The sequence below is a fragment of the Pedobacter jejuensis genome (genome assembly GCF_003725795.1).
GTDB lineage: Bacteria > Bacteroidota > Bacteroidia > Sphingobacteriales > Sphingobacteriaceae > Pedobacter > Pedobacter jejuensis.
This window is the reverse complement of the sequence record NZ_RBEE01000043.1, coordinates 115,344-230,686: the sequence shown is the minus strand read 5'-3', so window position 1 is coordinate 230,686 and position 115,343 is coordinate 115,344. Positions and strand designations below refer to the sequence as shown.

General features: G+C 35.9%; 100 protein-coding genes and 1 riboswitch (2 of these 101 cut by a window edge). Of the genes, 55 read left to right on the top strand and 45 right to left on the bottom strand.

Translation table 11 applies throughout. The features are described from left to right. Positions 1-92, top strand: the 3' portion of a protein-coding gene (locus tag D7004_RS17585) for a Crp/Fnr family transcriptional regulator (protein ID WP_123207132.1). The gene continues 478 nt to the left of window position 1, outside the view; only the last 92 of its 570 coding nucleotides appear in the window; its start codon lies off the left edge, out of view; the stop codon is at positions 90-92. Positions 93-177: 85 nt separating this feature from the next. Beyond that, positions 178-855 carry a type 1 glutamine amidotransferase domain-containing protein gene (locus D7004_RS17580; RefSeq protein ID WP_123207131.1) on the top strand — a complete coding sequence of 226 codons (678 nt, stop codon included), beginning with the start codon at positions 178-180 and terminating at the stop codon, positions 853-855. 54 nt (positions 856-909) lie between these two features. On the opposite strand, the gene D7004_RS17575 is transcribed toward D7004_RS17580, so the two are convergent. From D7004_RS17575 to D7004_RS17560, 4 genes are all read right to left on the bottom strand, one after another. Then, entirely contained in the window at positions 910-1,164 is a 255-nt protein-coding gene (locus tag D7004_RS17575; RefSeq protein WP_208646878.1) for a hypothetical protein, read from the bottom strand. 679 nt (positions 1,165-1,843) lie between these two features. Beyond that, on the bottom strand, positions 1,844-2,092 hold the full coding sequence (locus tag D7004_RS17570) for a DUF6952 family protein (protein ID WP_123207129.1): 249 nt from the start codon (positions 2,090-2,092) through the stop codon (positions 1,844-1,846). Beyond that, on the bottom strand, positions 2,092-2,400 hold the full coding sequence (locus tag D7004_RS17565; protein ID WP_123207128.1) for a thioredoxin family protein: 309 nt from the start codon (positions 2,398-2,400) through the stop codon (positions 2,092-2,094). The genes D7004_RS17570 and D7004_RS17565 overlap by 1 nt, the downstream gene beginning before the upstream one ends. A 14-nt stretch (positions 2,401-2,414) precedes the next feature. Then, positions 2,415-3,047: a peroxiredoxin gene (locus D7004_RS17560; RefSeq protein ID WP_123207127.1), complete on the bottom strand. Its 633-nt coding sequence runs from the start codon at positions 3,045-3,047 to the stop codon at positions 2,415-2,417. A 337-nt stretch (positions 3,048-3,384) separates the two neighbouring features. Between D7004_RS17560 and proB the strand changes: the two genes are divergently transcribed. Continuing rightward, positions 3,385-4,461 (top strand): glutamate 5-kinase, encoded by a 1,077-nt coding sequence (gene proB / locus D7004_RS17555; RefSeq protein WP_123207216.1) that lies wholly within the window; start codon positions 3,385-3,387, stop codon positions 4,459-4,461. Between the two features lie 49 nt (positions 4,462-4,510). Then, positions 4,511-5,758, top strand: a complete 1,248-nt coding sequence (locus D7004_RS17550; RefSeq protein WP_123207126.1) for a glutamate-5-semialdehyde dehydrogenase — start codon at positions 4,511-4,513, stop codon at positions 5,756-5,758. Positions 5,759-5,929: 171 nt separating this feature from the next. Here D7004_RS17550 and D7004_RS17545 read toward each other — a convergent pair whose 3' ends face one another. The 6 genes from D7004_RS17545 to D7004_RS17520 all read right to left on the bottom strand — a co-directional run bounded on the left by D7004_RS17545 (position 5,930) and on the right by D7004_RS17520 (position 15,794). Next, complete coding sequence (locus D7004_RS17545; RefSeq protein ID WP_123207125.1) at positions 5,930-7,312, bottom strand: MBL fold metallo-hydrolase; 1,383 nt, start codon at positions 7,310-7,312, stop codon at positions 5,930-5,932. A gap of 696 nt (positions 7,313-8,008) precedes the next feature. Beyond that, on the bottom strand, positions 8,009-10,594 hold the full coding sequence (locus D7004_RS17540) for a phosphoenolpyruvate carboxylase (protein WP_123207124.1): 2,586 nt from the start codon (positions 10,592-10,594) through the stop codon (positions 8,009-8,011). 613 nt (positions 10,595-11,207) lie between these two features. Continuing rightward, a complete protein-coding gene (locus tag D7004_RS17535) occupies positions 11,208-12,755 on the bottom strand; it encodes a DHA2 family efflux MFS transporter permease subunit (protein ID WP_123207123.1) in 1,548 nt (515 codons plus the stop codon). A gap of 7 nt (positions 12,756-12,762) precedes the next feature. After that, positions 12,763-13,842 carry an HlyD family secretion protein gene (locus D7004_RS17530; RefSeq protein WP_123207122.1) on the bottom strand — a complete coding sequence of 360 codons (1,080 nt, stop codon included), beginning with the start codon at positions 13,840-13,842 and terminating at the stop codon, positions 12,763-12,765. A gap of 9 nt (positions 13,843-13,851) precedes the next feature. Continuing rightward, complete coding sequence (locus D7004_RS17525; RefSeq protein WP_123207121.1) at positions 13,852-15,171, bottom strand: TolC family protein; 1,320 nt, start codon at positions 15,169-15,171, stop codon at positions 13,852-13,854. Continuing rightward, on the bottom strand, positions 15,168-15,794 hold the full coding sequence (locus D7004_RS17520) for a TetR/AcrR family transcriptional regulator (RefSeq protein WP_123207120.1): 627 nt from the start codon (positions 15,792-15,794) through the stop codon (positions 15,168-15,170). The genes D7004_RS17525 and D7004_RS17520 overlap by 4 nt, the downstream gene beginning before the upstream one ends. A 322-nt stretch (positions 15,795-16,116) precedes the next feature. Between D7004_RS17520 and D7004_RS17515 the strand changes: the two genes are divergently transcribed. Together D7004_RS17515 and D7004_RS17510 are read left to right on the top strand one after the other, a co-directional pair. Beyond that, on the top strand, positions 16,117-16,302 hold the full coding sequence (locus D7004_RS17515; RefSeq protein WP_123207119.1) for a hypothetical protein: 186 nt from the start codon (positions 16,117-16,119) through the stop codon (positions 16,300-16,302). A 49-nt stretch (positions 16,303-16,351) separates the two neighbouring features. After that, positions 16,352-16,921, top strand: coding sequence for a DUF2911 domain-containing protein (locus tag D7004_RS17510; RefSeq protein ID WP_123207118.1), 570 nt, complete (start codon positions 16,352-16,354; stop codon positions 16,919-16,921). A gap of 91 nt (positions 16,922-17,012) precedes the next feature. Here the strand turns inward: D7004_RS17510 and D7004_RS17505 are convergent, their stop codons facing one another. From D7004_RS17505 to D7004_RS17495, 3 genes are read right to left on the bottom strand one after another with little or no spacing between them, the layout of a single operon-like run. After that, complete coding sequence (locus D7004_RS17505) at positions 17,013-18,050, bottom strand: aminotransferase class I/II-fold pyridoxal phosphate-dependent enzyme (protein WP_123207117.1); 1,038 nt, start codon at positions 18,048-18,050, stop codon at positions 17,013-17,015. Positions 18,051-18,057: 7 nt separating this feature from the next. Then, positions 18,058-18,849 (bottom strand): alpha/beta hydrolase, encoded by a 792-nt coding sequence (locus tag D7004_RS17500; protein ID WP_123207116.1) that lies wholly within the window; start codon positions 18,847-18,849, stop codon positions 18,058-18,060. A gap of 10 nt (positions 18,850-18,859) precedes the next feature. After that, positions 18,860-20,188 (bottom strand): D-alanyl-D-alanine carboxypeptidase/D-alanyl-D-alanine-endopeptidase, encoded by a 1,329-nt coding sequence (locus D7004_RS17495; protein WP_123207115.1) that lies wholly within the window; start codon positions 20,186-20,188, stop codon positions 18,860-18,862. 50 nt (positions 20,189-20,238) lie between these two features. Here D7004_RS17495 and D7004_RS17490 point away from each other — a divergent pair, with 50 nt between their 5' ends. From D7004_RS17490 to D7004_RS17470, 5 genes are all read left to right on the top strand, one after another. Beyond that, a complete protein-coding gene (locus D7004_RS17490; protein WP_123207114.1) occupies positions 20,239-20,721 on the top strand; it encodes an aspartyl protease family protein in 483 nt (160 codons plus the stop codon). A gap of 80 nt (positions 20,722-20,801) precedes the next feature. Then, complete coding sequence (locus tag D7004_RS17485) at positions 20,802-21,488, top strand: PDZ domain-containing protein (RefSeq protein ID WP_123207113.1); 687 nt, start codon at positions 20,802-20,804, stop codon at positions 21,486-21,488. Positions 21,489-21,565: 77 nt separating this feature from the next. Continuing rightward, complete coding sequence (locus D7004_RS17480) at positions 21,566-22,432, top strand: phosphodiester glycosidase family protein (RefSeq protein WP_123207112.1); 867 nt, start codon at positions 21,566-21,568, stop codon at positions 22,430-22,432. 40 nt (positions 22,433-22,472) lie between these two features. Beyond that, positions 22,473-23,399: a hypothetical protein gene (locus tag D7004_RS17475; protein ID WP_123207111.1), complete on the top strand. Its 927-nt coding sequence runs from the start codon at positions 22,473-22,475 to the stop codon at positions 23,397-23,399. 104 nt (positions 23,400-23,503) lie between these two features. Continuing rightward, positions 23,504-23,695, top strand: coding sequence for a cold-shock protein (locus D7004_RS17470; RefSeq protein WP_025141747.1), 192 nt, complete (start codon positions 23,504-23,506; stop codon positions 23,693-23,695). 117 nt (positions 23,696-23,812) lie between these two features. Here the strand turns inward: D7004_RS17470 and D7004_RS17465 are convergent, their stop codons facing one another. The 3 genes from D7004_RS17465 to D7004_RS17455 all read right to left on the bottom strand — a co-directional run bounded on the left by D7004_RS17465 (position 23,813) and on the right by D7004_RS17455 (position 25,997). Further along, complete coding sequence (locus tag D7004_RS17465) at positions 23,813-24,298, bottom strand: anti-sigma factor (protein WP_123207110.1); 486 nt, start codon at positions 24,296-24,298, stop codon at positions 23,813-23,815. Beyond that, a complete protein-coding gene (locus D7004_RS17460) occupies positions 24,295-24,876 on the bottom strand; it encodes an RNA polymerase sigma factor (protein ID WP_123207109.1) in 582 nt (193 codons plus the stop codon). The genes D7004_RS17465 and D7004_RS17460 overlap by 4 nt, the downstream gene beginning before the upstream one ends. An 800-nt stretch (positions 24,877-25,676) precedes the next feature. Next, positions 25,677-25,997 (bottom strand): DMT family transporter, encoded by a 321-nt coding sequence (locus D7004_RS17455; protein ID WP_123207108.1) that lies wholly within the window; start codon positions 25,995-25,997, stop codon positions 25,677-25,679. Positions 25,998-26,437: 440 nt separating this feature from the next. Here D7004_RS17455 and D7004_RS17450 point away from each other — a divergent pair, with 440 nt between their 5' ends. Then, positions 26,438-26,791 carry a DUF6249 domain-containing protein gene (locus tag D7004_RS17450; protein WP_123207107.1) on the top strand — a complete coding sequence of 118 codons (354 nt, stop codon included), beginning with the start codon at positions 26,438-26,440 and terminating at the stop codon, positions 26,789-26,791. 37 nt (positions 26,792-26,828) lie between these two features. Beyond that, positions 26,829-27,716, top strand: coding sequence for an alpha/beta hydrolase family protein (locus tag D7004_RS17445; protein WP_123207106.1), 888 nt, complete (start codon positions 26,829-26,831; stop codon positions 27,714-27,716). A gap of 18 nt (positions 27,717-27,734) precedes the next feature. On the opposite strand, the gene D7004_RS17440 is transcribed toward D7004_RS17445, so the two are convergent. From D7004_RS17440 to D7004_RS17430, 3 genes are read right to left on the bottom strand one after another with little or no spacing between them, the layout of a single operon-like run. Continuing rightward, positions 27,735-28,157 carry a hotdog fold thioesterase gene (locus tag D7004_RS17440; RefSeq protein WP_123207105.1) on the bottom strand — a complete coding sequence of 141 codons (423 nt, stop codon included), beginning with the start codon at positions 28,155-28,157 and terminating at the stop codon, positions 27,735-27,737. Beyond that, positions 28,147-28,656, bottom strand: coding sequence for a DinB family protein (locus D7004_RS17435; RefSeq protein WP_123207104.1), 510 nt, complete (start codon positions 28,654-28,656; stop codon positions 28,147-28,149). Before D7004_RS17435 ends, D7004_RS17440 begins: the two co-directional genes overlap by 11 nt. Beyond that, a complete protein-coding gene (locus D7004_RS17430) occupies positions 28,637-29,842 on the bottom strand; it encodes a sensor histidine kinase (protein WP_123207103.1) in 1,206 nt (401 codons plus the stop codon). The genes D7004_RS17435 and D7004_RS17430 overlap by 20 nt, the downstream gene beginning before the upstream one ends. Positions 29,843-30,066: 224 nt before the next feature. Here D7004_RS17430 and gltX point away from each other — a divergent pair, with 224 nt between their 5' ends. From gltX to D7004_RS17390, 8 genes are all read left to right on the top strand, one after another. Then, positions 30,067-31,575, top strand: a complete 1,509-nt coding sequence (gene gltX / locus D7004_RS17425; protein WP_123207102.1) for a glutamate--tRNA ligase — start codon at positions 30,067-30,069, stop codon at positions 31,573-31,575. A gap of 89 nt (positions 31,576-31,664) precedes the next feature. Further along, complete coding sequence (ypfJ, locus tag D7004_RS17420; protein ID WP_123207101.1) at positions 31,665-32,504, top strand: KPN_02809 family neutral zinc metallopeptidase; 840 nt, start codon at positions 31,665-31,667, stop codon at positions 32,502-32,504. Between the two features lie 124 nt (positions 32,505-32,628). After that, entirely contained in the window at positions 32,629-33,756 is a 1,128-nt protein-coding gene (locus tag D7004_RS17415; protein WP_123207100.1) for an ATP-binding response regulator, read from the top strand. A gap of 25 nt (positions 33,757-33,781) precedes the next feature. Further along, positions 33,782-37,360, top strand: a complete 3,579-nt coding sequence (locus D7004_RS17410; RefSeq protein ID WP_123207099.1) for a response regulator — start codon at positions 33,782-33,784, stop codon at positions 37,358-37,360. Between the two features lie 14 nt (positions 37,361-37,374). Continuing rightward, the gene (locus D7004_RS17405; protein WP_123207098.1) at positions 37,375-37,746 is read left to right on the top strand and encodes a response regulator; all 372 of its coding nucleotides are present in this window, start codon (positions 37,375-37,377) and stop codon (positions 37,744-37,746) included. A gap of 2 nt (positions 37,747-37,748) precedes the next feature. Next, positions 37,749-38,567, top strand: coding sequence for a CheR family methyltransferase (locus tag D7004_RS17400; RefSeq protein ID WP_123207097.1), 819 nt, complete (start codon positions 37,749-37,751; stop codon positions 38,565-38,567). After that, positions 38,552-39,139, top strand: a complete 588-nt coding sequence (locus D7004_RS17395; protein ID WP_123207096.1) for a chemotaxis protein CheB — start codon at positions 38,552-38,554, stop codon at positions 39,137-39,139. The genes D7004_RS17400 and D7004_RS17395 overlap by 16 nt, the downstream gene beginning before the upstream one ends. A 22-nt stretch (positions 39,140-39,161) precedes the next feature. Then, entirely contained in the window at positions 39,162-39,527 is a 366-nt protein-coding gene (locus D7004_RS17390; RefSeq protein WP_123207095.1) for a response regulator, read from the top strand. Here D7004_RS17390 and D7004_RS17385 read toward each other — a convergent pair. The 6 genes from D7004_RS17385 to D7004_RS17360 form a co-directional block, all read right to left on the bottom strand. After that, complete coding sequence (locus D7004_RS17385; RefSeq protein ID WP_123207094.1) at positions 39,524-40,477, bottom strand: DUF3137 domain-containing protein; 954 nt, start codon at positions 40,475-40,477, stop codon at positions 39,524-39,526. The two genes, D7004_RS17390 and D7004_RS17385, sit on opposite strands and share 4 nt — an antisense overlap. Continuing rightward, positions 40,477-41,034 carry a LemA family protein gene (locus D7004_RS17380; RefSeq protein ID WP_123207093.1) on the bottom strand — a complete coding sequence of 186 codons (558 nt, stop codon included), beginning with the start codon at positions 41,032-41,034 and terminating at the stop codon, positions 40,477-40,479. Before D7004_RS17380 ends, D7004_RS17385 begins: the two co-directional genes overlap by 1 nt. 57 nt (positions 41,035-41,091) lie before the next feature. Then, complete coding sequence (locus tag D7004_RS17375) at positions 41,092-42,909, bottom strand: hypothetical protein (protein ID WP_123207092.1); 1,818 nt, start codon at positions 42,907-42,909, stop codon at positions 41,092-41,094. A 61-nt stretch (positions 42,910-42,970) separates the two neighbouring features. Next, positions 42,971-44,758, bottom strand: a complete 1,788-nt coding sequence (locus D7004_RS17370) for an AsmA family protein (protein WP_123207091.1) — start codon at positions 44,756-44,758, stop codon at positions 42,971-42,973. A 238-nt stretch (positions 44,759-44,996) separates the two neighbouring features. Beyond that, the gene (locus D7004_RS17365) at positions 44,997-47,369 is read right to left on the bottom strand and encodes a phosphocholine-specific phospholipase C (protein ID WP_123207090.1); all 2,373 of its coding nucleotides are present in this window, start codon (positions 47,367-47,369) and stop codon (positions 44,997-44,999) included. A gap of 171 nt (positions 47,370-47,540) precedes the next feature. After that, positions 47,541-49,043 (bottom strand): glycerophosphodiester phosphodiesterase family protein, encoded by a 1,503-nt coding sequence (locus tag D7004_RS17360; protein ID WP_123207089.1) that lies wholly within the window; start codon positions 49,041-49,043, stop codon positions 47,541-47,543. 594 nt (positions 49,044-49,637) lie between these two features. Between D7004_RS17360 and D7004_RS17355 the strand changes: the two genes are divergently transcribed. The 6 genes from D7004_RS17355 to D7004_RS17330 all read left to right on the top strand — a co-directional run bounded on the left by D7004_RS17355 (position 49,638) and on the right by D7004_RS17330 (position 60,343). Then, positions 49,638-52,955, top strand: coding sequence for a DUF4175 family protein (locus tag D7004_RS17355; protein ID WP_123207215.1), 3,318 nt, complete (start codon positions 49,638-49,640; stop codon positions 52,953-52,955). Positions 52,956-53,149: 194 nt separating this feature from the next. Further along, positions 53,150-53,587 carry an rRNA maturation RNase YbeY gene (gene ybeY / locus D7004_RS17350; protein ID WP_123207088.1) on the top strand — a complete coding sequence of 146 codons (438 nt, stop codon included), beginning with the start codon at positions 53,150-53,152 and terminating at the stop codon, positions 53,585-53,587. Between the two features lie 245 nt (positions 53,588-53,832). Further along, positions 53,833-54,468, top strand: coding sequence for a GIN domain-containing protein (locus tag D7004_RS17345; protein WP_123207087.1), 636 nt, complete (start codon positions 53,833-53,835; stop codon positions 54,466-54,468). A 274-nt stretch (positions 54,469-54,742) separates the two neighbouring features. Beyond that, complete coding sequence (locus D7004_RS17340) at positions 54,743-56,605, top strand: ABC-F family ATP-binding cassette domain-containing protein (protein WP_123207086.1); 1,863 nt, start codon at positions 54,743-54,745, stop codon at positions 56,603-56,605. A gap of 110 nt (positions 56,606-56,715) precedes the next feature. Further along, complete coding sequence (gene mnmG, locus D7004_RS17335) at positions 56,716-58,578, top strand: tRNA uridine-5-carboxymethylaminomethyl(34) synthesis enzyme MnmG (protein WP_123207085.1); 1,863 nt, start codon at positions 56,716-56,718, stop codon at positions 58,576-58,578. A 121-nt stretch (positions 58,579-58,699) separates the two neighbouring features. Further along, positions 58,700-60,343, top strand: a complete 1,644-nt coding sequence (locus D7004_RS17330; protein WP_123207084.1) for an Ig-like domain-containing protein — start codon at positions 58,700-58,702, stop codon at positions 60,341-60,343. 17 nt (positions 60,344-60,360) lie between these two features. Here D7004_RS17330 and D7004_RS17325 read toward each other — a convergent pair whose 3' ends face one another. Then, positions 60,361-60,873, bottom strand: coding sequence for a gamma carbonic anhydrase family protein (locus tag D7004_RS17325; protein ID WP_123207083.1), 513 nt, complete (start codon positions 60,871-60,873; stop codon positions 60,361-60,363). Between the two features lie 69 nt (positions 60,874-60,942). Continuing rightward, on the bottom strand, positions 60,943-62,529 hold the full coding sequence (gene nadB, locus D7004_RS17320; RefSeq protein WP_123207082.1) for an L-aspartate oxidase: 1,587 nt from the start codon (positions 62,527-62,529) through the stop codon (positions 60,943-60,945). A gap of 449 nt (positions 62,530-62,978) precedes the next feature. On the opposite strand from nadB, the gene nadA reads away from it, so the two are divergent. Genes nadA through thiL form a run of 3 tightly spaced genes read left to right on the top strand, consistent with a single transcriptional unit; the run spans position 62,979 to position 66,325 of the window. Next, positions 62,979-63,977 carry a quinolinate synthase NadA gene (nadA, locus tag D7004_RS17315; RefSeq protein ID WP_123207081.1) on the top strand — a complete coding sequence of 333 codons (999 nt, stop codon included), beginning with the start codon at positions 62,979-62,981 and terminating at the stop codon, positions 63,975-63,977. A 29-nt stretch (positions 63,978-64,006) separates the two neighbouring features. After that, entirely contained in the window at positions 64,007-65,242 is a 1,236-nt protein-coding gene (locus D7004_RS17310; protein ID WP_123207080.1) for a dicarboxylate/amino acid:cation symporter, read from the top strand. A gap of 42 nt (positions 65,243-65,284) precedes the next feature. After that, entirely contained in the window at positions 65,285-66,325 is a 1,041-nt protein-coding gene (thiL, locus tag D7004_RS17305) for a thiamine-phosphate kinase (protein WP_123207079.1), read from the top strand. A 339-nt stretch (positions 66,326-66,664) separates the two neighbouring features. Here the strand turns inward: thiL and D7004_RS17300 are convergent, their stop codons facing one another. Continuing rightward, on the bottom strand, positions 66,665-68,041 hold the full coding sequence (locus D7004_RS17300) for a DNA recombination protein RmuC (RefSeq protein ID WP_123207078.1): 1,377 nt from the start codon (positions 68,039-68,041) through the stop codon (positions 66,665-66,667). 160 nt (positions 68,042-68,201) lie between these two features. On the opposite strand from D7004_RS17300, the gene purU reads away from it, so the two are divergent. After that, positions 68,202-69,041, top strand: a complete 840-nt coding sequence (gene purU / locus D7004_RS17295; RefSeq protein ID WP_123207077.1) for a formyltetrahydrofolate deformylase — start codon at positions 68,202-68,204, stop codon at positions 69,039-69,041. On the opposite strand, the gene D7004_RS17290 is transcribed toward purU, so the two are convergent. After that, positions 69,042-70,178, bottom strand: a complete 1,137-nt coding sequence (locus D7004_RS17290) for an NAD(P)/FAD-dependent oxidoreductase (protein WP_123207076.1) — start codon at positions 70,176-70,178, stop codon at positions 69,042-69,044. Positions 70,179-70,262: 84 nt separating this feature from the next. On the opposite strand from D7004_RS17290, the gene D7004_RS17285 reads away from it, so the two are divergent. Together D7004_RS17285 and D7004_RS20760 are read left to right on the top strand one after the other, a co-directional pair. Then, positions 70,263-70,958, top strand: coding sequence for a zinc metallopeptidase (locus D7004_RS17285; RefSeq protein ID WP_123207075.1), 696 nt, complete (start codon positions 70,263-70,265; stop codon positions 70,956-70,958). A gap of 777 nt (positions 70,959-71,735) precedes the next feature. Continuing rightward, positions 71,736-71,915 carry a hypothetical protein gene (locus tag D7004_RS20760; protein ID WP_167459531.1) on the top strand — a complete coding sequence of 60 codons (180 nt, stop codon included), beginning with the start codon at positions 71,736-71,738 and terminating at the stop codon, positions 71,913-71,915. Between the two features lie 191 nt (positions 71,916-72,106). Here D7004_RS20760 and apaG read toward each other — a convergent pair whose 3' ends face one another. Both apaG and dusB read right to left on the bottom strand, forming a co-directional pair. Then, positions 72,107-72,493 (bottom strand): Co2+/Mg2+ efflux protein ApaG, encoded by a 387-nt coding sequence (apaG, locus tag D7004_RS17280; protein ID WP_123207074.1) that lies wholly within the window; start codon positions 72,491-72,493, stop codon positions 72,107-72,109. A 36-nt stretch (positions 72,494-72,529) separates the two neighbouring features. Further along, positions 72,530-73,537, bottom strand: a complete 1,008-nt coding sequence (gene dusB / locus D7004_RS17275) for a tRNA dihydrouridine synthase DusB (RefSeq protein ID WP_123207073.1) — start codon at positions 73,535-73,537, stop codon at positions 72,530-72,532. A gap of 43 nt (positions 73,538-73,580) precedes the next feature. Here dusB and D7004_RS17270 point away from each other — a divergent pair, with 43 nt between their 5' ends. The 3 genes from D7004_RS17270 to D7004_RS17260 are packed head-to-tail and all read left to right on the top strand — an operon-like array spanning position 73,581 to position 75,552. Then, positions 73,581-74,507, top strand: coding sequence for a CPBP family intramembrane glutamic endopeptidase (locus tag D7004_RS17270; protein ID WP_123207072.1), 927 nt, complete (start codon positions 73,581-73,583; stop codon positions 74,505-74,507). Further along, positions 74,488-74,694, top strand: coding sequence for a putative signal transducing protein (locus D7004_RS17265; protein WP_123207071.1), 207 nt, complete (start codon positions 74,488-74,490; stop codon positions 74,692-74,694). Before D7004_RS17270 ends, D7004_RS17265 begins: the two co-directional genes overlap by 20 nt. A gap of 48 nt (positions 74,695-74,742) precedes the next feature. Then, positions 74,743-75,552, top strand: coding sequence for a phosphatidate cytidylyltransferase (locus D7004_RS17260; RefSeq protein WP_123207070.1), 810 nt, complete (start codon positions 74,743-74,745; stop codon positions 75,550-75,552). Positions 75,553-76,396: 844 nt separating this feature from the next. Here D7004_RS17260 and D7004_RS17255 read toward each other — a convergent pair. Then, positions 76,397-76,783, bottom strand: a complete 387-nt coding sequence (locus D7004_RS17255; protein ID WP_123207069.1) for an acyl-CoA thioesterase — start codon at positions 76,781-76,783, stop codon at positions 76,397-76,399. Positions 76,784-76,877: 94 nt separating this feature from the next. Continuing rightward, positions 76,878-79,211 (bottom strand): 5-methyltetrahydropteroyltriglutamate--homocysteine S-methyltransferase, encoded by a 2,334-nt coding sequence (metE, locus tag D7004_RS17250; RefSeq protein ID WP_123207068.1) that lies wholly within the window; start codon positions 79,209-79,211, stop codon positions 76,878-76,880. Between the two features lie 199 nt (positions 79,212-79,410). Then, a riboswitch (cobalamin riboswitch) is annotated at positions 79,411-79,612 on the bottom strand. Positions 79,613-79,785: 173 nt separating this feature from the next. On the opposite strand from metE, the gene D7004_RS17245 reads away from it, so the two are divergent. Then, positions 79,786-82,491, top strand: a complete 2,706-nt coding sequence (locus D7004_RS17245; RefSeq protein ID WP_123207067.1) for a M14 family metallopeptidase — start codon at positions 79,786-79,788, stop codon at positions 82,489-82,491. Between the two features lie 98 nt (positions 82,492-82,589). Here the strand turns inward: D7004_RS17245 and D7004_RS17240 are convergent, their stop codons facing one another. Next, positions 82,590-84,530 (bottom strand): outer membrane protein assembly factor BamB family protein, encoded by a 1,941-nt coding sequence (locus tag D7004_RS17240; RefSeq protein ID WP_123207066.1) that lies wholly within the window; start codon positions 84,528-84,530, stop codon positions 82,590-82,592. A 211-nt stretch (positions 84,531-84,741) separates the two neighbouring features. On the opposite strand from D7004_RS17240, the gene D7004_RS17235 reads away from it, so the two are divergent. Continuing rightward, positions 84,742-85,458, top strand: coding sequence for a DsbA family oxidoreductase (locus D7004_RS17235; RefSeq protein WP_123207065.1), 717 nt, complete (start codon positions 84,742-84,744; stop codon positions 85,456-85,458). 333 nt (positions 85,459-85,791) lie between these two features. On the opposite strand, the gene D7004_RS17230 is transcribed toward D7004_RS17235, so the two are convergent. Next, positions 85,792-86,007, bottom strand: a complete 216-nt coding sequence (locus D7004_RS17230; protein ID WP_123207064.1) for a DUF3820 family protein — start codon at positions 86,005-86,007, stop codon at positions 85,792-85,794. Continuing rightward, positions 86,007-89,345 (bottom strand): transcription-repair coupling factor, encoded by a 3,339-nt coding sequence (mfd, locus tag D7004_RS17225; protein ID WP_123207063.1) that lies wholly within the window; start codon positions 89,343-89,345, stop codon positions 86,007-86,009. The genes D7004_RS17230 and mfd overlap by 1 nt, the downstream gene beginning before the upstream one ends. 207 nt (positions 89,346-89,552) lie before the next feature. Between mfd and D7004_RS17220 the strand changes: the two genes are divergently transcribed. From D7004_RS17220 to D7004_RS17200, 5 genes are all read left to right on the top strand, one after another. Further along, a complete protein-coding gene (locus D7004_RS17220) occupies positions 89,553-89,855 on the top strand; it encodes a DUF2752 domain-containing protein (protein WP_123207062.1) in 303 nt (100 codons plus the stop codon). Between the two features lie 4 nt (positions 89,856-89,859). Continuing rightward, a complete protein-coding gene (locus tag D7004_RS17215) occupies positions 89,860-90,228 on the top strand; it encodes a TM2 domain-containing protein (protein WP_123207061.1) in 369 nt (122 codons plus the stop codon). A 209-nt stretch (positions 90,229-90,437) separates the two neighbouring features. Further along, entirely contained in the window at positions 90,438-91,535 is a 1,098-nt protein-coding gene (locus tag D7004_RS17210; protein WP_123207060.1) for a Nif3-like dinuclear metal center hexameric protein, read from the top strand. After that, positions 91,535-92,278, top strand: a complete 744-nt coding sequence (locus D7004_RS17205; RefSeq protein WP_123207059.1) for a zinc ribbon domain-containing protein — start codon at positions 91,535-91,537, stop codon at positions 92,276-92,278. Before D7004_RS17210 ends, D7004_RS17205 begins: the two co-directional genes overlap by 1 nt. Before the next feature lie 174 nt (positions 92,279-92,452). Beyond that, on the top strand, positions 92,453-93,946 hold the full coding sequence (locus D7004_RS17200) for a tetratricopeptide repeat protein (RefSeq protein ID WP_123207058.1): 1,494 nt from the start codon (positions 92,453-92,455) through the stop codon (positions 93,944-93,946). On the opposite strand, the gene D7004_RS17195 is transcribed toward D7004_RS17200, so the two are convergent. From D7004_RS17195 to rsfS, 4 genes are all read right to left on the bottom strand, one after another. After that, on the bottom strand, positions 93,943-95,019 hold the full coding sequence (locus D7004_RS17195; RefSeq protein ID WP_123207057.1) for a 3-oxoacyl-ACP synthase III family protein: 1,077 nt from the start codon (positions 95,017-95,019) through the stop codon (positions 93,943-93,945). The two genes, D7004_RS17200 and D7004_RS17195, sit on opposite strands and share 4 nt — an antisense overlap. A 70-nt stretch (positions 95,020-95,089) precedes the next feature. Beyond that, positions 95,090-95,734, bottom strand: coding sequence for a LutC/YkgG family protein (locus D7004_RS17190; RefSeq protein WP_123207056.1), 645 nt, complete (start codon positions 95,732-95,734; stop codon positions 95,090-95,092). A 68-nt stretch (positions 95,735-95,802) separates the two neighbouring features. Then, positions 95,803-97,908, bottom strand: coding sequence for an ATP-dependent zinc metalloprotease FtsH (gene ftsH / locus D7004_RS17185; RefSeq protein WP_123207055.1), 2,106 nt, complete (start codon positions 97,906-97,908; stop codon positions 95,803-95,805). A gap of 26 nt (positions 97,909-97,934) precedes the next feature. Next, a complete protein-coding gene (gene rsfS, locus D7004_RS17180; RefSeq protein WP_123207054.1) occupies positions 97,935-98,309 on the bottom strand; it encodes a ribosome silencing factor in 375 nt (124 codons plus the stop codon). Positions 98,310-98,353: 44 nt separating this feature from the next. Between rsfS and D7004_RS17175 the strand changes: the two genes are divergently transcribed. From D7004_RS17175 to pfkA, 4 genes are all read left to right on the top strand, one after another. Further along, on the top strand, positions 98,354-99,130 hold the full coding sequence (locus D7004_RS17175; RefSeq protein WP_123207053.1) for a biotin--[acetyl-CoA-carboxylase] ligase: 777 nt from the start codon (positions 98,354-98,356) through the stop codon (positions 99,128-99,130). Positions 99,131-99,137: 7 nt separating this feature from the next. Next, positions 99,138-99,587 (top strand): protein-disulfide reductase DsbD domain-containing protein, encoded by a 450-nt coding sequence (locus tag D7004_RS17170; protein WP_123207052.1) that lies wholly within the window; start codon positions 99,138-99,140, stop codon positions 99,585-99,587. A gap of 123 nt (positions 99,588-99,710) precedes the next feature. Further along, a complete protein-coding gene (locus D7004_RS17165; RefSeq protein WP_123207051.1) occupies positions 99,711-101,396 on the top strand; it encodes a protein-disulfide reductase DsbD family protein in 1,686 nt (561 codons plus the stop codon). Further along, entirely contained in the window at positions 101,393-102,376 is a 984-nt protein-coding gene (gene pfkA / locus D7004_RS17160) for a 6-phosphofructokinase (protein ID WP_123207050.1), read from the top strand. The genes D7004_RS17165 and pfkA overlap by 4 nt, the downstream gene beginning before the upstream one ends. 45 nt (positions 102,377-102,421) lie before the next feature. On the opposite strand, the gene D7004_RS17155 is transcribed toward pfkA, so the two are convergent. Continuing rightward, positions 102,422-102,748, bottom strand: coding sequence for a heavy metal-binding domain-containing protein (locus D7004_RS17155; protein ID WP_123207049.1), 327 nt, complete (start codon positions 102,746-102,748; stop codon positions 102,422-102,424). Positions 102,749-103,013: 265 nt separating this feature from the next. Between D7004_RS17155 and D7004_RS17150 the strand changes: the two genes are divergently transcribed. After that, positions 103,014-103,739, top strand: coding sequence for a VIT domain-containing protein (locus D7004_RS17150; RefSeq protein WP_123207048.1), 726 nt, complete (start codon positions 103,014-103,016; stop codon positions 103,737-103,739). A gap of 24 nt (positions 103,740-103,763) precedes the next feature. Continuing rightward, positions 103,764-106,094: a DUF2135 domain-containing protein gene (locus D7004_RS17145; protein WP_123207047.1), complete on the top strand. Its 2,331-nt coding sequence runs from the start codon at positions 103,764-103,766 to the stop codon at positions 106,092-106,094. Positions 106,095-106,215: 121 nt separating this feature from the next. Here the strand turns inward: D7004_RS17145 and D7004_RS17140 are convergent, their stop codons facing one another. Next, positions 106,216-106,737: a 5' nucleotidase, NT5C type gene (locus tag D7004_RS17140; protein ID WP_167459530.1), complete on the bottom strand. Its 522-nt coding sequence runs from the start codon at positions 106,735-106,737 to the stop codon at positions 106,216-106,218. A 143-nt stretch (positions 106,738-106,880) separates the two neighbouring features. Between D7004_RS17140 and D7004_RS17135 the strand changes: the two genes are divergently transcribed. The 5 genes from D7004_RS17135 (at position 106,881) to D7004_RS17115 (ending at position 110,603) form a co-directional block, all read left to right on the top strand. After that, complete coding sequence (locus tag D7004_RS17135) at positions 106,881-107,453, top strand: 30S ribosomal protein S16 (RefSeq protein ID WP_123207046.1); 573 nt, start codon at positions 106,881-106,883, stop codon at positions 107,451-107,453. Between the two features lie 182 nt (positions 107,454-107,635). After that, the gene (rimM, locus tag D7004_RS17130; RefSeq protein ID WP_123207045.1) at positions 107,636-108,163 is read left to right on the top strand and encodes a ribosome maturation factor RimM; all 528 of its coding nucleotides are present in this window, start codon (positions 107,636-107,638) and stop codon (positions 108,161-108,163) included. 16 nt (positions 108,164-108,179) lie between these two features. Next, a complete protein-coding gene (gene trmD / locus D7004_RS17125; protein WP_123207044.1) occupies positions 108,180-108,854 on the top strand; it encodes a tRNA (guanosine(37)-N1)-methyltransferase TrmD in 675 nt (224 codons plus the stop codon). 138 nt (positions 108,855-108,992) lie between these two features. Further along, positions 108,993-109,340, top strand: coding sequence for a 50S ribosomal protein L19 (gene rplS, locus D7004_RS17120; RefSeq protein WP_123207043.1), 348 nt, complete (start codon positions 108,993-108,995; stop codon positions 109,338-109,340). Between the two features lie 99 nt (positions 109,341-109,439). Then, positions 109,440-110,603 (top strand): mechanosensitive ion channel family protein, encoded by a 1,164-nt coding sequence (locus tag D7004_RS17115; protein ID WP_123207042.1) that lies wholly within the window; start codon positions 109,440-109,442, stop codon positions 110,601-110,603. A 98-nt stretch (positions 110,604-110,701) separates the two neighbouring features. Here D7004_RS17115 and D7004_RS17110 read toward each other — a convergent pair whose 3' ends face one another. The 3 genes from D7004_RS17110 to D7004_RS17100 form a co-directional block, all read right to left on the bottom strand. Continuing rightward, a complete protein-coding gene (locus D7004_RS17110) occupies positions 110,702-111,361 on the bottom strand; it encodes a phosphatidylserine decarboxylase family protein (RefSeq protein ID WP_123207041.1) in 660 nt (219 codons plus the stop codon). 54 nt (positions 111,362-111,415) lie between these two features. Next, on the bottom strand, positions 111,416-111,958 hold the full coding sequence (hpt, locus tag D7004_RS17105; RefSeq protein WP_123207040.1) for a hypoxanthine phosphoribosyltransferase: 543 nt from the start codon (positions 111,956-111,958) through the stop codon (positions 111,416-111,418). A gap of 64 nt (positions 111,959-112,022) precedes the next feature. Further along, complete coding sequence (locus tag D7004_RS17100; protein ID WP_123207039.1) at positions 112,023-114,182, bottom strand: transglycosylase domain-containing protein; 2,160 nt, start codon at positions 114,180-114,182, stop codon at positions 112,023-112,025. A gap of 131 nt (positions 114,183-114,313) precedes the next feature. Here D7004_RS17100 and D7004_RS17095 point away from each other — a divergent pair, with 131 nt between their 5' ends. After that, positions 114,314-115,343, top strand: partial view of an Mrp/NBP35 family ATP-binding protein gene (locus D7004_RS17095; RefSeq protein WP_123207038.1) — the 5' portion only. The gene runs 44 nt beyond the window's last position; 1,030 of the gene's 1,074 nt are visible here — the first part of the coding sequence; its start codon is at positions 114,314-114,316; the stop codon falls past the right edge of the window.

The following is a 115,343-nucleotide window of genomic DNA, read 5'->3' as shown; positions in this document are numbered from 1 at the left end:
CACAACTCGGCCAAAGAGTTTCCAAAACTATTATCGCCTCATACCTAGGGATTTCGAGAGAAACATTAAGCAGGTTATCTGCTAAAATGTGATTCAACGCACAAAAAAATAGTGATTTACATCCTTTATCGTAGAACTGTTTAGGCTTATTTTGTTATACACTTAGTATAAAAAATTATGAATAAAAAAGTTTTATTCGTGCTTACGAGCCACGACGAATTAGGAAATACAGGTTTAAAAACAGGTTTTTGGTCAGAAGAATTAGCTGCGCCATATTACACTTTAACCGATAAAGGCATTGATGTTGTATTGGCATCAGTAAAAGGTGGTCAGCCGCCAATCGACCCAAAAAGTGAAGACCCATCATTTCAAACCGATACGACAAGCAGAATGGACAAAGACACCATTCTTTTAGAAAAATTGAAAAACACAACTCCTCTTGCAGAAGTGAAAATGGAAGATTACGACGCGGTATTTTATCCGGGCGGACATGGACCACTTTGGGATTTAGCAGAAAGCGCAACTTCACAAAAACTTATTGCAGATTTTTACACTGCCAATAAACCAGTTGCTTTTGTATGCCATGCACCTGGCGTTTTGAAAGATGTAAAAGTAAATGGCGAATTTTTAGTAAATGGCAAAAACGTAACTGGTTTTACCAATACCGAAGAAGAAGCGGTTCAATTAACCGATGTTGTACCCTTTTTGGTAGAAGATATGTTAGTTAAAAACGGCGGTAATTACACTAAAATAGCAGATTGGAGCCCTTACGCTGTTGTAGATGGTTTATTAATTACAGGACAAAATCCGGCATCATCAGAAAAAGTAGCCGAAGAATTATTGAAAATGATTTAATCATAAATTTTATACTGGCTACTTAGTTTAGTGGCCAGTATAAAATTATTTCAGCTACAATTTCTCTTCTTCCTCATCCTCTTCTTCAGGCACATATTTTTCTATCGCCTGGCCAATTGCATTTACTTCTTCATCTTCCTCAAAAATTGGAAGCTCAGTTTTATAATCCATTTTCAACCAGATTGATGATGTATCTTTCTGAATTTGAATGTATTCCCTACCATCCTTAAATATGGTGTATGAGTCGTTTCCTTCCGGGAAAACAGAATAATTTATCGGGCCTATTTCTATATCAAATGGTTCTTGCATGGGTATTTTTTTGGTAAAGATAATTGATTGATCTGAAAATGAAAGATGGATACGAGTGAGTTTAGTTTTGGTGTTTGTAGATAAAGAACAATTGCTTATGACACATAATCTTAACTCAAAAAGTTTATACGCATTTAAGTAGTGTAGAAAATAATTTGAAAAGGAATGGTTCTGTTTTTCATCGGATTTGCAGTCCCGCTATCACTACAATCTTTTCAACTTCTATAGTACATGTATGAGCGTTGTCGCATTGGGTAACGAAAAAAGCAATTCACTAACTGATGTGCAAATCAAAAGTATTTTCGTTACTATCGGGTTTATAAATAGGGTATTTTCACGGATGGCAAAAACTGCTGCAAGGACTATAAATTTAGGTTAGCTCATTCATGGTATCTTCCAATGGCGCCACATAAACTAACCCCAGGTATGTGTCCCCACAGACTATTAACCTTATTTTATTTCAGTCTGTGTTGACACAAACCGACCAGTAGATTATTTAAAGCCCAAATACGGTCGTCACCCTGAATTCATTTCAGGGTCTTAACGGCAGGTCGATCAAGTAGAAAAGATGCTGAAATAAATTCAGCATGACGGGGAATAGAGAAAGAAGTCAAACAAAAAACCCTTTGCAAATTAAAATCTGCAAAGGGTTTATATTTTAAAGAGTTTGATTGAAACACTATCTATCAATCGAGCCCATTACTTTTTGACCAAAAGCGTTTAGTGCATCTTTTTCAACTGCGCCATCGCTTACCATTTGATGCACTTCAAGCGCACCACAAATATTGGTAATCATTTCGCCAGCCACATCAACTTCGTGTTCGCTAACACCTCTAAACTCGCAGAAAGCTTCCAAAACTTCTAAAGTAGTTTCCAGCTGTGCAGGTGTGGCATTTTGAAATAATTGTTTTATAACCGGAATCTTCATTATTTTATTTTATTAAATAATTCTATCAAACCTTCTGCTTTGTTGGTTTGCACCTGATCTACCAAAGCGCCACCTTCAAAAGCTGCAAAAGTTGGTAAATTATCAACGTTTGCAAATTTGCGTGAGTTTGGAAGTTTCTCGGCATCAACAATTAAGAAAGCAACATCCTCATTTTCAGCAGCCAGTTTTTTAAATTTTGGTTTCATGATTCTGCAGTTACCACACCAAGATGCGGCATACTGAACCATAACTTTAGAGTTGTCGGCTAAATATTGTTGAAGATTATCTTCTGTTAATTCTAAAAACATAATGTTTTATTTAATTAGTTAGCGGCCAAATATTCAGCAACACCATCTCTGTTTGCATTCATTGCCTCTTTTCCTTCTTCCCAGTTTGCAGGACAAACTTCGCCATGTTTTTGAACATGAGTATAAGCATCAATTAAACGCAAATATTCTTTAACATTTCTACCCAAAGGCATATCATTAACACTTTCGTGAAAAACTTTACCAGTTTCGTCAATTAAATAAGTTGCTCTGAAAGAAACATTTGAACCTGAGAATGATTCATTTCCTTCTTCGTCGTAATTCACTTCCTGGTCTAAAATATCTAAAATTCCAGATAATTGTCTGTGTGTATCTGCTAAAATTGGATAAGTAACACCTTCAATACCACCGTTATCTTTCGGCGTATTCAACCATGCAAAATGAACTTCATTTGTATCGCAAGATGCGCCAATTACGATTGTATTTCTTTGTTCAAATTCAGGTAAAGCTGCTTGAAAAGCATGTAATTCTGTAGGGCAAACGAAAGTAAAATCTTTTGGATACCAAAATAATAATACTTTGCTATTTTTATTTACAGCCTCTTCAAATACATTGATTTTCATGTCATCACCCATCTCCGACATTGCATCAATACTTACACTCGGGAATTTTTTGCCTACTATTGCCATAATTTTTTGTCTTTAATTTTTATGCTGCAAAGGTACGGCTAAATCGCATGGCAATCAACCACGATTTATTAATAGATAATTGTATTTATTGATAACGATATAGTTAAAAGCTATAATCTTTTTGCGATATATACATATTGACTATTTGTTTTTTTTAACTGCTGATAGATTTAATAACGTGATTACGCATTTATTTTCCATTTAGTAAAAATTACAAATTTTGTAAAAATCTATTTAGCCTAACGAACAGCATCTGAATTACAAAAATTGATGTTAAATTGCCATACAAATTTAACTCAAAAAGACCTTGGCTTTTGGCCAGGCTTGGGAGGAACAAATGAAATTAGGTTACAAAAAAATAGTTGTTAAGGTTGGGTCGAATGTAATTACGCAGGCGAACGGTTTGCCGGATGAAAACAGAATCAATCATCTTGTAAATCAATTGGCAGAAATAAAAAAACAAGGCATAGAAGTAATTTTGGTTTCTTCGGGTGCTGTTGCAGCGGGCAGAAGTTTAATTAAAATCTCAGAAAAGCAGGATGCTGTAACCACCAGGCAACTATTGGCGGCAATTGGGCAGGTAAAATTAATTAATACCTACTCAAATTTCTTTGCCACACACCAGATAAAATGTGCCCAGGTTTTAGTAACGAAAGAAGATTTTCGCGATAGAGCACATTACCTAAACATGAAAAACTGCATGCAGATTTTGTTGCAGAATGATGTTATTCCGGTAGTAAATGAAAACGATGTGGTATCTGTTACCGAATTGATGTTTACCGATAACGATGAATTGGCGGGTTTGATAGCCTCTATGTTAAATGCAGATGCTTTGATAATTCTATCGAATGTAAACGGCATTTACAACGGCGACCCAAAAATTGAGGGCTCTGAAGTAATTGAAGAAATTTCTGGTTCGGTTTCAAATCTGGCGTCTTTTATTCAAACAGGTAAGTCGCAGTTTGGGCGTGGTGGAATGGTAACCAAATCAACAATGGCACAAAAAGTGGCTAAACTTGGCATCACCGTTCACATTGCCAACGGCACAACGGATGATGTACTTACCTCATTGCTCAATCAGGATTTGATTCATACGCGTTTCGTTCCGGAGAAAATTAAATCGGGTAAGAAAAAATGGATTGCACATTCTGAAACCGCTGCCACTGGGATTGTGAAACTAAACGACGGAGCGAAAAATGTATTAACGTCGGGCAAAGCAACAAGCTTATTGCCCGTTGGAATTATGGAGATACAAACTGATTTTTTAAAAGGTGATATCATTAAAATTATCGGCGAAGACAACCAGTTAATTGGTTTAGGTATTGCAGAATATGGTTCTGATAAAGCTCGAGAGAGACTTGGACAGAAAAAACAAAAGGCATTAGTACATTACGATTATCTGTATCTAAGCTAAAAGACTAAAGTTTTGCAGAGCTTGATACTCAAATCTTGATACTTAAAAAATGAACTACACAACATATTTCGAAAACGCTAAAAAAGCCACAAGAGATCTAATCCTGTTGCCTAAAGAGCAGATAAACCTGGTGCTTTCTAATTTGGCTTTAGCCTTGGTAGAAAACATTTCAACAATTTTGCTTGGCAATGAAAAAGACCTTGCTAAAATGCCATCCGAAGACCCAAAATATGATAGACTAAAACTCACTGCAGAGAGAATAAATGCCATTGCCGCCGATATTGAAAATGTGGTAAAATTGAACAGTCATCTAGGTGAAATTCTTTCAGATAAAAGCTTAGAAAACGAATTACAGATTCAAAAAATCCGTGTTCCGTTAGGTGTGGTTGGTGTAATTTATGAGGCTCGCCCCAACGTTACTGCCGATGTATTTTCGCTTTGCTTTAAAACCGGCAATGTTGCGGTTTTAAAAGGAGGAAGTGATGCTGAATTTTCAAACTTAGCCATTGCAAAAGTAATTCATGAGGTTTTACATAATCACAAAATTAACCCAAATGTATTAACCTTATTGCCTGCAGAACGTGCTGCAACCGAGGCTTTATTAAACGCAAGAGGCTTTGTAGATGTACTTATTCCCCGTGGAAGTCAATCATTAATCAATTACGTTCGCGAAGAAAGTAAAATTCCTGTAATCGAAACAGGAGCAGGAATTGTGCATACTTATTTTGATGAAACTGGTGATTTGGAAAAAGGGAAAGCCATTATTTTTAATGCAAAAACAAGGAGAGTGAGCGTGTGTAATTCTTTAGATTGTGTATTAATTCATCAAAATAGACTAGAGGATTTAGCAGAACTTTTTTCGCCTTTGGCGGAAGGAAATGTCATGTTATTTGCTGATGAAAGAAGTTTTGAGCAATTAAAATCTTCTTACCCAGCCGAACTTTTAAATCCCGCCAATCCGGAACATTTCGGAACCGAGTTTTTATCGCTAAAAATGGCTGTAAAGGTGGTAGATGATTTAGATGCAGCACTCCATCATATTGCAGAATACAGTTCAAAACACAGCGAAGCCATTATTTCTGAAGATGCAGATAACATCGCTAAATTTTTAAATCAGGTAGATGCCGCTGCGGTTTACGCCAATGCCTCAACAGGTTTTACAGATGGGGCTCAATTTGGTTTAGGTGCAGAAATTGGCATTAGTACACAAAAACTTCATGCCCGCGGACCAATGGGCTTGGAAGAACTGACAAGTTACAAATGGGTAGTTAGGGGAAATGGACAAGTGAGGGAATAAGGAAGATGTAAGAGGGAGAATGGATGATGGATGATGGAAACTCAACTCATGGTCGTCGCGAGATAACGAGACAATCTTAAACAATTGTTAATTCAAAACACATAAGGGTTGCTTCATGCCTCGCAATGTTTATGACTATTCACCTAATGAACCAATGACTAATGAACCAACTTACACCTCAAAAACTTCTCCTCGTTCTGGTATTGCTACATCAAAACCATCTTCTTGCAAAGCTGCTGATAAACTTCTTAAACTTTTATCCTCACCATGAACCAGGAAAACCTTTTTTGGCTGACCGGTTTGTTTTACCGTTCTTACCAAATCATCATGGTCGCCGTGGCCACTTAGCAAATCGGTTTGGCGGATGGTTGCATAAACCATCATTTCTCGGTCTTTAATTCTAACAATTGGTGCGCCACTTAGCAATTTATAACCGAGCGTACCTTTTGCACAATAGCCAATAAAAAGAATGGTACAGTAATAATTTTGAATGTTATAGTACAAATGATCTTGAATCCGACCGCCTTCTAACATCCCTGCAGAAGAAATAATGATACAAGGGTCGAAGTAATTGGAAACATCTTTGCTTTCTTTCATGGTTTGCACATAAGCCAGATGCTCAAATTCAAATTCATCACCCATGGTTTTGTAGAAATCTTTCGCTTCCTGATTCACCAGATTATGATGCTTTCTATACACATCAGTTGCGTGTATCGCCATCGGGCTATCTACAAAAATCTGCACCGGTGGCAATAATTTTTTGGTGAAAATTTGATTTAGCGCAAACACTAAAGATTGGGTTCTGCCGATACTAAAAGCAGGAATTATCAATCGGCCCGGTGTTTTAATACAAGCCTCTTCGATTTCCTTAACCAATCTTTCTTCAAGAGTTTGGTCTTTGGTATGGTAGCGTCCGCCATAGGTAGATTCGCACACCAAATAATCAACTTCAGGTATGGGTTCGGGCTTGACTAAAACCGGATAATTTTCTCTGCCAATATCGCCAGAGAAAGCAATTTTCTTTTCCTCGCCATTATCGTTTATCGTTAAAACTGCTGCCGCAGCACCCAATAAATGCCCTACCGGGATAAACGTTAAACTGATATCGCCATTAATTCTAAAAGGTTTATTAAACGCTATCGTAACGAAACGGTCGATGGTATCCATTACATGCTTGTGCAGGTATAAAGGTTTCGGACCGCTAAAATTACCCCGTTTTGTACGTGGTTTTCTACTTTGTTTGCGTAGAAAAAGTTCAACAGAATCAAACAATAATATCGAAGTTAAATCGGCAGTTGGCGGCGTACACAGCACCTGCCCATCGAAACCGTGGCGTACCAGAGTGGGTAAATTGCCTGAGTGGTCGATGTGTGCATGTGTTAAAATCACCAAATTAATACTTGCCGGGTCGAAAGGAAACAATTGGTTTTCTTCCTGATAAGTTTCCTTTTCGTAATCCAACCCACAATCTATCAGTATTTTATAATGCCCAACTTCGAGCAGGTGCATACTTCCTGTTACCTGTTGCGCAGCACCCCAAAACGTTAACTTCATCTTCTAATCTATCGGTAAATTGTTTGGTGTAAAGTAATACAAATGCCGCAATTTTTAAGCAGCGATAAGTAATTTTTTAGTTATTACGTGGTTGATAGCCTTTAGAAACACATTTTTTGAAAAACAAAGTCTGTTCTATTCCCCGCCATGCTGAATTTATTTCAGCATCCTTCCTGCATTACCGACCTGCAATTAAGACCCTGAAATGAATTCAGGGTGACGACCGTATTGGGGCTTTGAATAAGTTACTGGTCGGTCTGTGTCAACGCAGACTGAGATAAAACAGGTTAATGGTCTGTGGGGACACAGACCATGGGTTAGGGACTTAGACCATCGGTTAGAAACACAAGTGGGAGGTACTATGAACGGACTAACCTAAATGTATAATCTTTGCAGCAGTTTTTGCCATCCGTGAAAATACTTTGTTTATAAACCCGATAGTAACGAAAATACTTTTGATTTGCACATCAGTTAATGGATTGCTTTATCGTTTCCCTTGCAATAACGTTCATAAATACCCTACAGAAGTTGAAAAAGATTGTAGTGATAGCGGGACTGCAAATCCGATGAAAAACAGAACCGTTCCTTTTCAAGTTATTAAATGCATATCAACTTTTTGAATGTGAGATTGCTTCTTACCTCTCAACGACTTAAACGGTCGTCATTGCTGACGACCGTTTAAGTTTTCGCTAAGCCTTACGCCAAATTCCTGCCTGCATTTACAATTCCAAAAACCGTTCTTACGGCCAGTTTCTCTAGTGCGGTTTGGTCTTTCTCGCTTTGGTCGTGTTGTAATTTTTCTAAAGCAAAATGCTGAATTAACACTAAAGGCAAAATAATTTTCTCTCTTGTGGCGATAGATTTTTTATCAACCGGATAGTTCGCCATTAAAGTTTCTTGTCCTGATAGTTTTAAAAGCATCTCCTTGGTTAATTCAAATTCATCACGCAATTGTGTCCAAAAAGCACCGAATTCTTTATCGTTTGCCAAATGAGCTGTAATTACAAAGTCTGATTTGCTCATACTCATCATACAGTTATCTACAATTGTTTTCAGATAATCTGAATCTTCGTAAACCTTCACCACTTTATCCCAATTGCCAGCTTTTTCTTGATTTTTCATTGCCGTTCCCATCCCATAAAAACCTGGAACATTTTGTTTCAGCATACTCCAGGCGGTAACAAAACTAATGGCTCTTAAATCTTCTAGTTTCATTGCGCCGCCACCGTTTCTTTTTACCGGGCGGCTGCTAATATTTGCCTGAGATAATAATTTAAGTGGAGACAATTTTTCCAAATAACTTACGAACAGTGGATGCTCACGTAAATCGACAAAGGCTTTGTATCCATCTTCGGCCATGGCATCTAGCAAAGATTTATTTTCTGGGTCTAGAAGCACATTGTGTTTTTCTTTTAAACCCGATGAAATCCCTGCATTAATTAACTGCTCTATGTTGAATTCTGCGCTTTCAATTGAACCGTATTGCGAACTGATGGTTTGCCCTTGTACCGTTAACTGCATGTTTTTATTGGCAATTTCTTTACCCATTGAGGCATAAAAACGGTGTGTTTTACCTCCACCTCGAGATGGCGGTCCGCCGCGACCATCAAAAAACGCTAGCTGTATATTGTGTTTTTTAGCAACGGCTGATAAAGTTGTTTTACCGTTAAAGATAGACCAATTCGCCATTAAATAACCACCGTCTTTGGTACTATCGGAATAGCCCAGCATAATATCTTGTTTATTGCCTCGGCTAGCCAAATGTGCCTTGTAAAAAGGATTGCTGTACAGCGTTTCCATAATATCCGCAGCACCTTTCAAATCGTTTACGGTTTCGAAAAGAGGCACGAAATCAATCGTTAAAGCATCTTTGCTCCAGCCATTCCAAAGGAAAAGTTCGATTAACTGAAGAATATCACTTGCCTGCTGACAATTACTGATAATAAAACGGTGGCAGGCTTTTTCGCCATTGCGTTTTTGGATGCCTTTAATTTCATTGATAACCTGGATGGTATCTTTTATTAAATCATCTCCCTCCGTGGCATAAACTGGTGTAGCCTCTTTAAAGGATATTAACTTTAGTTTTTCCTCCTCCGAAAGCTTATCGTAGTCTGCAGGATAAAGCGATGAAATTGGTTTATTTTGGCGACAATAAGCATGTACACTTCTTAAAACCCGGCTATCCTGACGAATATCTAGTGAGGCAAAATAGTTTCCATATAAATCTATCTTGCGGATTAGATCGTTTACCAAATCAACAAACAATCCATCGTGCTCTGCAAGTAGCGTTTCTTTTATTTTGTTTAGATTATCTCTTAATTCATCCGAAATATCATGTAACTCGCAGGTTTGGTCGAAAGCATTTTTGTACAAAACATCATGCAAAATAGCAATATTCTCCTCTACGCCTCTAAACGTAATTCTGCGTTTAATTACCCTAAAATCGCGATAGTAACAACGGAAAAGGATCTGGCGCAACATTTTAGAAACTTCCAAAGTTGTATCGGCATGGATGTTTGGATTACCATCTCTATCGCCACCCGGCCAAAAACCTAGTTCCAAAATCTTTTTGGTTTCGAGGTTGTATTCATCCAGATTTTGGTCGATTTCCTCTTGAATATTTGCTGCAGCGAAATAAAATGTATTCTCTAAAAACCAGGCAAGATTTAAAGCCTCATCAACAGGTGTTGGCGATTTTTTATTGAAAAATGGCGTTTTACCCAATTGCTGCAACAAGGAATTCATCGATGTGATGTTATTTTCGCGGATGGCTTGAGTTAAATCGGTAATAATTGCCAAAACACTACCAGGATAAAACTGCGTTGGATGCGCTGTTAAAACCAAACGCAAGGACAATTCATCAATCAATTTCTCGATTTTTGCAAGCATTGGTTTGTTATCGGCATTCTTTTTTAAGATGAACTCCAATGTACTTTGTTCATCAGTAGTATTTAATTTAGTAAAAGAGGCATCTTCAACAGCATCAAAAAGTACCACCTGACGTTCAATATATTGAATGAAACGGAAAAGTAAATCGATAATATCTTTACGGTCGGTGTAGCTGGTGTATTTAGCGAAAAACTCTTCGATAACCTGAGCTGGAGTTTGCCCATTTGCGATGCCTTCTTCGCAACTTTTAAAGAATAAAGGCAATAATGTTCCGGTATCTTTAATCTTATAAAAAGGCAGGGTTAAGAAAAGACTGTTGAAGAGTTCGAATTTCGAGATAACCTCGTTATTAAAAGTAGATTCACGATGTGTGGTCAAACGGAGTTTAGGCATAGCTTAAGCAATAGTTTTGTATATGGTAATACTACAAAAAATGCTTAAGGTATTAAAATTCTAGGGCTTACAATTTGGAATTTTGTAGAATATATTTTAATTTTAAAATCTTATTTGGCTACTTGGTAGTTAAGTAAGAACATTTGCAATGTTTAAGGGCATTGCATTGATTGTTAATTTTTTGGGTTAAAACAGCCGATGTACTAAAATACACCGGCTGTTTTTGTTTAACCCCACTTAGCCCCACCTAAATCCTCCCCGGAAGGGAGGACTTTGAGGCAGAAGGATATATTATTTTGTAGTCAATGGCTTGGGTTAGGCTGTTGTACCCAGTGGGTTAAACCCACTTTCTTTAAAATCCTTCTCTTCAGGAGAGGGAGCGCTTAAAATAAGCCAAACTCAAAACTTTCACAGGGTGAGGCTTTTTTTAAGCCCCTAAATCCTCCCCAAAAGGGAGGACTTTAAGGCAGAAGGATATATTATTATGTGGTCGATAACTCTGATTTGGCTGTTTTAAACCAGCGGGTTAAACCCACTATCTGCTAAACCCCTCACTTCAGGAGAGGGAGCTCACAAAACAAGCCAAACCACAAACTTTCACAGGGTGAGGCCCCTAATGCGCATCGGTAACAATATTTGCGTTTTTCTTAAACTTTTGCAAATACAATAACGGTATCGAGAATAGCATAATCAATCCGGCAACCCAATAAGCGTCGTTGTAGGTAAGCAACATGGTTTGTTTAATTACTGTACCTTCAATTGCTTTCATGGCCATCAGTTTTGCATCAACAAAAGATGAACCTCTAGCCATAAAATTATGAACCAAGCCATTTAATTTTTGTGTAAATGCAGGGTTATATTCGTTAATGTTGGTTAACAAATTACTTCTGTGGAAACCCGCACGAATATGAATTAAAGTGGTTAAAGCTGCGATACCAAAAGAACCACCCAATTGCCTGCTCATATTATTTAACCCCGAACCTTGTCCAATTTCTGCTCCGGTTAAATCTTGCATGGCCAGCGTAGTTAGCGGTACGAATAGCAAAGCCATTCCAAATCCTCTAATCACTAAAGGCCAGAAAAAGTCGCCCGTTCCTGATGCCAAGGTTGATTTGCTAAGCATCCAACAGAAAACGAAGAATAAGAACATCCCTCCGGTTGCCATAAACTGCGCCGGAACACCTTTTTTAAGCATGATACCAATAAACGGCATCATCGAAATGGTACAAATACCCCCAGCAATAAATAGCTTTCCGGTTTGTAGTGGCGTAAAACCTAATAAATTTTGCGCAAAAACCGGGAAAATGAATACCGAACCATACAATCCAAATCCTAAAATGAAAGAAGTAAACATCCCAACTGAGAAACTTTTTTTCTTCATTATCCGAAGATTAACGATTGGGAATTCGGTAGTGGTTTCTCTCCAAATAAATAACAGCAAACCAAAAACAGATGCCACGGCTAAAGCTACAATATATGACGTAGAAAACCAATCTTCACTTTCTCCCTTTTCTAATAACGTTTGTAAACTTCCAACCGCGATAGCCAGTAAACCAATTCCCCACCAATCGACAGGTTTTCCTTGCCCATCCTTGGGCGTCTCTCGAATAAAGGTTATGGTACAGTATGCGGCGAGTATCCCGACGGGAATATTCACATAGAAAATCCAAGGCCAATCTGCAATTTCTAAAATATAACCACCAATGGTTGGTCCTACTGTTGGTCCAACAACCGCACCCAAACCAAAGAGCGCTGTTGCAATACCCACATCTTCACGTGGCCAGGTTTCAATCAAAATGGCTTGTGCTGTTGATATTAAACCGCCACCGGCTAAACCTTGGATAATCCTAAATAAAATCAGCTCGTTTAATGATGTTGCATTTCCGCACAAAAAGGAAACCAGCGTAAAAACAATGATGGAGGTTAAGAAATAATTTTTACGCCCGAAACGGCTACCCAACCAGCCCGACATAGGCAGGATGATAACATTTGCAACGGCATAACCAGTAGATAACCAAGCCACATCCTCCAGGGTTGCGCCCAGGTTTCCCTGTATTTGAGGAATAGCTACGTTTACGATGGTAGTATCAATCAGCTCTAAAAGCGAAGCTGTGATTACCGTAAACGTAATAATCCATTTTTTTAAACCTACTTCGGCCATTATAATATTAGTTAGTAGAAACTGAAGCTTTAACGCTCATTCCTGGACGTAATTTGGCTAACAATTCTTTTGATGGATGAATTTTAATTTTAACTGGAATACGTTGCACAACTTTAACGAAGTTACCTGTTGCGTTATCTGGAGGCAATAAAGAACCTTTTGCACCTGTAATTGGCGAAAAGTTATAAACCTCTCCCTGGATTTTTTCATCAGGATAAGCATCCACTTCAATTTCTACTTTAGAACCTGATTTGATTTTCTCTAACTGGGTTTCTTTAAAGTTTGCAGTAACGTAAATACTTCCATCATTCACTACCGAAAACAGAGATTGACCCGCCTGAACCAATTGTCCTTTTTGGATATTCTTTTTAGAAACAATACCTGTAGCAGGTGCTTTTATCTCGGTATAGGATAGTTGAAGTTTAGCGAAATCGATATCGCTTTGTCGTTGATTTATAACATTGCTACTTACGGCTAATTGCGATTGCGTAGTACCAACCTGTTTAACGGCAGCATTGTATTGGTCTTGCGCTGCATGATATGCTGCCAAAGCCGATTGTTTTGCCGCCTCTGCAGATTCTTTATTCGCTTTTGCCTGGTCGAAAGCCTGTTGTGTTATCGAACCATCTTTTACCAGGTTTTCGTAACGGTTATAATCTTTCTGTGCCAAATTTACCTTAACAGTTGCCGCCTGAACATTTGATTTTGCTGCATCAACGTTAGCTTTAGCGGTGCTTGTATTAGCTTGTGTTGCTGCAATTTGCGATTGCGCCACACCAACACCTGCATTTGCACCTTGCTGACCAGATTGTGCTTGTTCTAACTTCACTTTGTAATCATTATCATCAAGTTTAACTAAAACCTGACCTTCAGTTACACGTGTATTTTCTTCGAAATTAATATCTTTTACATAACCACCAACACGAGCCACAACCGGACTGATGTCTCCATCAATCTGCGCATCATCCGTATCTACGTGCTTGCTAAAATAATTCCACTCTGTGATACCAAAAATGATACCTATTACTAGTAAAACGCCTAAAATTATGGGTACTACTTTGCTCTTCTTTTTATTTTCAGTTGTCATTGTTTGTATTTATTGCGTTATTTTTCCTGTTGATTTTAGTAAAGTATAGTAAGCTAAACCAGCGTCGGCTTTGGCTATTTCTAAATTTATTTTTGCTTGATATAATAAGGTTTCAGCGTCGATTCTATCCGTAACCGATGCTACGTTATTTTTGTATTTCGATGCCAATAATTTATCATTTTCTGTTGCCTGAGCGATTGAAGTTTCTAGAACCTGAATTTTATTTATCGCCACTTGATAATTCTGAAAGTTTTTATTAATATCCGTTTTTACGTTATCCGATAAAATATTCTTTTGAATAGAAATTTCGCTTTGCTGAATTTTGGCCTCACTAACTTTATTTCTGTTAGACCAAAGGCTGGCAATATTCCATGAAACCGTTGCACCTACAGTAATTGGCATTAAATATTGGTTGGTTGGTGGAACAAAATTGCCGCTTGGGTTAATGTAATACAAGTTTGCACCAACACCAACGGTAGGTAAAGTATTTGCCCGGATGGTTTTAATATTGAAATCGGCAACTTTATTTTGTACATCGAGTTGTTTTAATTCCTGGCGATTTGCCATAGCCATACCAATGTATTCGTTAAGCGAACCTGCAGATTTTAAGCCTGCATTTGGGTCGGTAATTTTAACTTCAGTATCTTCAGGCAAACCCAATAAAATATCTAAATTATAATTGATGATTTTGCGATTGCTTTCGATATCCAATTGCGTTAGCGTTACATTTGCCTGTTGCAATTGAAAACGCAACACATCATTTTTAGTTACAATCCCTTGTTCGAAAAAACGTTGTGCTTGTTTAATTTGTGCAGCGATAGATTCTAAATTCTGGTCAACCACCTTCTTACTTTGTTCAACTTTATATAAAGCATAGTAAGTGTTAATTACCGCATAAGTCACTTCTTCTTTGCTTTTATCAGCATCTAAACGGGCAACATCTGCCAGTAATTTAGTCGATTCTTTAGCGTATTTAAGTTTTCCACCGCCATAAACCAGCTCCTGTACCGCAGCTGTTCCTACAAAAGCATCTGCTCTTCTAGGTAGTTGTAATGATGAGCCGCCTCCAGGCAAAGTAAAAGTAGTTGTTGGTATTTCGGCGTGGTTATATAAAAAACTTGCATTCGCGGTTGGTAATGCGTTGTCTTTTACTACATCAAGCCTTGCTATGGCTTGGTCTATTTTATTTTGAGATAATTTTAAATTTTTACTATTGGCTATGCCAAGTTCAATTGCCTGATTGATGTTTAATTCTTTTGTGCTTTGTGCAAATAAAGCCGCCGGAACTAATGATGCCACAAGCATTAATCTAATCGATTTGGGTATCATTTTTTTGTTGTTAAATAAACTGTTAGTAAATCTTGAAGATGAGCAACCGCTTTATCTTTAATCATTTTTTTGTCTTTCGGATTGTTTAAGTCTAAATCAAACTCCGGCATAACCTTATGCGGAGAAATTACGATGTTGGTTAAAGTGCCCATAATCGTAGCAATAACCATTCGATTATCTGCTTGCTTAAAACTTCCATCCTCTTGTCCATCAGTTAAAATTTTCTCTAGTAACTGCATGTTCAAACTCATGGCATCCTTAATTTTATTATACATTTCGGGCCGCTGACTCAAAGACAATTCTCGGTGCATCATTTTATGAAATGACGGATTAGACAGAATTCGAGTTGCATAACCATCTATCACCCTATTCAATTTCTCAATCGCCGATATTTTATCTTCATTGATGATTTTTAATTGAGAGCCGAACCCCGCAATGCGGTTGTTCATAATCTCAACAAAAACACCTTCTTTAGAACCGAAATAATAATTAATCATTGCCATATTCGCTCCCGATTCATTTGAAATCTGGCGTGTCGATGTTCCCTCGTATCCTGTTTCGCAAAACAGTTTTTCAGCAGCATCAATTATGGCTTGTCTTTTATCTATTTTTTCTGTTTTCATCTCTTTTGAAGCCGCAAAACTAATCAAACGATTGATTAAAATGCAAGTAGTATTTAATATCTTTTACATTATCTTGATAAATGGTGATAAATTTAAAGGTTTATGACGTTAGGAGTATTGAAATCCGCTGCATATCGTCTTATAGGAGATTATGTTAGACCTAATTGTCCTTCTTTGTTATCACAACGAGAAGCTTCATTGGTTGAGAATATAAAATGAAAACCAGTCGAAATTTCTGTAATTAAGAACAAAAAGCTTTTTTAGTAGTTTCTCAAATTAAAATTTAAAATAAATATTAACTTTGCCTCCAAATACTATAAAAATGAGTGTACAACAAAACAGCAACAACAATTTTAACTGGTTATATTATGCTTTAGGGTTATTCTTCGGTATTTTTACTGGAGCGGTAATTACTCAAAGTTATATTTTTGCACTTTTGGGTGGCGTATTAGGTTTGTTAACTGCAGGCTTATTTTTAAATGCTCTTGTAAAAGGAAGAAAATATTAATTTAACTTCCTGCTTTTAAATTTCCTCATCGGATTTTAAATCCTACTAAATGAAAAACATCATACTTGTTGTTTTCGCTCTGTTTTGTTTTGGTGCTAAGGCACAGGAAACACCCAATCCCGAAGTAAAATTTGCTGCTGCAGACCCTAGTCCTGCGGATATTGTGTATTTTCCCCTTAATGCATCGAAAGTAAAAGCAGGCGATTTTACCAAGCCGAAAATCAAGGTTGTTTATTCTCGTCCGCAAAAAAAAGGACGTGAAATTTTTGGTGTTTTAGAACAATATGGAAACGTTTGGCGCTTTGGCGCTAATGAAAGTACCGAAATCCGTTTCTTTGAAAAAGTAAATATTGGTGGCAAAAAAATTAAAGCCGGTACATATAGCTTGTTCGCCATTCCTAATAAAGATACCTGGACAATTATTATAAACACCCAAACGGATAGGTGGGGAGCCTTTACATATGACGCAACAAAAGATGTTGTTCGCGTAAATGTTCCGGTAAAAACCTTAACAAAACCTGTAGAATATTTCTCCATAACTTTTACACCACTTGCTACTGGCGCAACTTTGATAGCCGCTTGGGATAAAACCCAGGTTGAATTGCCGATAGCATTCTAGTTTGAAAGTACATCAGGTGAAGAAATAAAAAAAATACGCTGTATTCGCAATTTTCTGCAAAAACTCGATGTTTTTATAAAGAAATGATCAATTACAAAAGCGATGCAATTTTAAGAATATCAGCTTCCGAATGCCAGCTGCTTAAAACAATTCGATTGATTGGAGCATCATTCGCATTTGGGTAAGGAAATGAAGAAATCAAAATTTGGTAAAACAACAACCTCTCTGCCAAATTAGAATCTTCAAAGTGAAATACAGGAAAACCTGCCTCAAATTTACCTGAGATTTTAATTTTCGATTCTAATAAAGCTATATTGCTTTGCAATCTAATCCACGCACTTTTATAAATTTCATTGCCGTTTATAAACGCATACAATGCGGCTGCAGGTGGTGGTGATGCACCAACGAATGTATTTGTGTTTTTAAGTTTTTCGATTGTATCTTCCGAACCTAAAACCAAACCAGCATCAACACCAAGTGCTTTTGCCATTGATGCCACAACAATCGTTTCGATATTACTTTTTATTGGTAAACTGCTGTATGCACTTAATCCATTATTATTTATGCCAATTCCATGAGAATCATCCACAATTAACGTAATTTTTTTATCCGCGTTAATTTTTTCTAAAAAACCAAAATCGTATAATTCGGGAAAAAGATTATTCATGGAATTACTTATAATAACCCAATTTTGCTCCATTGAATTATTAATCAATTCAGTAGTTTCAATCTTCCAATCTGAAAAAGCTTTTAGCTGTAAAGGTTGATTTTCGAGCCAAAGAGCTGGGTGAGTTGCCGGAGCGTAAATGACCTGACCAGTTCCAGATAAAGCTTTTACCGTAAGCTGAGCGGCTAAATATCCGCTCGAAGTTATTAAAGCATTCTCCGACCCAAATCTGTGTGCTGCAACATTTTCAGCTTCATCATATATTCCTAACTGAATATTATTGGTTCTACTTGTGCCGTTATTTAACCCGAATAATTTAATGCCCTCAATGTACAACTTAATAAATTCTTCATTTTGAGGAATACCTAAATATGCTGTGCCGCCAAAATATAAATAATCAACTCCATCAACTTTAATGGAATTTGCAAATGGCTGCGATATTGATTTAAAATCAGAATGCATTAAATGGTTAGTTCGAAATCTGTTTACTGAAGAAATCAAACTGTTGCTTTATTGATTTCTTCCAATAGGTGGCATTATGACTTCCAGGTTGAGAAATATAGGTGGCGTTTATTTTTAAGCTATCGCACTTCCTTTTCATTTCATTGTTAGATTGATAGAAGAAGTCGCTTGAACCACAATCAAAAATAATTTCTTTTTTGCTTCCTGCAAGTTTATCTATATTTTGAATAACCGAATACTTGAGCCAAATATCACTATCCTTATCTGGGTTTCCTAAAATTTCAGGAACGCCAAATTTTCCAATTGCATCTCGTAAATTTATACCACCACTGGTGCTTCCTGCGCTTTTAAATACTTCAGGATGTTTTAAAAATAACCAAAGTGCACCATGACCGCCCATGCTTAATCCGGTTATAAATAAGTTTGCTGTGTCAATTGGGTAATTCTTTTTAATCTTCGGCAAAAGTTCATCAAAAAAGAAGTTTTCGTATTGCCAACTTGCTTTCGCAGGACTATTTAAATACCACGATTTAATTAAGCCATCCGGACAAACTAAGATGTAGCCGTATTCATCGGCATATTTTTGGGCATCCATGATGTTGTTCCACTGTTTGTAATTGCCGCCAAAACCGTGAAATAAAATTATAGCAGGAACTTTTTTACTTTTATCAAGATGCTTAGGTGTAAAAATCCATGTGGTATCCTTCTGAGGTAAATTTTTTGATGTAAACACGATTTGCTCTTGCGCAAATGCAGATAAAAACAATGTAGATAAAAGTGTTGTGAAAAGTAATTTCATTATTATCGAGCTAAAAATTATCGTGTATATAGGTTACAATTTTAACCATTTCATTTCTAACCGCAGCCGTTGGATTAACAAAATTGTTATTCATAAATGAAAATATATACGTCTTTCCTTTTTTAGTTACCACGTAACCACTCTGGTTATGAATACCCGTTAAGGAACCCGTTTTACCGAAAACAAAGGGATTATCCGTTTTTGGATATGCATTTTTTAATGTTCCTGTTTTGCCGCCCGCTGGTAACATATCAAATAACTTTGCAGGGTTGTTTACCTCTTTGTAAATTAGATTGAGTACGGCAACCATATCATTAGGAGAGAATAAATTCATTCTTGATAAACCAGATCCGTCAATCCATCTCGGCTTTTGAGGAAGATTGTTAAGATAATTTTTTAGCACATATTCTATCGTTTTTTCTGTGGTCAGCGTGTCACTCAGTTTATCACCACAAACCAATAACAGTTGTTCGGCTATAAAGTTATCGCTTGGCAGTAGCATTGCTTTTAAAACGGAGTCTCTACTTATGCCTTTTAAAGTTTTTGCATCATTTGGCATTTTCATTTCAATAAGCTCTATTGATTTATGAAGCGTATCTGCCAACAAGCTTAAGGTAGTGCCATTACTTACTTTAAATGGGATTTGCTGGGAGTAGTTTGCCTTTATAGGCACAGCATTATAATCAAATTCGTTTGTGTTTATTTTTCTTTTAACAAAGAAATCACCCGTTTTTTTAGTGCTATCAATCGCAAAGCAAGATGTAAAACTTTTTGGCACTATAGAGAAAGTTCCATTTGATTTTCCTTTAACCCAAACCGTATTATCCAATAAAGGTAGTTCGTTAATTTCAGCCTGGTAATAGTCGTTGTAATCATCCCAAGCCCAACCTGCACCATATAAATTTCCGGTATATCTACCTGATGCAAAAAATATTTTTTTATTGCTGTTTGCCAAAAAATTGTAAGCGGTTTTGTCTTTCAATTCCGATTGTAGAAAAGATGGATCGCCTGTTCCCCAAAAAATAAGTGAATCATTTTTTTCTATGTAGCGTAAAGCCGGCATAACATCCGGAATCATTTTTAAAGCCGCATAAAACGTAAATAATTTAGTGTTCGATGCAGGAGTGAAAAATTTATCTCCATCATGCTCAAAAATGGTTTGCTGTTCTGCCAAATTGTACAACGAAAAACCAACGTGATATTGCTTTATTAGCTCAGAATTTTTGAATTCTTTTGAAACCTTTTTGGCAATCATTTTATCGGCAGAACAACTTAACAGCAAGCCAATTACAGATAAAAATATGGGCAGGAACTTATTTAAACATCGGGAATGAAGCATCTTTTAAAGTTATAGTAATAATTACCAACTAAATTATTAAATTTAATTAAATGTTAACCAAATATAAGTTTGCAATGCGCTCCATGTTTCGCAAAGTAATTTTTTGCGTATGCATTTTTTTGCCCTTTAATACCAAAATTCATGCTCAAGATTTTCAGTTTCTTGATAATCAAAAAAGGCAATCTTTAAGCTTTAAACTTATTAAAAACCTTATTATAATTCCGGTTTATGTAAATGGGAAAGGTCCGTTTGATTTTGTATTAGATACAGGCGTTGGACCAATGATAATTACCGAACCTTCGATAATTGATTCTTTGAATTTTACCAATATGCGTAAAATCAAAGTATCTGGTTTGGGTGTAGAACCTGTTGAAGCTTTTATTTCTCAAAATATTACAGCCAAAATAAACAGGGCAGAAATGAAGCATATTCCAACTGCCATTTTGAGAGAAGATTTGTTCAATTTATCCGGTCATTTAGGTACAAAATTTATGGCATCATCGGATACAGCTTTTTTAGCAGCTTTATTATAGATATTCGGTATGTAGAAAAGCGATTAATTTTCAGCAAGCTAAACCAGAAAGTTAAGTTTAAGGGAACTAAAATTCCGATAGTGATTGAAAATTTGAAGCCATATATTTATGCAGATATAGAAGTGCCAGATAGTGGAAAAATTAAAGCAAAGCTATTAATGGACACCGGTGCAAGCCACGCTTTATCTATGGAAATGTTTAATGGAAATATGTTTCCTTTACCATATTCGAAAATCAAAGCCAATTTAGGCATGAGTTTAAGCGGACAAATAAAAGGATACTTGGGGCGAATAAAATTTTTCTCCTTCGGCGATTTTGAATTTGATGATGTAATTTCTGGTTTCCCGGATTATCATGTCATCTCTCAAAAAATTGATTTGAAAAGTAGAAATGGTAATCTGGGAGCCGATTTACTTAAAAAGTTTAACATCCAAATCAACTATCATGAGGGCTTTATGTACTTAAAACCCAATAGTTTTTTTAAAATACCTTTCGAGCATGACATGATTGGGATGGTCATTTATTTAGACCAAAAGGATTATAAAAGATATTTAATTGGTGAAATAGATGAAAATTCGCCTGCGGATAAATCTGGCCTTTGTCCTGACGATGAAATCATAGGCGTTAAATTTAGATCTATGGATGCTTACACATTGAGTGATTTAACCGAACTATTCAAATCGGGGGCAAATAAAAGCGTTATTTTAGAAATATATAGAGAAAAGAAAACCTTTTTTAAGGTTATACATCTTGAAAGAAGGATTTAAGCTGATGTAGGTAATTTTCAGGTTACAACAGCTTCAACAAATTATTTGCCTCTAAATTAGCATTCAAATTCATTCCTATGCTAACAAGATCTGGTTTTCTCCTGTTGTTGATATGCCTATCATTTTCAGTTTCGGCGCAAAATATAGATTCGCTAACTTTTGTAAAAGCTAAATGGCAGAAAAATAGGATTGCGCCCAAAGTTCGTCTCTACAGGCATCATTTTAATTCTAAAAATCTATTCAGCGCAAACGAAAACATCTCCTATTTGGAAATTAAAAATAATGGCAGGAAAGCAGTTTTTGCTATCGGCGTCGAAGAAAAAAAATTAATCACAACCAGTGATTTCGGTAAAAAAGATACAGCTTTGGCGGCAATTAACGGAAATTTTTTTGATGTTAAAAATGGTGGTTCGGTTGATTATGTACGGTTGAATAATAAGGTTATAAATGTTAATCGATTGCAAAAAGATGGTTCGAGAGCAAAGCACCAGCAAGCTGCGGTGGTTATAGCAAACGGTAAAATAGCGATAAAAAAATGGGACGGAAACCTCGATTGGGAAACCAAATTGATGGAAAAAGATGTAATGCTAAATGGACCATTATTGGCTATAAATGGAATTAAGGAAGCCATAGACACAACGTCTTTCAGCCAATTAAGGCACCCTAGAACTTGTTTAGGATTAAAACCAAATGGCAAAGTAATTATGCTTACTGTTGATGGACGAAATGATAACTCTGCCGGAATGAGTTTGCCGGAGCTAACCAACATCATGACTTGGCTCGGTTGCACCAGCATTTTAAATTTTGATGGCGGTGGCTCTACAACATTATGGATAGATGGTTTTCCGGATAATGGCATCATCAACTATCCAACAGATAATAAAAAATGGGATCATGAAGGGCAACGAAAAGTAGCTAATGTAATTCTGGTTAAGAAAAAATAAATTATTTAGTTTAAAATTGTGCTTGTTGCGTTATATAATTATGATTAAAAATTTTTTCTTCCTGTTATTTGTTGTTGCTTTATGGTCATCCTGTGAATCTGGAACCAAATCTATAAACACAAGCTCTCGCGAATTTGCTTTTGAGCCCGTAAAAGGAATTCGGTATGAGGAAGTTAAACGCAGGTTTAAAAACGGACTTTCTTTTAATGCAGAAGGATTTATGCAAAAACCATCGTGGATAATTGAAGTTGCAGCAGAAGATACCATGATGGCCTGGAGTCCTCAAAAACACAGAATGCAAAAATTTTACCTGCAATACGACCATGGCAATCTGTATAATTTCGCGGCAGAATTTTTTAAAGTGAAACATATAAGCAATGACAGCTTAGTTTTTCAACGGGTTCAGGTAGACGGGCGGCTTGTAGCTTCTGATATCCGTTCGGATGTAAACATGACTTTCTATGCTCAAAACTATATTAAGAACAGGCTTAAAACCACGGCAAAACAATTACAAAAACCAACCAAAGCCGACACCAATTTCATAGAAAAACGTTCTGCAACAGTAAACCTAAAAACCGATACTGGTTTTGCTGCCACAGAACCCGCTCAGTTTATACCCAAAAGCAAAATTGTTGAGATAGAAAAAATTAGCACAGTTGATAAAGTAGCCAACAGAACAGAATCATATGATTATATGTTTCCGCAGTACAAAATAACCATAAACCGAGCATATAAAGATTTTGCATATCAAGCTGCGGCAATTATAGATTTTCAGGGCGGAATTCATATCAAGCGGGTGGATGGGGTTCTACCTGAAGATGCAGCAAATAAGAAAAAAACAGTGCAGGCCATTGCTGATATTTACATCAGAAACTTGTTTAATGTTTTACCTGGAACAACCTTAGGAATTCCTCACAATTCGCAAATTACTTTGATGATATTGGGAAAGGCAATTAAAAGGCCTTAGTAATCTGATATTTACAAAATTTTAACGTTAAAAAAATGTTAAAATTTATTTTGATTTTAAAAATTAAAACTTACCTTGCAGACTTAATTTTAATATTTAATACAATGCAAGAAGGCACAGTAAAATTCTTCAATGTAACTAAAGGTTTTGGCTTTATCGTCCCTGCAAACGGAGATAGCGAAATTTTTGTTCATTCAACAGGTCTTATCGACGAAATCCGTGAAAACGACAAAGTTCAGTACGAAGTTGCTAACGGTAAAAAAGGCTTAAATGCCGTTAATGTGAAAGTAATTTAATTAACTATCATATTTACAACAAAGCCCCGGTCGAACATCGGGGCTTTTTTATGTTTAAAATTTTTAAAACTATCTACATCGAACTGATAGTGTAGTTTTAAAATGCCAAACCTTTTGTTATTTATTCTGATTAAGTTTTTTTCGCAAGAAGTAATCTATATAAATCAATCCCAAAACCAAATCTATACCTAAAAAGATATACAAACTGGTTGGTGTTATAACCTTATCAATCTCAAAGCTAACCGACAGATATCTGCTAAAATCTGGCATAGTAAAAGTAGAATTATAAAACACATAACCCAAAAGTGCCATTAAAGAAACCACAAAAAAGCCACCAATGCTGTAAATAATGCGGTTATCTACCTTGGTTTTTAGCGAAACTGGTGCGGGTTCTAACGCAACGCTATCCATTACATTTCTGGTGAAAGACATAGAGGGCTCGTCGAGTTCCATCTCATTAAATGCAGTATTAAAATTTAGTAATTCCTCATACTGCAGCTTTACCGAAATATCCGTTTCAATCTTTTCTTCGATGCTTTTTCGTTGGGTTTCATTCAAGTTTCCATCAATGTAATCCCAAAGTTGTTGGTCTATTGTGTTCATAGTAACTCCTTTACTTCATCTTTTAACAAATATTGTAATTTTTCTTTAAGCCTTTGCCTGGCTCGATGCAGTTTTACTTTTATCGTGTTCGGCTCCATATTTAAAGCATTACCAATTTCTTCTAAACTTTGCTCACCTTTATAAAACATCGTTATAATCGCAGCATCGTCGGGCATTAAATGTGTTATGGCTTCATTTAAAAAAGCGTGGCTATTTTGTTGCTCGTAAACATTTGCATTAAAGGCCGATGTATGGTTTTCCAACTGCAGAAATGTGGCTTCATCGCTTATAGAAGATGTATCTAGCCGCTTTTTTCGCAAGAAAGTCATTGCTGTTGTATAAGTAATAGTGTACAACCAGGTGCTAAATTTTGCCGTTTGTTTAAAAGTTCCTAATGCTTTGTACGCTTTAATGAAACAATCCTGAGCAATTTCTTCTGCATCTTCACGGTTTTTGGCAAACCTTAAAGCAAGTGTAAAAACAAAGCGCTGATGGCGTTTTACCAACAAAGCGTATTGCCCGGTTTCGCCGTTTAATACATTTTGAATCAGCTCTACATCTGGTAATTCTTGCTTCATACTTAATGCTAAGACTACCTTAAAGAGAGATAGGTTACAATCAATTTTAAATTAAGCAAATTTACCTAAACGGCAATGTAAAAATTGATAGTCATTTTAGGCGTAGCCGAGAAATCTTGTCGCTAGTTGAGAAGATTTAATTTTAATCTATATAGCTGTTTGAATTTTTTTGGAAACTAATGGGCAGTAAATTATGGCGGTCTGCAGCCCTGCTTTTCGTTTCAAGCCCAATGAAAAATTGGGGCTTTCCACTGCAATCAGGTTTACAAATAAAGGATTGTGCACCATGCAAACCGTTAAAATGGAATACTACATTTGCCAATTAGCCCCGGTTGAAGCGAACACGGAGCAGCAGCCTTTTCGGCTGTTAGCGGAGTAAAGCGAAAAACGGGAACAAATTTAGTTTCTTCCACAAGCCTTGCGCTGCTAAAAAATATAAACAGTTTGAAATTATTTTGGAAATGAAAAGGCAGTGCCTTTGGCGGTCTGCAGCCCTGCTTTTCGTTTCAAGCCCAATGAAAAATTGGGGCTTTCCACTGCAATCAGGTTTAAAAACAAAGGTTTTACACCATGCAAACCGATAAAATGGAATACTACATTTGCAAATTAGCCCCGGTTGAAGCGAACACGGAGCAGCAGCCTTTTCGGCTGTTAGCGGAGTAAAGTGCAAAACGGGAACAAATTTAGTTCCTTGCACAAGCCTTGCGCTGCTAAAAAAAGTTATAAACCTCTTAGCGTATTTTAAACCAATTTGAAATTATTTTTTACGCTTCAAAATAAATTTGCTTAAAACTTTAATGCTAATGCGATGCGAAAAATTTTAACCCAGCGATAGAACCAATCAGGGTGCAAATAAAAAATATGCGCCAAAATGTGGCAGGTTCGTTGAAATATACAATACCTATAATTACGGTTCCAACGGCACCAATGCCGGTCCACACGGCATAAGCTGTACCCATTGGTAAACTTTGCGAGGCTTTATTTAGCAAAACAAAACTTAAAGTAATGCAAATAAAGAAAGCGATGCTCCATTTCAAATTGCTAAAGTTGTTAGAAAGTTTTAGGCATGTTGTAAAACCAACTTCGAAAAGTCCGGCAATAATTAGTATAATCCAACTCATGCTGTAAAGGTAAAAAAAGGTTGAAGTTTAAAATCAAGTTTTACTGCGAATATAATTATAGCCTGAATTCCATTATTAATTTTCCCTCACATTATTAATAAGCTGCTCTTTTTATTTTACGTCACCCTGAATTTATTTCAGGGTCTTATTTGCAGGAAAGATGCTGAAATAAATTCAGCATGACGTGTCGTAAAAGCAATACGTGATAAAAAAAGTAAAATATTAAGTGTAAGAATCGAACTTAAGTTTATTGGCTCAATCTGCAACTAAAAAATTTAAAATCTGCGTAATAATCCTGTAAATCTTAAAATCCATTTAAATCCTGATCAAAAATATTTACCCTCAGCCTGTAACCTGTTTAAAAATCATGTAGTCATAATACACAGAACACGGTTCAATACAATTTAAACATTCAATTAAACACATAAAAAATTATAATCATGGAAGCTATATTAGTCCCAATCTCTATCTTTTTAGGCACATTCGCAATGGTATTTGGAATACGCTATTTATCAAATAAAGAAAAAATGGCAATGATCGAACGCGGTATCAATCCTGGCATCGGTAAATCAGCGCCAAGGCCGTATTTAAGCTTAAAATTCGGTTTGCTTTTGGTTGGCTTAGGAATTGGTTTGTTGGTTGCGCTATTTACTGTTAGAAGCGTCTTCGGACCAAACATGACACGTGCAGAAGAAGGTCAGGCTGTTGCAGTTTATTTTGGTTGCTTAGGAATTTTCGGTGGATTGGGTTTAATCACCTCATTTGTAATCGAAAAGAAAGCGATTGATAAATAGTGCTAACCTACGTTTTATTAACGCTAAACTCAATTGTATGTATCACTACCGCTTATATTTAATTATACTCCTTTTATTGTTTTCAGTTCACAAATCAGGCGCTCAGGAAACTAATTTCTCAACGAAAAATGTTGAGTTTGAAAGTGAGGGCGTTACGCTAAAAGGTACAATTTTTAATCCTAAGAAACCTTATGCGGCGTTAGTTGTGGTTCATGGCTCTGGTCAGGAAAAGCGGATGATACAATTTGCCTCGCTTTTGGCAAACCATGGTATGATGGTTTTAACCTACGACAAACGCGGCGTTGGCGAATCTGGCGGAGTTTATGCCGGACCTGAAGTTGGCACCAATAATATTGATTCAGCTAATTTAAATTTATTGGCTATGGATGCAAGCGCAGCAACCAACTTGCTATTAAAACATTTGCCTGCTAAGCACATACCAGTTGGTCTGATAGGCTATAGTCAGGCCGGCTGGATAATTCCCATAGCAGCAGAAAAAAATTCTAAGGTGAATTTTATGGTATTGTTTAGCGGTCCGGTTGTTACCGCTCGTGAACAGCTTCGATTTCAGTTTTTTACACAAGGAAAATCTGATTTTTGGGAGTTAAACACAGAAAGCGAATCGCGTAAGCATATACAGAACGACCCGGATAAATATCAGTTTGTAGATACAGATCCTCGTGATGCGCTTGCTAAACTTTCAATTCCCGGATTATGGCTTTTTGGGGTTAAGGATGTTCAGATTCCAACGAAATTATCAACAGAACATATCGATGAATTTAAAAGCGTTGGTAAACCGTTTGAATACAAATTATTTCCAACCCTGGGACATAACACCACATTTGAAGCGTCTCCGGAGCCTTTTAATAGTGCGATTAGGTGGATTAAAGCTATAGGAAACCAAAAAACTCAGAATACAAACTAGTTTTCGCTGATTTGATTTTTACTGCGGCTTATTGATAACAGCAACCGTTAAACGACTAATGCAACTCATTTTGCCACGTTCATCGTAAATTTTTATATCCCAAATATGGGTTTTGGCACCACGATGAATCACTTGGCAAATACCTTTAACCAAACCGCTCTTTACCGGACGAAGGTGATTTGCGTTTACCTCTAAACCAACCGCAACATATTTTTCAGGGTCGATGCACATATATGAAGCTATACTACCCAATGTCTCGGCTAGTACAACCGAAGCACCGCCATGTAGTATGCCTGCAGGCTGGTGCGTTCGTTCATCAACCGGCATGGTGCCGATGATAAAATCTTCACCAATTTCTGTAAATTTTATATCCAGTAAACCCCCAATATGGTTTTTAGGGCGATTGTTTAACTCATCAACGGAAAAATTTCTAAACCACATGATAACGTTCTCTTAGTACTCCAACATGGTGTGCAATATGGCCTGCAGCAATAAATAAAATAGATTTTACGGTTATTGCTCTACCAGATGCTATTCCTTTTCTATTTAATTCTACTTCATTTAAGCTTCTAAAAAAATATAGATTGGCTTTGCGTAGGGCTGCAAACTCTTCAATCATATCATCAAAGTTTCGTTCGCCGAAATGTGCGTTCGATACATAATCATCCTCTTCAAAACCGGGCAGATGTTGTTGCTCATTTCTGGCAAAACATGTCATACGGTAAACAAAAATACGCTCACAATCTATAATATGTCCGAGCATTTCCTTTAAAGTCCATTTTCCTTCAGCATAAGCAAAATTTTCTTTGTCAGCATTCGATTGAAATAAATCCGGAATTGTAAAAACCTGTTCTTCTAAAACTTCAAAAATGTCTTTATCAACCTTGCTAATATAGGTTTCTCCCCAAGCTGGATAATCGTTAGGCTGTGGTCGGTTCATAAGTTAAACTGCTTTTTAATATAATTCTAAATGTTGTTCCTTTACCCAATTCCGAATCTTTTACAAAAATTTCGCCGCTGTGGTAATTTTCTACAATACGCTTGGTTAGCGATAAACCAAGTCCCCAACCACGTTTTCTAGTAGTGTATCCTGGCTGAAATACAGCATCAAATTTAGATCTTGGTATACCTTTTCCACTATCTGTAACATCAATAAAAACCTGTTCTTTGGCCAGGTTTTCTATAATATTAATCGATATAGAACCTTCATTTTCAATTGCATTTGCAGCATTTTTTAAAAGGTTTTCTGTAACCCAATCAAACAAAGGCACGTTTAACATGGCTCTTACCTGTTCATCACCGGTAATGGTAAATTTAACTTTATCAGATGTACGCACTTTAAAATAATCGATAAAATTGCTGATAACCATATATACCACATGATCTTCCAGTATCGGTTTCGATCCAATTTTAGAAAACCTATCGGTTATAATTTCCAGGCGCTTAATATCGTTCTCCATCTCGGCAATTAACGGGTCGTCTTCTGCATCAAACTTCGATTTCATAAGCTCTACCCAAGCCATTAAAGAAGATATTGGCGTACCAAGTTGATGTGCAGTTTCTTTCGCCAAGCCTACCCAAACATGATCTTGTTCATCTTTCCTGGCCGAACTAAATGCAGCGTAAGCCGTTAAAAGGAATAGAAAAATTACACCCATTTGAATGTATGGGAAATAGCGGAGCTGAGTAAGGATAAATGAATCTCGGTAATAAGCAATTTTTTTATCTCCAAAAATATTCAGTTCTAGTGGTTTATGCTGCATTTTCATTTTTGATAACTCTTTAACAAAATAAAGACTATCATAAACCAATTTATCATTAACAGGATACCAGGTTTTAGTGCTATCTAAACCAATAGATGATAAAATGGTGCCATCGGCGTTGGTAACAATAACGGGCATTTTGGTATTCGCTCTAACGTCATCTACAATGCTGTTAAAGTCTTCGTTATCCAATAAAAGCATAGAACGTTCGGTAATTTTTACCCAAAGCTGAAATTGGTTTGCTTCTTCACGCTGCATTTTCTTAACAAATGAATCCGTGTAAAATACAGATGCTATGCCAATTAAGATGGCGAAAATGAGAAGGAAAAACTTCCAGCGGCGTTTCTTTTCGTATGGATTCATGCTTTGGGAGGCAAATTACAATAACAAAACGAAAAAAGCATAAAACCATTATGCTTTTTCAAAAAACCAAAAGGTAATAATTTTAAAGTTTGATTAGCTTCATCGCAGAAGCAAACAATAAAAACAGATGAAAAACATATCTTTGTACCAAGTACAGTGTAGCTTCAATGAATGGTAAATTAATCCATACCCAAAGCCTATACTCCCTGCATTTTGCATAAACCATGGATAAAAAAGTTAGAGTAAGATTTGCCCCAAGCCCAACAGGAGGCTTACATTTAGGCGGTGTACGTACAGCCTTATTTAATTATTTATTTGCCAGAAAACACAACGGAACTTTCGTTTTACGTGTAGAAGATACCGACCAAAATCGTTTTGTTGAAGGGGCGGAAGAATATATAGTAAACTGTTTAGATTGGTGTGGTATTACACCCGATGAAAGTCCGACTAAGCCAGGTAATTATGGACCTTACCGCCAAAGTGAACGTAAACCAAGTTATAGAAAATTTGCAGAGCAATTAATTAGCGACGGATATGCTTATTATGCTTTTGATACGCCGGAAGAACTGGATGTAAAGCGTAAAGAAGTGCCGAACTTTCAATACGGACAGGCAACACGTATGCAAATGCGTAACTCTCTAACCCTAACCATAAGCGAGGTAGAAGATTTATTGGCTTCACAAACGCCTCATGTAATTAGAATTAAAGTGCCTGAAGATGAAAATGTTCACTTTAACGATTTAATACGGGGCGATGTAAGTTTTGAAACGGCAATAGTTGATGATAAAGTTTTACTAAAAGCTGATGGTATGCCAACCTATCATTTAGCTGTTGTTGTTGATGACAAAGCAATGGAAATTACCCATGCCTTTAGGGGTGAGGAGTGGTTACCATCTGCACCTGTTCATATTTTATTATGGAAATATTTGGGTTGGGAAAGCGATATGCCGCAATGGGCGCACTTACCCCTAATTTTAAAACCCGATGGGCATGGAAAGTTAAGTAAACGGGATGGCGACCGTTTAGGCTTTCCGGTTTATGCGATGAACTGGACAGACCCAAAAACCAATGATGTAACCAAAGGCTTTAAAGAAATGGGCTTTATGCCCGAAGCTTTTGTAAATATGCTTGCGCTTTTAGGTTGGAATGATGGAACCGAACAGGAGATTTTTACACTTGCAGAATTAGAAGAAAAATTTTCGATAGAAAGAATAAGTAAAGCCGGAGCAAAATTTGATTTTGAAAAAGCAAAATGGTATAACCACGAATGGATAAAACAATCATCAGTTGATAGCTTGCAATTAGAGGTAAAACATGCGCTTGAAAAAGCTGGATTTACTGTTAATGATGATGCATTGCTAAATACAGTTATCGATTTAATAAAAGATAGATGTACATTATTGCCAGATTTTGTAATGCAGAGCAGTTACTTTTTTGCATCACCAACGGTATATGATTCTGCTTCTGTAAAACCAAAATGGACAGCAGAAAAGGCAGGCTTTTTCTACGAATATGCAAACAACCTAAGCTTAGATAATCCAATTGATGCTGAAGCTGCATTTAAAGCATTAGCTGAGGAAAAAGGTTTTAAGCCTGGAGAACTTATGCTTCCTTTCCGTATTATGCTAGTTGGTGGCAAATTTGGCCCTGGTGTTTTTGATATTGGCGTACTTTTAGGTAAAGAAGAAACAAAATTGCGCATTGAAAATGCCATTGTAGTTTTTAATAGCTAAACTTTGGGTGTATAATTAATCAATAAAAATAATTTATACTTTAGTATAACATTTTAAAACAAACAAGGTTAAGTAATAAAAATATAATTATGCAGTGGTTCGGTAAAGGGAGTAATAATGTAGAAGACGGAAGAGGTGGAGGTGGAAAAACCATTCTTGGTGGTGGTGTAGGTATCATTATCGTTGTTTTGGGTTTAATCTTTGGTAAAGATTTAACCGGTTTGGTTGGTCAATTGCCACAAGGCGCCGGAACAACTGAGGTTAAGCAAGGTGTACCAGAAAACGACCCACAGGCTCAATTTGTTTCTGGCGTCCTGGAATCAACCGAACAGGTTTGGGATAAAGAATTTGAAACCATGGGTAAAACATATGAACACCCCAAAATGGTTCTTTTTAGCGATGGTGTGCAAACTGCATGTGGAAGCGCAAGCTCTGCCGTCGGTCCTTTTTATTGCCCTGGCGACCATAAAGTGTATATCGATTTAACCTTTTATGATGATTTAAAAAACCGATTTGGTGCAGCTGGCGATTTTGCTCAGGCTTATGTTATTGCCCATGAAGTTGGTCACCACGTTCAAAATCTTTTAGGCATTTCTGATAAATTGCAACAAGCCCGTGGCCAGGTTAGCGAAACAGAATACAATCGTTTATCAGTTAAGTTAGAATTACAAGCCGATTTTTTTGCTGGCTTGTGGGCTCATAATGCTCAAAACTTAAAAGATTTTAAACTTGATGAAGGAGATATCGAAGAAGCCTTAACCGCAGCAAATGCCATTGGCGATGATAAATTGCAAAAACAGGCGACAGGTGAGGTAACACCAGATTCTTTCACTCATGGTACTTCTCAACAGCGTATGTATTGGTTTAAAAAGGGTTTTGAAACAGGCGATTTCAAACAAGGTGACACTTTTAACAGCAATCAATTGTAAGGTATTATACTAATAGCTACATAATCACATTTTTAAAACCTTTTTACAACCACTGTGTTTATAAACAATAGGTAAAACCTGTAACCAAACAAATTATCCCGACTTTTTTTATGTTTAATAAATCATGATTCTTATTGTAGATGATAGGCCTGAAAACCTAATTTCCTTACAGAAAGTATTGCAAGCACATAACTTTGAGGTAGATACGGCCCCATCTGGTGAAGAAGCGCTAAAAAAAGTCTTAAAAAATAATTACGTACTCATCATTCTTGATGTTCAAATGCCGGATATGGATGGCTTTGAGGTTGCAGAAGCAATCTCTGGATTTAGCAAAGCCAAAGATACTGCCATAATTTTCCTTTCCGCTGTTAATACTGAAATCAAATTTATAACTAAAGGATACCTTAGTGGTGGCTTAGATTACATTACCAAGCCTGTAGATATCAATATATTATTGCTAAAAATCAAAACTTTTTACCGCATTTATGAACAGAATAGAAAGCTAAACGAAGTTCAGGAAAAGTTACTTGAAGAAATTGAATTTAGGAAAGAAGCTGAACATAAGAAAGATGAGTTCATTAGCATTGCAAGCCACGAATTAAAAACACCACTAACAAGCGTTAAGGGCTATATACAATTATTGCAGCGCAGCATAAATAAAGATGATAAGGTGATGGCACAAAATCACCTCGAAAAAGCAAGTATCCAATTAGAAAAACTTAATGAGTTGATAGTTGATTTGCTCGACATATCAAAAATTGAAAGCGGCAAACTGAAGTTTAACATGAAAACTTTTTGCGCTGAAACGATGGTAAACAATACCATTGAAATGCTACAACAATCCAACCCCGAATTTACCATTACCAAACTGGGAACAATCCAAGAAATGGTTTTTGGCGATGAAATGCGGCTGGAGCAAGTTGTTATCAACTTCATTACCAACGCTATTAAATATGCTCCAGGTACAAATCAGATAAACCTTACCGTAAATATTAAAGATGGGAAACTTTACCTTGCTGTTAAAGATTTTGGTATTGGAATTCCTCAAGAACAACATCATAAAATTTTCGATAAATTTTATCGGGTAGAAGAAAATAGCAATAATTTTAATGGTTTAGGTATAGGGCTATATATCTGTTCCGAAATTATAAGCAGGCACAATGGCAAAATTGGTGTAAATAGTGTGCCGAATGAAGGTTCGGAATTTTACTTCACTATCCCGATAGGAGCAGATGAAATTTTAGCCGATTAATGCGCATCATTCACACAAAAAATTAATGAAAACAACGCTAAAAAATAATTTACGCTTAGGCCTCGGTCTGTCGCTGGTTATCCTATTTATCAGTTCGCTGGCTTCATATATAAGTATTAGCAATCTGATTAAAAGTACAGAACTTGTAAAACATAGTGATGAGATAATACTAAAAGTTGAAGGTATTATATCCACATTAAAAGATGCAGAAACTGGCCAACGGGGATACCTTTTAACTGGTAATAAAGTTTTTTTAGAGCCCTACAATGGTGCTGCAGAAGCCGCTTCGGCTGCTTTAAATGAGGTTGCAGATAGAACGAGAGATAACCCAAAACAACAAAAAAACATTGCCGAATTAAAAGATATATTAACTCGTAGATTGGATATTATAAAGTCTACCATAGAGATAAAATCTTTAGGCGGACGAGTAGATCCTACTGTACTTTTTCAAGGTAAAGTTTATATGGATCAAGCCCGTGCTACAGTTAATAAAATGGTTGTAGAAGAACAAAAACTGCTAGAACAAAGGAGTGCAGAACTAACTAAACTTACTTCTTACACACCTGTTCTTATCTTAATTGCAGCTATTCTTGCCATATTAATTACCTTATTTTTTTATAGAAAAGTATCTGTCGATTTTGATGAGCGTGTAAAAATGCAGAAGGAAATTGAGGATAAAAAACTTGAGATGGAGAAACGGATTATTGCCATTAAAGAAATTGCCCTGCAAATCTCAAATGGTAATTACGGCGTAACTTTAGATAGCAAAACTCAGGATGATATCGGCGAATTATCCGAATCATTGAACACCATGTCATCTTCGCTTAAAAAATCGTTTGATACACTAGCAGAAAATGAGTGGTTGCAAACTGGTGTTGCCGGCTTGAACGTAAAAATGGTTGGCGAAAAAGATGTGTTCCAATTGGCAGATGATATTATCGAATTCTTGGCCAGCTATACTAATAGTCAGCTAGGGGCGATTTACATTTTTAAAGATGATGGCTATTTGCATTTAAAAGGTCAGCATGCTTTGCAAGGGCAACATTTGGCAGAAACTTTGGCATTAGGCGAAGGCTTAATTGGTCAGGTTGTAAAATCTGGCAAGCAGATATTACTCAATGAAATCCCAAACAATGAGTTAACGATTTCGTATGCTTCTGGCAATATTAAACCTGCTCAATTATTGGTTTTACCTATCATTAGAAATGGCATTGCTATTGGTGGTTTAGAATTGGGTACAATCGGGGCATTTTCAGATTTGCATCTGCATTTCCTAAATTCCATTTTATCCGATGTTGGTACAGCGTTATTGGGTGCGCAAAACAGGTTTAAATTGCAGCAATTGCTAGAAGAAACACAGGCACAATCTGAAGAACTTCAGGTTCAGCACAGTGAGTTGGAAGGGATGAATGCAGAATTGGAAGCTCAATCACAAAAGCTACAGGCATCAGAAGAAGAATTAAGGGTACAGCAGGAAGAATTGTTGCAAAGCAACCAGGAATTGGAAGAGCGTAGCAGCCTGCTGGAAGAAAAAAATCAGCTTATTGAAGAGCGAAATGTTGAGATACAGCAAAAAGCAGCAGCTTTAGAATTAAGTACTCGCTACAAATCAGAATTTTTGGCAAACATGTCGCATGAATTGCGAACGCCATTAAATTCTATTTTATTATTGTCGAGGTTAATGGCCGAAAACGAAGCAATGGACCGCGAACATCAGGAATATGCCGAAGTGATACAAAGTTCTGGTCAGGGTTTGCTGAGTTTAATTGATGAAATTCTTGATTTATCAAAAATTGAAGCCGGTAAAATGGAGCTCGACAGAGCAAATATTAAGGTTGATGAAGTAATATTTAACATGCGATCGTTATTTAATCCGGTTGCTAAAGAAAAATCGCTAGAACTTGTTATAGATAAAACAACTGTAGTACCCGAATATTTCCATACCGATAAAATGCGTTTGGAACAAATTCTGAAAAACCTTTTATCAAACGCGATTAAATTTACGACAAAAGGTTCGGTTACTTTAAACATCAGTAAAAATGAGCATTTAAATGCCTTGGTTTTTAAGGTTACGGATACGGGCGTTGGTATTGCGCCAGATAAACTTGCAATGGTTTTTGAAGCTTTTCAACAAGCAGATGGTTCTACCAGACGTAAATTTGGCGGAACAGGTTTGGGTCTTTCTATAAGTAGAGAACTTGCAAAATTATTGGGTGGCTATATCGATTTAAAAAGTAAAGAAAATGAAGGTAGCATCTTTACCCTTATTCTCCCAATCGACAAAAATAGAGGTATTGAAAATCATCAGCCAAAAAATGAAAATACCACAATTGTAGAGCAGCAGCCATTAGTAACTCGATTAACTGTTGCAAACATCCCTCAAGAAATTGAAGATGACCGCAACGATATCGGACCAGATGATAAGGTAATTTTAATTGTAGAGGATGATACACCTTTTGCTAAAACGCTATTGGATTTTACCCGAAAAAGAAACTATAAAGGTTTAGTGGCGGTAAGAGGCGATGTAGGTATTGAAATGGCTAAAACCTACAAACCTTTAGCCATACTGTTGGATATACAATTGCCTGTAAAAGATGGATGGCAGGTAATGGAAGAGCTTAAAGCAGATCCAAGTACTCGGCCAATCCCGGTACACATCATGTCTTCGTTACAGGTTAAAAAGGAAAGTTTATTAAAAGGTGCGGTTGATTTTATCAATAAGCCTTTTGCATTTGAGCACATGCAAGAAATTTTCCAAAAACTAGAACATGCATTAAGCCGACATCCGAAAAAAGTATTAATTGTTGAAGAAAACGAACAGCACGCAAAAGCTTTGAGTTACTTTTTAAGCAATTTTAATATTCAAACCGAAATTGTAAACGAAGTTGGCGATAGCGTTTCTGCTTTGCATAAATCCGATATCAATTGTGTGATTCTGGATATGGGAATTCCCGATAAACATGCTTATGAAACTTTGGAAGTTGTAAAGAAAACACCTGGTTTAGAAAATCTACCAATCATCATTTTCACTGGGAAAAGTTTATCCAAAGGCGAAGAAAGCAGAATAAAACAATATGCCGATTCTATCGTAGTAAAAACCGCTCATTCCTATCAACGAATTTTAGATGAAGCAGGATTGTTCCTTCACCTTGTAGAAGAAAAAAGCAAGGAGCAGGTAAAAGCACCGAAAAAGTTTTCAGAATTACAAGATGTTTTAAAGGGTAAAACGGTTTTAGTTGCTGATGATGACGTTAGAAATATCTTCTCGTTAACAAAGGTTTTAGAGCAGCATCAAATGCATGTTTTAACAGCTATAGATGGGAAAGAGGCGCTTAAGTTGTTGGATGAAAACCAGCATGTTGATGTGGTTTTAATGGATATGATGATGCCTGAGTTAGATGGATATGAAACCACTACTGCCATCAGGCAAAAAATTAAATACAAAAACTTACCAATTCTGGCTGTTACCGCAAAAGCAATGATGGGCGATAGAGAAAAATGTATCGCTGCAGGTGCTTCAGATTATATTAGCAAACCTGTTGATATGGACCAATTGGTATCGCTGCTTCGCGTTTGGTTATACGAAAATCACTATAAATCTTAATTTTTCTTTTTAATATGCCACAAAAGTTAATTCTCATAATTGATGACGATAATAGAAACATTTTCGCTTTAAAAGCAGTGCTTAAAGCTAAAGGTTTCGAGTGTTTATCAGCATTGAGTGCGCAAGATGGACTCTCTATTATGCAAGAAAACAAAAATGTTTCAGATGTGTTAATGGATATGATGATGCCAGATATGGACGGTTATCAAGCTATGGCGGCAATGAAACAGTCAGAAGAATTGCGAAATATTCCTGTTTTAGCCGTTACAGCGCAAGCCATGGTTGGCGATAAAGAAAGATGCTTACTCGCAGGTGCTGCAGGTTATGTTTCTAAACCCATCAATGTTGATGAGTTATTAATGCAAATAGAGAAAGTTACAGAATAAAAGTGATTAGCAATTTAATAGATAACGAACAGATTGAAACACTGCTTAGTGACGTTTTAGACGCACATGGCTATGATTTTTCAGAATACTCTCCTGCATCTATTAAAAGAAGAATTTTAAGATTATATGGTTTAGATAATTTTGTAAGTTTTGCAGAATTTAGATATACCGTTAAAACTGATAAACAATATTTTAAACGATTTTTAGAGGAAATTACGGTTAACGTTACAGAAATGTTCCGCGACCCATCCTTTTACAAAGCCTTACGAAATGATGTTTTACCAATTTTCGGCACTTATCCGTTTATAAGAATTTGGGTTGCAGGCTGTTCTACCGGAGAGGAAGCATATTCTCTAGCCATCGTATTGAAAGAACTTAAACTGCTTCATAAATCTCTTATTTATGCTACAGATATTAATCCATCTGTTTTAGAGAAAGCTAAAAAAGGTATGTTTCCTTTAAATTACTTAAAAGGTTACTCTGAAAATTATTTGCAATCGGGCGGTGAGCAAGATTTTTCTACTTACTATGCTGCAAATTATACCCTTGCAAAATTTGATGAAACGCTGAGTGAGAAGATGATCTTTTCTACCCATAATTTGGTTTCCGACCATTCATTTAATGAGTTTCAGCTGATTTTGTGTAGAAACGTACTAATTTATTTTGATAAGGAATTGCAGCATAAAGTATTTCAACTTTTTGATAACAGCTTAGAACAACTTGGCTATTTGGCACTTGGGAGTAAAGAAAGTTTAGATTTTTGGCCAAAAGCAAAACAATTTAAGCGCATTAAAACGGAAAAAATATGGCGGAAGCTTTAACTCCAGATAAATGTAGTGCTTTGGTTATTGGTGGCTCGGCCGGCAGCTTAGATGTATTGCTGAAAATTTTTCCGGATTTAGACACAAACATCAGCTTTCCGATTATCATTGTTACACACCGTAAACCAGGTAATGACACCCTTCTGGCTGATTTATTGCAAAACCGTACGGATTTAAAAATTAGAGAAGTAGATGAAAAAGAAGAAATAGTGGCTGGATGTGTTTATATTGCACCGGCAGATTATCATTTACTTATCGAGAAGAACAAAACTTTTTCGTTGGATTACTCAGAGAAGGTAAATTATTCACGACCCTCAATTGATGTTACTTTCCAATCTGCTGCCGAAATTTATAAGGATGAGCTGGTTTGCATTTTGCTTTCAGGTTCTAATGCCGATGGTGTTGAAGGCTTAAAAACGGTAAACAATTTCGGAGGTTTAGCAGTTATACAAAACCCGAAAACTGCAATAATGCCTTACATGCCTCAACAGGCTGTTTTAAATGTTAAAAAAGGCACAATTTTAGATGCTGTAGATATGGCAGATTTTATAAATAAATTAGCAACAAAATAAGATTTGCTTAGATATTAAATTTATGGCTGATACGAAAAAAGTATTCGTTTTTGATGATAACAGAGATATTTTAGATTTATGTACTTTCATTTTTGAGGATGCAGGCTATGATGTTAAAACATCAGAAAGTGCTAACGAAATTGAAGAACAGGTTGCAGCATACATGCCTGATATTATTTTTATGGATAATTGGCTGCCAGATTTAGGCGGAATTCAAGCAACCAGAGCGATTAAAAATAATCCTGATTTGAAACATATTCCGGTAATATACTTTTCAGCAAACAACGATATTTCATCATTGGCAGAGCAAGCTGGTGCAGATAGCTACCTTTCAAAACCATTTGATATTGCTGCAATAGAAGCTATGGTTAAAAAACATTTAGGCTAATTCTTTCCCCAGATTCTGGTGTTTAAATCTAGTTCTTTTACAATATCGTACATAAAATTAATGGCTACAATATCTTGATTGAGCAATTCTGGGTTGAGTAAAGTTTTAAAAATTGGTGCTTCGAAATAATTTCTATCTAATGGAAACGCGATATACATTCTGCTGTTTATAAAAGATAATGAGATTGTATTTTGAGCATTCTGATTTAGCCTTAAAATTCGCTCCATTAAACTTGGTGTGAGAATATATCTAGCTTCTACCTGGTCGGTGGCATGGGTAATAAATGCATTGTTAAATTCCAAGTTTTCTAACGTTACAACATCTTTATTGCTAAACGAAAATAAATTTTTAGAAAACCAGGCACCCATCGAACCGAAAATATCTCTTGGTTTTGCTAGCGTTACCCCATTAAAATTTTTATTAAAATCGGCAGCAAACAGAATTCCTTTAAAGATGGTATGCCATTCGGTTCTTGTGCCATTTTTAGTTTGTACTTTAGTTTTATATTCTGCGTGAATTTCTGCAAAATAAAACCCGGTTTTACCAGCATTGCCTTTTACTAAGTCTTCCGTACTATATCGGTCTGGAGTATTAGAAAAAAGCTGAGTATTTTCAAATTCATCACATTGAATGCCATTATAAGGTTCAATGGTTAAACTTTGGTCGAGCGATTTAAGTGCAGTTCCAATAACTTCAATTTTAAATGACTCTTTGTAAGCTTTTAATTCATCAGCAATTTTATAATGAATAACGATACCATAAATAAACGGAATTAAACCAGCAATTATAGCAATCACAGGCTGCCCTAAAATGGAACCGCCAACACCAACAACAACACCTAAAGCGATAAGCAAATACCCTTTTTTCTGTGTTGATGAAATTTTCTTTCGTTGTATCTCTAAACTTGCAAGTAAATTTTGCAAAGTGGCGTTGCTTTCAACCGCTACCATTAGCTGTTAAATAAGTCTTTGGCGCTAATGTTTTTACGTTCTTCTTCTGCAGTTGTTAAAACCGGTATGGGTTGGAATTTTAGCATTCCTGCAAACATACTTCCCGGAAACATCATAATTGCATTGTTATAATCCGTTACAGCCGAGTTGTAAGTTCTTCTCGCTGCGGCAATCTGCTCTTCACTTTCTGTCCAGGTACTTTGTAAGTTTATAAAATTGGTGTTGGCTTTTAAGTCAGGGTAATTTTCCACATTAACCATCAAGCCCTTTACACTAGCACTTAATTGTGTATCTATGGCCGCTTTTTCCGCATTACTAACATTGGCAGAAATTGCTTTTGTGCGTAAATCTACAATTTTGCTCAGCGTTCCTTGTTCGTAAGTCGTGTACTGTTTTACCACTTCTACCAAATTTGGAATTAAATCGAAGCGCTTTTTGAGCATTACATCAATAGCAGAAAATGCATTGATAACCTGGTTCTTTTTACCAATTAATGAGTTGTAAAAGAAAATTCCGAAGAGGGACAAGACGCCGATAATAATGAGTGCAATAATCATGAGTTTAGATTTTGGGTTTAAAGCATAAATATATCAAAAGGTTACAAATCTTGCAGCTTAGCGTCTATCATTTTTAAGCCGTCTTTCTTTTAGTTGCCTACGCTCCAATCGTTTTTGTTTTCGCATATCATGACTTGCTTTCATCGCCTTGAATTTGGCAATATGATCACGCATTTCATTTTGTTTTTCTTCCGTTATTCCTACACTATGTTTTATGCCAAGAAAAAGGCTTTTCCAAATCATGCTGAAAAAGGAAGTGCTATCTGGCCGGGTGTAATTTACATTTGCCGAAATAAACTTCCCTTCAGCATTAGGGTTTTCTGAATTGATAATCAATGCATTAGCTAAAAAAGAAAGCAAACCTCGCTTTACTAAGTGGTCTTTTTCAGGGTCGTTTTTCATCAAAGCAACCGACAAATCAAAATATGAAAAATCGACTGTACCTTTTGCACCAGCCTCATTCGCTTTAAAGTTAAATTTTAGCTCATCAACATTTCCTCTGTTAATTCTAACCAAACCCAAAGGTTTTGTAATTTGATTTAAAACCCTGGCGTTAAATTCATGTAAAACGCCACTATAAGCAAAATCGCCTTTTTTTGATGCTAAATCGAATTTAAAATCCACATCCAATTTGCCTTGCCCTAATAAATAAGTAGTTAAACTGGCTTCCATTATTGGGTTGGTATTTTTTACGTTATCAATATTGGTTGCATTTTTTATTATACCTGAAGTATGCTCAAAGGAAAGCTTTCCCCTTTGCTGACTTTCCTTATTATAAATTGCATAACTAATGCTAACATCCTTAAGCTGTATTTTATCAACTAAAACAGGTGCGCCTAGTTTTTGCAATAATTGATGCGGAAATTTGCCGATTCGCTTCACTTTTTCACCTTTGGGCAAGCTATTATTGTTAAAAACGCTAACGAAACCATTTGCAATTGCCATTTCTTTTGCTCTTAATTCTTGCTTGGAAATGTAAAGCGGTAAATTTATTTCATTTAAAGAAATATCATTCATCGAAATATCAAATCGGTCTCTTGCATACCCTGCAACTTGTCCAAACTTCATTTCATCAAACAAAGGTTCTAATGCAAATTTGCTTATGCGTAACCGCCCGGTAGATGCCCTAAAATCGAGCTTATTAAGCTTAATGTTATACATTTTATCGGGTGTTGGATAATTGTAATCCTTCAAATTAATAACCACATCTTTTAACAAATAAAAACGACTCGGGTCATCAAAAGAAGTTGAATCGACAAGCAAATCAACTAAGGTTATATTCAAATCATCAATGGAAAAAACTGCTGGATTAGCAACATTATTATTCCGGTATTTGAAGCTGGCATCTTTAAAAAAGATAGATTTGATGCTAAATTCTTTTAAACTTTTAGCAATGATGGTATATGGAGATTGGATAGGTTTTGGCGCACGATTTTCGTTAAAATCCAGTTGCCGATTAACCATAAGCACTTCAGGTTTATCAAAAATAACTTCGTCAATTTGTAGTTTATGCTCCCGATACATTATTAAAGGGTGAAAATGCTTTACCACCAATTTTTTTAACGAAACAGAATATAGGTTATTTGGCGCCCTCTTTAAGGCTATTAACTTTTTATAGCGATTGGTATCGGGCGTGATTTTTACATTTTGTAGTGATGCACTTCCGGTTATAATGTTTGTAGTTACTTTGGTAAAACTGATGGTATATAAACTATCGGTAGATTTATACAGCAATGTTTTTATTTGTTCGGTAAGTAAAGGGCGAGATTTTACATTTAAAAACCATGCTATTGATGATAAGATAGCTGCCAAGATTAAAACTATTCCAGCTACCCACTTTATAATTTTGTAACGAGATTTTCTTTTATCAATCATTTAACGAAAAGCAGTTTTATCAGCAATATACATTTAAAACGCATTTGTAGAAAATGTGTTGTTAGTTTTTATTCCGCCGGGCTTTTCTAGCTTCTTTTCTATCGGTTCTTGCCTGCTCTTTTATTTTTTTTGCAATAACCTTTTGTTGCTTAACGGGATTTTTTTCTGGCACAATGCTTACGCCAACAATATCTTTAATACCTACAAAAATGGTTTTCCACATCAAATTAAAAAATGATGCAGATGCAATTCGGGTATTGGTCATTTGTGCTGTTCTAACTTCCTGGTCTTTTTGAGGATTTTCATCTTTAACCAAAACAGCATTCGCCAAAAACGATAGAAGACCTTTTTGTTTTGTTCCTTCGCCGTCTATATTATCCGATAGGAGTTTTACTTTTAAATTGGTATATAACATATTCATTGTACCAGAAGCTGTTCGTAAATTTCCTGTAGCTTTAAAATCAATGCGTTGAATATTTCCAGATTCAATTTCGATTAACCCAAGGTTTTTCGATAAAGAATTCAGCTGCCTCATATCAAATTTTCCCATACTTCCGCTGTAAGCAAATGCACCATTATTATCGGTTAAATTAAAATCTATCTTTAGATTTAACTTACTTGAACCCATTAAAAGCGTGTTTAAATTTGCAACTGCATGGTTATTTTTGCTTAATCTCAAGCTATCATTGGTTGCATTTAAAATGTTTCCGCTTAAAGATTTAAAGTCGATCGAGCCTGTTTTCTTACTTGCAGGATTATATTCCGAATATTTCAAATCAATATTTTTTAGTCTGATGGTATCGATAATTGTTGAAATATTCAGTCGCTTTAATGCTAAATGTGGATAGTTTTTACCTTTATCTAATCCCGGCTGTGGAGGCGATTCTCGGCTCATAAAAACCTCAACCTTTGCCGGACCAATGTTTAGCGATCTGGCATATAGTTTTTGGTCGGTGTTTAAACGAATAAAATCTACACCATTAAATTCTACCTTATCAAATGCTAAATTGTATCTGTCTTTTTGTATTTTGTATTTTCTGGCAAAGGTTAATTCTGGATATAACGGCGTGAGCTTAAACCCTTTAATGGTAATTTTTTTTGATGCTGCAGAACCGCTGATGGTATCTATTTTCATAGTATACATTTTATCTTTCGTGGTAGATTTATATCCTGCCAGTTGAAACGATATATCTTTTGTATAATAAAACCTTGTAGTATCTTTTCCCGATAGCGAATCGAGAAGAAAATCTTTTACAGTAATATCAAGATGTTTAATGGAATTTTTTGTTTTCTTAACGGCGCTTTTGTTAATGTAATCGAAATCAGCATCAACAATTTTAATTGCCCCAACACGTATAGATTTGAAGGTTTTTGATATTTGGTCGTAAAGCGATTTTTCTACTTTTACGGTATCTGTGTTCTTGGGTACTTTGTTGAAAATCATATTTATGGATGGCTTATCCAATCTGATTTCCTTAATGATAACCAGCTTTTTAAAGTAAGCCGTTAAAATACCCACACGAGTAACTTGAAGTTTTTTTAATTTTAATTCAAAAATATGGGCAGGCGCTTTCTTTTGGGCTTTCAGACTATCAAAAACCATCGTATCTGGCGTTAAAGTAACATCACGAAGCGCCAAACTGCCTGTAATTACATTGATATTTATGCTCTTGAAATCTATTTTGTACAAATGATTTGAGCCATTATACACACCTTGCTTTATCTTTTCGGTTAACACAGGCTTCCATCGGGCATTGATAAACATTGCCGCAAAAGCTAATATTAATATAATTGCTCCGAAAATACTACCTATCCAAATCCAGAGTTTGTTTGTTTTTTGAACTGCCATTGATGTTTGTTATGTGTTGATAACAAATAGCGGATAGAAAGGTTTTTTGTTGTTGATATACAGGTTTTTACCACAAAGCATAGAAGAGCAAGGCACAGAAAACATCGCGAAATATAAATCTGATACCTATCTGTAAGTAACTTCGTATCCTATCCGGTTGAATAGATAATTGATGGCAACGTGTTTGCGAAGGAGCTTTTTCAGCCGACAAAATATTCACATCATTACTAACCAAGTTTTATACCACATTACCCATAAAAGGGTCGGTTGTGGTAATTGCTCCTGTTTCTATTTTTCCTGCATAGCGATGTTTAAAAACCGCATTGCCTGTTTGCAAAACACTGAAATCATACCAATTCGAGTTTTTAGATAAATTTAAAACAACATTTGTTATTGCTTTAGGTGTCAAATTTAGCACTCGTTTTGCAGACTTATATTTATTATCAACAACCTGAATATCGATAGGAGCAGCACTTCTATTCTCCAGAGAAAAAATTAAATTACCCGTAAGCTTTTTGGTAACTAAACCGCTTTGCTCAGGATATGCTTTGATTACCAATTGAGGGTTTTTCTTGCTGCCTACAAAATGCCTGTAGAAACCATTCGGTCCGTTTATGGCAAAATCATAAACCTCATTATCAAAATCTTCGATGCTTATTTCATCCTTTAAAATATCACCAGCTTTAACCGCATAAGCCCAAATTTTTCCCTGAACACCTTTAAATTTAGCTATTGTGCTCATGTTAAAAGGCGCACCAACCGTTTCAGTTTCGTTACCAAAAAGTGTTTTGGCCGATTGAAAACTTAATTCTATTTCGCCATTAATCAAATTTGCATCAACCATTAAATTATATGGCAAAGCACAAGCTGACTTTGTTCCATTTTCTTGCCTGGGTGCATGTACAGATGTTTGCGATGAAAAAGACTCGTACTTATTAATTTTTGCGATTTCAGTTTTATTTAATGCAGTTGGATTAACTTGTGCAGGCTTGTTTTTAGCGTTGCCAATGTTAGTTACTACGGTTTCTCGATTTAAAGCTTTTGGAGATCCAATCTCTTCGCCGTTGTACGGACGAAATACGGAAGTTAAATCGCCACAAATATTTCTCCGCCAATCGCTGATATTATTACTCCTGATGTTTTTCCCTGTCTTTTTGCTCAACCATTTTTCCATAAACATTAATGATGAAGTATGGTCAAAAACCTGCGAATTTACAAAGCCGCCTTTACTCCACGGCGAGGCAACAATAAAAGGAACTCGGTAACCTAAACCAATCGGACTGCCCTTCCTAGCCTCAAAATCCGTTGCATAATCTATACCTGCAGAAACTTTACCACTCGATGCATCATCTGGATTTGGAACGACAAAAGGTGGCTGATGGTCGAAATAGCCATCATTTTCATCGTAAGTCAAAATGAAAATCGTCTTTTTCCAAACCTCTGGGTTTTTCGTTAAAATATCTAAAGCCTCGCTTACGTACCAAGTTCCGTAAAGTGGCGAGCTGGTATGGTCTGAAAATCTTTGTGGCGCAACCAACCAAGAAACCGCAGGCAATTTTCCGCTATCAACATCTTTTCTAAATTGATGAAAAATATCTCCTTTCGGGATGTTCACGGTTTCTGATTTACCTTCATCATTGGTAAAAGTAAAAGGCGCCAAATCCAGGTAATCCTTTTCGCTAATATTGGTTTGAAAAGCTTTATCTATCAGGTTTTTCTCTCTTTGAGATAATTTATCGTATTTCGCCTGTACTTCTTTTGCTGATAGTGGTGGCTTTACGGTATTATCGCCATTTTTCCTGAAGTAGGCAGATAACTTAACCTGATGCCGGGAAATATATTCTACCGGATTATCGCCATAATTGCCTAACCAATCATCAATTTCTCCCTCTGGAAGTTTTGAAGTCCAGAGTTCATTTTGATAAATACGCCAGTCGATTCCGTTATCCTCCAAAGTTTCTTGAAAAGTTGGCCAATCTACAAAAACATTATTCTGCGATTCTGCCTGATCGTTATTTACTACCGCAATACGATTAGCACTTTTTTCGCCCCTAACTGTGCCCGTAAAAAAGAACAACCTGTTTGGCGTGGTTCCGGTAAGCGAAGAACAAAAATGCTGGTCGCAAACGGTAAAGGCATCGGCTAAAGCATAGTAAAAAGGGATGTCTTTTCTATCGTAATACGATAAAGTCATTGGTGCTTTTGCCGGCAACCATTTATCGTATCTTCCACCATTTCTGGCGGCAACCTGGTCGTTCCAAGAATGTGGTAAACCACCTTGCCAGGTTATTTTTGTTTTATTGATATCCACATGGAACGGCACATAAGTATAACCTTGACCATCCTTTTGCAGCCAAACTTTGTTGCCATCGGGCTGTATATGCGGATGCGGTTCGTTAAAACCTCTAACACCTTTCATTTTGCCAAACATATGGTCGAACGAGCGGTTTTCCTGCATTAAGAAAACGATATGCTCGGCATCCTGATAGGTAGTTCCTGGTTCTGCATTTATCGACATTGCCTTTAAAACCGAGCTTGGCAAAGTATTGGCCATGCCTGTAGCGCCAGCAAAAAGCGCAGCCTTTTTTAAAAATTCTCTACGTGAATCCATCTGCTATATTTAAGAGATGGAAGATGGGTTAATGGATGGGAAGATGTTTGATGTAAAATGTAAAATGGGAAATGGATGATGGTCCAAAACCCCTCTTCAATCTTACATTACTCACCATTTACCTTATACGGTGGCCCAAACCATCTTCCATCAAACATCTTCCATTCTAATCTATTTTTGAAAAACCCTAACATAATCAACTTTCATTGTGGCAGGAAATATCGTTTCATCGACACCCATTTTTCCACCCCATCCGCCGCCAACGGCAACATTTAAAATTAAATGAAAATCTTGGTCGAATGGCCATTCTGGAGCGCCTTTACCAGTGTTTTTAAAGCTTAAATATTTTTGGTCATCAACAAAAAAATCTATACGGTCTTTGTACCATTCAATAGCGTAAATGTGGTAAGCGTTGTAAGGATTAATTTTTACGCCTTTGCCAACCTGAGTATGGATGGTGTGGTTAAATTTTTCGGTATGAACCGTTCCGTAAACGCTGTCCGGCTCGTAACCCACATGTTCCATAATGTCAATTTCGCCACTTTTTGGCCAACCACCATATTTGGGTGAAGTTGGTAAAGCCCAGATAGCCGGCCACAAACCTCTACCTTTAGGCAATATCGCCCTTACTTCTACCCTTCCGTATTTAAAATCGAATTTATTTTTGCTAACCAAACGTGCTGAAGTATAGTGGTTATTTTCTTTATCAGCCTTAACTACAGTGATGTTTAAATTGCCTTTTTTAACATTGGCGTTTGCAGAATCTGCATCGGTATAATACTGCAATTCATTGTTTCCCCAACCTTTACCGCCAACATCGTAGCTCCAGCTTTTGTTTAAAGGCAAACCTGCGTCATCAAATTCATCAGCCCATTTTAAATTCCATCCGCTTGCAACAGGCGTTTTCTTTAACTCTTCAAAAGTTAATTCAGGTTCATTTGTAGTTATAAAATCTACTTTGTGTGCCAACAACCATTGAATTTCTGGCACCGCGTTAACCGTCCATGCGTTAACCGTTAAGCCCAATTTTTGTGCGTTTTCAATCCAGCCATCTTTTTGGTAAACGCTAAAGTGATAATCTGCTCCGGTTAATTTATCAGCTTTCAACTGTTCGGCGCTAATTTCTCCCCGTAAATAGGCTACTTTGGCTTTAGGTAAAACCGCCAAAATGCGTTTGCAATAATCATAATCAAAGCTGATGTATTCTGTCCAATCGATTACGCCAACCTTCTTTACCATCTCTATACAAGCATTTGTTAATTCAATGCCGCGTTCTTTGCTGATTAAAGATGGTTTTATTTCTAAAATTAATTTGGTGGTTCTTTGCTTTTTACCAGCTTTTAAATAGGCTTCTAATGTTGGGATTTTCTCGCCATTGCTCATGGTTTTAGCGAGCAACTCTTCATATTTCACTTTCTCAATAGTTAAACCCTGAAACTCCGGGTCGTGATTTACCACCAAAACGTTATCTGCGGTCATCCAAACATCAAACTCAGAGCCGTAGCAACCCAATCTAACAGCCTCATTTAACGATGCAATGGAGTTTTGAGGAAAGTTATTCTTCTTCCATGCACCGCGATGGGCAATCACCTGGTTTTTATTCCAGTTAAATTTTTGAGCAAAAGATGCGGTAAAAATGAATAACATTAAGATAAATATAACTGCTTTTTTCATGTTTTGGGGTGATTATAAAAAAATCAAAAGTAGAGGTTTAAGGTAATATTCATTTAAAATCCATGTAACCTTTGTATTAATTAACAACAAGATAAATAAATTATTTTATTCCGTTGGCTGAAGCCAACGGCAATGAAGTTGAATAGCAAGAGTTTCAACTGCTAATTAAAATACTTTTTTTCCGTTGGCTGAAGCCAACGGCAACGAAGCTGAACGCCGATTTGACCTTAATCTTTATTATTTCCTAAAAGCACTAATCTTTGTTATTAACCCGATTGTCGCGAAAACCAAAAGCTTTTTCTGCTTTTGTTGGAGCAGAAAGCGGGGCTGAAGTTTCCGATTAACTACAAAACTTTCATTTCCCAATCATAATTTATCTTTCAAAATATACCACTTAAAACGAATTACCTTAATCAGGGTTATTCCCCAATCCTTATCCACCTTTAAAATATATTATTTGAATAAACGCATCACCTTAACTAGGCCTCCTTTCCCATCCTTAATTTTACCTGTAAAATAAACTATTTGAAATAAACGCGTTACCTTACTGAGGTTTCCTTTTAATTGATTGGAACAATTTTTACATTTACGTTAATGGTGAGCAATAATTACGGCGATTTACTTAAAAAGATAGATGAATTCATTCGTAAGTTTTATTTAAATAAGATTTTACGAGGTAGCATTTATGCTGCAGCCATATTATTGGGCTTGTATCTGCTCGTTTTTTTGAGTTTGTATTACCTTAACCCAAGCGCAGGATTTAAAACTTTTGTTTTCTTTGCTTATCTCTTCCTTGGGCTTTTGCTTATTGGCTTTTTAATTATTAAGCCACTACTTTCCATGCTCAAATTGGGCAAACATTTATCTTTCGATGAGGCCTCGGTTATTATTGGAAATCATTTTTCCGGTATCAAAGATAAACTGCTGAATACCTTACAATTGCATAAGCTCTCTGAAAACCTGCCAGAGCACAATCAATTGATTTTGGCCAGTATCGACCAAAAGATTTTGGAGCTTAAGCCTGTTCCTTTTTATACAGCAGTTAGGATAAATGATAATCGGAAATACTTAAAATTTCTGCTCTTTCCGCTTTCGATTATTTTGTTAATTGCCTTAATAGCACCAGCCATTTTACGCGATGGAACGAATAGTTTTTTAAAATATGATGAATACATCGCTCCACAAGCGCCTTTCAATTTTGTTGTTTTAAACAAAAATTTAACTGTTACGCAGGGTGATGATGTAACCATTAATTTAAAATTAACTGGCGATGAAATTCCAGCTGATGTTTATGTAGAGGATGGAAAAAATACTTACAAACTTGAAAAAGAGAACATTAGCAAATTTAATTACAGCATTAAAAATATCCAGAGCGATAAAAAATTAATTTTTAAAGGTGGTGGTTTTAGTTCTTCTCTCTTCTCCGTAACTGTTAAACCTCGACCAGAATTGTTGGGTGCTACGGCAACATTAAATTATCCTTCTTATTTGGGCAAAAAAACAGAAGTAATTTCGAACGTTAGCGATTTACTTTTACCAGAAGGAACCCGTGTAACCTGGAATTTTAAAACCGGGCAAAGCAATTCGCTTATATTCATTTTAAACGGCGCCGAAAATGTTTTAAAAGTGCAGGATAATGAATCTGTTTTTAACGCAACGATTAGAAATAATTCTAAATACAGCATCACCCCAAAAAATGATTTTGTTTCACTGAAAGATTCTTTGTCGCACCAAATTACGGTAATTAAAGACCAGTCGCCGGCCATTCAGGTAGAAGAAAAACCACATTCTGTAAGTAATAAAGCACTCTATTTCAGCGGACAAGTAACGGATGATTATGGTTTTAGTCATTTGAGTTTTAAGTACAACATCAAAGAAAACAATAAAATTATAAGCTCAGCAACAAAGAATATTGCTATAAAAGCCAATGCTACCGAAAATTCCTTTTTCTATTTCTGGGATTTAAAAACTGCTTTGGCTAAACCCGGACAAGAAATTGAGTATTATTTTGAAGTTGCTGATAATGATGATGTTAATGGAGCAAAAACTACTCGCTCGGAAATTAAAACCTTTAAAGCGCCTACCAAAAAAGAAACTGCCGAACAGGTAAATGCCAACAGCCAAGCGCTTAAACAAAAGGTTCAGTCGGCTATTCGCCTGGCAAATACCATCGAAAAAGAAAGTAAAAAAGTTGCAGAAAGCCTGATTGATAAGAAACAAATTTCTTTTGAGGATAAAAAGCAAATTGAGGCTTTACTTGATAAACAAAAACAATTGGATGAGGCAGTAAAAGAAATTAAAGAGCAAAACGATAAAAATATTCAGCAAAAGGAAGACCAAAAACAAACTGAAGAGCTTTTAGAGAAGCAAAAACAGATAAAAGATTTGTTTGATAATGTGCTTGATGAGAAAACGAAAGAGCTTTTGCAGAAGTTGCAAAACCTGATGAATGAGAAAAATAAAGACCAAACGCAGAACGAACTTTCGAAAATGCAGTTGGATAATAAAACACTCAAAAACGAGCTGGATAGAATTTTAGAGCTTTACAAACAATTGGAGTTTGAGCAAAATCTTCAAAACGATATCGACCGTTTGAACGAACTGGCCAAAGAACAAAAAGCACTTGCAGAACAAACAGCAAACAAAAAACAGGATAATGAATCGCTTAAACAAAAGCAAGATGCTTTGAATAAGGAAATGAAAGATTTAAAGGATGACTTGAAAAAACTCGAGGAAAAAAATCAAAGTTTAGAAAAGCCAAATCCGTTTGAAAATCCTGAAAAAGAGGTTCAGGAAATCCAAAAAGAACAGCAGGATAGTAAAGAGGCATTAGATAAAAAAGATTCGAAAAGTGCTAGCCAGAAGCAACAAAAAGCAGCTGAGCAAATGGAAAAACTTTCGAAAAAGATGAATGAAATGCAGCAGGAAAGCGAAGAAATGGAGAATAACCTGAATGCGAAAGAGTTGCGTCGTTTATTGGAAAACCTTTTAAATACATCTTTTGAACAGGAAAAAGTGATGTTAGCGCTGAAAAAAATGTCGCAGGCTGACCCATCTTATACCACTAATGTTCAAAAACAACGCAGTATAAAAGATAATCTGAAAACCATTGCCGATAGTTTATATGCATTGAGTAAGCGTGTTCCTCAAATTGAATCGACTGTTAATGAAGAGATGAATAAAATAAACTTCAACCTCGATAAAAGTTTGGAAAGCCTTGGCGAGCGACGAACACCAGAGGCCAATCGTTACCAACAGTTTACCATGACTTCGATTAATAACCTGAGTTTGATGTTGAGCGAGGCTTTGAACCAGTTACAAAATATGCAGAAAAATACTAAATCGGGTAGCGGCAAAAAGCAAAAGCAAGGCATGAAACAGCTCTCTCAAATGCAGGAACAGCTGAATAAGAATATGCAAAAAGCCCGCGAACAAATGCAGAAATCTGGCGGCGAGAAAGGAACTGTTGGTAAAGGCGAAATGAGCCAGGAGTTTGGCAAAATGGCACAACAACAGCAAATGATTCGCCAGGCTTTGGAGAAGATTAATCGCGAAGAAAATAAAGATGGTTCGGGCAAAATGGGTAACTTGAATGAGGCCATTAAAGAAATGAAACAAACGGAAAGTGACTTGGTAAACAAGCGTTTACAGCAGGAAACTTTAAACCGCCAGAAAGAGTTGCTTACCAAATTATTGGAGGCAGAAAAAGCAGAACGCGATCAGCAAGAAGATTCAAAACGAGAAAGCAAAGCGGCTAAAGAATTTCCACCATCGTACCAAAAGATGGTTGAACAGTTTAAAAAACAGCAACAAAACGGAAACGATATGTTGCAGAAAATGCCACCAAGTTTAAATTATTACTACAAGAATAAGATTGCTGAGTATCTAAAATCATTGAATATGGTAAAGTAGATGGATGATGATTTTTTAATATTATAAGAGGACTTAAATTGTTGAATAATTACAACTCTGTTATATCTTCGAACTAGTTTCGAATCTTATCTAAAAAAAGATGCTGAATTAAATTCAGCATGACGACCAGCCTATATCTTTCAATATACTCTTAAATTTTATTTTCTAAATTTGCAGTCTTAATAAAATTAAACATGCCTGCAATTTCATTCTTTACCGAATCTATCAACTATAATCTCCCTCAAAAGTTAAAGGTTAAAAAATGGATAAAAGCTGCTATCGAAAAAGAAGGCTTTAAATTACAGGAGCTCAATTTTATTTTCTGTAGTGATGAATATTTATTAAGCATTAATCAGCAGTATTTAAACCACGATACTTATACCGATATTATAACTTTCGATAATTCTGACAAAGAAAGAGAGATTGTTAGTGATGTTTTCATCAGCATTGAACGGGTTAAAGAGAATGCAAAAACTTTTAATACCAACGATTTTGATGAAGTTTGTCGCATTATGATTCACGGAACGCTGCATTTACTTGGCTATAAAGATAAAGGCAAAACCGCCAAAACCCTCATGACTCAAAAAGAGGATGAATATCTTAACTACAGAAGTGATGTAGGATTAGTCTAATCATGCTATAAGATCAATTTGTTAAACATCAATAGCTTTTTTGAAGTTCATCTCTTGTAATTTCAATACCAATCCCTTAATCGTATAAAATTTTTCCTCCTGTTCGTCTAATAGTTACAGGCGTTCGTCGATAATTAATCTACTCTGGTATATTAAGCCAAAAGTGTGTGCAACGTTTTTGCGTTAGTGCAGTCTTATATTCAAAACAACATCAAAAAGATTTTAAAAATTTAAGATATAAGATTATGAAAACCTCTATTAAAACATTATTCGCAGCAGCTTTAACAACAGTTATTTTAGGTACTGCAAGCGTTGCAGCAATTGCAAACGAAAACAATAACAACTACACAAATTTAACTTCAGTTAAAAACATCAGCAAAATAAAAATTAGTGGCAATGTAAAACTGGTTTTAGTACAAGATGCTAAAGAAAGTGTAGAAGTTTATGATAACTACTTTGCCAAAAACGCATTTGTACAACAACAAAATGGCGAATTAAGAATCAGTTCTTTTACTTCTGAACCTTTAACAGTTATTGCTCATGTAAACAATTTGACTGCCATTGAAGCATCAAATACATCAAGCGTAAAAACTTCTGGCAACTTCAACTTGCTAAACTTGAATGTAGTTTTAAATGATAGTGCAACAGCAGATATAAAAGCAAATACTTTAAGTTTAATTACAAACATAAATGGCACATCAAACTTGATTTTAAGCGGTTCGACCGAAAATTACACAGCAATTTTAGGCTCGGTAGCTAAAGTAAAAATGAATGATTTTGTTGCCAATGATACCAACGTTAGTGCTGCTCCCTTAAGTGTGGCATATAGTGCAAACAGATATAATGATATTAGAATTGATGTATTAGAATCTATTTTATAATCATCGGTATAAAGATATAGTTTAGTTTTAGTTAATGATTGAAGCAGCGGCGGAGCGATTCCAGCCGCTGTTTTCGTTTACAAGAATCCAAAGAAATATTACCAATTTCTCCTTACTCCATTCTAATTCAAAAGCCAATTTGCCTCATTCAAAAATCACCATTCTGCCATTTTTAATGGATAAATAGTGGCTTTGAAACATCCCTATACCCTACCAAATAATTTATCCTTACTTTTGCACTAATTTTCCTTTATAAATCCGAAATACAAAGAAATTGAGCACACTAATTGCGGCAGAAAGCTTAGGTCATGGTTATCATGACGAATGGCTATTTAAAAATTTAACCTTAGGCATTAACTCTGGTCAGCGTGTAGCGTTGGTTGGAATAAATGGTGCGGGTAAGAGTACATTATTGAAATTACTTGCCGAAAGGTTTCCTCCGCTTGAGGGTAAAATTGTTAAAAATAAAGCCGTAAAAATCGGTTTCTTAGACCAGGAACCTCAGTTTAATGAAGGATATTCTATAAGTGACCATATATTTTCTTTAGAGAATAAGCAACAGCAGTTGATTAAAGAATATGAGGAACTGATTGAAAATCCAAATCCTGATGAGAAAATACTTAACAGATTATACGAAGAATTAAGTGAACACAACGCTTGGGAATATGAGCACGAGATAAAAACCATTTTAAATAGAATGGGAATTACGCACTTGCAGCAAAAAATTTCTACGCTTTCTGGTGGACAAAAGAAACGTTTGGCTTTAGCCAAACTTTTAATTGAAGACCCAGAGATTTTAGTATTAGACGAACCAACCAATCATTTAGATATTGATACGATTGAGTGGCTGGAAAAATTATTAACAACCGGACAGAAAACAATTCTTTTGGTTACTCACGATAGATACTTTTTGGATAACGTTTGTAATACAATAGTAGAATTGGATAGAGGAAAGATTTTTAATTATAACGGAAATTATGCTTACTATCTAGAGAAGAAATCGGAAAGAGAAGCGCTTGATGCTACCGTTTTACATAAAAACCAACAGCTACTAAAAAAGGAATTGGAGTGGATGAGGCGCATGCCACAAGCTCGTGGAACGAAATCTAACGCTAGGATTAATGCTTTTTACGATTTAGAAGAAAAATCAAAGAAAAAGTCTGATAATCAAAGTGTTACACTTCAAATGAAAATGTCTCGTCAAGGCGGAAAAATTATTGAGGTTGAGCACATCTCTAAAGCATTTGACGGACGACCAATTATTAACGATTTCAGTTATACCTTTAAAAAGGGAGATAGAATCGGTTTGGCCGGAAAGAATGGTACCGGAAAATCTACGTTGCTTAACATCATAACTAGTCAACTACATCCTGATAACGGTAAAGTTGGTACAGGTGAAACCACGGTATTTGGTTATTACAAACAAGGCGGCTTAACTTTCGATCCTAAAGAAAGAGTAATCGATATTGTAAAATCTGATGCTGAATATATTAAAATGGCAGATGGTTCCGTTATTACAGCGTCTGCTTTATTAACGCTTTTTCTTTTTCCTCCAAAGAAACAGCATGGTATGGTGGAGAAGCTGAGTGGTGGGGAGAAAAAGCGTTTAAATTTAATGAAGGTTTTGATGCAAAATCCAAACTTCTTGATTTTAGATGAGCCTACTAATGATTTAGATATTGATACACTAAATGTTCTTGAAGAATTTTTAGAAAATTTTCCAGGCATATTGATGCTTGTTTCTCATGATAGATATCTGCTGGATAAAATGAGCGATCAGCTTTTTATAATGGAAGGCGAAGGTGTTGTTAAAATTTACAATGGTAACTATTCTGAATATCGATTAAGCTTGGATCAGCCAAAAGCTAAAGTTGAATCAAAAAAAATCAATAGTTTAACGGTAGAATTACAACCAGCTGTAGCCACCAAAAAGTTAAGTTTTAAGGAGCAAAAAGAGCTTGATGATAGCGAAAGATTAATGCTAGAAACTGAAAATAAAATCGCCGAATTAAGCGAAGATTTATTAAAAATCGACGGTTCAGATTATATTAAAATTCAGGAAGTTTCTTCACAGCTAGAAAATTTAAAGATTAAGCTCGACGAATATACAATGCGTTGGCTGGAACTTTCGGAATAAAAAATTTATTAGTGTTTCACGTGGAACATTAAATATTAGAAAAGCTTTTCAATGTTTGAAAGAATAATTAAACAAATGTTTCACGTGGAACAATCAAAAAAGATGACAACATGTTTTCAAAATACGATCTAATTGTAGTTGGTGCTGGACACGCGGGCTGTGAAGCGGCAGCGGCAGCAGCTAACTTAGGATCATCTGTTCTATTAATAACAATGAATATGGGTACTATTGCCCAAATGAGTTGTAATCCAGCAATGGGTGGCGTAGCTAAAGGACAAATTGTTCGTGAAGTTGATGCTGTGGGTGGCTATTCAGGAATAATATCTGATAAATCAACCATCCAATTTAGAATGCTAAATAAATCTAAAGGTCCAGCAATGTGGAGTCCTCGAGCTCAAATTGATAGGATGCGTTTTGCTGAAGAATGGCGTTTAGCTTTAGAAAGAACACCCAACCTAGACATTTGGCAAGATAGTGTTGTTGCATTATTAGTAAAAGACAACACAGTTTATGGTGTAAAAACTTCATTAGGTATTGAGATTGAATCTACCGCAGTTGTATTAACAAATGGTACTTTCTTAAATGGCGTAATGCATATTGGAGAGAAAAAATTTGGTGGTGGCAGAACAGCAGAAAGAGCATCAACCGGTATCACCGAGCAACTCGTTGAGCTTGGCATGGAAGCCGGACGAATGAAAACTGGTACTCCCCCTCGTGTTGATGGCAGAAGCTTAGACTATTCAAAAATGGAGGAACAATGGGGTGATGAAAACCCCAATAAGTTTTCGTTTACTGACACACAAGTTTCAAAAGACCAACGTTGCTGCTGGATTACTTATACAAACAACGAAGTTCATGAGACGTTAAAAGAAGGTTTTGAAAAATCTCCAATGTTTACCGGAAGAATTAAAGGTTTAGGCCCTAGGTATTGTCCATCCATTGAAGATAAAATTAACCGCTTCGCAGAGCGAGATAGGCATCAAATTTTTGTAGAGCCTGAGGGTTGGAATACATGTGAAATTTATGTGAACGGCTTTTCTACTTCTCTTCCTGAAGATATCCAGTTAAAGGCGCTACACCTAATACCTGGTTTCGAAAAGGCGAAGATGTTTAGACCAGGTTACGCCATAGAATACGATTTCTTTCCTCCTACACAGCTTTCATTAACCCTAGAAACAAAATTAATTAACAATTTATTTTTAGCTGGACAAATAAACGGAACAACTGGCTATGAAGAAGCGGCCTGTCAAGGTTTTATGGCGGGTATAAATGCACACCAAAAAATCAACGATAAGCAAGAATTAATAATGAAGAGGTCCGACAGTTATATCGGCGTTCTGATTGATGATTTGGTTACCAAAGGAACAGAAGAACCATATCGCATGTTTACTTCTAGGGCAGAACATCGATTGCTATTAAGGCAAGATAATGCTGATATTCGCCTCTCTCCTATTGGACATGCGTTAGGTTTAATTTCAGATGAGCGTTTGGAAAAAGTAAATCAAAAAGTAGCAAATGCTGATGCGCTGGTTAAGCTTACGAAAAGTCAAGGAATAGATATGGCCGACGCTAACCCGATGTTGGAAAGTTTGGGATCAAGTGCCTTAAACCAGAATGTTAAAATTCATAGCTTAATCGGAAGGCCATATGTTGGTTTGCAAGATATCATAAAAGTTAGCGGACCATTAGCAGAAGCCACCAAAAACTTAGACAACGAAACGATAGAACAAGCGGAAATAAAAATTAAATATCAAAGCTACTTTGAAAAGGAAAATGAAATTGTAGCAAAAATGTTGAAGATGGAAGACAAGGAAATAAAGATGGATTTCGACTACAACAAGATCGTTTCCATTTCAAAAGAAGCACGAGAAAAGTTATTTAAAATAAAACCACGTACTTTAGGTCAAGCATCTAGAATTTCAGGCGTTTCTCCATCAGATATTTCTGTTTTAATGGTTTATATAAATAAATAGTTGATAATCAGTTATTTAACGTTAAATTAAACGAGTTAATTTAAAACGATATAAACGACTATTTTAACTTTTTAATATTATTAATCCAAAATCAGTGAAAATTCGTCAGAACGCGTAAAATATGCCAAAATTAAATAAGCCATTTTCGAGTTGTATAAGTTTATTCATAATTGCTTTAATCATGCAGCTTTTTGGATGTGCATCCCCTCAACCTGTAACTGGTGGACCTCAAGATAGAATTCCACCGAAGGTTGTAAATATGACGCCAAAAAATCTAACTAGAAATTTCTCAGCAAAAAAAATACTGATAGAATTTGATGAATATTTTAAAATTCAAGACGAAACCAAAGAATTTAATATTTCTCCCGAGTTGGAAAAGGCGCCAATATTAAAAATAAAGAAAAATGTTTTAGATATAACCTTACCTGATACACTCGAAAAAAATACAACCTACACTTTAAACTTCGGAAAAGCGATTGCTGATATTAACGAAAGCAATGTAATTAAAAACTTAACTTATGTGTTCTCTACAGGAAATGAGATAGATTCATTAACACTAAGTGGAAAGGTAAATAGCGCTTTAACCGGTGAAGCGGAAAAGGATGTGACCGTTTTTATTCTACCTGTTGAACGAGATACTTTATTTGGTAAGAGGCGTCCATCCATTTATACACTAACTGATAGTTCCGGAAATTATAAACTCAATAATTTGCGCAAAGGAAACTATAAAGTTTATGCACTAAAAGAAGCAACAGGTGGTGGCGATAAAATATATCAGCAAACATCTGACGAGATAGGCTTTTTGAAATCGCCAGTTACAATAGATAAAAATATTGATAATATAAACCTTCAGATTTTTAAGGAAAAATCTGCAGACTTTAGGGTATTAGAAAGAAAAATAAATAGCGATGGTAGCATTCTATTAACTTTTTCACAGCAATTAATCAATCCTAAGCTTACAGTTACAGAACCTGCAGCATTAGATGTAGGTAAAAGGCTAACGCTTAACAGTACAAATGACACGGCAAAGATTTGGCTAAACGATTTAAGTTTCGATTCTGTTAAAGTTGCCATACAAGACCAGGGAAAATTATTGCAAGTAGTAAACTTAACACGTGGAAAAAAAGATAGCTACACAAGAGATTTAACGCCTACTGACAACGCAGCGAACGGTAAATTAAACCCATACCAGACCTATACACTTACATTTCCTATACCAATTACCGCAGCGGATGCATCTAAAATTACCTTGTTAGACGATTCTATAAAAAGAACAAATTTTGAACTGATAAAAGACTCTACCAATTTCTTAAAATACTACGTTAAATTTCCTTGGAAAACGAAGAGGTCATACGACTTAAAATTTTCTGCAGGAGCTTTTACTGGAATATTTAATTCAAAAAATAAAGAGTTTATAAAGAAATTTAACCTGGACCCAACAGAAAATTATGGTACAAGAACATTAATTATGGATGTACCAGACACGACCAAAAATTATATAGTTGAGTTTATCAATGAAAAAAAACTACCCGTAAAGCAGTATATCATCAATAAAAAAACTAAAATCGTTTTGGCCAATTTCCTGGCAGGAAAGTATTTTGTTAGAGTAATTTACGACGAAAATAAAAATGGGGTTTGGGATACAGGAAATGTAAAATTGGGTACACAACCAGAAAAAATCTGGTACTCGCCAGAAGAACAATCTTTACGTCCTAATTGGGAAGTGGAAAATAGTATGACAATACCTAAGCCTCCAAGCCCTTAAATTAATAGTCTTCTATATTATGTTGTAAACCAGCCAGAATACATAATATAATTATCTGGTAGCTTATTTAATAAAGCCCTTTGCTCTTCAGTTATGGGCTTTATTTTTTTTGCAGGTGTTCCGGCATAAAGGTATCCGGTTTCACAAATGGTGTTTTCTAACACAACCGATCCTGCAGCTATAATACAATACTCTTCTATAATTGCATGATCCATAACAATGGCACCCATGCCTATTAAAACATTGTCTTGAACGGTACAACCGTGAACAATTGCATTATGACCAACAGAAACCCGATTGCCTATATGAGTGGATGCCTTTAAATAGGTAGCATGAATTACAGCACCATCCTGAATGTTTGATTCATTTCCAATTGTTATGGCATTTACATCGCCTCTAACAACTGCATTAAACCAAACTGAACAATTATCACCAATAACTACATCACCTACTATGGTGGCGTTCTCAGCTATGAAATTATCTTTTCCTAGTGTAGGGTATTTATCTTTTACAGGAAGTATTAACGGCATATTAAAAATGTAAGATGGTATATGTAAAATGTCCTAAGGATTTAAAATTATATTCAAGGGATTTAGGAATTAAAAAACTGTATCTATCAACTTATCTGCATGATCAGGGTAATCAGTCGTAAAATGTAATCCCCTGCTTTCTTTACGTTGCATCGCTGACTTAATAACCAAATAAGCAGTTTGTATTACATTTCTTAATTCGCAAAGCTGAACGGAAACTTTATTCTTTTTATAAAATTCTTCTGTTTCCTGATGGATTAAAAACAATCTTCTGTGTGCTCTTTCTAATCTAAAATCTGAACGTACTATTCCAACATAATCGCCCATAACTTTTTGTAATTCTCTAAGATTATGTGTAACTAAAACATCTTCGTTGGTTTGTGTAACACCTTTAGCATCCCACTCAGGTATATTATCAGGTATGATGTTATTTTTAAAATTTTCTATAGCATCCTGATAAATACGATGTGCAAAAACTGTTGCTTCTAATAAAGAATTGGAAGCCAATCTATTAGCTCCATGCAAGCCGGTTGAAGAACATTCTCCACATGCATATAAATTTTTAATAGATGAACGTCCGTACTCATCAACCAAAATTCCGCCGCACATATAATGAGATGCAGGCGTAACCGGAATAAAATCTTTCGTCATATCTATACCAATAGATAGGCATTTAGCATAAATATTTGGAAAATGCTTAAGTATATCGGCCTTCTTGCGCATGGTAATATCGAGATAAACAAACTCATCTCCAGACTTTTTCATCTCATTATCTACTGCCCTAGCTACAATATCACGAGGAGCTAACGATTTACGCTCGTCGTATTCATGCATAAACTCTTCTCCGTTTTTACGTCGAAGCACACCTCCGAAACCACGAACAGCTTCGGATATTAAAAAGGAAGGATACTCTCCAGGATGATATAAAGCTGTTGGATGGAACTGAATAAACTCCATGTTACGAACTTTTCCCTTTGCACGATAAACCATTGCCATGCCATCGCCTGTGGCAATGACAGGATTTGTCGTTGCAGAATATACATGTCCGGCGCCTCCCGAAGCCATCACTGTAACGTTTGCAACAATCTTTTCCACATCGTTAAGCTCTGTATTAAAGGCATATATACCATAACAGTTAATATCTTCGGTACGTTTATCAACAAATTCACCAAGGTGATGTTGTGTAATCAACTCCAGTGCAAAGTAGTGTGTTAATATCTCTATGTTAGGATTTTCATGAATTTCCTGCAATAAAACACGTTCAATCTCATACCCGGTAATGTCCTTGTAGTGCAAAACCCGGTGTTCAGAATGACCACCTTCTTTTGCTAAATCATAGAAGCCAGAATTGTCTTTATCGAAATTAATGCCGTAGTCAATAATCTCCTGAATGCGTTGAGGCCCTTCTTTTACTACAATCTCTACAATTTTTTCATCACATAATCCATCACCAGCAATCAAAGTATCTTGTATATGTTTTTCAAAAGAATCACCTTTATCAACAACAACAGCTACTCCACCTTGTGCATACTTTGTATTAGATTCATCTTCATTTGATTTAGTAACAATTAATACCTTACCAAACTTAGCAGCCTTTAAAGCAAAACTTAAACCCGCTATACCTGAACCAATTACTAGAAAATCTACCTTCCTCATCAAATAAAATCTTAAATTATCTTCAATGTTAACAACTATCAGTAAAGTGTTAACACAATGTATAAACTATACTAACAAATAAATTAGAATGTTTAAAGCTACTGTAAAAAGATAATTTGCCACAATCTTTTGCCCAATTTTTAAGCACATTTGTGTAAGTAATTAACTTTTTAAACTTTATAAACAATTAACATTCCAGTATTGATAAAATTTAAGACGTTTCTCGATAGTCCTGAAAATCAATCCGATTATATTAATAAAATGTAATATGAATGTTAGTAAACGATTAACAACTTACATTAAAGAACTTTTTTAGCAAACTTGCCAACATTACTAACACACTAATAAACAAACAAGATCTATTTATTTAAAATAACTTATTAATTATTGAAACGTGGAAAGCTTTATCTTTGACCAACGTCGAAATTCAAAAAAAGGGAAAATTTAAAATGAACATTGATATTTTAGAAGAAATTAATCAAAAAGGATTTGTGGATGAAGCAATTGATCCAACCCTCGACCTTTTTGCTGAAATTGAGAAATTGAAAAAGGAAAAGAATGCAATTATTCTAGCGCATTATTATCAAGAACCTGATATACAAGATATTGCAGATTATATTGGTGATAGTTTGGGTTTATCTCAAGAAGCTGCAAAAACCGACGCAGATGTAATTGTATTTGCAGGCGTCCATTTCATGGCCGAAACAGCAAAGATTTTATCACCATCAAAAAAAGTTTTATTGCCCGATGTTAAAGCTGGTTGTTCACTAGCTGATAGCTGCCCACCACATTTGTTTAGAAAGTTCAAGGAAAAATACCCTGATCATTTAGTAATTACTTACGTGAATTGCACAGCAGAGTTAAAAGCTTTGAGTGATATTGTTTGTACATCAACCAATGCTGTTCAAATTGTAGAAAGCTTACCAAAAGATCAAAAAATTATATTCGGGCCTGATAGGAATTTAGGTGCATATGTAGCAAAAAAAACTGGTAGAGATTTAGTGCTTTGGAATGGAGCTTGTATGGTTCATGAAATTTTCTCTCAGGAGAAAATTACCAAATTAAAAGAACGCCACCCAAATGCCAAATTTATTGCTCATCCAGAATGTGAGGAAGTAATTTTGAAAATGGCTGATTATATAGGCTCAACCACCGGACTTCTAAAATATACCATCAATAATCCTGCTTCAGAATTTATAGTAGCAACAGAAAGTGGAATTATTCATCAAATGGAGAAGGCAAATCCTACAAAAACTTTTATTCCGGCACCGCCAAATAACAGTTGTGCCTGTAACGATTGCCCATACATGAAAAGAAATACTTTAGAAAAACTATATTTATGTATTAAAAATGGTTTACCAGAAATAACTGTACCAGAACATATTATAGAACTTGCACGTAAACCAATTCAAAGAATGCTTGATATTTCGGCAGAATTGGGATTATAGAAAACTACCACAGACAATGTGAATACAAAATGAAAATAAACAACATTCTTAAAAATTACTCGGGCTTATTATGGCTCTTGGCAGGTATTACTGTTGGGAGTATAGTTGGTTTAATTTTTGGAAAAAGTGTAGAAAGTATTAAACCGCTTGGTGATATATTTTTGAATTTGTTGTTTACCGCTGTAATTCCATTAGTATTTTTTGCAGTTTCATCTGCTATTGCAAATATTGATAGAACGAAAAAATTAGGAAAATTATTAACTGTAATGGTTTTGGTATTCTTATCTACTATCTTAATATCAGCAGTTTTAACCTTAGTCGCTACAAGGGTATTCCCCATCCATCAGCAATTAGGGAATAGTACTTTACCTATTGAAAATGAAAAATTACAATCTGTAGGCGAACAAATGACCCAGCTTTTAACCGTTGGGGAATTTTATGAAATTGGAAGTAGAAAAAATATGCTTGCGCTAATTATTTTTTCGGTTTTGGTTGGTTTTTCAACATTATACGCTGGTAAAGATGGTGATGGCTTTAAAAACTTTCTGGTTTCTGGGAATGAGGTAATGAAAAAACTCATTATTTTAATTATGAAACTCGGACCAATTGGTTTGGGTGCCTACTTTGCTTATCAGGTTGGCGTTTTTGGTCCGCAGCTTTTTGGTACTTACGCAAAAGCATTAGGCTTATACTATGGAGTTGGCGCATTTTATTTTATCGTTTTTTTTACGTTATATGCTTTCGTAGCTGGTGGATTTAAAGCAATTAAAGTTTTTTGGAAGAATAACATTGTTCCATCATTAACATCAATCGGCACCTGCAGTAGCATTGCTACTATTCCGGCAAACTTGGAAGGCGCAGCTAAAATGGGTGTTCCTGCCTACATAACAAATGTTACTATTCCATTAGGTTCAACTTTGCATAAAGATGGCTCTAGTATAAGTTCGATTATTAAAATAGCTGTTGTCTTTGCAATTTTTGGTAAAGATTTGGTACATGTTGATACCATAATTTTAGCATTAGGTATTACAGTTTTGGTGAGTATTGTTGAAGGTGGCATACCCAATGGAGGTTACATTGGAGAATTATTGATGATATCAGCGTATCAGCTTCCTCCTGAAGCCTTACCACCAGCTATGATAATTGGAACATTGGTTGATCCAATGGCTACTTTATTAAATGCTACCGGCGATAATGTTGCGGCAATGTTAATTGCAAGATTTACCGAAGGAAAAAATTGGATGGAGCAAAAGCTATCATCCTAATTATTTAAAAATTAAAAAAAGGAGTTTACTCCATTAAAAAATATGTTTGAAAATAAAGAACGTACCGATATTAACGAGTTAGGAGAGTTTGGTTTAATTAAATACCTTACAAATAATTTCAAAATAAAAAACGATTATTCTGTTAAAGGGGTTGGAGATGATGCAGCGGTTTTAGATGCAAAAGGCCAGCAAGTGCTGGTTTCTACCGATTTATTGTTAGAAGGAATACATTTCGATTTGGCTTATGTTCCTTTAATGCATTTAGGTTATAAAGCGGTTCAGGTTAATTTGAGTGATATTTATGCCATGAACGGTAAGGCAAGTCAAATTACAGTTTCTCTGGGTTTGTCGAGCAAATTTCCACTAGAAGCTGTAGAAGAATTGTATAAAGGGATCGAGTTGGCTTGTAATAAGTTTAACATCGATTTAATAGGAGGCGATACTTCATCAAGCAAGCAAGGTTTGGTAATTAGCATTACAAGTATTGGTTATGCCGATGCGGATAAAGTTACTTACAGAAATGGTGCTCAAGAACATGATTTGCTTTGCGTTTCTGGTGATTTAGGTGGTGCTTATGTTGGATTACAAATATTAGAAAGAGAGAAATTAATCTACTTAGAAAACCCTCAAATTCAACCAGATTTAGAAGGCAAAGATTACATTATAGAAAGACAGTTGAAACCTGAGGCAAGAATGGATATTGTTGCACTTTTGGAAGATATGGATATTAAGCCAACTTCTATGATTGATGTTTCAGACGGTTTAGCATCAGAAATTTTGCATTTAGCTACTGAGAGCGATAAGGGAATTACAATTTATGAAGATAAGATTCCTTTAGATCCAATGACTTACGAAACCGCTCGCGAATTGGGTATCGACCCAACTGTTTGTGCTTTAAGTGGTGGCGAAGATTATGAATTGTTATTTACCATAAGTCAGGAAGATTATAAAAAGTTGAAACATGATGTAGATATTACGGTTATTGGCCATGTTACGGATAAGAATTCGGGGTGTAAAATGGTTTCTAAATCAAATAATGTACATGAATTGAAGGCGCAGGGATGGAACGCTTTTAATAAGTAAATAATGAGAAAAGAATTAATACATCAAGATTTCATAGAACGTATTCTTCACATTATTGATAAGCTGCTTTTTTTTAGTTAACGTCACCCTGAATTTATTTCAGGGTCTTATTTACAGGAAAGATGCTGAAATAAATTCAGCATGACGTGTCGTACAAGCAATACGGCAATTAAACAGCAAATATTAAGTTTAAAATTGAACTCAGGATGTTTAGGCTTGCAAGTGATTTTGGTAAAGATAGTTTGAAACGAACATCAAACAAATGAGAAGTTTTTATCTAAGCTATTCAAAAACGCAAATATGTCTGCGGAATTAAAAGGGAGTTGGTTTCATTATTATCTACTCTCCTTCTAAATACTTAAAATCAATTTGCTTATTGCTTTTAACCTTCGCACCTAATTTTTTAAGGTTTTCAATTTTTACTATCACATTTCCAGAGCCATCTTTTAGTTTATTAAACGCCCCATCATAAGCTTTCTGTGTAGAACCGATATGCTTGCCTATATCTTCCATATCTTTTAAAAATCCTACAAACTTTTCGTATAAAAAACCTGCTTGTTCGGCTATTTCAAATACGTTTCTATTTTGTTTTTCCTGTTTCCACATGCTGGCTATAGTACGTAAAGTGGCCAACAAAGTAGATGGACTCACTATCACCACCCTTCTATCCCAGGCAAAATTAAATAGTTCTGCATCTTTTTGGACGGCAATACTAAAGGAAGACTCTATCGGAACAAAAAGCAAAACAAAATCAGGAGAATTGATTTTATATAATTCTTGATAGTTTTTTGAGGATAAGGAAAGAATATGATTTTTTATCGAAGCCAAATGCGCTTTTACGTGTCCTTCACGCTCTTCATCAGTCTCGGCCGATACATAACGCTCATAAGCAATTAAACTAACCTTTGCATCTACAACAAGGTGTTTATCATCAGGTAAATCTATTACCACATCAGGTTGGTATCTACCGCCATCTGCCGAAGAGTGAGTAGATTGGATCCGATATTCTTGGTCGCGAACCAAACCTGAACGTTCTAAAACCTTTTCCAAAATAATTTCACCCCAGTTTCCTTGTTTTTTATTATCGCCTTTTAAGGCTTTGGTTAAGTTATTGGCATCTTCCTGAATAAGTTTACTTTGAATTTGCAATTCAGATATTACACCTTTTAAAATATTACGTTCGTCTGATTCGGCCTTGTAAACCTTTTCCACCTTTTCTTCAAAAGCCTTGATATTTTCTTTTAACGGATTTAAAATCAAATCTAAATTTGTTCTATTCTGCTCTACAAATCTGGTGGATTTTTCTTCTAATATTTTATTGGCTATTAACTGAAAATCCTTGTTCAACCTTTCTTGCGATTGTTCAAAATTTAACTTTTGTTCGACTAGTTTTTCCTTTTCTGCCTGATAAAAGGATCGAGTACCTTCCAATTCTCGATTTGCATCTGCCAAATTATCCCGTTCTAATTGCAGCTCATCTATCAACCTTTGCTGTTCATCTTTAAGCAATTTTGTAATGTTATCTTTTTCTGCCGATAAGTTAGAAACTCTTTCTTCTGCCCTTGCTAAATTTATTTTTAATTGCTCGTTGTCTAGTCTAATTTTTTCAAGCTCTTCAATAGAAATTATTGGCGTTAAAGTTTGTTGTTTTTTAAAAAAGAGAAGAATTAGGACTAGCAGAATTACAATTAAAAGTACAATAGCAGCAGTTTCCATAATGATAAAAATTTTAGTAAAAATCGTTAATTAAAACAGTTTTACCAAAATATTTTGCTTTGTATATTGTAATAAACACCATCAATTATGATATATCAAAATAATTTTATGTAAAAATCATTAGGCAAATTTCTTATACTTGATTATAAAATATCAATAGATGAATGAATTAACAATCTTAATTTCTTGTCCCGATCAGGTTGGTTTGGTTACCAATATTACTCGAGTTTTAGCAGCGCATCAACTTAATATAGTTGCTATGAGAGAATTTGTTGATGAACCCAATCGAGCTTTTTTTACCCGTATTGCCTGTGTAGGGAATGTTAATGAACAAGAAAAACTTAAACAAATTTTACTCAATAATCTGCCAGATAATGCGATAGTTAATTTAATTACCCAATTAGATAAGCAGATTGCCATATTGGTTACAAAAGAATACCATTGCCTTGCAGAAATTCTAATAAAGAATCAATTTAAAACGCTTGGAGCAAACGTAAAATGTGTAATTGGTAATTATGAAGAATTAAAAGAATTTACCGAGCAACTAGGCATTCCGTATTTTTATGTTAGCCATGCAGATAAAGATAAAAGTGCATTTGAGCAAGAAATGAAAACAATTATCAACCAGTTCGATATCGATTACATAGTGCTGGCAAAATTTATGAGAATCCTTTCTGCAGATTTTGTTAAAGATTATGCTGGCAAAATTATTAACATTCACCACTCGTTTTTACCCGCTTTTATTGGTGCAAATCCGTACCGACAAGCATTTGAACGCGGTGTTAAAATTATTGGTGCTACTGCTCATTTCGTAACCGATAATTTAGACGAAGGACCAATTATAACGCAGCATACCACCCATGTCGATCATAATTTTGGCGTAAAGGAAATGGTTCGTGCTGGTAAAGAAATAGAGAAAAAAGTTTTGCTGGAAGCCTTAGAATTAATTTTTGAAGATAGAATTTTTGTAAACAGGAATAAAACGATTGTGTTTAAATAGTTATAAACTTTTCATGACCAATTCCGCTGCATCTGTACCCGTTTGGCTGCCCATTGCAATGCCCATTCCGTTGCATCGGGCAGCACAAAATACATTTGGTTTGGCCTCAGTTATTATTGGTTCGAGGTATTTTCCAAAAGCCATAATGCCACTCCAACGTTCGTCTATTTCAAAGTGTGTATCCGGTAAAATGGTTTGTCGAAGCAAGGTTTCTAAAGCTTTTTGAACAACAGCGGTCTGCCCGAAAGCTGTTGTTTCCTCAGTTTTAAAATCTAGATTGCGCCCTCCACCTAATAAAACCCTATCATTAATATTTCTGAAATAATAGAAACCTTTATCGTAATGAAAGGTTCCTTCAATTTTTAAATTTCTAATTGGCTTGGTAATTAATACCTGGCCTCTTCCAGGTTCAACATCTAAACCAGGCAAAAGCGATTTTACAAATGCATTTGTGGTTACAATTACGCGTTTGCAATAAAACCTACCTTGATTGGTAATGATTATCTCCTGATTATCATCTGAAATAATTTCCGCTACTTCGCAATTGTTTAATATAAAAATTTGCAGCGATTGTGCGAGCTGAATCAGGTTAAACATCATCTTACCAGTATCAATTTGTGCTTCATATTGGTTATAGATAAGATTTTTCACATTTTTAAACCCAAAGGAATCGATTTTATTATTTGCGATGCAAAACGCCTGTGAACCAACAATTGGTGATATAAGTTGATTGTAATGTTCAATTTTAGATACACATTGTTCAGTCAAGGCATCATCGTCATTTGTAAACAATTCGAAGCCACCGTATTGCTTATAATCTAGCTTTTCATCACCCAGTAATGCTCTAAGTTTCAGCAAACCTTTCCAACGTTTTTCAATCAATAGCATTAGCCCATCTGTTCCACAAATACCTTCTTGTTCTATTAGTTCAGAAATGCTACCAAAACAGGCAAAACCTGCGTTTTTTGTACTAGCCCCCGATGGTAAAAAGCCTCTTTCTAAAACTAAAATTTTAAGCAGCGGCAAAGCCTTTTTTAGATGAATTGCTGCATTTAAGCCAACAATACCACTACCAATAACAACTACATCGAAGTTAAAAAATGTTGATTTTTCCCAATAAGAAAGGTTCGAACTCATAAACTAAAATATGTAATTCCACCCACATTTAATAAAGGATCGCTTTTTGATATACTGCAAACTGAAAAACATACACAAAAGAAAATGGGAGTTTATTTAATTTTAATCGTCCCGGTATTATTGCTGAGCATGTTTGTACAATGGCGTTTTAGGCATAAATTTTCTAAATACGCAGAAATGCAATTAAGCTCGGGCTTATCGGGAAAGGAAGTGGCAGAACGAATGCTGCACGATAACGGCATATTCGATGTGAAGGTGATGAGTACCGAAGGACAACTTACAGATCATTACAATCCAACAGATAGAACCGTAAATTTAAGTACAGATGTATATTATAGCCGAAGCGTGGCCGCTGCGGCAGTTGCAGCACACGAATGTGGGCATGCCGTTCAACATGCAAAATCTTATACTTGGTTAAATTTACGTAGTACAATGGTGCCAGTAGTAAGCATTTCATCAAACTTATTGCAGTGGGTAATGTTGTTAGGCGTAATGTTACTGGTATTTTCAGTTACACCCATTGTTTTAGCGATAGGCGTAGTTGGCTTAGCATTGGTAACAGTTTTTAGTATAGTTACTTTACCTGTAGAATTTGATGCAAGTAAGCGAGCCTTAACCTGGTTGAAAAATAATCAAGGTGTAATGCAAACGCAAGAGGAAAATAGTCAGGCTAAAGATGCCTTATGGTGGGCAGCAATGACTTATGTAGTTGCAGCAATTGGAGCCCTCGCAAATTTACTTTATTACGCTTCGATGTTATTTGGTAGAGCAAGAGATTAAGATATTTTCATTTACCTATGAAAGTAGTAAAGCGGTTCGGAATTAATTTTTCGGCCGCTTTTGCATTTAAACTATAAGGCTTTCAATTTTAATTGATTAGAATAAATTATTTTTTTTTGTAGCGCAAGTTCAGTAGTTCTTCGGCAGCTTCAGTCCCGCCAATACTTCAATCTTTTGGTGATTGGTTTAGCTGAAAATTAAAGTATTTGCAACCAAAAGTATTTCCGTGTATGTCGGGGCTAGTTAACAAAATGTTTTAGTTCTTAGCCTTAGTTTGCAACTGCCTTTAGTGTTTTAGCAAAGCCTGAGGAAAGGAAAAAATCTTTGTTACTAAACCCGATAGAGCCAGGTAGCCCGAAGCGAGGTACGAGCAAGGCTACAGGCGATAGCGGGGCAAGTGGCCGCTCATTTTCTTAGTATTTTTTAAAATTTAGTGATACAAAAGGCAGTAATTTTAATGGAGCTAATTAACAAAATGTTTTAGTTCCTAGTTTTATTAGAATTGTGATGGGTAGTAGTGCTTCGTATGATTTAAATACAAGGCACTTTTTATGAAAGTTTAATTGTAATCAGAAGAACGCAATTAAAATATGTACGCCTAAAAATAATTGTTTGGTAGTCCAAATTATTAGAAGCTTAACGGCAGTAGTTCTTCGGCAGCTTCAGTCCCGCCAATACTTCAATCTTTTGGTGTTTGGTTTATCTGAAAATTAAAGTATTTGCAACCAAAAGTATTTCCGTGTATGTCGGGGCTAGTTAACGAAGTTAATTCGTTCTTTGACTTGGTTTGCAACTACCTTTAGTGTTTTAGAAAAGCCTGAGGAAAGGAAAAAATCTTTGTTACTAAACCCGATAGAGCCAGGTAGCCCGAAGCGAGGTACGAGCAAGGCTACAGGCGATAGCGGGGTAAGTGGCCGCCATATAGACAGAACCGTTCATTTTCTTAATATTCTTTAAATTTATGGATATAAAAGGCAGTAATTTTAATGGAACTAATTAACAAAATGTTTTAGTTCCTTGCCTTAGTTTGCAACTACCTTAGTGTTTTAGCAAGGCTACAGGCGATAGCGGAACAAGTGGCCGCGATATAGACAGAACCGCTTATTCTTCTGATACTCTTTAAAATCTGGGGATAAAAGAGCATAACTTTAATTTAACTTATACGGAGCAATTAACTGAAATTCTGGTATATCAACTTCGAATTCTCCTTCATCTACCAATCGTTTCATTAAATAGGTTCCTTTCATACTGCCGATATCAGTTTTTAAATTACAACCTGAAACATAAACATGGCTTTCACCAGGATTTATAATTGGTTGTACACCAACAACGCCTTCACCATCCACTTCTCTTCTACTGCTATTTGAATCAAAAATAACCCATTGGCGGCGCATCAACTGAACCTGATAATCAGAAAGATTTGAAATTTCTATGCGATATGCGAACATAAAATGCTCATTAGCCGGATTGGAATATTCTGGCTGATAGATAGTTTCTACTGAAACCTTAACCCCATCTGTAATTGCTGTAACCATGATGATTTAACGAATGTACTAAAATCATTTCAAAAATCAAGCCAGTTGATTGGCCGGATCGTAGTTGGCAAATTTTTCTGCCACTTCGTCTAAAATGCTGTAAATGTTACTGATATCTCCTTCTGAAACCAAACGCATACGGTAAGGTTTAAAATCTGGTAAACCTTTAAAGTAATTGGCATAATGGAGGCGCATTTCAAACACACCAGTTTTCGGTCCTTTCCATTCAATAGATTTTTCCAAATGTGTTCGGCAAACATCGATTCTTTCTTCAATAGTTGGCCCGGCTAAATGTTCACCTGTTTTAAAAAAATGTTTAACCTCTCTAAAAATCCATGGGTAACCGATGGCGGCTCTGCCAATCATAATGCCATCAACTTCATATTCCATTCGCCAGTTTGCAGCCTTTTCAGGGCTATCTATATCGCCATTACCAAAAATGGGGATTTTAATACGAGGATTACGCTTAATTTCTCTTATTAAAGACCAATCGGCTTCGCCCTTGTACAACTGTGCCCTTGTTCTACCGTGAATGGTTAGTGCCTGAATGCCTACATCCTGCAATCGCTCAGCAACCTCGTAAACATTTTTACTATCATCATCCCAGCCCAAACGTGTTTTAACCGTAACAGGTAAATGCGAAGCTTTAACAACGGCTTCAGTCATTTTAACCATCTTATCAATATCTCTTAAAAGGCTTGATCCTGCTCCTTTACAAACAACATTTTTTACGGGGCATCCATAATTAATATCAACCAAATCTGGATTAGCAGCCGATGCAATTTCTGAGGCTTCACGCATATGTTCAATATCTCCACCAAAAATCTGAATCCCAATAGGGCGTTCATATTCAAAAATATCGAGTTTTTGCAGACTTTTAGCAGCATCTCTAATTAATCCTTCAGATGAAATAAACTCAGTGTACATCATATCTACACCGTTTTGCTTGCATACAAAACGAAACGGAGGATCGCTAACATCTTCCATTGGCGCAAGCAACAAAGGGAATTCACCTAAATCTATATTTCCTATCTTAACAGACATTTTCTATCTTCAACGATTAATAAAACATACAAAGGTACAAATAATGAATGTCGCTACATCCAATCAGGAAGAAATCAATCCTTTTCTGCAATTACTTTTACTTTTATTTTACGCGGTAGTTGGTGCAATTATATTCACCATTATATCTTTTGTTATAATTTTATCTATTTATGGTTTCGCAATAGTTAAAGATTATAACCTAATTGCTGCCGGCGACCCAAAATTTATAGGCGCACTTAAAATATTGCAGATTGGCACATCAATAGGAATGTTCATTGTACCACCGCTTGCATTAGCCTACACAAATAGGATAAAGCCTTCCAATTTTTATGGTTTTGGGAATCCACAGGTGATACTACTTTTTCTCGTTTTGGTTATAATGATTGTCTCTATGCCATTTATGGAATGGACGGCCATTTGGAATCAAAAAATGAGCTTACCTTCGGGCTTAAAGTGGCTGGAAACCTGGATGAAGCAGAGCGAAGAGGCCGCAATGCGGATGACGATTCAGCTTTTAACCGTCCGCAACAATTGGGATTTTGTAGTAAACTTAATTATGATTGCGGTTTTACCTGCCATAGGCGAAGAACTTATGTTCCGGGGAGGTGTACAACGTTCGCTTAATAAAGCATTTAACAATCCTCACGCAGCGATATGGATATCCGCTATAATTTTTAGCGCTATACACATGCAGTTTTATGGTTTTTTGCCAAGATTACTACTTGGTGCGGGCTTTGGTTATTTATATTATTTCAGCGGAAGCATTTGGTACGCCATGTTAGCTCACTTTATTAATAATGCTTACGCAGTTTGTATGGCCTTATATATGCAAAAACACAATATGCCTTTAGATAAAACCGAAGATCCAATTGGTTTTCCATGGTATGGCTATTTAATTAGTGCGATATTAACCATAGCTTTGTTTAACTTTTTTAAAAATACAGCACAACGTGAGCGAAAATTGGGTTAAAGTGTATACAACTGGCGATGCCTTTGCAGCCGAAGTACTAAAACAAGGATTAATTGAAGATGATATCCCTGCGGTTGTAATTAACAAGCAGCTCTCTGCTTATAATATTGGAGAAATTCATGTTTTGGTAAATAAGGTTGATTTCGATAAGGCGATTGAGTACATTGTTAAAAACGAAATTGAATAACGCGATGTATATTTTCCTTTTTCCGTCAACCCTTCTCCAACTTTCATCATGAAAACCAGGGCGATAACGGCTTTCTTTTTTACCATTGTGATGTTAGGGTCTGTGTTTTTAGGAACATACACGTTCACTGCGTTTTACTTGATTTTGAGTTTACTGTCTCTATTCGAATTTTATAAGTTGATAAAAACTTCGGGTATTAGGCCACATAGAAATATTGGTTTAGCTGCAGGTGCTTTAATTTTTTTAATGGCTGCCGGCTTACATTATTTAAAATATGATGTTAAGTACCTATTACTTTGTGTACCATTAATTTTTTCGGTTTTTATAACTGAGCTTTACAAAAAGAACAAAATTCCTTTTGCGAACATTTCTTACACATTTGTTGGCTTTGCGTACATAACTTTTCCTTTCTGTTTTTTCCACGCTTTGGGTTTTATTAGCAATTGGAGCGAATATAATTTTCACTTTCCTTTAGCCTTTTTATTAATGCTTTGGGCAAATGATACTGGCGCATATTTATTCGGCGTAAAGTACGGTAAGCGTAAATTATTTGAGCGCCACTCGCCAAAGAAAAGTTGGGAAGGCTTTTTTGGCGGGATGTTTACAAGTGCGCTTGTGGCTTACGGTTTATCCTTCATTTTTAAAGAAACAACACCAACAGTTTGGGTCGGAATGGCAATCCTAATAGCCAGTTTTGGTACCTTGGGCGATTTGGTAGAATCTATGCTTAAACGCAGTTTAGATACAAAAGATAGCGGAGGCTTGCTTCCCGGTCATGGTGGTTTGCTCGATCGTTTTGATGGCTTATTATTGGCGGCACCCGTTGTTTATGCATATCTATACCTGATTTTGTATTAGGAACTTTGCTTTGTATCATTCAAATAAAATTTTTAACGCATGGGTTTTATTTTGCTTAGATGAAGTAAAATATATTGATGGTGTTAAACATAATTTTTCCGCAGAGTTTGCAAAGGAATTCACAGAGCACACAAAGCTAGGCAGATAATTCTTTACCATATAAGACATTGAAGAACATATAAGCTTGTCCCTGAAAACTAAGCGAAGAAAATCTTCCCTTTGTTCTTAAACCCGATAAAAGCGGCAGCCCCGAATTTTTCTATGAGGGCTATAGCGATTAGCGGAACTGAAGTTACCGAAGAGCTTTTCCATTGTTTTCCGAAAATCAAAATAGTTCAATCTCCTTAAATGTATTTTACCGCAGAGGCCGCAAAGAAATGCGCAAAGCACGCAAAGCTAAGGCAGATAATTCTTTACCATATAAGACATTTAAGAACATATAAGCTTGCCTCTAAAAACAAAGCAAAGAAAATCTTCCTTTGTTTTTAAACCCGATAAAAGCGGCAGCCCCGAATTTTTCTATGAGGGCTAAAGCGGTTAGCGGGACTACAGTTTCCGAAACGATTCTGTCCTTTTTTTTCCAAAAAATTTAATTATGATATTTTAATAAAAAATTGATTTGCGATGATATAATTTTACCTCAAAGTCACAGCCTATAGGCAGCAATTTTTAACTACAGAGACCGCAAGGAATGCACAGAAAACACAAAGCTAGGCGGATAATTCTTTACCATATAAGAAATTTAAGAGGGCAAAACAGGATGTTTAACGTGAATTCGCTTATTACAATGTGCTTTCATTTTTTATTTGGCCAAAACTCTTTATCCTTTAAGCTGTAATTCATTCTATTTAATTACCTGTACCGGCTTCTTATTTTCATCAATTGCTACGAAAGTAAAATCTCCATGAACGGCAAGTTCTCGCCCTTCGGCATACATTTGTTCGATATAGATTTCAACATTTACCTTTAAACTGGTGTTGCCAACTTTAGTAACCTGACCAATTAACTCAACAATTGTTCCTGCCGGAATAGATTTTTTGAAATCAATTCTATCACTGCGTACCGTAACCATAATTTGCCTGCTAAACCGAGTTGCGGTTATAAAAGCAACTTCATCCATCATGTGCATTGCGGTTCCTCCGAAAAGCGTATCATAATGATTGGTTGTGTTTGGGAAAACAGCTTTAAAAATACTGGTTTTTGAAGCGATGATTCTTTCTTCTAGCGTCATGATTTTGTTTTATAATATTTTAGCCACGGAAACAAGATTTACACGGAATTTTTTACTTTCATTCTGTATTTTCTGGTCTCCGTGGCTAAATTAATTAATTTATATGCTCTTGTTCGTCTAAAACAAGTTCAGCCTTGCGCATCTCCTTAGCGGCTTCAACCATTTCGATTAAAGCCTTTTTCGTTTCATCCCAGCCACGGGTTTTTAATCCGCAATCGGGATTTACCCAGAGCTGGTCAGACGGAATAACTGCTTTTGCTTTTTTGAGCAAAGATATCATTTCCTCCCTTTTTGGTACTCTTGGCGAATGAATATCGTAAACACCCGGACCAATTTCATTAGGATATTTGAAATCTGCAAAAACATCTAGCAGTTCCATTTGTGAACGCGAAGTTTCTATCGTAATTACATCAGCATCCATATCTGCAATATTTTGAATGATGTCGTTAAATTCAGAATAGCACATGTGCGTATGGATCTGAGTTTCATCCTGAACACCACTTGCCGAAATCCGGAAAGCTTTAACCGCCCAATTCAGGTAACTTTGCCAGTCGGCCTTGCGCAAAGGTAAACCTTCTCTAATTGCCGGTTCATCAATCTGGATAATCTTAATTCCGGCTTTTTCCAAGTCGCATACCTCATCTCGAATGGCCAAAGCGATTTGCGTACAGGTTACAGAACGCGGTTGGTCATTACGCACAAAAGACCACTGTAAAATGGTAACTGGACCGGTTAACATTCCCTTCATGTGCTTGGTTGTCAATGATTGCGCATAAGCAGTCCATTTTACGGTCATCGCCTGCGGACGAGAAACATCGCCAAAAATTATTGGCGGTTTTACGCAGCGAGAGCCGTAACTCTGTACCCATCCATTTTTTGAAAACGCAAAGCCCGAAAGTTGTTCACCAAAATATTCAACCATATCGTTACGCTCAAATTCGCCATGAACCAAAACATCCAAATCGATTTCCTCCTGCCATTTTACCGCTTTTGCGGTTTCTTCAGCAATTAAGGTGTTATATTCTTCCATCGAGTAGGTTCCATTTTTCAGCTTTGCACGCCAACTTCTAACTTCTGCCGTTTGCGGAAAAGATCCAATTGTTGTCGTTGCAAATTGTGGTAAATTAAGGCCTTTCTGTTTTGTTTTTCTTGATGGAAAAGGACTCAAGCGTTTTGAATCTTCGCCTTTTAATGATTTAACCCTTTGTTTAACTGCCGGATTTTGAATTAAGGTTGAATTTTTTCGATTCGCAATCGCCAATTTATTTGCTTCGAGTTTTTGCAGGGTAGATGCAGGGCCTTCATTTGATGCAAGTTTTTTCAGTGTTACAACTTCGGCTACCTTTTGTTTCGCAAAGGCAAGCCATTGTTTTATTTCTGTAGAGAGGTTCTCCTCATTTGTTTCGTTAGTTAAGTCGACAGGCGAATGAATTAAAGAACAGGATGGTGAAATCCAGATGCGCTCCTGACCTAATTTTTCGGTTGCTTTATTTATTGTTTCAAGAGAATGCTCGAAATCATTTTTCCAGATGTTTCTACCATCAACTAAGCCTAAAGAAAGAATAGTTGTATCATTTAAGGCTAATATAACATCTTCTAATTGTTGCGGCGAACGTACTAAATCTACATGCAAAACATTTACAGGAAGCGAAGAGGTTAATGATAGATTATTCCCTAAACCTTCGAAGTAAGTTGCTAAAACAATTTTTAATCGGGGAAATGCTTTTCTGATTTCTTTGTAGGCATATTCGTATGCTTTCTGTTCTTTTTCAGATAAATCGAGGGTAAGAAAAGGCTCATCAAATTGAACATACTCAACTTCTAAAGCATCTAATCGCGTTAGAATATCCAAATAAACTGGCAGAAGATTTTTAATTAAATCGATTTTTTCAAAGCCCGCCTCTTTCTCTTTTCCTAATAATAAATATGAAACAGGACCAATTAAAACCGGTTTCGTAAGAACACCCAATTGTTTCGCCTCATAAAATTCATCGATAATTTTGGTTGAGAAGAGTTTGAATGGTTGGTTTTTGTAAAACTCCGGAACGATGTAATGGTAATTCGTATCAAACCATTTAGTCATCTCCATTGCAACCACATCTAAACCATCTTTTTGATAGCCTCTTGCCATAGCAAAATACAAATCTAGTTCAGAATTTCCCTTTTTAAGGATAACCTCATTATACCTTTTCGGAATCGCACCAAAAGTTAAGGAGTGATCAAGTACATGATCATAAAAAGAAAAATCATTAGATGGAATGACATCTATTCCCGATTCTTTTTGCATCAGCCAGTTCTCATGGCGAATGTTTTTACCTACCTGCAGTACATTTTTGTACCCGGTTTTTCCTGCCCAATAATTTTCGCAGACTTTTTTTAGTTCTCGTTGGTTACCAATACGCGGATAACCCAAATTTTGCGTTAGCATCTCTTTTAAAGATTAAGTAAATAAATCGTTTAAAAGCCCTTGATACAGTATTTTAAAATGTTTTGAGATAAAATTTAAAGGGTAAGGTTAATGCACAGCGATCCATCTTCGCAGCAATAAAGCTGAAAGTTAGCACCTAATAAAACGGTAATTTTATTGTACAAATCAGACCTGACCAATTGCTTTTTAACGCGAAAGCATCGTCAATTCGATATTTGGCAGGTCTCCTGACTTATCCCCAAATTATCGCCTTCCCATACCCGAAAGTACAGTGGCATTTTTGATAATTTGTTGTCTCTATTTATACAAAGACAGAACTTACAGTTGCGCGACAGTTCGTGATTTACACACGATTCCCTTTTAATCTACAGCTAAGTAAAACCGATATCGGTTGATGAAAAAATAAAGTTAAGAACTTACATCGATGGCAAATGTATGCAATATGGATAAGAATTGTTAATCAATTTAGTTTTTATACAAATTAGCCAACTAAACTGTAACAAATTTACAGCATGGATGTTAGAGATGCTTTTCTGTTATATATTTGGTATTAACCAACCAAACTTTCCCGACTATGATAGAAAACTACTTCAAAAGGTTCTGTATTGCCTTTTTGGTGTTGAGTTGTGCAACTGTTTTTGCACAAGATGTACCAACACCAAAAGCACATTTTGGATTTGATATTGGCGATGATTACCAACTCGCTAACTATACACAAACAGAAGCTTACTTTAAAAAACTTGCAGAAACATCAAAGCGTGTTAAGCTTGTAGATATTGGTAAAACCGAAGAAGGCAGATCGCAATATATGTTAATTGTAACCTCGCCCGAAAATTTAAAAAAATTAGATCGATACAAAGAAATTTCGCAGCAGCTGGCTCATGCAGAAATAACACCCGAACAAGCTAAAGCCTTAGCTCAAGAAGGTAAAGCTGTGGTTTGGATTGACGGAGGTTTGCATGCTAACGAAGTTGTTGGTGCTCATCAACTTATTCAAACAGCTTATGAATTTGCATCGAAAACAGATCCAGAAACGCTGAAAATACTAGATAATGTTATCATCCTTTTCACTCATGCTAATCCTGATGGACAAGAGCTGGTAAGTAACTGGTATATGAAGGAAAAAGATCAGAAGAAAAGAACGGTATCTGGCTTGCCAAGATTGTATGAAAAATATGCCGGGCATGATAATAACAGAGATTTTTTTATGCTCAATTTAAAAGAAACGCAAAATATGGGTCGCCAGCTTTTTGTAGAATGGTTGCCTCAGATTATGTACAATCATCATCAGGCTGGTCCGGCCGGAACAGTTGTTGCAGGCCCGCCTTATCGCGATCCATTCAATTATGTTTTCGATCCAACTGTTTTAACCAGTTTGGATGCTGTTGGAGCTGCGATGCACAACAGAATGAACGTAGAAAATAAGCCAGGTTACACGCAAAGAGGTGGTTCAGTTTATTCTACCTGGTACAATGGCGGCTTAAGAACGACAACATATTTTCATAATATGATTGGCTTGTTGACTGAAATTATTGGCAGCCCAACTCCTTCAGAAATTCCTTTGGTTCCGGCGAGGTTGTTACCAAATGGCGATTCGCCAAACCCAATTACACCTAGAAAATGGTATTTCAAAAACTCCATAGATTATTCAGTTTCTTTAAACTACGCTGTTTTAGGTTATGCACAACGTTATCACGATGAATTGCTGTACAACATTTATCAAATGGGAAAAAACTCTATTGATAGAGGTAAAAAAGATAATTGGTCTTTCTCACCTAAAAAGATAGATGCGATAAACGCTGCGGGCAAAACATCGGCATCAGCAACTGCGCCAGGAGAATTTGGCAGAGGAAGAGGAATGAGCATTAAAGCATTTGATACGGTGATGAATGCGCCGCTAAATCGTGATGCACGAGGATATATTTTATCTGCTGATCAGCCAGATTTTAATTCAGCCATAAAGTTTTTAAATGCTTTAATCAGAACAGGAATCTTAGTTCAAAAAGCAACTGCTCCGTTTACAGTTGCTGGTAAAAGTTATCCGACAGGAAGCTATGTTGTAAAAACGGACCAAGCTTTTAGGCCGCATGTTTTGGATATGTTTGAGCCACAAGACCATCCGAATGACTTTAAATATGAAGGGAGTGCACCAATTCCGCCATATGATGCAGCAGGATGGACACTGGCTTACATGATGGACGTAAAGTTTGATAGATTACTTGACGATTTTTCAGGTCCTTTTGAGCGGGTTCCGTTCGGTCAGTTGTTAAAGCCAGAAAATAAACTGCCATCGGGTTCGAGTTATGTGTTGGCTTCAGCCCAGAATGATTCTTACACGGCAGTTAACGATTTACTAAAAAGTAAAGTTGATGTGTTTCGTTCTTCAGAAAACGGCGATTTTTATGTATCGGCTTCTGCAAATGCAAAGAGCATTTTACAGAAAGCGAATGTGAAATTAAAATCAGCCTCTGCTCCAAAAAGTAAAACTAAAATCGAAGCTGGTAGAATTGCGCTTTGGGATACTTATGGTGGCTCGATGGCTTCGGGTTGGGTGCGTTGGTTGATGGAACAATATCATTACAACGCTACGGTTATCTATCCGCAGGATATTGACGCTGGTGATTTAAAAACGAAATATGATGTGATTGTATTTGTTGGTGGAGCAATACCAGCATTGCCAACGGCCGGCTCCACTGGCAGAGGCGGCGGCGGTCTGGGTGCTCCAATGCCTCAAAATGTACCAGATGAATACAAAAAACAAACTGGTAGAATTACTGCTGATAAATCTATTCCACAAATTAAAAAATTTATGGAAGATGGTGGCAAAGTTGTAACCATCGGTTCAAGCACAAGCCTCGCTTACCACTTACAATTACCCGTTCGCAATGCGATGGTAGAAATTGTTAATGGAACGGAAAAAAGATTGCCCGATGAAAAGTTTTATGTCCCGGGCAGCGTGCTGAATGTAGAAGTTGATAACAAGCAGGCAGCCAATTGGGGCATGGAAAAGGAAGCTGATGTTTATTTTGATAACAGCCCTGTTTTCAAATTAACCGGTGATGCCATTGCTTCAGGAAAGATAAAACCTTTAATGTGGTTTAATTCTGCAACGCCACTGCGTAGCGGTTGGGCTTGGGGGCAAGCGTATTTGCAAGACGGCGTGACCGCTTTCGAAGCCAATATTGGTAAAGGAAAACTTTATGCTTTCGGACCAGAGATTGCTTTCAGAGCTCAAACACATGGAACATTTAAACTGATATTTAATCAATTGTATAAGTAAAAATCAACTTCCTACAAGCTTTCACATAATAAACAAAGGCAATTTTCTTATTGAAGATTGCCTTTGTTTATTATATTTTAAAATCTAAAAAGTAGATACTACTTTTTAGAAAAAACTCTTAATTCGTTCTGATACACATAATATAAATTGTCTGTTACGTTATCTATCTCATAAACCGGTTTAGCCATGTCGATGATTATTTTATCTACTTCCACGCCATCAGACTTTCTAACTTTTACTAGATAATTTGATTGGTCTGACTCGCCTCTTGCAAAGATGAAAGCAAAATCATTGTTTTGTTTTAAAGCCTTAAAACGCGAATTCATTTTACTGGTAATATTTGTTGTTATGGCACCAGAAATAAAATTATTAGTTGAAGCTTTATTGGCTAATTTCTGCCTATCGCTATCACTTAATAAATAACCCTCTTTTATTTTACCATTAGCATCTCTAGAAACATAGGTAGCTTCAGATAAACCTTGTTGTAGGCTTGACTTCAGCCCAAAATATGAACTACCAACCATGCCGCCAATTTTCAATAATCTTCTAGCTCCTTCACCTGGTTCTTTGTATGTTTTTTGAAACTTAGTGGTTCCATCTTTATTTACACCAATTACTTCATATTCGCCTGTTAACGATACACCCCAATCAAATAGGCCAATTGTAGAAAGTGTTTTATCATCTTTAACTTTTACTTTCGCAAACGCTTCAGGTTTCTCTTGTGCCGATGGATCAAACTTATATAGTTTTTCATCATTGAAAACTAGAAAGGATTTTGTCGATTCATCATAAGCATATAACAGAGGTAATTTAGGGTCGAACTTTATATTTCCTTTCCATATTTTCTTACCTGAAGTATAATCAACCATGTTGCCATAGGTTCCGGTTAAATAAAAAACTTTGTTGTTATCAATTCTATTTAAAAAGTAAACAGCATCAGTTTTATCATCACTAATTTCTATAAAGTTTTTCCATTTTTGTTTGCCATCATTATCAATCAAGCTCATCTCGTTATCAGCTATGTACAAATAATCATTATCAATTGGTATAACACGTTTAATGTCATCACCTTTGGCATCTTTTTTCCATATCTTTTTACCTGTTGAATAATCGAAAAAATTAAATCCGGTGGAATGAGCAATAAGAAATTTGTTGCCCCAATCTTCTATGTACGAGATGTATTTAGTTACGATATCTTCTTTAAAAAGTTGACTGCCATTATCAGAATTAATAACATTTAAAGCTCTTTTTGAAGAAAGGATACTGCCAGCGTTTCGCATGGTTATTACGTGCTTAGCATCATTTGAAAGATAGAATCGATTTACGTTTTCTGGAGCGGTCCAGTTTATTTTGCCTGTTTGCTTATCTAATTTGAATAACTTATTATTTATTGTTGTGTAAATGGCATCATCTGTGGCAATCAATTCATCTTTGGTGGCTAATTTGTTTGCTATATTAATGCTAAAACTTTTAAGCATACTTTCTTTTGTGCCAACAATAGTTGCCCATTTGTCTTCGCCTGTTTTCAAATCATACAAAACACATTTAAATTCTTTTCCCTCCGTAGTTAAAAACAAAAATTTATCTTCTCCCTGGATGTATTGGCTAAGCACAATTCTATAGGGTTTTGTTGCTGAATTGAATATTATCTTTCCATCTAAAGCATTTAGTATTACATCTTTTCCATTTATATTAGCTTGTATAAATGGTGTATTATCTAAAAAGTTCAATTTATCAGTTGATTGAAGTAGCTTAGAAATGTCTAAATCATTAGCAAAGTCAGCAGCTTTATTTAAAGTTCGAGCACCGCTCATTTTTCCTATTTGCTCGTCAGTTATCACCCAATCAATTGAATTAGATTGTGGATTAAAAGATGAAACTTTACCTGATTCCTTTACAATAATGTTTCCTGTTAAATTATTTAAAAGAATGGTTTCAATTTTGGTGTCAAATTTTGACACATAATCTGCTTGCCGCTGGGCGGTTGCACTAAGAGAGATGACTGTGGAGGTTAAAATTGTAAAGAACGTTTTTTTCATGCCTAATTATAAATTTTATATAGGTTAGTTAAGAAAATTGTGCCATTTTCTTAAGCTAATGTAATTCAGTAGTTTATCAGTTTTTAATTATTTTTAAAAGGGCAGTAATTTCCCTTAATGGGCAAATATTTACACAACTTGAGTAACTATGCGGGTAGGTATTTTACTTTCCGCTTACGCTGATTCTTTCTTAATCCGGTATTTTTGATTTATGAAAGTAGAAATCTGGTCGGATGTAATGTGTCCGTTTTGCTATATTGGGAAACGCCATTTTGAAAAAGCTATAGAAGCTTTACCCTTTAAAAATGAGATTGAAGTTGAGTGGAAAAGCTATCAGCTAAATCCTGAATACCATAATACAAACAATGAAAATGTTTATGATTATTTGTCGAGAAGCAAAGGTATGCCAATTGAACAAGCCAAACAAATGACTAAGCAGGTTGTGGAGATGGCTGCTGATACGGGTTTAACAATTGATTTTGATAAAAATATTCCTGCAAATACTTTCAATGCCCATCGTTTAATTCATTTAGCTGCTAAACATAATCTCCAGGATTTAGCAGAGGAAAAACTTTTCGAAGCCCATTTTGTACGCAGCTTAAATATTGGGGAAGATGCTGTTTTATTGCAACTGGCAGAAGAGATAGGTTTGGATAAAACTGAAGCCAAAGAGGTTTTACAAAGCAATAAATTTGCAGAAGAGGTACGTTATGATATATACGAAAGCCAGAATTTAGGTATTCGTGGTGTGCCGTATTTTGTAATGGATAGAAAGTATGCTGTTTCAGGAGCGCAACCTGTACAGGCTTTCACAGATGCTTTAACGCAAAGTTTTACAGAGTGGAAATCATCTCAACCAAAAACAAACCTAACCTCGTTGAATAAAAATGATGATGCAATTTGTGATGAAAATGGTTGTGAGATTTAGATTATTGTTTCCCGCAGATTAAGCTAAGTACGCAGATTTTTCGAGTTCAGAAATCACCATCAGATGAAAAAGTATTCAATAATTCTGAGCTTCTGGGGCAAATACATAATTTTTGGGTCTAGAGGTGTATCGGTCGGTGCCTTCACAGACAGAATATCTAGGATGCTTTGCAGGCATCTAGCATGAAAATCTACTTCCTGCAGATTATGCTAATTACGTAGATTTTTCGTGTTGGGAAATCACCATCACATGAAAAAGTATTTCAATAATTCTGAGCCTTCTGAGTTTCTGTGGCAAAAAAAATCATTTTGGTCTAGATGCATCAAAATAAAATTATCTTCCCTTTAGCGGCGTTAACAAATATTCTAAGCCATTAACCCTAATTTCGAACATGGTTGCCATTAAATCACCTAATTTTCCTTTTGGGAAACCTTTATCTTTATACCAAAGCAAATAACTTTCGGGTATGTTGCAAATTAAATAGCCTTTATATTTACCGTAAGGCATTTGCATTTTAACTAAATCGAGTAATAACGTTGGGTCTAACATTAATCTATCAACTCTAGGGTTTGAATGGCTTCTTCAACAGTTACAACATTATCAAAAGCGATTCTTAAAGTATTTTTTACCTCTTTCAAATTACACATTCGCGGGTGATTTTGTGCGAAAGTTAAAATTTTAGTAAAAGTCTCTGAATCAAAATACCTCGATTGTTTATCACTAAGAAAATATCCGCGTAAACTATTCTTTTTAAAACTGATTTTTTCGAAACCTAATTTCTTGCCCAACCACTGCAGCCTAACTACACTCAACATTGTTTTAACCTGCGGAGGTACCGGACCAAATCTATCAGCTAAATGCTTTTCAAAAACGGCTAATTCTGTTTCATTGCCAAGTTTAGATAGCTCGGTGTATAAGTTATATCTTTCCGTAATATTGGTAATATATGCGTCTGGAATATACAGTTCCAAATCGGTATCAACCTGCGTAAAACCTACAAATGGGCGATTGGGTTCATGCTCAAATAAGCCTTTAAATTCGGCTTCTTTCAATTCCTGAATGGCTTCATCTAATATTTTATGATACATCTCGAAACCAATTTCGGCAATGAAACCACTTTGTTCTGCACCTAACAAATTTCCACTTCCGCGAATATCCAAATCTCGCATGGCTACATTAAAACCACTACCTAAATCAGAGAATTCTTCAATAGCACTTAATCGTTTTCTGGCTTCAGATGTTAAAGTTGAAAGCGGTGGCGACAATAAGTAGCAAAATGCTTTTTTATTGCTTCGCCCAACGCGACCACGCATTTGATGCAAATCGCTTAAGCCAAACATGTGGGCGTGGTTAATAATAATGGTGTTGGCGTTTGGAATGTCTAAGCCGGCCTCAATAATTGTGGTCGCAACCAGAACATCTTTTTCCCCATTAATAAAATCAAGCATTACATCTTCCAAAGCATCGCCATCTAACTGACCATGAGCAATACCAATTCTTGCTTTCGGAACCAATTTCTGAATTAAACCTCCTAATTGCATCAAATCATTCACCCGATTATGAATAAAAAATGCTTGTCCGCCTCTATCCAACTCAAATTGAATTGCTTCCTGAATTAATTTATCATTAAAAACATGCAATTCGGTACTAACCGGTTGGCGGTTTGGCGGCGGTGTGCTTATAATTGATAAATCTCTCGCACCCATTAACGAGAAATGTAGTGTTCGTGGTATCGGGGTAGCTGTAAGGGTTAAAGTATCTACATTTACACGCACAGCTTTTAATCGTTCTTTCGCCGTAACGCCAAATTTCTGCTCTTCATCAATAATCATGATGCCGAGGTCTTTAAACTTCACGTCTTTACTAAGCAAGCGGTGTGTACCAATTAAAATATCAACTTTTCCGGCTGCGGCTTCTGCTAATGTATCCTTAATTTGTTTGCTGGTTTTAAAACGATTGATGTAATCAACCGTAACCGGAAAATCTTTTAATCGCGAAGAGAAGGTTTTAAAGTGCTGAAGTGCCAAAATGGTTGTAGGTACCAAGATTGCAGCTTGTTTGCCTTCTGCCACAGCTTTAAAAGCAGCACGAACCGCAATTTCTGTTTTGCCAAAACCTACATCACCACAAACCAGCCTATCCATCGGGTGTGGAGATTCCATATCCCTTTTAACATCCTGAGTAGCTTTTAGCTGGTCGGGCGTATCCTCATAAATAAAAGATGCTTCGAGTTCTGTTTGTAAATAACCGTCTGGAGAAAATGCAGTTCCGGCCTGCGTTTTCCGTAAGGCATAAAGTTTTATTAAATCGCGGGCAATGTCTTTAACTTTTTTTTTTGTGGTTTTTTTCAGCTTATCCCAGGCATCTGTACCTAGTTTATTCATTTTAGGTACGCCACTATCTTTACCGCTGTATTTCGCAATGCGATTTAAGGAGTTAATGTTTACGTAAAGCAAATCATTATCTGCGTAAATAAGGCGAATCATTTCCTGTGTTTTGCCATTCACCTCAACCTTTTCTAATCCTGCATATTTACCAATACCATGGTCGATATGAGTTACGTAATCACCAGATTTTAATTCCCGAAGATCTTTTAGTGTTATCGCCTGGCTTTTTTGATAGCCTTTTTTTAATTTGTATTTGTAGTAACGGTCAAAAATCTGGTGGTCGGTGTAAAATGCAGTTTGTATTTGCGCATCAACAAAACCTTCACGCAGCATACTATTAATCGGTGTAAACTTCGCAGTTTTATCAATGTCTTCTAAAATGGCATACAAGCGCTCAATTTGCTTAGGCGAATCGGTAAAAATAAAGTTTACGATACCAGCCTTTTCATTCTCTTTCAGATTATGAATCAGTAGGTTGAAATCTTTATTAAACGAAGGCTGTGGTCGGGTTTCAAATTCAAAACGATTTTCTGTTTGATAAAAAAATTGTTTACCAAACTCTATAATCGGGAAATCTTGAAGGTGATCGCCAAGCAATTTCTCATCGGTAAATGCAAATTTCGGGTCAATCCAATCGGGGTTTTGAGTTTTCTCTGCTAGTGATAAAGCTTTCCAAAGTTCAACGGCTTTTTTATAACCTGCCTTAACAATATCTAGGGTAAATTCGACATCTTTAAACCAGAGTTGGGTATCTTTATCAATATAATCCAGTATGCTGATGTTGCTTTCTGTTAAAAATTTTGCCTGTACATTTGGTACAATAGTCAGCGATTTTACATCGGCCACCGAAAGTTGACTTTCTATTTCAAAGCTTCTGATGCTCTCTACTTCATCACCAAAAAACTCAATGCGGTATGGCAAATCTGATGAGAACGAAAAAATATCTACAATACCGCCACGAATAGAAAACTGTCCGGGTTCATAAACAAAATCCCTTCTGTCGAAATCGTAATCAATCAAAAACTCGTTTATAAAATCGATGCCTAGCTTGGCGCCCAGACTAATTTCGAGCGTATTTTTTTCTAAAGCAGAGCGGTCGATAACCTTCTCGGCAATGGCTTCTGGGTAAGAAACTACAATTTTTCCGTACTCCGAATCGTGATTAAGTTCATTCAAAACCTCGGCACGGGCCAATACATTTGCGGTATCTACCTGTGTAAAATCAAACGATTTACGGTAAGAAGAAGGGAAAAGCAAAACTTGTTTATCTAAAACACTTTCCAAATCAGAAAGAAAATAAGCCGCTTCTTCCCTATCAGGCAACACAAAAAATAATGGTTTATGTAATAAGAAATACGATGAAAGTGCAACCAAGGCATCGGCAGAACCTACCAATCCTTTCAATTGTATTTTCGGGTTCTTAGAAGTGTTCAACGCTTTGGTAAATTGCGTTACCCTATCGTCGGTTCTGTATCTGTTTATTAAATCGCGAATATTCAAGGCACAAAAATAAGCTTATCTTTTATATTTAACCGCAAACTTGTGTAAAGGTTTTTTTAAGTTTACAGCTAATTAGTTATTAAAACAGAAAAATTTCTTCGAAGCAATAAAGCACTTTGTCGTTTATATTTTAGGGTTGGTCGAATTAATGCTTCTTTCTGTAACAAAACTTTTTCCTTTACTTCTAATTCATATAAAAAGCAAAACATGAAACATTTAAAAAGCTTTCCAATTGAACTTGTTTTCTGGGTAGTAGCTTTAGTTTTATTGGCAAATGCAAATGCTCAGGAGCATCACTTTACAATTTGTCCGCTAGCAAATTTAGGCTTTGCAGATTGGTGCCCCGGATGCGGCTTAGGAAGAGCAATAAGCCATATTTTACATGGTGAGTTTGCCGAAAGTTTTAAAGAACATTGGTTCGGTTTGCCGGCTTTAATAATTATAGTTTATAGAATAGTAACATTGATACAATACAAAAGAAACAAAAAATACATAACAATAAACACATAAAATCATGGATATATTTCAATCACCTCTAATGTCGTTACCAGGTATAACACCAGAGGAATACTCATACTTACAACAAGCAACAACAGGCTTAACAGAACAACAGCTACGTAACTTTTTAATGGTTTATAGCAGCAAAAGAAAGAATCCGTCAGACATGCTTATATTCTGCTTAATAGGTTTACTTATTGTTCCTGGTCTGCAAAGGTTTATCATCGGGCAGATAGGAATGGGAATTTTGTTCCTTTTAACCTGGGGTTTATGTTTAATCGGCTCAATTGTAGATATTATAAATCACAAAACCCTTTCTTTTGAACACAACCAGAAGATGGTTTTCGAAAGTTTGCAAATGGTTAGAATGGGTGGCTTTCAATAATTGCCCAATTTTTAGAAAAGCAAAGACAGCGCAATTTTTAACGTTAGTCCCGCCATACACTACAAGTCCGCACCCGATGAAAAATCGGGTTTGCGGGCTTTTCGTTTCTGTCGGGTTTATTTTATTTTGGTTCTCCAAAACTCACTAAATTTTTTACCCACCTTGCCTTTTAAACTTTATAAGTTTGCCCAAATTTTTATCTTTATAGCATGAGATTATCAGAAATAACCAATTACCTGGAAAGCATTGCACCTTTAAATTATCAAGAAGATTACGATAACTCGGGCTTAATAGTTGGCGACCCAAATATGGATATCACAGCGGCTTTGGTTGCTTTGGATTGCGTAGAGAAAATAGTTGATGAAGCAATATCTAAAGGCTGTAATTTGATAATTACCCATCACCCCATTGTTTTTAAAGGCTTAAAAAAGTTAAACGGCAAAAACTACGTTGAGCGGGTAATACTTAAAGCGATAAAAAATAACATTGCTCTTTATGCCATTCATACCAATTTAGATGCTGTTCATACAGGAGTTAACTCAAAAATTTGCGATAAATTAGGTTTAAGTGGCATTAAAGTCCTTTCACCAAAATCTGGCCTATTAAAAAAATTAGTTACATTTTGTCCGCAAGCACAGGCCGAACAATTACGCTCGGCACTTTTTTACGCCGGCGCCGGTAATATTGGCAACTATAGCGAAGTAAGTTTTAATGGTGATGGCTTTGGCACTTTTAAGGCCAATGAAAATGCGGCGCCGTTTGTTGGCGAAAAAGGAATGCGCCATCATGAACCAGAAATAAGAATCGAGGTAATTTATCCTATTCAGACAGAACGTAAAATTTTGCTGGCATTGTTCGAAAATCATCCTTACGAAGAGGTTGCTTATGATTTATTCAATTTGGAGAATAAGCACCAGCAAGTTGGCTCAGGAATGGTTGGTTGGTTAGAGTATGATATGGATGCTTACGATTTTTTACACATGGTTAAAGATAAAATGCAGGCAAAAGTTGTTCGATACACTTCGGTTCTCCCAAAAAGGATAAAGAAGGTAGCCGTTTGCGGTGGCTCTGGAAGCTTCCTTTTAAAAGAAGCGATTGCTGCTGGGGCAGATGCTTTTATAACTGCAGATTTTAAATACCACGAGTTTTTTGATGCAGAGGAAAAATTAATCATTGCCGACATCGGACACTTTGAAACTGAACAATTTACCTCTAATTTATTGGTTGAAATTATTCAGAAAAAATTTACTAACTTTGCAATCCGTTTAACGGAGCAAAATACAAACCCCATAAATTACTTGTTTTAATGGAACAAACCGTAGAACAAAAGCTAAAAGCTTTATACGAATTACAAAATATCCACACAAAAATTGATAAAATTCGCCAGGTTAGAGGTGAGTTACCAATGGAAGTTGCTGACCTTGAAGATGATGTGTTAGGATTAGAAACCAGAATCCAAAAAATTAAGGCAGAACTTGATGACCTTGAAGATTCTATCGTAACGCGTAAAAACACGATTAAAGATGCTCAAGCAGGCATAAAAAGATACGATTCTCAATTAAAAGAAGTTAAAAACAATCGCGAATACGATGCTTTAACTAAAGAAATTGAAATTCAAGGTTTAGATATTCAGGTTTCTGAAAAGAAGATTAAGGAACACGGTTTCGAAATTACTTCAAAAACTGAAATTTTCGAAGCTGCGAAAGCAGAATTAGAAGGCAGAAAAAAAGACTTAGAGGTTAAAAAAAGCGAGCTAGATGTAATTACTGCAGAAACTGAAAAAGAAGAGCAGGATTTACAAAAGAAAGCAGATAAAGCTGAACCTACAATTGACGACCGTTTACTAGTTGCTTACAAACGTTTGCGCAAAAATGCAGTTAATGGTTTAGCAGTTGTAACTATTGATCGCGATTCCTGCTCAGGTTGTTTTAATCAAATTCCACCTCAACGCCAGTTAGACATTCGTCAACGTAAAAAAATTATAGTTTGCGAACATTGCGGACGAATTTTAGTTGATGAAGCGTTAACGCATGAAGTAGCAGAAGCTTAACTAAAAGCAAATATTATTTAAAAAGTCTTGATGCAAATCAGGACTTTTTTTTGTTTAATAAAGCCAAATTAGTTTGCTATAGCGGAGTAAGTTCAACTATTTATTGCCCTCAAATTAAGGTACAATATTTGTACACCTTTTCAGAATCAAACACAAATTGCATTAAATACTACAATGATTAAAGGCTTAAAATTTGTTGCTATTTCTTTTATAATCACCCTCCTTTTCCCCAAAAATACATTTGCCAATTTCGATTTTAATAACAATTGCCTAAATGCTTATAAAAGTATTTTCGAACTTAAGTTGGGAAATGCAAAAGCCTACATTTCAACAGAAAAAAAGCAGCATCCAAATAACTCAATTATACCTTTGCTCGAGAACTATGTAGATTATTTCACCTTGATAACATCGGGTAGTAAAACAGATTTCGATAAGTTAAAAGGAAACAAAACTTCACGATTGGATAAAATAAGTGATGATGATAAGAATTCTCCTTACTATTTATATGCACAGGCAGAAATAAATTTACAATGGGCTTTAATCCGTGGGCGGTTTGGGGAGTTTTTCAACGCCGCAATGGAGATTAGAAAAGCGAACAATTTACTGCTGGAAAACAAAAAAAAATACCCCAACTTTTTGCTAAATGATAAAGGTTTAGGATTAATTAACACCGTTTTAGGCAACCTTCCCGATGGTGCCTTGAAAAGTGCATTATCAACACTTGGCATTAAAGGCAATACACAAATTGGTTTATCAATGCTAGATAAACTTGCTGAAACCTTACCAAAATCAACATACGAACCATTTTACGAAGAAGTGGTTTTTTATTATGCTTATGTGCTAACCGATGTTGCGCACAGCTCATCGGCATATGCCAAAACCATAAAATTTACAGAACGTATTGCAGATACCAGTTTACTAAAATCATACTTGCAGAGTTATGTTTGTATTAAAACAGCACATAACGATGAGGCTATAAAAATTTTAGCCAACAAACCTGAAGGAGGTGTTTATCAGCCATTTCCTTACTTAGATTATTTGGAAGGCATAGCCCATTTAAACAAATTAGATTTAAATGCAGCTTCATATTTTAACAAGTTCCTACAAACAAATAAGGGCGTAAATTATATTAAAGATGCTAATCTTCACCTCGGTTGGATTGCGCTCATTAAAGGCGATAAAACTGGCTACTCTTCTTTTATTTCCAAGGCGGTAAATGCAGGTTACTTATACAATGAGAAAGATAAACAAGCTCAAAACGAGGCTTCAGCTCCGGCACCACCAGTCGATTTACTGAAAGCAAGATTATTATATGATGGTGGATATTTATCGAAAGCTTTGCAATTGTTGGACGATAAAAAAACAGCTGATTATAATTCTGATAAAGATAAAACAGAATTTAATTACCGCCTGGGAAGAATTTTTGATGATTTAGGGAAAGATAATCAAGCTTTAAATTATTATCAAGCAGCAATAACTCAAGGCAAAGGACTAAAATATTATTTTGCCGCAAATGCATCCTTGCAAATGGGTAAAGTTTATGAGAAGAATGGGAATAAGCTAAAAGCAAAAGAGGCTTTCAATAATGCCATATCTATGAAAAATCATGAATATGAAAACAGTATTGAAAGCCAGGCAAAAATGGGTTTAAAAAGAATTGGTTTTTAAAAGCGATAAACAAAAGCATTTATGTGCATTCCTGCGCCAACTGATGCAAATACAGCTACATCACCCTTCTTTACTTTATAGCCTTTAACCTGCTCTTTTAACACTAAATCTAACAAGGTTGGGATAGTCGCAACAGAACTGTTTCCTAACCAACTAATGGTCATAGGAACCAGGTTTGCCGGAACCACATCTGAACCATAAAGCTTGAATAATCTTTTCATGATAGCGGCATCCATTTTACCATTGGCCTGATGAACGAATACGATGTTTACATCTTCAATACTTAATCCGGCTTTATCAATTGCTTTTTTAATTACTTGAGGAACCTGAATTACCGCAAATTCATAAAGCTTTCTGCCATTCATTTTAAGATAAGAATTTCCGTTTGCTTCGTTAGGATTGGAGCTTTTGCCCATGGTTAGTAAACCGCCATGGTTAAGCGAGTGGGTTTCTGTTTTGTGTGCAAGAATACCAATTTTCTCCTCAGAAGATACACCTTCAAAAATTACAGCCCCAGCACCATCAGAAAAAATCATGCTATCTCTATCATGCGGATCAATAATTCTGGATAATGTCTCAGCTCCAATGACTAATACACGTTTTGCATCGCCACTTCTAATAAAATAATCTGCCTGAATTGTTCCTTGCACCCAACCCGGACAGCCAAAAATAACATCATAAGCAACACAATCCGGATTTTCTATTGCCAGTAGTTTTTTAACTTTGGATGCCAATGAAGGTAAAATATCTGTACGATTGCTATTTAAAGGAATATCGCCAAAGTTGTGGCAAAAGATGATATAATCTAAAGTTTCCTTGTCAATTCCTGCATTTTCAATTGCCTTTTTTGCGGCTAAAGCACCTATTTGGTTGCTTAACTGATCGGAGTTTGCATATCTTCTTTCAACGATTTCAGTTATCTCTGAAAACTTATGAATGATTTCTGAATTGTCTTTTTCTAAGATATTTCCATTCTCAAAAAAAGTAGAATTTAAAAATTCATTACCGGAAATAACATTTTCAGGGATATAACTTCCTGTGCCGATAATTGTAGTTTGTATAGTTGTGCTCATAATTATAATACCGCATACTAAAACGGTATGTGGTATAAAAATATCACTAATAAATTAGAATCGGAAATTATTATGAAAAATCATCAATTAAAAACACAAACAACTCCTTTGGTCCGTGTGCGCCAAGTACTAATGTTTTTTCAATATCGGCTGTTCTGCTTGGGCCTGTAATGTTACTAATCATTGATGGAATTTGATTTCCATATTTCTTTTTAAGCAGTTGGAAACCATCTTTTAAATCTAAAACCAGCTGACTTGTTCGGGCAATTACGATATGATGGTGTGGGAAAATGCTTAATCTTCTTCCTGCAGCACTTTCATTTGAAACCATTACGCTACCATTTCTGGCAATCAAAGCTTCGCAAAGGGTTATACCAACTTCGGCCTGCTCAAAATCTTTATCTGTTTGATAAAATGGAAATTCATATTTCGCTAGGAAATCTTGCAACTCTGGTTCCCAGCAATAAATTTTACGCCATTTAAATTTATCAGCAAGCTGAAGCATATTTTCAATGAAGTCTATTCCATCCTCACAAAATATAAAATTACCAGATATTGCCGTTAATTGTTCCGCAAAAAGCACTTCAAGTTCATCAGTATTAGTTTTATACAGTGGGCTTTCTTCTAAATTTGGATAAGGATTTTCACGCTTCTCTAACAGCGCCTTCCTTATTTTCTTTAGCATTTGTTCTTTTGCTGTCGTATTATCCCTCATGGTATAAAAAATAAAACCCCGAATTTTTTACATCCGAGGTTTCAAATATATTAATATCAATTTAATATTTACTCTTTTTCTGATGCAGGCTCGATGCCAGTAACATCTTTATTAACGTCTGTATTGCCTACTCCATCGTGAATTAAGCCTTCTGCTGCTGGAGTTTGGTCGCCTGTACCGTTAACAAACTCATCATAAGTGGTACGGGTATCAAATGGGCGTTTACCTAAAATTTCCTCTAAATCGGCCTGGAATAAAATCTCTTTCTCTAATAATTTTTGAGCAAGTTTTTCTAAACCTTCTTGTTTATCGATTAATAATTGTTTTGTTTTAATGTAAACATCACCAATCAATTTACGCACCTCAACATCAATTAGTTCTGATGTTTTTTCGGAATATGGTTTGTTAAAATTGTATTCGTTTTGAGGATCGTGGAATGAAACATTACCAACGGCTTCATTCATACCATAAATACTTACCATTGCATAAGCCAGTTTCGTGATGCGCTCTAAATCGTTTTGTGCACCAGTAGATATGCGACCAAAAGTTATATCTTCTGCAACACGACCACCCATTGTCATACACATACCGTCCGTTAATTGCTCCGTTGTATAAAGAAACTGCTCTTTAGGTAAATATTGCGCATAACCTAACGCAGCAACACCACGAGGAACGATAGATACTTTAACCAATGGATCGGCATGCTCTAAAAACCAGCCAGCGATTGCATGACCAGCCTCATGGTAAGCAACGATTCTTTTTTCTTCTGGTGATATAATTTTGTTTTTCTTTTCTAAACCACCAATTACACGGTCAATTGCATCTTGAAAATCCTGCATATCAACCGATTCTTTATTTCTACGAGCTGCTATAAGTGCTGCTTCGTTACAAACATTTGCAATTTCAGCACCAGCAAAACCAGGTGTTTGAGCCGATAATTTCTTAGCATCAACCTCTGCAGAAGTTTTAATCGGTTTTAAGTGTACGTTAAAAATATGCTCACGGCCAACTAAATCGGGTTTATCAATAGAAATCTGTCTGTCGAAACGACCCGGACGAAGCAATGCCGAATCTAAAACATCAGGACGGTTGGTTGCCGCTAAAATGATAATACCAGAATCTGTTCCGAAACCATCCATTTCAACTAGCAATTGGTTCAATGTGTTTTCACGCTCATCGTTACCGCCCATTACGCTGTTTTTACCACGAGCACGACCGATTGCATCAACCTCATCAATAAAGATGATACATGGTGCTTTATCTTTAGCTTGTTTAAACAAATCGCGTACACGTGAAGCACCAACGCCTACAAACATCTCTACAAAATCAGAACCTGACAAAGAGAAAAATGGAACCTGAGCTTCGCCGGCAACAGCTTTAGCCAATAAAGTTTTACCAGTACCTGGAGAACCCACTAGCAAAGCGCCTTTAGGTATTTTACCACCAAGGTTGGTATATTTTTTGGGGTTTTTAAGGAAATCGACAATTTCCATAACCTCCTGTTTAGCTTCTTCTAAACCAGCAACATCATTAAAAGTAATGTTAACCTGGCTTTCTTTATCAAATAAAGTAGCTTTTGATTTTCCAATACTAAAAATTTGTCCGCCACCTCCAGCTCCACCGCCCATTCTGCGCATCATGAATACCCAAAATGCAATTAAAAGCAATACCGGAACAATGATGGTTAAAAACCAGCTTGCTAAAGGGTTGTTTTTAGTTGTTGGTTGAGCTAAAATTCTTTTTTCACTTGGTATATCTTTCTGAGAATCTGCAAGCAATTTGTCAAGTGCATCTGGAGAACCTGCTATAAAATACACAGTTGGACCAGTTGCCGCACCTGTATTAAAACTACTTGTACTTTTATACGCTTTGTATTCAGGTTTGTTAAGACTATCCTTTTTTATAAAAACCTCTGCTTTAACAATATCATCAGCTTTGTAAGAAATGATTTTCTCTACATCGCCTTTTAAGAGCATTTGCGTTTCGAATGTTCTGTACGAAACTTCCTTGCCACCATCAGTAGTAAATAAAAATTGAGCTGCAATAATGGCTACTATAATAGCTGCGTAAACCCAAAAAATATTAAACTTAGAACCCTTTTGTGGCTTTTTTGGAATATTCGGTAATTTCTTCCCTAATTTCTTGTTGTCGTTTGTATTTTGATTATCGTTCATTGTCTTGTTCAAAAGGTGTGGTATGGTTATGCGCTCTGATAATTTGTGCTCTCAGCATCACCCCATAATTCTTCAATGCCATAAAAGTGGCGCTTCTCGGTTTTAAAAATGTGCACAACCACGTCGAAATAATCTAAAATAATCCAGTCTGCAGATTCAAAACCTTCTTTATGCCTTGGGTCTGCTTGAGTTGCTTTATATATTTCTTTTTCAACACTATCGGCTATGGCTTTTACCTGCGTTGCCGAATTAGCGCTAGCTATAATAAAATAATCCGCTACTGATGTGTGAATGTTTTTTAGATCCAACCGCACTATATCTTCTCCTTTTTTCTCTTGTATGCCATGTACGGCCAACTCAGAAAGGTATGTAGAAAGGGCTACTATTTTCTTTTTTACCATTAAAATGCTTTAATTTGGGAATTACAATAATATAAATTCAACACTTGCAAAATAACACATTTTCGACACTATTTGTTGGTCAAAATTTAATCAAATTAAAAGAAGTTGATTCTACTAATAACTATTTAAAGAATTTGGCTTCAAATTCCGAGCCATTACCCGAGGGAACTGTAATTATGGCAGATAACCAATTTGCGGGTAGAGGGCAGCAAGAAAGTGTTTGGCAAACGGAACCAGGAAAAAATATAAGTACAAGCATTTATCTTAAACCTTCGTTTTTGCCTATTTCAAAGCAGTTTTATCTCAATATGGCTGTTAGTTTAGCGGTAGCTGATGCACTGTCATTTTTCCTTCCTTCGCCTGTTGTTGTAAAGTGGCCAAATGATATATATTACAATAGAAAGAAACTTGGTGGCATACTTATCGAGAACGCACTGACAGGTTCCATTATCAAATCATCAGTTGTTGGTATAGGTTTAAACATAAACCAGCAGGCTTTTGGCAAAGATTTAAGCACAAAAGCAACTTCAATGTTTCTAGTTTTAAATGAGGAATTGGACTTAGAGCATGTAATGGAAAAAATTTTCGTTTATATGGAGAAATACTATTTAATTTTGAAATCGGAGCGATACGCTATTTTACACAACGATTACTTAAAGCGGTTGCTTTACTTTGACATAGCAGGTAGCTTTATACAAAATGGTCAGGTTTTTGAAGGCAAGATAAAAGGAGTTGAAGATAGCGGCCATTTAATTATGGAGGTTGATGGAAACATTAAGCATTTCAACTTTAAAGAAATAGAATACATACACACAAATTAAACACATAATGAAAAAAATAACCTTGGTATTATCGCTGGTATTGTTTACCCTAAACGGCGCATTTGCTCAAATTGAAAAACCCGTAACCTGGGCTTACGTAGCTAAAAAAACCAGCAAAACTGAAGCCACATTGTACATAAAAGCTTCGATTGATAATAAATGGCATATCTACTCTCAGAATTTAAAAAGTGGTGGACCGGTTAAAACTACTTTTACATTTTCTCCATCAAAAGATTTTACCCTTGTTGGTAAAACCACAGAGCCAAAAGCAATTGTTAAGTATGAAGATACTTTTAAAATGAACGTGAGTTACTTTGAAGATCAAGTAATTTTTCAACAAAAAATTAAATTAAATAAGGGTGTAACAGCCGTTAAGGGGAAAGTAGAGTTTATGGTTTGTAACGATAGGCAATGTCTTCCACCCGAGGAAGTTGAGTTCAGCATTCCAGTTAAGTAATTACAAATAAATGTATTAAACAGTCCTGGAATTCAGGACTGTTTCTGTTTTAAGTAAAATATGCATTGCGCTTGCATATAGATTAATCGTTTTGTGTAATTTCGCCAGCTTAATTACACACACATGAAAAAGGTTTTATTTTTGCTTATGCTAGCAGCAATATTTATTGCGATGCCGGCATCAGTAAGCTTTGCCAATACAATTCAGGATACCACAGCCGCGGTACCAGATGATATCCAATTTACAGAGGTAGGCTCTGCTCAGGATAGTGCTGCAAATAGTGTTGTTAAAGATTCTTCGAAAAAAGATTCGACTACAACATTGGCGAAGGCAGAAACCGCAAAACCAGAACAAGGTTCATCGCAAACATTACTGTCAATATTTGCAGCCGGCTTTATTGCTGGTTTAATCGCATTTCTACTTCCCTGTATATTTCCAATGGTGCCGTTAACGGTAAGCTATTTTACCAAACGAGCCGAAACTAAAGGTAAAGGCATTCAAGGCGCAATAATATATGGTGTTTCAATTATTGTAATTTATGTGTTTTTAGGCTTATTAATTACTTTAATATTTGGTGCCAGTGCTTTAAATGAGCTAGCCACAGATGGCTTTTTTAATGTGTTCATCTTTTTAATATTACTTGTATTTGGTATTTCTTTTTTAGGCGCATTCGAAATTACCTTGCCAAGTTCTTTTGTTAATAAAATGGATTCAAAGTCTGATTCAAAGGGTTTGACTGGAATCTTTTTTATGGCAGCAACTTTGGCTGTAGTATCATTTTCATGTACCGGTCCACTAATAGGTACTTTATTGGTTACTGTTGGTCAATCGGGTGGTTTCTTAGCACCAATTATGGGCATGTTTGGTTTCTCACTTGCCCTGGCTTTAATATTTGTGGTATTTGCAATATTCCCTAGCTGGATGACTTCTCTGCCAAAATCAGGCGGATGGTTAAACTCTGTTAAGGTTGTTTTGGGTTTGATAGAAATTGCGCTTGCATTAAAATTTCTATCAACTGCAGATTTGGCTTACCATTGGGGAATCTTAGATAGAGAGGTTTTCATCGCAATTTGGGTCGTTATTTCTTTCATTTTAGGATTTTATCTTTTAGGAAAAATAAAATTTTCTCATGATAGTGATTTACCTTATGTATCTATCCCTAGGTTATTTTTTGCCGGAGTTGCATTTGTTTTTGCATTCTATTTAATTCCAGGTTTATGGGGAGCACCTTTAAAGGCGGTAAGCGCTTTGGTTCCCCCACTGTCAACTCAAGATTTTGTACTTAACCAAAATGGAGGGACTGTAGCAACAGTCGAACCAAAACATCCTAAAAGAAAGTATGCCGATTTTCTAGAAATCCCACTAAAAATTGATGGCTTTTTTGATTACGAGGAAGCTTTGGCTTATGCTAAAGAAGTAAAAAAACCGCTTTTCTTAGATTTTACCGGACATGGTTGCGTGAATTGCAGAGAAATGGAAGCAAAAGTTTGGTCTGATCCACGTGTGTTAAAGAAATTGAAGGAAGATTACATCGTGGTATCACTTTATACTGACGATAAAACAAGCTTACCAGAAAATGAGCAATTTGATTCAAAAATTTTAGAGACAAGAGTAAATACCGTAGGCAAAAAATTTAAGCATTTACAAGCAGAAAGATTTAATACCATATCGCAACCGTATTACGTACTTTTGGGAACTGACGAAAAGGAATTGGTTTCTCCTCCAATTGGAGTAGAATTTAACATAGATAAATATTTGCAATATCTGGATAAAGGACTTTCGGCATTTGCTAAAAAACCAAACAAATGAATAAGATAAAGAAAATTGGCGTTTTAACCTCCGGAGGGGATTCTCCGGGCATGAACGCCGCAATAAGAGCTGTTGTTAGGGCTTCAATATATTATGATATTGAGGTAACAGGTTTTCTTCGTGGATACGAAGGTTTAATTAATGATGATTGTTTGCCAATGGACCGTAAATCGGTAGCAAACATTATCCAACGTGGTGGTACAATTTTAAAAACTGCCCGCAGCGAAGCTTTTAAAACCGTTGAAGGAAGAAAAAAAGCGTACAACAATTTAATAAACAGAAACATCGACGCTTTAGTGGTTATCGGTGGTGATGGAACTTTTACTGGTGCAAATGTTTTTGGTCAGGAATACGATTTCCCTATTGTAGGTATGCCCGGAACCATTGATAACGATTTGGCTGGAACGGATTTCACAATCGGTTACGATTCGGCAATTAATACCGTTATTGATGCGGTAGATAAAATAAGAGATACAGCAGAATCTCACGACAGGCTTTTTATTGTAGAAGTTATGGGTCGCGATTCTGGTTTAATCGCATTAAGAAGCGGAATTGGTGTTGGTGCCGAAGCCATTCTTATCCCCGAAGCAAATATGGGTGTAGAAGATGTTTTACACAAACTAGAGCATAGCCGGAGAGATAAATCATCTAAAATTATCATCGTGGCCGAGGGAGATGATGCAGGTGGCGCTTTCAAAGTTGGCGAAATTTTGCAATCAAAATACCCACATTACGATACTAAAGTTTCTGTTTTGGGGCACATTCAACGTGGCGGCAAACCAACTTGTATGGATAGAGTTTTGGCCAGTAGATTAGGTGTGTCTGCTGTAGAAGGCTTAATAAATGGTGAAAAAAATGTTATGGCAGGCCAGGTGAACAGAGAAATGATTTTTACGCCATTCGATCATGCTATAAAACACATTGATGCAGAAAAAGTAAGCACTACCTGGATAAAACTTATCGATATCCTTTCCTTTTAAAATACTATCGGATGAATAAGCAACACTTTATTCATCCGATAAAAATTATAACTTTTCTAAAATTACAGCTGTTCCGCTTGCGGTAACCATAAGCATACTGCCGCCAGTACCAACGGTTTCGTAATCTAAATCTACACCAACAATAGCATTTGCACCAAGAGCTGCAGCATACTGTTGCATTTCACTCACGGCGGTGTTTTTACCCTCTCTCAAAACCTGTTCGTAAGCGCCCGAACGTCCACCAACAATATCCCTTATGCCGGCAAATAAATCCTTAAAAATATTTGCGCCAATAATCGTTTCACCGGTAACAAGACCAATGTATTTTACAATTTTCGAACCTTCAACAGAAGGTGTTGTAGTAACTAACATAGCTATAAGTTTTTTTATTTAGAACGGATTTTTTGTTAAATGTTACAAATTTTTTAGAAAAGCAAGGTTCGGTTTTTCATCTGTTTCACTCTTCCTGCTATTCATTTCAAGCTTCGCAATAGAAAAAATTGCTTCGCTTTACATTGCTATCAGGTTTAATTAACCTAGGTTTTTGCTGCTATTTTCGCTTCGGCCCGGCACAGTTTAAAAATAAATTTATGCAATCATAATAAGTTTTGCATCAATTAAAAAAAGCCAAACCGTTATGAAACTATTTAAAACCTTAATCATCATCCCTTTAATTTTATTTGCATTTTTTGTTCAGGCACAAATGCCGGTGTTCAAAGTTCAGCAAGCAGAAACAGACCAACAAAAGGAAGCGGTTAAGCTTAAGAAATTAAGTATTGATGTTCAAATTACAGGAAACATAGCAACAACAGTTATGACTATGACCTTCTTCAACAACAGCAATAGGATTTTAGAAGGTGAATTAACTTTTCCGATGCCCGAAGGTGTAAGCATTAGCCGCTATGCACTAGATATAAATGGAAAAATGCGTGAAGCCGTTCCGGTAGAAAAGGCAAAAGCAACCGAAGTTTTCGAGAGCATTGAGCGGCGCCGAGTTGACCCAGGGCTACTGGAAAAAGTAGAAGGCAACAACTTTCGTACAAGGATTTATCCTTTGCCAGCAAATGGCAGCCGAACCATTATCGTGGGTTATGAAGAAGAATTAAATTTCAATAGCGGAAACGTTTTGCGCTATCATCTGCCTCTAGATTATAATCAACCCATTGAGAATTTCTCTTTAAAAACAACTGTTTTCGAAAGTGTTTTAAAACCGGAATTAGGAGAACAACCCGACGGCAGTTTCGATTTAAAAGCTAATGGAAATACTTATGTTGGTGAAATCAATAAAACCAATTATCAACCTAAAAATGGTTTAACGATTAATCTCCCTAAAAGAAATGATTTGCCTGAAGTGCAAATGTAAAAAGCATCAACCGGATATTATTTTTTGGTTAATGTTTTCCCGAAAACTCAAAGTCGACCGCGGCAATGGGCAAATGAAATCGGCTTAATTTGGGATTGCTCTTTAAGCGGTTTGCAGCGAGATACGAAAAAGGAGTTGGAGCTTTTGGATTTAATAATCAAACAGAAACAAAACTTAACCATTCAATTAGGTTTGTTAAATAATGGATTTAAAAACGCCGGAAAATATACAATTTCCAATGGAAACTGGCAGGTTTTAAAGGCAAAACTAGAAAGTGTTATATACGATGGCGGTACAAATTTTAGTGCAATAAACGGTCGAGACTTTCCTGCTGATGAATATCTTTTCTTCAGTGATGGCTTATCAACCTTTGGAAAAAATACAGTCGCATTAAATAAGCCTGTTCATTGCATAAATACATCCCTTAAAGCAGATTATAGCACCTTGAAATACATTAGCCTAAAAACAGGTGGTCAGTTTGTAAACCTGAATGCGATTTCTACTGATGATGCTTTTAAGCAATTAAGTCAGCAAAATCTTCAGTTTTTAGGCATTAAAAACGGAACTGATATTCGGCAAACTTATCCCTCGATGCATGTAAATGTAAACGGACATTTATCTGTAGCCGGAATTATGAATGGTTTAAATACGGAGTTCGTTCTTCAATTTGGTTATGGTAATACGGTAGATGCAGAGCAAGCCATTCGCCTTAATGCAACCGAACATGCTTTAAGTAGTATCGATGTGAGCAGGGTTTGGGCACAAAAGAAAATAGCCGAAATGGACATCCAATATGAGGCGAATAAAGATGATATAAGTGTTTTGAGTAAACAGTTTGGTATCGTAACAAGAAATACAAGCCTGATTGTTTTAGAAAACCTAGATGATTATTTACGTTACGATATTACACCACCTGCAGAATTACGCCCTGCGTACGATGCGGTTTTAAAGCAGCGCAGAACCGGTATTTTAGAGCGTAAAACCGACTTAATAAATGCTGCGGTTGCAATGAGCAAAGATTTAAAAACCTGGTGGAACACCGATTTTTATTACAAAGAACCTACAAAGAAAAAAGAGCAATACCCAACGCCGGAAAATGTGGTTGTTGCGCTTCCAGATAGAACAGCCCAAGGTAACTCATCAATAACACGCTCTACACCACAGGCAAGTCCGGCAACTCCGCCAAGAATCCAAGCAGACAAAGCGGCTGAACCACCGTTAGTTGAAAGGCTTGGAGAAGCGGAAGATAAAAATGCATTAAAAGAAGTTGTTGTCATGGCTTCATCCGCTCAAGCAAAAAGGATGGTAACAGGTTCTGTAGCAAGAATTAGTTCAGAAAGCATGGTTTCAAACGCGAACAGGGATTTTACAAACGCATTGGCAGGAAAAGTAGCAGGCGTTAGCATTCAACACAGCAATCGGGCTGTTCCGGAAAAGCAACCAGAAATTATAATACCTGAGTTTAAAAGCGATAAAGATTATATGAAAAGTTTGGTTGGAAAACCCGATAGTGCTTATCTGGCATATCTAAAAATGAGACCAAATTACATTACCACACCAATGTTTTATTTTGATGTTGCCAATTGGTTTTACTTAAAGAATGATAGTGCAAGGGCACTGACTATCTTAAGCAATATTGCCGATTTAGATTTGGAAAATGCCGATTTATATAAAACCCTTGCATATAAATTAAAACAGACCGGCAATTATGCAGAAGAAATTTTTGTAACCCAAAAGGTTTTGCAATGGCGCCCGATGGATGCACAGAGTTACCGCGATTATGCGCTGGCTTTGGCTGATGCCGGTCAATATCAGAAAGCTTTAGGTAATTTGTATAAAGTTTTAACGCAAAGTTATAATGCCCAAACCTCTAGTAGAGATGAAGGAATTGAAGAAATTATCATCTCCGAAATTAACAATCTGATTAGTAAACATGCAAGTAAGCTAAATTTAAAAGGAATTGATAAGCGATTAATTCAGCCTTTACCTGTGGATATTAGAGTAGTGTTAAATTGGAATAAAAATGATACCGATATTGATTTGTGGTTAACAGACCCAACTGGCGAAAAAGGTTATTACGGAAATAACGGAACCAAAATTGGTGGTCGGATTAGTAATGATTTTACATCTGGTTACGGTCCCGAACAGTTTATGATTAAGAAAGCGGTGAAGGGCAAATACAAAATCGAAGTAAATTATTTTGGCGACAGGCAAATCAACATCAGCGGTCCAACAACTGTAACTGCAGAAATTTACACTTATTATGCAACAGGCAAGCAACAGAGAAAAGTAATTGTGCTACCAATGGCGGCAGGAAATAGTGATGGAAACCTGGTTGGAGAATTTAGCTTCTAATTGAAGTACATTAACAGTTACCATATAAGGAATGTAAAAACACTTAAAGTAATCCGCAAACTTAAATGTTCTTACATTTCTTATATTATTTAAAAAGCAACCCTAAATTTTTGTAAAATAATTAAAGCAATAAACCCGCAACCTCTTCCCAGGTATTTACACGTTCGTATTCGGTAATCAATAAATTGTGTGGCGAGGTGTAAAGTAAGGTTCTGCCTTTAAAATTAACAAAGTTTTTGCTGCGGTCGTCTATGATGATATCTGCATCAACAATTTTTTTACCACAAAACATAATGTGCTGCCAATCTATAAAGGGAAAATGCTCGGCAAGCCAATCATATTTATCAATTAACGAATTGCGAAATTCCATTGCCGCAGAAACAATGTAAACATCGTATTTTTCTTGTAAGGCTTTAATTACTTTTTGGCTATCGGGGATAACCTCCAAATCGCGGAAAAAGCCAGGTTCATTAATATAATCAAACCATTTTTGATTTATATTTTCGGGAACGTGCTGGTAAATTTCGTTACCGGCATCAATTTTTAAATCCAGCGGAATGTTGTAATCCCGGTTATAAAGCTTAATAAATTTTGCGAGGGCATCGGCAATTACCTCGTCCATATCAATTGCAATTCTTTCCATTTTGTATCAGCAAATATTTGGCTTCAAATATCCTTAAAACAAAGAAATTAAACTATGTTTTTAATTTACAGTATTTTAGTTATCTTTGCAGCCCGCAACACGAAGTTCCGGGAAATATGTTGAATACATAAATACAAAACAAAATGGCAACTAAAATCAGATTGCAAAGATTTGGTAAAAAAGGGAAACCTTTTTTCCATGTAGTGGTAGCAGATTCTCGCTCTCCACGTGATGGTAAATTTATTGAGCGTTTAGGTTCTTACAACCCAAACACCAATCCGGCAACCATCGAAATTAACTTCGAAAAAACTTTAGCTTGGGTTAACCAAGGTGCTGAGCCGACTGATACAGCTCGTGCTATCCTATCTTACAAAGGTGTTTTATACAAAAAACACTTAGAAGGTGGTGTTAAAAAAGGCGCTTTAACTCAAGAACAAGCTGATGAGAAATTCACTGCTTGGTTAGATGCAAAAGCTGGTAAAATTTCTGGTAAAACAGAAGGTTTAGCAAGCTCAAAAGCTGATGTGCGTAAAGCAGCATTAGCAGCAGAAGCTAAGAAAAAAGAAGATAGAGCAGCAGCTATCGCAGCTAAAAATGCACCAGTTGCAGAAGAAGTTGTTGAAGAGGAAGTTACAGAAGAAGCACCAGCTGTTGAAGCTGAAGCAACTACTGAAGCTCCGGCTGACGAAACTAAAGCAGGAGATAAAGCAGAGTAATCTACTTTATTTTCATGCTAAAATAGCGTTCCGACAATTCGGAACGCTATTTTTATTTAGAGATATTTATTATTTACAATCCGTCATGCTGAACTTGTTTCAGTATCTTTCTTGCAACCAAGACCCTGAACTGAATTTAGGGTGACGACATGCTATAAAGCCCTTTTAGGGATTTGGGGTTTATGAAACACGAAGAAGCATTTTATATTGGTTATGTAACCAAAACCAAAGGTTTAAAAGGCGAAGCACAGGTTTTTTTCGAATTTGATGATTATGAGCAACTAGACATGGATGTTGTTTTTGCTGACATGAATGGAAAATTGGTTCCGTATTTTGTGGCTAGCCATAAACTCTATCCAAACAAAACCGGCTTGTTTTATTTTGATGATGTTGATCATATTGATAAAGTACAACCTTTGGTAAAAAAGAAACTTTATTTGCCAATTGATAAAATGCCAGAGCGCAATGCTGATGAGTTTTTCTATACAGATTTAAAAGGCTTTATGGCTATTGATGAAACACTGGGCGAACTGGGAGAAATTTTGGAAGTTAATGAGTACCCACAACAGTTTGTAGCCACAGTAAGATATCAGGAAACAGAGATTTTATTTCCATTGAACGAAGATTTTATAGTAGAGATTGATGACGATGGAAAAATTTTAACGCTTGATTTACCCGAAGGTTTACTTGATGTTTATTTAGAGAAGTAATTTTTAAATCTATACCATGCGTTTCGATATTATAACAGTTTTACCCGCATTGCTTGAAAGTCCTTTCGCCCATTCTATTTTACAGCGGGCACAAAAGAAAGGCATTGCAGAGATAGTTGTGCATAATTTACGTGATTATGCAACCAACAAACAAAAAAGTGTAGACGACTATCAATATGGCGGCGGCAGTGGAATGGTGATGAGTATTGAACCTTTTGCGGCTTGTATCGAAAAACTTAAAGCCGAACGCGAATACGACGAAATAATTTTTATGAGTCCGGATGGAGTTACGCTAAATCAAAGCACAGCAAACGAATTATCAATAAAGAAAAACATTATCATTTTGTGTGGGCACTATAAAGGTATAGACCAGCGCATACGCGACATTTTTGTAACCAGAGAGATTTCTGTTGGCGATTATGTTTTAAGTGGCGGAGAATTGCCCGCCGCGATTGTGGTTGATGCTGTTGTGCGTTTAATACCAGGCGTTTTAAATGATGAAACATCTGCACTATCAGATAGCTTTCAGGGTGAACTTTTAGATGCACCTGTTTATACTCGCCCTGCTGATTGGCGTGGACATAAAGTGCCTGATGTTTTATTAAGCGGCCATGAAGCTAAAGTAAATGAGTGGAGGCATGAGCAGGCTTTAGAGCGCACTCAAAAACGCCGTCCTGATCTTTTGGAATAGAAGCATTTAATACATTCCATTGTGGAATTCTAAAAGAATGTGGAAAAAATTAAATTAGACTTTTTTATATCAAAATATTTCCCTAATATTGCAATCCGATTTTCAAGGTAAAGAAAGTTGGTTTAATAGCTTAAAATCATGGATTTAGTAAAATTTGTTGAAGAGCAGGCCATCGCGAAAAAAGATTTTCCTGCGTTCAAGTCTGGCGATACAGTGAGCGTACACTATAAAATTCGCGAAGGTAATAAAGAACGTGTTCAAATTTACCAGGGTGTTGTTATACAACGTAACAGTGCAGGTGCAAACGAAACTTTCACCGTTCGTAAAATGAGCAACGGTATTGGTGTAGAGCGTATCTTCCCTGTAAATTCTCCAAACATCGAGAAAGTGGAAGTGAATAGCTATGGTAAAGTTCGTAGAGCGAAATTGTTCTATTTACGTGCTTTAACCGGTAAAGCTGCCCGTATTAAATCTTTAAGAAAATAATTATTCTTTATTACTAGATATAAACCTTCACGATTTACGAATCGTGAAGGTTTTTTTGTTTCCTATATTTTTTGTTAATTAACAAATCGATTGGTTAATATGTTAGATTCTGCATTTTTTGAACAGGTTTTTTGGGGCAATACGGTTAAGGCTTATTGCTTATTTGGCGGTATTCTTTTAATAGGCTTAATTTTTAAAAGGTTAGTTTCGAAATTATTAAGCAAACTTTTATTTAAGCTATTTCAAAGATTTTCTCAGCAAGCTCATGATGACACATTTGTTAGCCTATTGCTAAAACCTATAGAGGTTTTTATGCTTTTTTCTACTTTATATCTCGCTATAAATCAGCTTAAACATCCATTAGAAGTTACCGTTTTTAGGTATAGTAAATTGGTTGGCAAGGTTAAAGAAGCTATTCCGGTTACTCTCGGCGATTGTATCGACAGGCTTTTCCTTTTCTTAATCATTCTATCTGTTTTCTGGATAATCCTGCGCATTATTGATTTTATATCTCACGTTCTATTATTCAAAGCTTCATTAACAGAAAGTAAATCAGACGACCAATTGGTGCCGTTTTTAAAAGAACTTTTTAAAACGGTTGTTGTTTTTATCGGTTTTTTTACGCTTCTAGGTGCAGTATTCGAGGTTAATGTTTTAACACTAATTACAGGCTTGGGTATTGGCGGTATAGCCATTGCATTGGCTGCAAAAGAAAGCCTAGAAAATTTAATAGGTTCATTTACCATCTTCTTAGATAAACCTTTTGTAGTAGGCGATTTGGTTAAAGTTGATGGTGTTGAAGGAACCGTAGAAAAGGTAGGTTTTAGAAGTACTTTAATCCGTACTACCGAAAAAACAATGGCAACTATTCCAAATAAAGGAATGATAGATGGTGTTTTGGAAAACATGAGTTTAAGAAATTTTAGAAGGGTAAAATTTTCTTTTGGAATCACTTACGAAACTAATGCAGAAACCATCAAAAAGATTGTGGATGAAATTCGAATGTACATTTATCAGCATCAAGACACAAGTGATGATGGTAATGCTTATTTTGAAGGATTTGGAGACTCGTCATTGAATATTGAGGTAATTTATTTTGTTTCATTAACAGCTTACAACGATTTTCTATCGATAAAGCAGGAAATTAACTTCAAAATTATGGAGATAGTGATGAGAAACAAATCTGATTTTGCCTATCCAACGCAACGTTTGATTAACGATAGATCAAATGAAAAAGCTGTAGGAAATGATGCGACAGATTAAATTGTAAGAAGAACTTTTAAAATCGAATATTTAAGAATAGCATCCCAAGATAAATGCTTTCTATCAATTAATAGAACCTGATTGTTGAATTGTAAATCCTAACTGAGTTCAGCTAAAGTGGTTATACCGCCTTTTACAACATCGTTTAAGGCAACATTAACTTTGGTTCCAACTGGAAGAAAAACATCAACCCTTGAGCCGAATTTAATGAAACCAAATTGTTCTGCTTGCTCCACTACATCACCTTCTTTTACATACCACACAATCCTACGAGCCAATGCACCAGCAATTTGACGAAACAATACAGGCGTACCACTTTTATGTTCTACAACTGTTGTAGTACGTTCGTTTTCTGTTGATGATTTTGGATTCCATGCAGCTAAATATTTACCTGGATGATATTTGAAAAACTTCACAACACCAGAAATCGGATTTCTATTGATATGTACATTTACCGGCGACATAAAAATCGAAACCTGCAAACGTTTATCTTTAAAATATTCTCCTTCTTCTGTTTCTTCGATAACAACTACTTTTCCATCTGCAGGGCAAATCACTAAATTATCTCCCGTAGCAAAACTCCGTTTAGGGTTACGGAAAAACTGTAAAACTATAATAAAGAATATAGCAGAAAAGATATAGATAAACCAACGTAACCAGGTTACATCGTAATATTTATAATCTACAAAAGCATTTATGATGAAGATAAATAATATGCTTAAAGCTATAGTGGTGTAGCCTTCTTTATGTATAGTCATTGTGAAAAAATTATTGGGCAAAGGTGCGAAAAATAAATTAATCCGATTGAAAAATTATACTCCAGTTGCTCTGTAAATATCAGTTAAGTTTCTTCCGAGTCCGTTATAATCTAGTCCGTAGCCAACCACAAACTCGTTGGGTATTTCAAAGCCAACGTATTCTAAAGCATCTATATTATATTTTAAAGCAGCAGGTTTTAGCAAAAGCGAACTTACTTTTACCGAAGCCGGATTCTTTTCATTAATCATTTTTAAGATATGCGTTAAAGTTAAACCTGTATCTACAATATCTTCCACGATTATGATATCTCTGCCTTCAATATCATCTGGCAAGCCAATTAATTCTTTAATTTCTCCTGTACTGGTGGTGCCTTGGTAAGAAGCAACACGAATAAAAGCAACTTCACAAGGAATGTTAATTTCTTTAACTAAATCGGCCAGAAACAAAAAACTGCCATTTAAAACACCAATAAAAAGCGGGCATTTCCCTTCATAATCTACATTAATTTGTATGCCCATTAATCGAATTCGTTTGCTAAGCGTATCGTTTTCTAAAAAGATTTCGAATTCTTTATCTTCTACCTTTATTTTGTGCATTGTTTGCTGTTAAATTATATATGACTATGATTTAATTTTAAAGTTTCAAGTTGACAAATAAACTTTATAATCCGTTTTTAAGTTCACTTTCTTTTCTTCTTTGCTCCCGTCGCTCCTGCCTTAATTGTTTTTTAGATTTTACAGTGTCAGTAGGTTTTACATTAATTCTTGTTGCAGTATCCTTTTTACCACCACCAAAAATACGGTCGAACAAATTCTTATTTTTATCCTGCATTTCTACAGGTGCATTGCCCATGCCATCTTCATCATCATCAAATGCATTTGTATCAATTACTGCAGTGTCAGGCGCTAAATATCTGCGTAAACCCTCTCTCAGGCGTACATTATAAAAGCCATAACCTGATGTATCAGAAGGCGTTAATCCTCTCCTGGCCATAATGTTACCCATGAACCTAAAGTAATTGAACATATATGGTTTTAAGCCTCCATCTGCCATAAATTTATACATGGATGCTTTAGGCTTAGGCACAATGCTGGCCAGAAATAATCCATCACCGATGGTTAAATCTGCAGGTTGCTTACCAAAATAATATCTCGATGCCTCACCAATACCATAAATATTCTGACCCAATTCCATAATATTAAAGTAAACCTCAAGCATTCGCTGCTTGCTTACCAAATGGTTATGTTCTATCAACCAAACAATTAAAATTTCTTCGGCTTTACGGGCTAATGTTTTCTGGCGACTTAAATAAACATTCTTAACCAATTGCATGCTTATTGTACTGCCGCCACGCTTAAATTTTTTCTCTTTAAAATTTACCGCTATAGATTTTCGGATAGATTCTTCTACAAAACCGTTGTGCGTAAAAAATGAAGGATCTTCTGCAGTTAAAACCGCATTTATAAAGTTTTTTGAAATGGACGATAAAGGTGTAAAATTTGGGTTTGATGGACCGATTGTAATGTCTCGCATCGGTTTGCCATATTCGTACGGCGTATAAACGAACGGGCTGTTAATTTTTTGCAAGTTCGTTTTACCCCATTGCAAAATTTTAAAATCGACAGGTGTTAGTGTCGAACTAAATTTTACACTATCCGGAATGGCCGTATCTAGGTAAAAGTTAAGGTTATATTTTATTTTTCCCTGAACTTTTAAGCCATCTAAAGATTCGAATAAACCTTGTGGAAAAGCCTGAAAAATAGATTGAGCGTCTTGTTCTTCTGCGTTTAACTTCAGTTCGTAAATCTTATTCTTTCCTAAAGTGTATTTGATGTAAGGGTGAATGGACGCGTTTTTTAAATATGCCGTGGAACTACTATCAAGTGCAATATAATTTGGTCCAACCAATACATCTGCATCCAATTTTGCGCTCTGGATAATAATGTCGTTACCAGCAATTCGGGGTTGATTTATCAGCATATTTTTAACCGACCACGACCCTGATATTTTGTAATCATCGCCACTATACTTAGCGTTTTTTAGCTCGGTTTGTAGCGTGTCAAAACTTAATTTTGCATGTAGTTTATTATTTAAATATGGTAATTCTAGCTTTTTTCCATCAGCATAAGCCATAACACTTAATTCTTTGCTTCCTGGGTCAACCTCACCATCGAAGTGCCATATCGATTCGCCGTTGTTAACATTAATGGTTGATTTTAAATCGCCTCCATCTATTGAAGCTACTGTAGCAAAACTTAGTTTAGCTGTGTCATTATCATTAAGTTTAAAAACCATGTTTTTAATATCCATATCATCAGGTATTTTATACAAAACCTCATTTAGAATATTACTGGCGATATCAGCTAAGTTTACTTTACTTTTTGTTGCAGTGCTATCTTTCTTCTTTCTTTTTAAAATAAAATCGATGTTTGTAATGGTATCCTTCAGTACAACATTTACAAAACCATCATTAATTTTTAATTCACCTAGCTTAACGTTACCAAAAATTAGCGGCCAAAGTTTTACACCCACACTTAGTTCGGATATGTTAGAAAGTGTATCTCTATCTTTTGGAACAACTGAAATGGCGGTCATTTTTACAGTACTTAAACCAGTAAAACCTGCCGAACCAATTTTAACAGCAAGACCATAATCTTTATCTGCTTTGCTGATGGCTTTGGCAACCATTTTTTTCAAAAGCGCTTCTCTTTTACTGTAAGCAACCGCACCAAGAGCTATACAAACAATGAAAAAAACACCCAATACCCAGGCTCCAATTTTTAAATATTTTTTAGGGATGTTAATTTTTGGTATTCGCATACAGTCGTTAAAATGGTTAATTGCTTAAACGTAACAATTAAATGTTTATTTCGTGTTAAAATTACAGTTAAAAACCCTAAATAAAAGTATTTATGGCTATGTTTTGTTAATTTTGAGTTCAAATATATTCGATGGAGATTAACCCCCAACAAGTTTTAGATGCACTTAAAAATGTAGAAGATCCAGACCTTAAGAAAGACCTGGTAACCTTAAACATGATTAAGGATTTACATATAGTTGATAACAAGGTAAGTTTTACACTTGAGCTAACCACGCCGGCATGCCCGATGAAGGAAATGCTAAAAAACGCTTGTACCAATGCTGTTAAACATTTTGTTTCGGCCGAAGCTGAAGTTGTAATTAATGTAACCTCACGTGTTACTCAGCCAGTCAATTCATCATCACTAGATAACATAAAAAATATCATTTTAGTTTCATCAGGTAAGGGAGGTGTAGGTAAATCAACTGTAGCCAGTAACCTTGCCGCGGTGCTCGCTAAGGATGGCGCAAAGGTTGGTTTGATAGATGCTGATATTTATGGGCCTTCGGTACCAACAATGTTTGATTTAGTTGATGCAAAGCCAGGAGCTGAAGAAACCGCAGATGGTAAAACAAAAATTATTCCGATTGAAAAGTATGGAATTAAATTACTCTCGCTGGGATTCTTTGCAGACCCTGGGCAGCCAGTGCCTTGGCGAGGACCAATGGCATCAAATGCTGTGAAGCAACTTTTTAATGATACCAACTGGGGAGAATTGGATTATTTAATTGTAGATCTTCCTCCGGGAACGGGCGATATTCACATTACAATTACGCAAAGCTTTCCAATATCAGGAGCAGTTGTTGTAACTACACCGCAGCAAGTTGCGCTTGCCGATACGCATAAAGGTTTAGCCATGTTCCGTATGCCGGGTATTAATATTCCGGTTTTGGGCGTGATAGAAAACATGTCATATTTTACACCAGCTGAGTTGCCCGACAATAAATATTATATTTTCGGTAATGGTGGTGGACGAAAATTGGCAGAGCGATTTGATGTGCCATTTTTGGGAGAAATTCCAATTGTACAAAGTATTGCTGAAGCTGGCGACAGTGGAAAACCAGTAGCACTAAATCAAAATCCTGTTTTGGATGTTATATTCGGTGATATTGCAAGTAAGA

Coding starts and splice junctions, on each gene's coding strand:
- D7004_RS17260 (WP_123207070.1), top strand. CDS start 74,743: ATGAAAACCAGGGCGATAACGGCTTTCTTTTTTACCATTGTGATGTTA.
- D7004_RS17165 (WP_123207051.1), top strand. CDS start 99,711: ATGAAAAAGGTTTTATTTTTGCTTATGCTAGCAGCAATATTTATTGCG.
- D7004_RS17115 (WP_123207042.1), top strand. CDS start 109,440: ATGTTAGATTCTGCATTTTTTGAACAGGTTTTTTGGGGCAATACGGTT.
- proB (WP_123207216.1), top strand. CDS start 3,385: ATGAAATTAGGTTACAAAAAAATAGTTGTTAAGGTTGGGTCGAATGTA.
- D7004_RS17540 (WP_123207124.1), bottom strand. CDS start 10,594: ATGCCTAAACTCCGTTTGACCACACATCGTGAATCTACTTTTAATAAC.
- rimM (WP_123207045.1), top strand. CDS start 107,636: ATGAAACACGAAGAAGCATTTTATATTGGTTATGTAACCAAAACCAAA.
- D7004_RS17300 (WP_123207078.1), bottom strand. CDS start 68,041: ATGGAAACTGCTGCTATTGTACTTTTAATTGTAATTCTGCTAGTCCTA.
- D7004_RS17490 (WP_123207114.1), top strand. CDS start 20,239: ATGTTAACCAAATATAAGTTTGCAATGCGCTCCATGTTTCGCAAAGTA.
- ypfJ (WP_123207101.1), top strand. CDS start 31,665: ATGCAGTGGTTCGGTAAAGGGAGTAATAATGTAGAAGACGGAAGAGGT.
- D7004_RS17550 (WP_123207126.1), top strand. CDS start 4,511: ATGAACTACACAACATATTTCGAAAACGCTAAAAAAGCCACAAGAGAT.
- purU (WP_123207077.1), top strand. CDS start 68,202: ATGAATGAATTAACAATCTTAATTTCTTGTCCCGATCAGGTTGGTTTG.
- D7004_RS17405 (WP_123207098.1), top strand. CDS start 37,375: ATGCCACAAAAGTTAATTCTCATAATTGATGACGATAATAGAAACATT.
- rsfS (WP_123207054.1), bottom strand. CDS start 98,309: ATGGTAAAAAAGAAAATAGTAGCCCTTTCTACATACCTTTCTGAGTTG.
- metE (WP_123207068.1), bottom strand. CDS start 79,211: ATGCTAACGCAAAATTTGGGTTATCCGCGTATTGGTAACCAACGAGAA.
- D7004_RS17450 (WP_123207107.1), top strand. CDS start 26,438: ATGGAAGCTATATTAGTCCCAATCTCTATCTTTTTAGGCACATTCGCA.
- D7004_RS17385 (WP_123207094.1), bottom strand. CDS start 40,477: ATGGTAGCGGTTGAAAGCAACGCCACTTTGCAAAATTTACTTGCAAGT.
- D7004_RS17510 (WP_123207118.1), top strand. CDS start 16,352: ATGAAAAACATCATACTTGTTGTTTTCGCTCTGTTTTGTTTTGGTGCT.
- D7004_RS17310 (WP_123207080.1), top strand. CDS start 64,007: ATGAAAATAAACAACATTCTTAAAAATTACTCGGGCTTATTATGGCTC.
- mnmG (WP_123207085.1), top strand. CDS start 56,716: ATGTTTTCAAAATACGATCTAATTGTAGTTGGTGCTGGACACGCGGGC.
- D7004_RS17205 (WP_123207059.1), top strand. CDS start 91,535: ATGGAACAAACCGTAGAACAAAAGCTAAAAGCTTTATACGAATTACAA.
- D7004_RS17415 (WP_123207100.1), top strand. CDS start 32,629: ATGATTCTTATTGTAGATGATAGGCCTGAAAACCTAATTTCCTTACAG.
- D7004_RS17465 (WP_123207110.1), bottom strand. CDS start 24,298: ATGAACACAATAGACCAACAACTTTGGGATTACATTGATGGAAACTTG.
- D7004_RS17375 (WP_123207092.1), bottom strand. CDS start 42,909: ATGATTGATAAAAGAAAATCTCGTTACAAAATTATAAAGTGGGTAGCT.
- D7004_RS17525 (WP_123207121.1), bottom strand. CDS start 15,171: ATGATACCCAAATCGATTAGATTAATGCTTGTGGCATCATTAGTTCCG.
- D7004_RS17495 (WP_123207115.1), bottom strand. CDS start 20,188: ATGCTTCATTCCCGATGTTTAAATAAGTTCCTGCCCATATTTTTATCT.
- ybeY (WP_123207088.1), top strand. CDS start 53,150: ATGCCTGCAATTTCATTCTTTACCGAATCTATCAACTATAATCTCCCT.
- D7004_RS17460 (WP_123207109.1), bottom strand. CDS start 24,876: ATGAAGCAAGAATTACCAGATGTAGAGCTGATTCAAAATGTATTAAAC.
- D7004_RS17330 (WP_123207084.1), top strand. CDS start 58,700: ATGCCAAAATTAAATAAGCCATTTTCGAGTTGTATAAGTTTATTCATA.
- D7004_RS17270 (WP_123207072.1), top strand. CDS start 73,581: ATGAATGTCGCTACATCCAATCAGGAAGAAATCAATCCTTTTCTGCAA.
- nadA (WP_123207081.1), top strand. CDS start 62,979: ATGAACATTGATATTTTAGAAGAAATTAATCAAAAAGGATTTGTGGAT.
- apaG (WP_123207074.1), bottom strand. CDS start 72,493: ATGGTTACAGCAATTACAGATGGGGTTAAGGTTTCAGTAGAAACTATC.
- D7004_RS17530 (WP_123207122.1), bottom strand. CDS start 13,842: ATGACAACTGAAAATAAAAAGAAGAGCAAAGTAGTACCCATAATTTTA.
- D7004_RS17390 (WP_123207095.1), top strand. CDS start 39,162: ATGGCTGATACGAAAAAAGTATTCGTTTTTGATGATAACAGAGATATT.
- pfkA (WP_123207050.1), top strand. CDS start 101,393: ATGAATAAGATAAAGAAAATTGGCGTTTTAACCTCCGGAGGGGATTCT.
- D7004_RS17255 (WP_123207069.1), bottom strand. CDS start 76,783: ATGACGCTAGAAGAAAGAATCATCGCTTCAAAAACCAGTATTTTTAAA.
- D7004_RS17200 (WP_123207058.1), top strand. CDS start 92,453: ATGATTAAAGGCTTAAAATTTGTTGCTATTTCTTTTATAATCACCCTC.
- D7004_RS17545 (WP_123207125.1), bottom strand. CDS start 7,312: ATGAAGTTAACGTTTTGGGGTGCTGCGCAACAGGTAACAGGAAGTATG.
- D7004_RS17470 (WP_025141747.1), top strand. CDS start 23,504: ATGCAAGAAGGCACAGTAAAATTCTTCAATGTAACTAAAGGTTTTGGC.
- trmD (WP_123207044.1), top strand. CDS start 108,180: ATGCGTTTCGATATTATAACAGTTTTACCCGCATTGCTTGAAAGTCCT.
- D7004_RS17345 (WP_123207087.1), top strand. CDS start 53,833: ATGAAAACCTCTATTAAAACATTATTCGCAGCAGCTTTAACAACAGTT.
- D7004_RS17410 (WP_123207099.1), top strand. CDS start 33,782: ATGAAAACAACGCTAAAAAATAATTTACGCTTAGGCCTCGGTCTGTCG.
- D7004_RS17430 (WP_123207103.1), bottom strand. CDS start 29,842: ATGAATCCATACGAAAAGAAACGCCGCTGGAAGTTTTTCCTTCTCATT.
- D7004_RS17535 (WP_123207123.1), bottom strand. CDS start 12,755: ATGGCCGAAGTAGGTTTAAAAAAATGGATTATTACGTTTACGGTAATC.
- D7004_RS17520 (WP_123207120.1), bottom strand. CDS start 15,794: ATGAAAACAGAAAAAATAGATAAAAGACAAGCCATAATTGATGCTGCT.
- D7004_RS17190 (WP_123207056.1), bottom strand. CDS start 95,734: ATGAGGGATAATACGACAGCAAAAGAACAAATGCTAAAGAAAATAAGG.
- D7004_RS17140 (WP_167459530.1), bottom strand. CDS start 106,737: ATGGAAAGAATTGCAATTGATATGGACGAGGTAATTGCCGATGCCCTC.
- D7004_RS17235 (WP_123207065.1), top strand. CDS start 84,742: ATGAAAGTAGAAATCTGGTCGGATGTAATGTGTCCGTTTTGCTATATT.
- D7004_RS17170 (WP_123207052.1), top strand. CDS start 99,138: ATGAAAAAAATAACCTTGGTATTATCGCTGGTATTGTTTACCCTAAAC.
- D7004_RS17220 (WP_123207062.1), top strand. CDS start 89,553: ATGAAACATTTAAAAAGCTTTCCAATTGAACTTGTTTTCTGGGTAGTA.
- D7004_RS17195 (WP_123207057.1), bottom strand. CDS start 95,019: ATGAGCACAACTATACAAACTACAATTATCGGCACAGGAAGTTATATC.
- D7004_RS17360 (WP_123207089.1), bottom strand. CDS start 49,043: ATGAAAAAAGCAGTTATATTTATCTTAATGTTATTCATTTTTACCGCA.
- D7004_RS17155 (WP_123207049.1), bottom strand. CDS start 102,748: ATGTTAGTTACTACAACACCTTCTGTTGAAGGTTCGAAAATTGTAAAA.
- rplS (WP_123207043.1), top strand. CDS start 108,993: ATGGATTTAGTAAAATTTGTTGAAGAGCAGGCCATCGCGAAAAAAGAT.
- D7004_RS17455 (WP_123207108.1), bottom strand. CDS start 25,997: ATGAGTTGGATTATACTAATTATTGCCGGACTTTTCGAAGTTGGTTTT.
- D7004_RS17565 (WP_123207128.1), bottom strand. CDS start 2,400: ATGTTTTTAGAATTAACAGAAGATAATCTTCAACAATATTTAGCCGAC.
- D7004_RS17480 (WP_123207112.1), top strand. CDS start 21,566: ATGCTAACAAGATCTGGTTTTCTCCTGTTGTTGATATGCCTATCATTT.
- gltX (WP_123207102.1), top strand. CDS start 30,067: ATGGATAAAAAAGTTAGAGTAAGATTTGCCCCAAGCCCAACAGGAGGC.
- D7004_RS17230 (WP_123207064.1), bottom strand. CDS start 86,007: ATGTTAGACCCAACGTTATTACTCGATTTAGTTAAAATGCAAATGCCT.
- D7004_RS17505 (WP_123207117.1), bottom strand. CDS start 18,050: ATGCATTCTGATTTTAAATCAATATCGCAGCCATTTGCAAATTCCATT.
- D7004_RS17515 (WP_123207119.1), top strand. CDS start 16,117: ATGAGTGTACAACAAAACAGCAACAACAATTTTAACTGGTTATATTAT.
- D7004_RS17285 (WP_123207075.1), top strand. CDS start 70,263: ATGGGAGTTTATTTAATTTTAATCGTCCCGGTATTATTGCTGAGCATG.
- dusB (WP_123207073.1), bottom strand. CDS start 73,537: ATGTCTGTTAAGATAGGAAATATAGATTTAGGTGAATTCCCTTTGTTG.
- D7004_RS17245 (WP_123207067.1), top strand. CDS start 79,786: ATGATAGAAAACTACTTCAAAAGGTTCTGTATTGCCTTTTTGGTGTTG.
- D7004_RS17475 (WP_123207111.1), top strand. CDS start 22,473: ATGATTAAAAATTTTTTCTTCCTGTTATTTGTTGTTGCTTTATGGTCA.
- nadB (WP_123207082.1), bottom strand. CDS start 62,529: ATGAGGAAGGTAGATTTTCTAGTAATTGGTTCAGGTATAGCGGGTTTA.
- D7004_RS17370 (WP_123207091.1), bottom strand. CDS start 44,758: ATGGCAGTTCAAAAAACAAACAAACTCTGGATTTGGATAGGTAGTATT.
- D7004_RS17215 (WP_123207061.1), top strand. CDS start 89,860: ATGGATATATTTCAATCACCTCTAATGTCGTTACCAGGTATAACACCA.
- D7004_RS17570 (WP_123207129.1), bottom strand. CDS start 2,092: ATGAAGATTCCGGTTATAAAACAATTATTTCAAAATGCCACACCTGCA.
- hpt (WP_123207040.1), bottom strand. CDS start 111,958: ATGCACAAAATAAAGGTAGAAGATAAAGAATTCGAAATCTTTTTAGAA.
- D7004_RS17435 (WP_123207104.1), bottom strand. CDS start 28,656: ATGAACCGACCACAGCCTAACGATTATCCAGCTTGGGGAGAAACCTAT.
- D7004_RS17290 (WP_123207076.1), bottom strand. CDS start 70,178: ATGAGTTCGAACCTTTCTTATTGGGAAAAATCAACATTTTTTAACTTC.
- D7004_RS17240 (WP_123207066.1), bottom strand. CDS start 84,530: ATGAAAAAAACGTTCTTTACAATTTTAACCTCCACAGTCATCTCTCTT.
- D7004_RS17440 (WP_123207105.1), bottom strand. CDS start 28,157: ATGTGGTTTAGAAATTTTTCCGTTGATGAGTTAAACAATCGCCCTAAA.
- D7004_RS17500 (WP_123207116.1), bottom strand. CDS start 18,849: ATGAAATTACTTTTCACAACACTTTTATCTACATTGTTTTTATCTGCA.
- D7004_RS17580 (WP_123207131.1), top strand. CDS start 178: ATGAATAAAAAAGTTTTATTCGTGCTTACGAGCCACGACGAATTAGGA.
- D7004_RS17380 (WP_123207093.1), bottom strand. CDS start 41,034: ATGATTATTGCACTCATTATTATCGGCGTCTTGTCCCTCTTCGGAATT.
- D7004_RS17135 (WP_123207046.1), top strand. CDS start 106,881: ATGGCAACTAAAATCAGATTGCAAAGATTTGGTAAAAAAGGGAAACCT.
- D7004_RS17210 (WP_123207060.1), top strand. CDS start 90,438: ATGAGATTATCAGAAATAACCAATTACCTGGAAAGCATTGCACCTTTA.
- thiL (WP_123207079.1), top strand. CDS start 65,285: ATGTTTGAAAATAAAGAACGTACCGATATTAACGAGTTAGGAGAGTTT.
- D7004_RS17355 (WP_123207215.1), top strand. CDS start 49,638: ATGGTGAGCAATAATTACGGCGATTTACTTAAAAAGATAGATGAATTC.
- D7004_RS17150 (WP_123207048.1), top strand. CDS start 103,014: ATGAAACTATTTAAAACCTTAATCATCATCCCTTTAATTTTATTTGCA.
- D7004_RS17445 (WP_123207106.1), top strand. CDS start 26,829: ATGTATCACTACCGCTTATATTTAATTATACTCCTTTTATTGTTTTCA.
- D7004_RS17560 (WP_123207127.1), bottom strand. CDS start 3,047: ATGGCAATAGTAGGCAAAAAATTCCCGAGTGTAAGTATTGATGCAATG.
- D7004_RS17325 (WP_123207083.1), bottom strand. CDS start 60,873: ATGCCGTTAATACTTCCTGTAAAAGATAAATACCCTACACTAGGAAAA.
- D7004_RS17395 (WP_123207096.1), top strand. CDS start 38,552: ATGGCGGAAGCTTTAACTCCAGATAAATGTAGTGCTTTGGTTATTGGT.
- D7004_RS17365 (WP_123207090.1), bottom strand. CDS start 47,369: ATGGATTCACGTAGAGAATTTTTAAAAAAGGCTGCGCTTTTTGCTGGC.
- D7004_RS17575 (WP_208646878.1), bottom strand. CDS start 1,164: ATGCAAGAACCATTTGATATAGAAATAGGCCCGATAAATTATTCTGTT.
- D7004_RS17110 (WP_123207041.1), bottom strand. CDS start 111,361: ATGACTATACATAAAGAAGGCTACACCACTATAGCTTTAAGCATATTA.
- ftsH (WP_123207055.1), bottom strand. CDS start 97,908: ATGAACGATAATCAAAATACAAACGACAACAAGAAATTAGGGAAGAAA.
- D7004_RS17100 (WP_123207039.1), bottom strand. CDS start 114,182: ATGCGAATACCAAAAATTAACATCCCTAAAAAATATTTAAAAATTGGA.